Here is a 115343-nt window from a genome sequence, read left to right on the forward strand (position 1 = left end):
GGCACACCTGCTAACTCAGATGTTGGTGTGATCTCAATTGACGTTATCGCCAACGATGGCAACGGTGGGACTGTCACCGAAAATTTCAGCATCACCGTAACCAATAGCAACGATGCCCCGACAGTCGCTAATGCCATTGCCGATCAAACCATCGCGGAAGATGCAAACTTCAATTTCCAATTTGCGGCAAACACTTTTGCAGATATCGATGGCGACACGCTCACCTACACCGCAACACTTGCCGGTGGCGGTGCATTACCCGCATGGTTAAGTTTTGATGCCGCAACGCGCACGTTTAACGGCACACCTGCAAATGCGGATGTGGGTGTGATCTCAATTAATGTGATTGCAGATGATGGCAACGGCGGAGCTGTCACTGAAAATTTCAGCATCACTGTTACTAACACGAATGATGCACCGACAGTCTCCAACGCTATTGCCGATCAAACCACTGCCGAAGATGCAAATTTCAATTACCAATTCGCAGCAAACACTTTTGCGGATGTCGATGGCGATGCACTCACTTACACCGCAACACTTGCCGGTGGCGGTGCATTACCCGCATGGTTAAGTTTTGATGCAACAACACGTACCTTTAGCGGCACACCTGCTAACTCAGATGTTGGTGTGATCTCAATTGACGTTATCGCCAACGATGGCAACGGTGGGACTGTCACCGAAAATTTCAGCATCACCGTAACCAATAGCAACGATGCCCCGACAGTCGCTAATGCCATTGCCGATCAAATTATCGCGGAAGATGCAAATTTCAATTTCCAATTCGCAGCAAACACTTTTGCAGATGTCGATGGCGATGCGCTCACTTACACCGCAACTCTTGCAGGCGGTGGTGCGTTGCCTGCATGGTTAAGTTTTGATGCAGCAACGCGCACGTTTAGTGGCACGCCTACAAATACTGATGTTGGTGTGATCTCAATCGATGTAGTCGCCAGCGATGGCAATGGCGGAGTCGTCACTGAAAATTTCAGCATCACCGTTACTAACGTTAATGATGTGCCTACTTCAAATGGTATTGCTGATATTTATCTGCAAGCGGGTGCCGCACCGTTGCAGATAAATTTGCAAAATGTTTTTCAGGATGTGGAAAACGGTACGGCGTTGCTGTGGTCGTTGGTGGAGAACACAAATATTGCAATCGCAACCGGCGTACAGATTGATCCTGCTACTGGCGTGATGACATTAACGTTTGCACCGCGAGATGGTGGTAGCTCTTTAATCACTCTGCGTGCACAGGATGCGGACGGAGCTGCTGTTGAAACTCAATTTCGGGTGACACTGACAGCAGCAGAAATTCCTGAACCAGTACCGCCTGTGATTGTGCCTGTAGATCCTACTCCGCCAATAGAAGTTCCTGAAAAACCACCGGTATTGGTAGTGCCTCCGGTGAATCCGCCGATTTCTATTACTCCAAATACACCGGATTCTTTGCCAACAGGTGGTGCTGCTGGTGAACCTATCAGTCCGGATTCGGGGCAGGGAGGGCTGAGTTCCCCTGATGTAACCTATCAAACATTTATTGTTGAGGATGGCGAGCGAACCTTTAATGGTTTGGATGATAAATCCAGTCGCGATATTGAGCGTGCCGAGGAGGCTCTTCGCGAAAGATACTCGCTCAATGGTTCTTTGGCTGAAGCTTCGGGAGTGAGCAGTTTGATCGCTCCGGATTCCGGATTCGCTCCTTGGGAGGAAGCGGATTTTGATAATGAAGTTCGTCGTCTGCGCGTGCAAATGGATGCTGCGCTGGAAGAGGAGCAGGGGCGTAAAAATTTGGTGGCGGGGATTACGTTTTCGCTGACAACCGGGTTGTTGATTTGGTCTTTGCGCGCGAGCAGTTTGCTGTTGGCAATGATGTCCATGTTGCCGCTGTGGCGAGGGTTGGATCCCTTACCGATTCTTGATGAAGTCAATAAAAAGAAAAAAGAATTGGAGCAGCAGCGTAAAGATCGTGAGCGGGAAGATAAAAGTGCAAAAGAGGTGGGGTATCTTTTTGATCATGCGCAGAACAATACTCGTGTCGATCCTAAAAAGCCGCTTCAAGATTGATACCTATCACCAACAATTTATAAAGATACAGATTATTAAGGCGTGACTATGCTTGGTTTTACTCCTGCCGTTCGATTGAGTTTGGGGTTGGTTGTATTGACCATCTCTATTTTGATGTTGGCTCAAGCTTTGGGGTTAGCTCCCAATGCCGAGCGACAACAATTGGATATGCGCAAGCGCTTAACAGAAAATCTTGCCACGCAAGCGAGTGTGGCTATTACCCGCGGCGATGATATTTTGCTGCAATATTTGTTGGAATCTTCTGTTGATCATAATCCCGAGATTAAATCGGTTGCAGTAAGGCGCAATGATGGCGTGATAGTTGCGCAAACTGTATTGCATCCGCGCATGTGGAAGACAGCCAAGCTACAGGAATCCACACCTACACATATCCAGTTTCCGATTTTGCTCAATGGCACCAAGCGAGCCAATTTTGAGGCCAGTTTTGAGCCGCTGGCGAGCGATGATCATCCTATTCTTGGAATTCCTACGTTTATTCTGCTGGTGATTTTTGTCTCGCTCAGCGGCTTTGTTGGCTATTGGCTTTATATCAAGCGCGCACTTAAACATCTCGACCCAAGTGCTGTAGTGCCAGCGCGAGTGCGCAATGCATTAAATATTCTGGCTGAAGGGGTGCTGATTCTTGATAGGCGCGAGCAGGTGGTTTTGGCTAACAGCGCGCTCATGGAACATTTGCAGAAAACCGAGCAATCCCTGATGGGCAAAAAAGCCAGCAATCTTGGATGGTTTCTCGACCCTGAGCAGGATGCGCGCGATTACCCTTGGTTAAGTGCGATACAGACAGGCGCGAAACAGACTGGTGTGCGGGTATTGCTGCCGCATAAAACCAACAAGGACACTATTTTTCAGGTGAATGCCGTACCTATCCTTGATGCAAAAGGTGCAAGCCAAGGCACTATCGCTGTGTTTGAAGACATCACCGAGCTGGAAAATAAAAGCCGTATGCTCGCGGATATGGTGAAGGAATTGGCTGCATCCCAAGCGGCAATTGAAAACAAAAACAAAGAGCTCACTTTTTTGGCGACGCGCGATCCGCTTACCAACTGTTTTAACCGCCGTGCACTTTATGAGCATCTCGACGGCAAGTTTGATGGCGCGCGCACCAGCGATGCCGAGTTCAGCTGCATCATGGCCGATATCGATTTCTTCAAAAAAGTAAACGATACCTATGGGCACGGGGTGGGGGATGAGGTCATCAAAATGGCGGCCGACAGTCTGCGCGAAGTGGTGCGCGATATGGATATGGTGGCGCGATTTGGCGGTGAAGAATTTTGCGTTATCTTGCCGGGTGCTCCACTGGAGCAAGCGCGGATGATCGCCGAGCGCTGCCGTGAGCATATCGCCGCGCAAGTCACCAACGGGGTGAAAGTGACGGGCAGTTTTGGTGTCACCTCCATCCGCATGGGTGCGAGTACCGCAGGTCAGCTTATCCAACAGGCAGATGAGGCGCTCTATTACTCCAAGCAGCATGGCCGCAATCAGGTTTCATGCTGGGCTGCGGGAATGGAAAGCCTGATTGCCGAGACTCAGCACTAGGTAAAGTGTGCACAAAATCAGGTAATTGAACGCAATTTAGCCGCCAAGCCCGCCTAAGCGCGGGTTTTTTCGCACATTTTCCACTTGGGCGATCTTGCCGGTGGTAAATCTGCCGCCAGTAATTACAATAGCCCTCACTCTTGTTTCATCTATATAAAGAATATTGGGAAATTGGTTTTGAAATCAGCCTCACCACAACGCCGTGCACCCGCTTCCGAGCAAGCCTCCAACCTTCTTGTCCGCCTGTTAAAAGAGGGCGCTTTGATTGGTTTGGGCGCTATTTGTCTGTATTTGCTAATTGCAATGGTCAGTTATGATCCTAATGATTCAGGCTGGTCAAAAACGGGCGATAATCTGGTCGCCCAAAATGCAGGTGGTGCGTTTGGGGCTTGGATCTCCGATGTGTTCTTCTCATTATTTGGTTATCTCGCCTATTTGTTCCCGGTGATGATTGCCTATCGCGCCTGGTTAGTGCTGCGCGACCGCACTCGTCAGGAAAGCATTGATTGGCTGTTTTTTGGCTTACGTGCAGTTGGGCTGATTCTGGTGATGGTGGCGGGCACAGGTATCGCGGCCATGCATTACAGCGATGGCGCATCAGTATTGCCGTATTCCAATGGTGGATTGCTTGGTGCAGCAGTGTCTGATGGTGTGTTTAACGCTTTTAATTACACTGGTGGCACGCTTTTACTGCTTTCGATGTTCCTTGTCGGCATGACTATTTTCACCGATCTGTCATGGGTCAAGCTTGCGGAAGATATCGGACGCTGGACGCTGTTTGGTATTAATCGCGCGCTGGAAAAGTGGCAGGTTTATCGCCGCGAAAAAGCCGAAAAGCAAATCGCTGTGAAGGCTCAAGAGCATCGCCGCGAAGTGGTTGAACAGCATGTGAAGCAAGAAGCCAAGCGTGTTGCGCCGGTGATTATCACTGAGCCACCTAAAAAGAAACCGGCTCCGAGTCCGCGTGTAGAGAAAGAAAAACAGCCTTCGCTGTTTGAGTCGCTCGAGCCTGCGGTAGGGCAGTTACCGCCTCTGAGTTTGCTTGATCCTGCCGACAAACGCAGCGATAAGGGCTATTCCAAAGAGTCGCTGGAAGCCATGTCGCGCATGTTGGAGCTGAAGCTCAAAGACTTCGGCATCGATATCGAAGTGGTTTCGGTGCAGCCCGGCCCGGTTGTTACCCGCTTTGAAATCCAACCTGCACCGGGCATTAAAGCCAGCCGCATTTCCGGCCTCGCAAAAGACTTGGCGCGTTCGCTCGCGGTGGTGTCTGTGCGTGTGGTAGAGGTTATTCCGGGTAAATCAGTGATGGGAATCGAGATTCCCAATGCGCATCGCGAGATGGTGCGCATGTCCGAAGTGGTTTCATCAGAAGTCTTCGATAACGCCAAATCGCCACTGACGATGGCGTTGGGGCACGATATTTCCGGCGAGCCGGTAGTATCTGATCTCGCCAAAATGCCGCACTTGCTGGTGGCCGGTACTACGGGTTCGGGTAAATCTGTTGGCGTGAACGTGATGCTCCTCAGCCTCCTGTACAAATCCACACCCAAAGAAGTGCGCCTGATTCTGGTTGACCCGAAAATGTTGGAACTCTCGGTTTACGAGGGAATTCCGCATCTACTCACCCCCGTTATCACCGATATGAAAGACGCCTCCAATGGCCTGCGCTGGTGTGTGGGGGAGATGGAGCGCCGTTACAAACTTATGTCCGCCATGGGTGTGCGTAACCTCGCCGGTTTTAACCGCAAGGTGGACGATGCGATCAAAGCGGGTGAACCAATTAAAGATCCGCTCTTTAAACCGGAAGAGAATTTTGAGCCGGGCGCCGAAGTTGCGACTGCGCCGGATTTGGAAGAGTTGCCATTTATCGTGGTAGTGATCGACGAATTTGCCGACATGATGATGATTGTCGATAAGAAAAAGGTCGAGCAGCTGATCGCCCGTATCGCACAAAAAGCGCGTGCGGCTGGTATTCACCTGATCCTCGCTACCCAACGTCCATCGGTGGACATCATCACTGGCTTGATCAAAGCCAACGTGCCGACCCGTATCGCCTTTCAGGTTTCGTCCAAAATCGACTCGCGTACCATTTTGGATCAGGGCGGGGCGGAGCAGTTGCTTGGTCACGGTGACATGCTCTATTTGCCTTCTGGTACTAGCGTGCCTATCCGTGTTCACGGCGCATTTGTGGATGACCACGAAGTTCACAAGGTGGTTGCGGATTGGAAAAAACGTGGCTCGCCGCAATATATCGACGGTATTACTGACGACGAAAACAACTCCATCCCTGTGCCGGGTTTGCCGAGTGAAGGTGGGGATGGCGATGAGGGTGAAGGCGATGCACTTTACGATGAAGCTGTGCAGTTTGTTATCGAATCGCGCAAAGCATCTATTTCTTCGGTGCAGCGTAAATTGCGTATCGGCTACAACCGCGCTGCGCGTCTGATCGAGACAATGGAAGCCGCGGGTGTCGTCTCTTCTGCTGGTCATAACGGCAACCGCGAAGTGTTGGTCGGCGGCGGACGCGATTTTAATTAGCATTTCTTTGCTGGATAAATCGCACGCTATTTATCTGCCGTTCATCCTCGCCCGATAGGATCGGGCGGACAGCCGTTGGGTGCTGGTCTCTCAATTTTTCTTGGAACTCATATGAAATTATTCGCCCGAATTTTTGCTGGTTTGTTATGCGTATTTACGTTTTCTGCGCATGCAGCCGATGACCAAGCCGCTGTGCAATTACGCAAACAGCTCGATGCCATGAACAGCCTGCAAGGCAATTTTGTACAAACCACCTACGACAAAGACGGGGCAGAACAAGAGTCCAGCAGTGGCGAATTTATGCTGATGCGCCCAGGTAAGTTTTACTGGAAAACCCTCGACCCAATGCCGCAATTGCTGGTTTCCAACAATAAAACTATCTGGCTCTACGACCCGGATTTGGAAACTGTCACTATCCGTGAATTTACCGATGACTTGCGTGAAACTCCTGCGCTGCTGTTGAGTGCCGATGCAGAACAATTGCGCAAACAATTTTCGGTAACGCGCGACGCGAGCAATAAAACTGCTGATGCCTTTACGCTCACGCCCAAAGTCACCGAAGGTATGTTTCAGCATTTAACCCTGGTGTTTAAAGCAGGGCAGTTGGTTGAATTTTCGATTAAAGACAGTCTCGGCCAAGTGACTCGCTGTGTACTCAGCAATGTTCAGCGCAATAAACCGCTTGCTGAAGAAAAATTTTTTTTCCAAGTGCCGGAAGGCGTTGAAGTCTTGCAAGATTAATTGAGCATTGCATGGATTTATTCGGTTCACCTACGCCAGCCTATCAACCACTTGCCGCGCGCATGCGTCCGCGCAATCTGGATGATTACATAGGGCAGGAGCACTTACTCGCCGCAGGTAAACCTCTGCGTGAAGCTATCGCGCGGGGGCAATTGCATTCGATGATTTTGTGGGGGCCACCGGGTGTTGGCAAAACCTCGCTTGCCAAATTGTTTGCCGAGCAAGCGGATGCACGTTTTGAGTCCTTGTCAGCGGTCTTGTCCGGTGTAAAAGAAATCCGTGCAGCGGTCGCAACCGCGCAACAAGAGCGCATTTCCAGTCGCCGCAAAACAATTTTGTTTGTCGATGAAGTGCACCGTTTTAATAAATCCCAGCAGGATGCGTTTTTACCCTACGTGGAAGACGGCACGTTTATTTTTATCGGCGCGACTACCGAAAATCCATCGTTCGAATTAAACAACGCATTGCTATCGCGCTGCCGTGTATATGTGTTGCGTGGCCTGCAACCAGAACAGCTGCGCGATGTATTGCAACAGGCGCTGGATGACAAAGTACGTGGCTTGGGCGAACAGGATATACGTATCGATGACGATACATTGATGACACTTGCGCAAGCCGCCGATGGCGATGCACGCAAAGCCCTTAATCTGTTGGAAATTTCAGCCGACCTTGCTGAAGACGAAGGCGATTATAAAGTCATCAATGAGCAGGTCATCGCGGAAGTACTGGCATCGGATGTGCGCCGGTTCGATAAAGGTGGAGATATCTTTTACGAGCAAATTTCGGCGCTGCATAAGTCTGTGCGAGGTTCATCGCCTGATGGTGCTTTGTATTGGCTGGCCAGAATGCTCGATGGCGGCTGCGATCCACTTTATATCGCCCGCCGTGTGGTACGCATGGCCAGCGAAGACATCGGCAACGCTGACCCGCGTGCATTGCCGCTTTGCTTGTCGGCGTGGGATGTGCAGGAACGATTGGGGCATCCGGAAGGGCAGTTGGCTATCGCTCAAGCGGTGGTGTATCTCGCATGCGCACCCAAAAGTAATGCTGTGTATAATGCCTTCAATCAGGTAATGGCGGACGTTCGCACCCAGCCGGCTTACGATGTTCCCTTGCATTTGCGTAATGCACCGACCAAGTTAATGAAAAACATGGATTACGGTGCGGAATATCGTTACGCCCACGATGAGCCGGGTGCTTATGCTGCGGGCGAAAATTATTTACCAGAAGATATAGCCCAGATACGTTACTACGACCCCGTTGAGCGCGGGCTGGAATTAAAAATTCAGGAAAAGCTGGCGCATTTGCGTGAGCTGGATAAGCAAAGTAAAAAGCAGCGTTATAAAAAATAACGCTACAAAAAATAGAACAGGAAATGGCATGCAGTGGTTGGTAATTGCATTAGGTGGCGCACTCGGATCTATATTTAGATTTGCAGCGGTTAGCTATATCGCACCTCTGCTAAATATCCGTTTTCCGTTGGGCACTTTTGTTGTTAATTTGCTCGGTTCTTTTTTGATTGGTGTTGCTTATGTGTTGCTGGTAGAAAAAACCAAATTGCCAGTTGAATATCGTTTATTTTTTATCACCGGTGTGCTGGGTGGTTTTACTACTTTCTCGGCATTTTCGTTAGAAATTTTACAGCTGTGGCAAGAAGGGCATGTGTTAAACGCTCTTACTTATGCGACTGGCTCAGTAATCTTAGGCTTGCTAATGGCCTTTGCCGGAATGGCATTAACCCAAAAGATTTTTTAAACTTTTAACTTCAAATAGATAATTACTCATCATGTTAGATTCAAAATTACTTCGCACTGCTACCAAAGAAGTAGCAACAGGTTTGGCAAAACGCGGCTATGAATTGGATGTGGCCAAAATCCAATCGCTGGAAGAAAAGCGCAAAGATATTCAGGTGAAAACTGAAAACCTGCAAGCCGAGCGAAACTCTATTTCCAAAGGTATCGGCAAAGCCAAGCAGGCAGGCGAAGATATTGCACCAATGATGCAAAAAGTAGATAGCATCAAACAAGAATTGGTAAGTGCAGAAGCGGAATTGGCAAGTATCCAAGCCGAGTGGGATGACTTCGTAAAAGCGATTCCAAACGTGCCAGCTAATGAAGTGCCCGATGGCAAAAGTGAAGAAGACAATGTGGAAGTGCGCCGCTGGGGAACCCCGCGCGAATTTGAGTTCCCGGTGGTTGATCATGTAGATCTTGGCGCAAATTTCGGTGGTTTGGATTTTGAAACTGCTACCAAAATTACCGGTACTCGCTTTGCGGTATTGCGCGGCGGTGTGGCGCGTTTGCATCGTGCACTGGCGCAATTTATGTTGGATACCCACATCAACCAACACGGTTACGAAGAAGTAAACGTTCCGTTTATCGTCAATCGCGATTCGCTTTTCGGCACCGGCCAGTTGCCCAAATTTGAAGAAGATCTGTTCAAACTTACCGACGAGCGTGAGTTCTATTTAATTCCTACCGCCGAAGTACCTGTGACCAATATTTATCGCGATGAAATCGTCGATGAATCCCAGCTGCCAATCAAACTCGTGTGTCATTCTCCGTGCTTCCGTTCAGAAGCGGGTAGCTATGGTCGTGATACCCGCGGCATGATTCGTCAGCATCAATTTGAAAAAGTGGAATTGGTAAAATTTGTGCGCCCGGAAGAATCCGATGCAGCACTGGAAGCCTTGGTTGGTCATGCCGAAGTGATTTTGCAAAAACTCGGACTGCCACATCGCACTGTAATTCTCTGTGGTGGTGACATTGGTTTCTCCTCCGCTAAAACCTACGACATCGAAGTATGGGTGCCATCGCAAGGTAAATACCGCGAAATCTCGTCGTGCAGCAGCTTCCGCGATTTCCAAGCCCGCCGCATGCTCGCGCGTTATCGCAATAAAGAAACTGGTAAACCAGAGTTACTGCACACCCTCAATGGTTCCGGTTTGGCAATTGGCCGCACCCTGCTCGCAGTAATGGAAAACTACCAACAGGCTGACGGCAACGTGGTGATTCCGGAAGTATTGCGTCCATATATGGGTGGTTTGGAAGCATTAAGCCCAGTGAAAAAGTAATTCGTTTTTCTTGTGCGTGATTTGTAAGGTGGGCGGAGCGTAAGCGAAGCCCACCTTTTTATTTTTAGGAAGTCCAGTCATTGGATGCTGTTATTGATGGACAATGAACATCCTGCTCAACTAACTTGAAAATCGTCCGTATTAAGCGCTTTTACGAAAGCAGAATTGTTTGCTCATCTTTATAAGAGTATTATGTACGGAAATTCCGTACGCGTTTTGATTGTTAAGAGGTGAATGATGGAAACCGTCAGTGTTAACCGCTTTCGCGATAACCTCAAAGATATGGTTGAGGACGTCATTAATAACCATGCTCCCTTGAAAGTCTCCCGTCGTGCGGGTGAGGACTTTGTGGTGGTTAGTGCTGAGGATTGGGAGCGGGAGCAGGAAACCTTGCATGTATTGCAATCCAGCGATTTGATGCGGCAATTGGCGGCATCGGTAAAAACCCATCAGCAGGGTTCTGGTTATAAGCCCACGGAAGGGGAACTGAATGAAATCACTGGTATTTGAAGGTGAAACCTGGGCTGCTTATGAGGCGATGCGAGAGCGTGATAAAGCCTTGCATAAAGCACTATGTAAAACCCTGAAAGAGATGTTGCGCTCCAGTGATCCCACCAAAGGTATAGGTAAGCCCGAAGCGCTTAAACACAATCTTTCTGGCTTCTGGTCTCGTCGTATCTCTCATAAAGATCGCCTTATTTATAAATTTGATGACCGTGCGATTTACATTTTTGCAATCGGCGGCCACTACGATCAGTAGAAAATTCTATGGACTATTTCCCCGTCTTTCTCGATTTAAAAAAACGTCGCTGTTTATTGGTTGGCGGCGGTGAAGTGGCGACGCGCAAAGGGCGGATGCTTGCTAAAGCGGGCGCGGTGTTGCGTATTGTCGCACCGGAAATTTCTACCGAGTTGCGCGAATTGGCAGTGCAGCAGGGCGGTGAAATAATTGAGCGGGAATATGATTCTAGCGATTTGCAGGATTGTGTGTTGGCAATTGCTGCAACCGATATTGAATCGCTCAATGAAAAAATTTCGGCCGATGCACAAGCGCTAAATTTGCCAGTGAATGTTGTTGATACTCCCGCGCTTTGCACTTACATCACTCCCGCCATTATTGATCGCTCGCCTCTGGTGATTGCAGTGTCCAGTGGTGGTGAAGCACCAGTACTTGCGCGTTTAGTGCGTGCAAAATTGGAAACATTAATTCCAGCGAGTTACGGTAAGCTCGCGCAAATTGCCAGTCAGTGGCGCGACCGTATTAAAGCGCGCTTTAGCGATGGTGATAGTCGCCGCAAATTTTGGGAAAAAATCCTGCAAGGCCCTGCGGCTGAGTTGATGATGAATGGGCAGGAAGTTGCAGCGAATGAATTTATCGCGAATGAATTAACTGCAGATCAAACTGATTTAACCCAAGGCGAAGTTTATTTGGTTGGCGGTGGCCCGGGTGATCCTGAATTATTAACACTGCGTGCATTGCGGTTAATGCAGCAGGCGGACGTTGTTCTTTATGATCGTTTGGTTTCCGATGGTGTAATGGAGTTGGTGCGCCGCGATGCTGAACGAATTTACGTGGGCAAGCGTCGCAGTGAGCACGCGATGGAGCAGGAGAATATCAATCAGCTATTGGTTGATTTAGCCAAGCAAGGTAAGCGCGTGTTGCGTTTGAAAGGCGGCGACCCGTTTATTTTTGGTCGCGGTGGCGAAGAAATCGAATTGCTTGCGCAGCACAATATTCCATTTCAGGTGGTGCCGGGAATTACGGCGGCGTCAGGTTGTGCGGCTTATGCCGGTATTCCACTTACCCATCGCGATTATGCGCAGTCAGTTCGTTTTGTAACGGGGCATTTGAAATCTGACGATACCAATTTGTCTTGGCCGGAACTTGCTAACCCTACCCAAACATTGGTGTTTTATATGGGATTGGTGGGGCTGAAAGAAATTTGTGAGTCTTTGATTGCTCATGGCCGCGTGGCTGAAACACCTGTTGCACTTATCGAGAAAGGAACGACCCAAGAGCAGCGTGTACTGATTTCCGATTTAAATGGAATTGCTGATGTTGTCGCCGCAAATGATGTGCACGCCCCTACGCTATTTATCGTAGGGGATGTCGTTAAATTGCACGAGAGCCTGAAATGGTTCAAAGCGGGCAAATAGCTGAAAAATGTGATCCTGTGCCAAAAATGTGTTATTTCTAGCCTAACTCCTAAAGGGGTTTGATTTTTTGCCGATATATTGACTGTGATGTGTATTTAAGTGCAACAGAAGACCGCGCAGCAGGAGTCACTATGGTTTATCTCGGCCCAATACAGCCTCGGCCAGTATCAGTAAAGATGCCAAGTCGCCCGACTGCGACAACAGCAGTGAACCCTTATGCCAACGAGCATCAAAAAAACGAACACTCTGCAGGGCTTGATGCAATAGGTCCGCCAGGTGGAATCGAGCGGCGCAAGCAGGATCGGCGGAATAGATCCCGGGATCATTTAGTGGAGACCCGCGCCGGAAAAGATCGACGAAAGTCTCCTCAGCCTAGTATTAATATTTCTATTTGATTTCGCTTTTAATTGACAGACTTGATTTAACAATTTTCACGGGTGCCGATTTAAATGCAGGTGTTTTGCTGCGTGGGTCATGAGTAGTGCTTATCAGCACATTGGCCTCTGGGTAATAAGCCATTGCATTGCCGCGTGGCAAATCAAACGCGAATACTTTTACGCTAGACATTTTTCCCTGCGCTGATTGCACATCAACGCAATCGCCTGCTGAAATCCCCAATTCATTAATATCTTGTTGGTTCATGAGTATCGACCAACGTGTGTCTGTACCGCGATAAGAATCGCTTTCCTCATAGATGATCGAATTAAATTGCCCTTCGCTGCGAATACTGGCCAGTAAAAATGGGTATTCACTGTTTGTTACTGCAACGGGCAATGAATTTACTTGAAACTGTGCTTTCCTATTTTGTGTTTTAAATTCAGGTGAATTCAGTAAACGATTGGCGATGGTGAATTCCTGTTTCGTTTGCGCTATGTCTTTTAATTCACTTAATCCGGGAATGGTTGCTGCAATTGCTGCACGAATTGAATCGTGCTGTTTTAATTGATTAAAATCCAATGCGCAGTTTGGCAATAAACGTTTGCCAAACTCGCATAAAATTTCCACCTCTGGTTTTACATTGTGCAGACGATCAATGCCGCCATCACTCAGGCGTATGTAATTAAACATCGACTCCTGTGTAGTGGGTTGCCACTCTTCATCGCGTGCAGTAACTGGCAAGATTAGCGCTTCACTGGTTTCCATGCCGGTAATATGGCCGTGATTTAATGTGGTCGTTAAATAGACTTTGAAATTGATTTTATCCAGTGCTTGTTGTGCCCAGTGTGAATCGGGTGTTGCGGAAAATAAATTGCCACCCATGATGAGCGCAGCATCAATTTTCCCTTCATACGCAGCAGCCAAGCAGGCGAGGGTATCCATACCGGGCGCGCGTGGTAACTGGGTTCCAGTGTGCTGTTCGAGTTGCAACAATACATCGTCTGCCAATACGGGTTTTACACCGACAGTGCCAATACCTTGTACATTGCTGTGGCCGCGCAGAGGTAATAATCCTGCGGCGGGTTTGCCAATCATGCCGCGCAATAAAGCCAAATTGGCGATGGCTTCGACATTCTCGACGCCGTGCAAATGGTGGGTTATACCCATGCCCCAAGCAAAAATTGTTTTTTCTGCGCGCGCATAGGCATCTGCAAGAGTTGTTATTATTTCTTTGGTGATGCCACAGGCATCAGTAATTGTTGGCCAGCTTGTCGATTCTGTTTTTTCTTTAAACGCTGAAAAATTATTGGTGTGTAAGTCTACATATTCGCAATCGATTTGATTATTTTCCAGCAGCGCTTTAGCGATGCCGTTAAGTAGCGCTAGATCGCTGCCAATTTTGGGTTGCACATATTCAGATGCAATCCAGGTGCCGCCGCTCAGCATAGATTTGGCGCTTTTAGGAACGGCAAAGCGTACAAGGCCGGGTTCTTTTGCTGGGTTGATAACAATTACTTGGCCACCGCGCTCGCGGCAATTTTTTAATTGATGCACAAAGCGAGGGTGATTGGATGACGGGTTAGCGCCAATCACAAAAATACAATCGCAATTGCCTACATCTTCTAGCGATACAGTAGCAGTGCCTGTGCCTATTACATTAGCTAAACCAACGCCGGTTGCTTGATGGCAATAATAAGAGCAGTTGTTGACGTTGTTCGTACCATACAAACGCGCAAGTAATTGCAGTACAAATCCCGCTTCATTCGATGAGCGGCCTGAAGAATAAAAAAAGCTGCGTTCGGGATTGGTTTTGGCAAACGCGCGCGCCATTTTGTCCAATGCAAATTCCCAGCTAACAGGAGAATATTTATTGCCATCGGCTGACTTGAATAGAGGTGTATTTAATCTACCTAAATGCTCAATCTCATAAGCGCTCAACTGCTTGAAATCATCCAGTGTGTGCGCGAATAAATCTTCGGGAATTGGTGATTGAATATCTGTCGATTGCGCTTGAATGCTTTTATTGCAAACCGATGGAAATTCATCTTTTTCATTGGTCATGCCGCCGCGCTGGCCGCCCATTCCTAAACCGCAGGCTTTGCATGTGTTTTTACTATTAAGTGCTTTGGCTGAATTAAGTAAACCAATACGCGCAACGGTTTTTAAGGTATAGAGAACTTTTTTAGGGCCTCCACCAACAATGGTAATGGGTTCGGCGGGAATGGAATCTTTGACAGACATATATTTTCAGCCAGGCGCTAATGCAAAAAACAAGTTAAGGGCAAAAACAAAGGTTAAACAGCAATAGCAAAAGGTTAGGGTGGATTCTGTAGTATTGCAATACGTTAAATGACCTGCTTTCTTGTAGAATCGAACAACATTAAATAAGTATGCCGGATAAGCTTATGCCCCATATTTTGATACTTGAAGATGAGCCTTCAATCGCTGAAAGCCTGATTTTTGTACTTCAGGCAGAGAGCTTTAGTACACATTGGGAAACCTTGGCAAACAAGGCGCTTGCTTATGCCAAAGAGCAGCAGGTGGACTTGATTATTATGGATGTGGGCTTGCCGGATATGACCGGTTTTGAGGCCTGTAAGCAGTTGCGTAAATTTTCTGAAGTGCCGGTGATGTTTTTAACTGCGCGTGGTGATGAATTGGATCGCGTTGTTGGCTTGGAAATTGGTGCGGATGATTATGTTGTAAAACCATTTAGTCCGCGTGAAATTGCTGCGCGCGTAAAAGCCATTTTGAAACGCACACAACCTAAGACGACTGCGCCAGCACAACAAGCACACTCGCGTGAATTTGTTATCGATACTGAGCGAAAAGCTATTCATTACCATCAGCAGCTATTGCAATTGACTCGTTTTGAATTTTGCTTGCTGCAAACATTATTGGAGCAGCCTGAACGAGTGTTTAGTCGCGATCAATTATTGCAGGCGGTTGGTGTATCGGCTGATGCCGGTTATGACCGGAGTATTGATGGCCATATCAAAACCTTGCGGGCAAAGCTTCGCGCAATAAATGCGGACGCAGACCCGATCAAAACCCAGCGCGGTTTTGGCTATTCCTACCAGCCGGAAGCTTGATAATGTCATTAAGCTTGCGCATTTTTATTATCTATATGCTCTTTGTTGCGCTCTGTAGTTACTTTGTGTTGCGTACAGTGATGGAAGAAATTCGTCCGGGTGTGCGTCAATCTACAGAAGAAACATTGGTTGATACTGCCAATTTGCTCGCCGAGTTTTTGCGCGAGCCTATGCTCAATAACAAAATCAATAATGAGTTTTATGCTGATATTTTTCGTGCTTATGGGCAGCGCACGCCCAACGCCAGCATTTGGGGGGTTAATAAATATTCAGTCAATCACCGAATTTATGTAACGGATAAAAAAGGTTTTGTCTTACTGGATTCAAAAAATATCGCAGTAGGCCAAGATTATTCTCGTTGGAATGATGTCTTCCTGACTCTGCAGGGTAAGTATGGTGCGCGCTCATCTCATGAAGTGGCAGGTGATGAAAGTACCAGCATTATGTATGTGGCAGCCCCAATAAAAAATGGCGACGAGATTATCGGAGTGGTGTCAGTCGCTAAACCCAATCACAGCGTGCAGCCGTTTATCGACCGAACTCAGCAGCGTTTAGCGCTATTGGGGGGCGGGTTAATCTTTTTGGGATTGCTGAGCGGTGCACTGTTTTCATGGTGGTTGAGCCGCGAGTTGCGCAAATTGCGTGAATACGCAGTGAATGTTAGCCAAGGTGAGCGCGCAGTAATTCCTGAAAGTAAAATTGCCAGTGGTGAGTTGCGGCAATTGGCGCAGGCCCTCGAATCCATGCGTACAGAGTTGGACGGCAAGGCTTATGTTGAGCGTTATGTGCAAACGCTCGCACACGAGTTAAAAAGCCCACTTGCAGGTATTCGCGCTGCTGCGGAATTATTGCAATCACCTTTGCTTAAGGCTACGGAGAGCGATGAGCAGCGGCAGCGATTTATCAATAATATTGATAGTGAAAGCTTGCGTTTGCAGCAACTTATTGAGCGCCTGCTGAATTTGGCGTTGGTTGAACAACAGCAAACGCTGCAAGACCCAAAACCCGTTGATATTAATGCGCTGCTGGATGAGTTGTTGGATAACCAAATAGCACGTATTACACAGCAAAAAATAAAAATTAATAAAGACTATGCAGAAAGTGCACTGGTGAATGGAGAGCTGTTTTTGCTGCGTCAGGCGATAAATAACCTGCTTGATAATGCACTCGATTTTACACCGCAAGCAGGAGTGATTTGTCTACGAACGGAGATAGAAAATGATCACTTGGTTGTAGCCATTACCAATCAAGGTGAACCCTTACCCGATTTTGTGTTTGCGCGCTTAACCGAGCGATTTTTTTCCCTGCCGCGCCCGGTAACGGGTAAAAAAAGTGCCGGGCTGGGGTTGAGTTTTGTGCAGGAAGTAATGGATTTGCATGGTGGAGTTCTACGGCTACGCAATGTCGAGCAGGGAGTTGAAGCGAGTTTGAAGATTCTTGCTATACCCGCTTCAATTAAATAATAGATAGACAGTATTTCAATGTTTGGATGTCAGGCACCTACAATTTTTTACACCTGTAGCTAACACAAAAAAATAAGCTCTAGGCTTTAACGGATTTGTTTTTGAGAGCAATCCTTTCAGCTATATAAGAGTGAAAGCAAAATGTCGTTTTTGATAAAACTGGTTATTCCTGTTGTGTTAGTGTTTTCCCTGTCAGCCTGTAATGATGTATTAAATAAACCTTTAAGTGGTACTGATACAATTTCTTCCCCGAAACCGCTTGAGGGAAGTTGGAAGGGCGTAGAATCAAATGTGCGCTTGGATGTTGTCAAAACCAATAAAGCGGATTGGTATGAGTTTACTTATCAAGAGCAGGGTAAAAAAACCGAAGGTCGTTTTGTGGTTTCGCACTTTAAACGTAAACGTGTGCTTAATATCGATTTGGCCAGTATCAAAATAAACACTATTCCTCTAGTCGTAGACACGACTCAAGCATTCATGATTGTTGATGCCAATGTTGACGATGAACAGCTGAGGCTAACCCCGGCGGATATGGATAAATTCGAAAAGTTTTTTTCTCCGTATTTTTTTGCTACACCGATTCAAACAAAAACCCTATGTCAAAAGGATAATGAATTGTGTGCGTCCAATTTTTCATCGGGCAATGTGTTGTTGTCCAAGCGCATGAAGAAATTTAATGACGAATTTATCAAGAAGTATCGGACTGTTTTTCCTGTAAAAAGCCGGGTGGTGTTCACTTCTATCGCTGTAGCAGATAACTGATCCCAGTCTGAGGCTGTTATCGGGTGCTTCGCCTCATTAGGCGAATTCCCGATAAACGGCCAGGAATACACTCAAAACTTCACACATTCACCACACAAACTCCACATTTCTCACATAATATCCCCATCTTCAGCGCGCATGATTTCTCCTATCTAACCCCTAAGGAGAATCCTATGAAGCGCCCTTTGTTGTTTAAATTCCTCGCGATTGGTTTGTTAATGCTATTGCTGTTGATCCCCATCAGCATGATCGGTAATTCAATCGATGAGCGCCGTGCCTACAGCGAACAGGTTGTCCGTGATATTGCCAATAGCTCTGCTCACAATCAAACCTTGACTGGCCCGGTACTGGTAGTGCCCTACAGCAAAATCGAGCGCACCTGGACTGTGGATGCGGAAAAAGGGCGGGTGGTTGAAGAGCGAACGGTTACTGGAAAATTGCATTTTTTACCTGATCTGTTCCGTGTAAATGGTGATATAACAACGGAATTGCGCAAGTTAGGTATCTATTCGGCACGCCTTTATCATTTTGATACGCAGATAGATGGTAATTTTGTAGTACCACTAAATTACGGAATAAAAAATAATCTGGCGGATTACACTTTTCAAAAACCTTATGTGGCGGTAGGCATAAGTGATATTCGCGGTATTAAAAATTCATTACAACTGCAATTAAATAATCAAACCTATGAGTTTGAACCCGGGTCAGAACTTAAATTTCTTGGCGATGGCGTTCATTCAGGATTCCCGCTGGATGTATTGCAGTTTGTTGATGGTCAGCCCAAGAAACTTAGTTTCGCGTTCAAACTATTGCTGGATGGAACCGAGCAGCTGCATTTTTCTCCTATTGGGAAAGAAACCCATGTAGAGCTGCGTTCGGACTGGCCTCATCCTCGCTTTGTTGGAAATTTTTTACCAGCAGAGCGTAGTGTGGCAGAAACAGGGTTTTCTGCGCGTTGGCAAACATCCTACTTCGCAACTAATTTTTCTGAACATTTTTATGCCTGTGTGCGCACTACAGTATGCGACCAATTGCAGCAGCGTCAATTTGGTGTAAGCCTGATTGATCCTGTAAATCAATATGTAAAAAGTGATCGTGCAATCAAATATGCTTTGCTGTTTATCGCCTTAACCTTTGCCAGCTTCTTGCTGTTTGAGGTGCTTAAACGCTTGCAGGTACACCCTGTGCAATATGGCCTGGTGGGAATGGCGTTGGCATTTTTCTATTTGTTACTGCTTTCACTGGCCGAGCATATTGGCTTTGCATTGGCTTATACAATCTCATCGGTTGCCTGTGTGTTGTTGATTGGCTTTTATGTTTCCCATGTGTTGAAAAGTGCGAAGCGCGGAATAGGTTTTACTATAGGGTTAAGCTTTCTCTACGCATTGTTATACGGCTTGCTGAGTGCAGAAGATTACGCATTATTGATGGGGTCGCTACTCTTATTTGTATTGCTGGGCGTATTTATGATGCTGACTCGCAAGGTGGATTGGTACTCGCTGAGTAATGGCAAAGCAGAGTTGGTGGCGGAGTAATTAGGTAATGAATCTGATTATTTCTGTATTGCTCTTGCTACTTCCATGTGTGTTGGGTGCAGGGATGGTTTATTGGCTGTGGACAAAAGGGTTTATTGGTCGTATCTGTTTATTGTGTTTGTGCTGGTTTGGAACTGTTGAGGCGCACTCAATTTTGTATCCACAAAAGCAATTGAGAGAGAACTATGCACGTGTAATAGGGTGATGTTGTAAAAAAGGGCTGATTCATTGGTGTGAATCAGCCCCTTTTTTATTTTTTCGAATACAAAATCTATTTCAAAATTGCATCAATTTTGGCGAGCTCTTCACTGCTGAACTCAAGGTTATTCAAAGCTGCAACAGAATCATCTATTTGCGCCGGGCGGCTTGCGCCTATCAAACAAGTGGTGACTGCATCGTTGTGCAATGTCCAGGCAATTGCCATTTGCGCAAGGGATTGGTTGCGCGATTCGGCTATCTCATTCAAGGCTTGTACTTTTTGGATTTTTTCCGGAGTGATGTCTTTATCGCCCAGATAAATCTGTTCGCTGCGTGAGGCGCGCGAACCCTCAGGAATTCCATTCAAGTATTTGTTTGTTAATACACCTTGCGCCAGTGGTGAAAATACAATCGAACCGACACCTTCGGTTTTTAAAACATCGGTTAAACCCTTTTCAATCCAACGGTCGAACATGTTGTAGCGCGGTTGGTGAATCAACAGTGGTGTGCCCAGCTCGCGCAAAATGCGCACGGCTTCCTGAGTTTGTTTGGGTTGATAGTTGGATATGCCTACATAAAGTGCGCGACCGGAGCGAACAATAAAATCCAGCGCTTGCATGGTTTCTTCCAATGGTGTTTCAGGGTCCATGCAGTGATGATAAAAAATATCAAAATACTCAAGGCCAGTGCGTTTCAAGCTTTGATCGCAACTGCTCACCAGATACTTGCGCGAGCCGCCAATGCCATAGGGGCCGGGCCACATGTCGTAACCGGCTTTGCTGGAGATAATCAGCTCATCGCGATAGTGCAAAAAATCCTGTTTAAAAATATTACCGAAAGTCGATTCGGCAGAACCAAAGTTTGGGCCGTAGTTGTTGGCTAAATCGAAATGGGTGATACCTAAGTCAAACGCACGGCGCAGCATGTCGCGAGCATTGGATTGTGAATCTACTGCACCAAAATTTTGCCATAAGCCTAGTGATAAACGCGGTAGACGAAGCCCGCTATTGCCACAGCGCTGATATTGCATATTTCTGTAACGATCTGGATGTGCAACATAAATTGGATTGGGTTCATGAGTAATCATTTTTTATCCTAATAGTTGGGTCGTTAGTCAATTAATGACCCACATTTTACCTGAAAAAGTACTCTGGACAGTTTGGGGGATATGTAAAGAAAAGTAGCTTTGGCGAGGGTAAAAAAATCCCCGTCAATGTGCTTGACGGGGATTTGTAGTTTAGTACTTGTTGCTTTTTCCCTTATCTTTTCCGTTGCTATTACCGTGAGATTTTTTATTGCCGTTCTCTCGGTCATGGTCTCGGTCATTGCTCCGATCATGGTCGTGATCTCGATCATAGTCACGGTCATGATCGTGGCTGTGCTCGCGCTGGTAGCTCTCTTCATATTCCAGCGATTTGATGAAATAAACAGGGCGCTCACAAGCGTGATATTTCTGGCAATGTTTATCCCAGTTTTTGGCATGGCCTGGTGGGACATGCAAATAGACGGGTTTGTATTTGGCATAGCGAGAGTCTTTGATGACGACTCTTGGTTGTGGGTAATAGATGTCCGGGTGGGAGTTGTTGCCCAGCTCAACCCGGCCATAAACACCGGGCGCAACTTCGCCTTCCAGCATTACATTAATGCCTAAGTCGTCGTCGGCCAGTGCAGGCAAGCTTGCCAGCAGGCCGAAACTCATCAATAGGCTGAGGGTTTGTTTGTTCATTATCAATACCTTTGTTGGTCAACACGTAATTAGCATAGCGCTTAAGTGTTCTGTTTGCGGTGCGCTAATACCTATAGTGCTATCTCTTATGCTAACGCCAGCTTAACGAGCTGCATAACTGGCGACCAATATTCCCCATATTGCGAGGATGCACACATTTCCCAGCATATAAGCGCGCATACGATTGATCACATTGTTGCTGTGTAGGTGTATCCAGCTGTGTATGCAGCGAGCGATTACAAATATCCATGCTGCAATGATTAGCGGAAGAGTTTGTATACCGAGTGCAATTGCGATGGCGCCCGCTGTATAAAACAACATTGGTACTTCAAATAGATTGGCGTAATTGCGTGCTGCTTGTGCCATGTCATCAGGTGTTTCACCGGTGTTCAGGCGGAATTGGCTTAGGCGCATTTCGCCTGCTTTAACTGCTTTTACGCGCAGACTGAATAGACGAATAGCAACGGCAAAGGTGAGGAGGACCATTGCAAACATTGGATAGAGCATAATCATTCCTTAAATAGATGGGCGGGAGTGCAGACTATAGCTTATAGCCCGCAGGGGTGCAGGCGGGACATTCCTAGCAGCAGGCACTATAATGGCCGCCTTTAAAACGCTTGGTGCATCATTTTTAACCAGGCACGCCACTCACATGTCACCACAAGGTAGATCCATGATAATCAAACCTAAAGTCCGCGGTTTTATCTGTACTAATGCGCACCCACAAGGCTGTGCCGCCAATGTTCAAGAGCAAATCGCTTTCACCAAAGCCAAAGGCCCTGTAGCTGGTGCTCCTAAAAAGGTACTGGTATTAGGTTGTTCTACCGGATTTGGTTTGTCATCGCGCATTACTGCAGCTTTTGGTGGCGGCGCAGATACTTTAGGCGTGTGCTTTGAGAAAGAACCGAGCGAATCCAAAACCGCAACTGCCGGTTACTACAATACCTCTGCCTTCCACGATGCAGCTAAAGCAGCTGGTCTTTATGCAGAAACTCTGAATGGCGATGCATTCTCTGATGCCTGCAAAGACAAGGTTATCGAAACCCTGAAAAATGGTATCGGCAAAGTGGATTTGGTGATCTATAGCTTGGCATCGCCACGCCGCACCGACCCTAAAACCGGTGAAGTTTATAACTCGGTATTGAAGCCAATCGGCAAAGAGTACACCTCTAAAAACCTGAATACCGATACCCTGAAAATCGCTGATGTGACCATTGAGCCAGCGTCCGATGAAGAAATCGCCAACACCGTAAAAGTGATGGGTGGTGAAGACTGGGAAATGTGGATCGATGCACTTAAAGGCGCTGATTTGCTCGCCGACAATTTCCAAACCGTGGCTTACACCTACTTGGGCGATAAGTTGACTTGGCCAATCTATGGCAAAGCGACTATTGGTAAAGCGAAAGAAGATTTGGATCGCGCGGCTAAAACCCTGAGCGCTAAACACGGCGGCAATGCCCGCGTTGCAGTATTAAAAGCGGTTGTTACCCAAGCGAGTTCGGCGATTCCGGTAATGCCTTTGTATTTGGCTATTCTGTTCAAAGTGATGAAAGAGCAGGGTACTCACGAAGGTTGTATCGAGCAAATCCAACGTTTGTTCAAAGAGTGTTTGTATTCCGATAATCCACGTCTGGATGATGGCAATCGCTACCGTGTAGATGAGCTGGAATTGGCTCCATCGGTACAAACCAAAGTGGAAGCAATCTGGGATCAAGTGACCGAAGAAAATCTGTTCGAATTGACAGATTTTGCTGGTTACAAAGCTGAATTTTTGCGCTTGTTTGGCTTCGGTATCGATGGAGTCGATTACGACGCAGAAACCACGCCGCTGGTGCCAACCAATTTTTAAGTGATACATATCCCCGCCCTGTGCGGGGATTTTTTTGTCCCTGTTTTTTATCCTTGAAGGAGCACTAATGCGCAAACGTATTGCGATTGATATGGATGAGACTATTTGCGACACAATGGCTCGTCACCTCGACTGGTACAACACCGAGTTTCAACAAAACCTCACTAAAGCAGATCTGCACGGCAAAAAAATTTATACGGAAGTGCCAGAAATACATCGTGCACGTGTGCGAGCCTACCCTGATATCCCCGCGTTTTTTGAAGATATTCCGCCTTATCCCCATGCGATTGAAGTGCTTGCCGAGTTGAATGAACACTATGAAATTGTCATAGCCACAGCGGCGATGGAGCATCCCACATCTTTTACGCCAAAATACGAGTGGCTGCGTAGATACTTGCCGTTTTTATCGCCAATGAACTTTATCTTTTGCGGTAAGAAAAATCTTGTGCAGGCGGACTTTTTAATTGATGACAGTTCGCGTCATTTTGATGGTTTTGTAGGGAAGGGGATTTTGTTTTCTGCTCCGCACAATCTACTGGAGGCAGCAGAGGTGCGGTTAAACAATTGGTTGGAAGTGCGCGATTATTTCCGTATCTCTTTTGATAAATAAGCGCATAACTTTCCAATTGTTAGCAGGTTATTTCAACTCGGTAAAAAAGCGCTCGCTACGCGGTAAATAATGATCGTCGTAGTCGAGTGAAAACACGACTTTTTGTGAGCGGCCGACAAATTCACTGCGCGGCACAAAACCAATCACACGCGAGTCGGCACTATTGTCACGGTTGTCCCCCAGCATTAAATACTGGCCTTCGGGTACTGTAATCGGGTCAAAGTTGGCAAAGCTCTGGGCGTTGGAATTTAAACGAACAGTGTGAGCATTACCCGGGAGATGTTCAATCCAATCACCATTTTCGGTCGCGGTATACGCAATTGCTTGACTATTGATCATCAAGCGGTTGTCGCGCATGGCGACTGTATCGCCGGGAATACCAATCACACGTTTTACCAAGCGTTTATCTGCGACTTTGGAGTCAAATATAGCTATCTCCCCGCGCGCAGGATCAGCTATTTTATAGAGCGAAATATGAGTGAAAGGGACCCGCAGATCATAGGCCATTTTATTCAGGCCAATTTGGTCGCCTTCGAGCAGGGTAGGCTTCATAGAAGCGCTGGGTACATGATTCCAATCAGCGATAGCGCTGCGGAAACAAAACATCAGCGCTAAAAATAATAACAGCGAGCGATTTGCCATCCAAAAACGTTTCATCAGTTGTCTCTCGGGTTGATCCAGCTTGGATAATGCACAAAAATGCGCGCCTTTCCGACTTTAGGTCTGACCCCGAAGTCACTGACGAGTTCATAGGTTGTTTTTATGTCGATATTGAATCACTTACGCGGCGTACTGCTGACGGCCATTTTTTCTATTGCTATCTGCTTGGTCGCTTTATTGGCCGTGCCTTTGGCATTGGTCAAGTTGCTGCTCCCTATACCTGCATTACGGCGCGCGATTGATCGTTTATTGGATGGCGCCTCCAATCTTTGGATTACCTTTAATACTTGGCAGCAAGGCTATACCTTGCCTACCAAGGTTGAGGTGGAGGGGCTGAATGATTTGAGTCGGGATGAGTGGTACATGCTGGTGGCTAATCATCAGTCGTGGACGGATATTCTGGTATTGGTACGCGCCTTTAATGCCCGTATTCCGGGTGTGAAATTCTTCTTCAAACAGAGCCTGTTGTGGGTGCCAGTGCTTGGTTTGGCGCTCTGGGGGCTGGATTTCCCCTATATGCGGCGCTATTCAAAAGCCAAATTGGAGCGCCACCCGGAATTGCGTGGTAAGGATATGGAGCAGACGCGCAAGGCTTGTGAGCGCTTTCGTCATCATCCGGTTACGGTTATTAACTTCCTCGAAGGTACCCGTTTTACGCAGGCTAAACATACCGAACAGCAATCGCCTTATCGCCATTTATTAATGCCTAAAGCGGGCGGTCTGGCATTTACTTTAGGCGCCATGAATGGACAGTTGCACCGTATGTTGGATGTCACCATTTATTATCCTGAAGGGATTCCCACTTACTGGGAGTATGCTTGCGGCAAGGTGAAGCGTATTCAGGTGCATATCCGCCAGCGCCCTATACCGACTGAAATGATTGGCAATTACACCGAAGATGCCGCCTTTCGTGCAGGCTTTCAGCAGTGGGTAAATGAACTTTGGCAGGAGAAGGATGAGCGGTTAGAGGTGATGGAGAAATCGTTTAAAAATTAAGCTAGGAAACTGGCCTCAGTTGACGCTATGCTAATCACGAAGCCTGTGTAGATTGCATTTGGGTCATCACAAAATAGGAGGGCTGCATGTTTTACACATTGAGTGATCTCTTTGCCAAGCTAGGCCTGCCTAATTCCCCTACTGCGATAGATGCATTTATCGCCAAGCATAACCCTTTACCGCAAGCTGAGCCGCTTGCAGCGGCACCTTTCTGGACTGCTGAGCAGGCTGCATTTCTGCGCGAGGCCCGGCAAGAGTATTCTGACTGGGCTGAAGTTGTGGATGAGTTGAACTGCTTGTTACGTGACTAATATTACTTTCCTCTCACCAACGACCGGCCAAGTTGCCGGTCGTTTCATTTGGCCATCAGCATTTCTATGGTATGGTTCAGTCTCCCAATTTAGAGGTAACAGGACCCTACAATGCATAAATTGACCCTCGCACTTGCTCTTTCTGCGCTCACTACTGCTGCTTTTGCTGACGAAAAAAAGCCTTGGGATGTAGAAGTCGATATAGGTGCAATCGCAACATCTGGTAATACTGAAACCACCAGTCTGCAATTCAAGGTTGACGCCAAACAAAATCTGGAAAAATGGGAAAACCAATACATCTTCAATTCGCTGTTCAAAGAAGATGAGGTAACCCAAGATGATGGAACTAGCAGCAAAGAAAAAACTGCAGAGAAATATTTTGGCTCAGCAAAATTTGCTTATTTGTTAGGCGTAGAAGAGGCCTATCTCTATGGTTTTGGCTCCTACACCGATGACCAGTTTGGCGCCTATCGCACCTATACCACTGTGTCATTCGGTTATGGTAATTGGCTGTATTTCAGTCCCACGCTCAACTGGTTCGTGGAAGCCGGTCCGGGTTATTTTATGGGTGAGAAAGTGATTGAGGGTGATGGCGATACCATTCCCGATACCATTAGTGATGAAGAAGGCGCGATTTTGCGTGTAGCAACTGCGGTTCAATGGCAGATCACCAGCACTGCTGAATTTAAGCAAATGATCAGTGTGGAAGCAGGTGCAGACAATACCCGTACTCAAAGTGAAACCTCACTGGCGACTTCAATTAGTGATCGCATGAAAATGAAAGTGGGCTTTTCATTGGCCAACGATACTGATGTTGCACCGGGTAAAGAAAAAACCGATACCACCACCTTCGTCAATTTGGTTTATAGCTTTTAACGAACGTATCTTTACTGATATTCAGTAAGTGTTTTGTGCCGCAAAGTGCCTGATGTGTTTCCTGTTAGGCGCTTTGCGAGCCAAGCGTTATAATTCCCGTCAGATTTTTTCCTACGCAGGTTTTCCTGCATTATTCACCATCTTTAATCCTCAGGGATTGTTAAATGTCTACGAGTTCAAATCCTCTTCCGCGTGAATTATTAGCTCCTCGTTACTGGCTGACCTGGATAGGTTTTGGTTTGTGGTTTTTAATTGCGCAATTACCTTATTCATGGCAGATGAATAGCGCACGTGTGCTGACCCCATTGCTTAATTTGAATAAAAAACGCGTAAAAATGGCGCGTACGAATTTGCAACTGTGTTTCCCTGAAAAGTCAGCTGAAGAGCTTGAGCTGTTGTTGAAAAAAAATCTGGAATCAACTGCGATGGCAGCGCTTGAGACAGGCATTGGTTTTTTTTGGGCAAAATCGCGGCTGCGCAAATTGTTTACTATCACCGGTGTTGAGCACGTAGAGCAAGCGAAAGCAGACGGGCAGGGTGCTATGTTACTGAGCTTGCATTTCACCACCTTGGATATTGGCAGTGCGATGCTGGGGATTTATGTCAATTACGATGGTATGTACACACCACACAAAAATCCGGTTTTTGATTATGTACAAAAGGTGCGTCGTGAAGCCTATGCGCCCGGTGGAATTGCATTTGCGCGCGACAATGTTCGCGCGATGATCTCGCAATTGCGTAAAGGCCGTATGATTTGGTATGCGCCTGATCGCGATTTGGGCGCAAAGGTATCGGTGTTTGTTCCGTTTTTCGGTGTGCCTGCAGCTACAGTAACGGCGACTGCGCAATTTGCCCGCATGGGGCGCGCCAAAATTATTCCATTCTCGCAATATCGTCTTGATAACAACAAAGGCTATCAAGTGGTGATTCATCCACCATTTGAAAATTATCCTACGGGTGATGAGATAGCAGACACCCGCCGGATTAATGAATATTTCGAGCAAGAGATTTTAAAAGTACCTGAGCAATACCTTTGGGCACAGCCGCGCTTTAAAACACGGCCAGAAGGAATGCCTAAAGTTTATAAGTGATTTATTTTTATCGCTTTTCTTGTGTGGGCTTGTCGGAATAATGAACTTGCCCATTTTCATCGGTCCAGCGATAAATTGTCGTTGCCGGTTTTGAGTCATCCTCGCTAGTGTTTTCACCCATCCCATTTTTAATCTGGTAGTTTTCCATTCCGTTAGCGGGTGTTGTCTCGCTACTAAAGATGATCTCAGTCAGCTGATTTAATTTAGGGTTCATCATCAGCGGTAATTTATTTGCTGAGTTTAACTGCTGCTGAAATTCAGGGTCGTTGATGATGGCAATTACACGCGGATCGTGTTTAACAATTTGCACACGGTTCCACGCTTGCACCATTTTTTCCGCAGCAGCTTGTGAGCCTTCTTCATTGCTAACATCAGATTGTGAGAGCAATGCTTGTATGCTTGGGTTATCCATAAGCTCCTGAAACTCTGGTGTACGCATCAATGCGTGCGTATCTCCTGTGGTGAGCAGCGATTGAATTTTTTCGTCGGCCATCAGGTTTTTCATCTGGTCGTTATTCGCTACCTGCTGCACATGAGTGAGCATGGTTTGTGGATTTTCGACAAAGGCTTTGGTGATTTGAGTTGCTGCTTTGTCATGCAGTGTTAAATCCACCGCAGTAGCCGCAGCATTGCCGATCAGTTTTTTTGCACTGGCTTCAATAAATGAATCATTGGCTTTTTCAAGGTCGCGTATCTGTGGGGCTTTTGTTTGCTGGGTTGAGCTACTTTCATTAGTTGGGGCGGGAGCAGCACTATTTTCAGTTAGCACTTGTGGTTGTGGCTTGGTTTTTGGTGTTAGCACTAAGCTCATGGCATAGACAACCACAAGTCCCACCAATGCGCCCATTAATACACCAACACTTGCCCCACCAATTTTGGAACCGGTTTGCGTAACTCTGTTTTCCGGGATGGCTTTTGCAAGCAGGTTAAGCAAAAGGCTGACTAAAAAACTGGTGAGTAAAAAAATGGCACTGCCCGCAATAAAATACACAATCAAACCATCTAGCGCAGTGTGTTCCATTAACCATTTTGCAAAAGGCTTGGTAAATATAATTGCGGCAGGGTAAGCCACAATCCAGCCGAGAATGCGGGTAATAGACCCTATAAAACCTTTTTGGTATCCGCGCCAAGTAAAAAAGGCGAGCAGCGCAAAAAAGACAATGGTGGAGATATGCATATTTATTATTCCTTGTGGCGATTGCTTCTGTATTAATGTGAATTAATCCAAGGTGTTCCCAGTTTGTAGCTATAGGCCACATCAAATGCTGGCGCAAGCCATGCGTTGATTACGGCATTGCCAAAGCCATCCGGGAGGGTATCGGCAAAATACTTATTAATCAAACTTGGGTAAAAAAACACCTTTTATGTGCTTTATTTGTATTTATGGGGTAGAAAAGTATCTTTTATTATTGGGTGCGGGTTCGTAGGCTAGCTTTTGCTGGGGTGCTGAATTCAGACTAGGCAAACTATTCCTGAGTTAACTCAAAAAATTGACTGCGTAAAACCTGAGTGAATATATCTGGCGCGACTTCAACCTCCAATCCACGACGGCCTGCGCTAACAAAAATGCTGGTATGGTTTTGGGCTGATGTATCGACAAAGGTCTTTAATAATTTCTTTTGCCCGAAAGGGCTAACGCCACCGAGTACATAACCGCTCATCCTCTCAACTTGCTGTTTATCTGCCATAACGGCTTTTTTGGCTCCCGCCGCCTTGGCGATCTGTTTCATGCTGAGCATAGCCGAGACGGGAATAATCCCAACGACGTAATCTTTTGCATCCAGCATAACGACCAGTGTTTTAAAAACACGGCTCGGATCGATACCTAATTTTTCAGCAGCTTCCAGTCCGTAAGATTCAGCATTGGCATCGTGTTGATATTCGTGGATCTGGAATTTAGTTTTGGCTTTTTCAAGCGCTTTGATGGCAGGTGTCATAAGTTGAATCTGTTATTGATTACAAAAAAGTGTTCATGATTTCTATCAGGCGAGCGATGCGCTCATTGGAGAGCTGACGATAATCAGGGTAGGGCGCGACAATTAAGCGCTGCTCTTTGTTGATCGCAAAATAAGTATCTAGCCAAATTAGTGGAGGAAGGTTCAAGTTGGCTGCATAGGTTTTGCCGGCGATAACATGAATCGTAAAATCTGTATTTTCAAATTGTGGGGCGTTAAATAACAGCACTTCTTGCGAACGAGCTTGAAACAATTCTCTATCACGATATTCCTGCCAGCTCGCTGGAATATCTTTTCGCTGCTTTAGCGAATGCCAATCAAACAGCAGCTTTGCATACACATTAAACACTTTGCGCCAATGGTTGCTGGTGTGCTTTACGATATGCGCAAGTTCACCTGCGGCTAAGCCGCGCAATTCATTCATAGCAGGGTAATCATCAATCGGTGGGCGATTGGCGATATAAAAGTTGATACTGCTATTGGTTGAACCGAATCCGATTGGTTTCATATTTGGTGTTCAATAAATCCAAATTTTACTGCGTAATTCTATTTTTTATGTGGCGATTAATAAGAAGAATTTGGAGTAATGTCGGGATTAACCTCACCATAAACTTCCTCTGGGTCTATACCCTCCATCAACAACGTTTCGCGCACTGTTTGAATATGGTCGAGTACCGTTTGGTATCTATCACCGTATTCGTATTTGTTCACCTCAATGGCTTTTGGCATATAACAAAAGGCAATCTTCAAGGCTTCAATCAACTCGTCATGTGTTGCTTCACTCATAGCGTTCTCCATGTGGGTTGCGGCGGGCCGCGTAGGCTGAGGAGCGAACCCCAACAGCGGTTTGTTAGGGTGGCGAAATAATAAATTGTATATTGTTTGGTAGGTTGGGCAGTTATGCCCAACAGAGTGGCTGTTTGAATGCACTGTGTTGGAACTGATGTCCAATCTGAAGTCCATCATTTGGAGTTAGGTAACCTTCTGATGTTGTCTGAGAAGATAGCTTCCAGATCCATCATTGGTTGTTGCAACTCTATGTTTGTCTACATCAGATGTTCGCCAATAGTGAGTTACTAGTGTTTTTCTTGTCTTAATATGATTTTTGATTGGGGTGCCCCCGTGATATAGCTGAGCATGCCAGATGAAAACATCCCCAGCTTCCCCAAGAAATGTTTCAGGTTGGAGATTGTATGCTGCAATTTTTTCTTGAATATATGCGGTTGCTTGTGGCATTTCTTCATTTGTTGCATGAATTCCTCCGTGAGAAAATTTATATGGGGGAATTAAATGGCTGCCTGGGTAGTAGCTTATCGGACCTGTATCTAGGCTCTGGTTTTCAAGACAAATACTAGATACAACCATCATGTTGTCAACGGGCGGCGGCATATAGTAAGTGTCGAAGTGATAAGGTTGTTGGCTTCCTTTTCTGAAAGATAATGAGTTTATTACAAGAGGATCACTCTTAAGGAGTGTGCTGAGAATTAAGCTTAATCTTTTATTTAAATTGAGATTTCGGCAATGTTCTGACTCAAGAAAAAGATCATTTATCTTATGTGCTGATGTTATAGCTTCGTCTGGTGCGTCGCGAAGTGACATTCTTTTTCCCGCTAGCGATCCTTCTAATACATCAATTGTAATATTCCTGGCTTTTTCTCCGCGATTGCGAATAATTTCGTCTAGATCATCACTGTAATTTTTTAATGCTTCATGAGGGAAAAATTTTTTTAGTATAAGGTACCCATTTTTTTTCCAAAATAGTAACTCTTCTGTTGTTAGGGGCGGCTCCAGAGCAGTTTTTTTCTTTTTAAAAATATTTTTAAAATTAAACATATGTTTCCTTCCGTTGTATGATTTTCTTTGTACAACCATTTTGTGTTAATGCTATTTATTGTTCAGTAAAGGTTGTTGTAGCAAGTAGCCCGTATGGAGTGAAACTTAATACGTGAAATGGCTAATATATAAATATCGCAATCGGTTTCACTCCTCAAGGCAATGAACTACTCCCCAGCCCCCGGCTCATACGCCAATACCGGACTCAACCATCTTTCAATTTCCTGCACGCTCACTCCCTTACGCTGCGCCAAACTTTCTACCTGATCTTTTTCGATCTTGTCGGTATTGAAATATTTCGCTTCAGGGTGCGCGAAGTACCAGCCGGATACGGCGGCGGTGGGCAGCATTGCAAAGTGCTCAGTTAATGTAATGCCAGTTTTGTTTTCCGCATCGAGCAATTTAAAGAGCGTGGCTTTTTCGGTGTGATCCGGGCACGCGGGGTAGCCGGGTGCGGGGCGGATGCCTTTGTATTGTTCTTTGATGAGGTCTTCATTGCTGAGATTTTCATCTCGGTCGTAGCCCCAGAATTCTTTGCGCACGCGTAAGTGCATGTGCTCGGCAAAGGCTTCGGCCAAACGGTCGGCGAGGGCTTTGACCATAATGCTGTTGTAGTCGTCGCCGTTGTTTTGATATTCCTTCGCTAATTCTTCTGCGCCTATACCAGTGGTGACCGCAAAGCCGCCGATGTAATCCTGCTTGCCCGTTTCTTTGGGTGCAACAAAATCCGCGAGTGACATGTGCGGTTTGCTTTCCATACCCTGTTTTAAATGTTGTTGGCGAATATGGTGCAGAGTGTTTATTTGTTTTCCAGTCGAATCAAACACCGCAATATCATCGGTATTGACCGAATTTGCTGGCCAGAAGCCGATCACGCCGTTGGCTTTAATCAGTTTTTCATCGATCAATTTGCGCAGCATTTGTTGTGCGTCGGCAAACAAACTGCGCGCGGCTTCACCGACGATTTCATCATCGAGAATGCGCGGGAATTTTCCGGCGAGATCCCAGCTGATAAAGAAAGGTGTCCAGTCGATAAAATCGACCAGCGTATTTAAATCGTAATCTTCAAACACTTTTACGCCGGTAAATGCAGGTGCTGGTGGAGTGTAATTCTCCCAATCCAACTTCAAACCTTTAGCTATAGCTTCAGGGTAAGTGCGCACTGTGCCGCGCGGTTTGCGGTTGGCATTGCGCTCGCGCACTTCGACGTATTCTTGTTTGATGTCTTCAACAAATTTCGGGCGCAGTTCGTCAGAAAGCAGTGTGCTTGCAACACCTACAGCGCGCGAGGCGTCGGCTACGTAAACCACTTGGTTGAGTTTAAACACCGGATCAATTTTTACCGCCGTGTGCGCTTTAGAGGTAGTAGCGCCGCCGATCATCAGTGGTTTGTTAATGCCTTTGCGTTCCATTTCGCGCGCGACAAATACCATTTCATCCAGCGATGGGGTAATCAAACCCGAGAGGCCGATAATGTCGCAGTTTTGTTCGATAGCGGTGTCCAGAATTTTATCGCAGGGCACCATTACGCCCAGATCAACCACTTCAAAGTTGTTGCACTGCAATACCACGCCGACAATATTTTTGCCGATGTCGTGCACATCGCCTTTTACTGTGGCCATCAAAATTTTGCCGTTAGGTTTTGAGGCTTCAGTTTTTTCGGCTTCAATAAACGGTTGTAAGTAAGCTACGGATTGTTTCATTACGCGCGCCGATTTAACCACTTGCGGCAAAAACATTTTACCGGCGCCGAACAAATCACCCACCACGTTCATGCCGTCCATCAGTGGGCCTTCAATCACATCGAGCGGGCGAGGGTAGTGCTGACGCGCTTCTTCGGTATCGGCTTCAATGTGCGTGGAAATACCTTTAACCAGGGCGTGTTCGATACGTTTGGCAATCGGCAGCGAGCGCCATTCGGCGTCTTCTTTGGTTTCGCCGGTCGCACCATCGCCGCGATATTTTTCGGCGATATCAAGCAGCGCTTCGGTGCCGCCCGCGTGACGGTTGAGGATTACATCTTCAACTTTATCTTTTAATTCTTGCGGCAGATCGTCGTACACCGCCAACTGGCTGGCGTTAACAATGCCCATGTTCATGCCGGCTTTAATGGCGTGATACAAAAATACTGAGTGAATTGCTTCACGCACCGGGTTGTTGCCGCGGAAGGAGAAAGATACGTTGGACACGCCGCCGCTTACGCCAGCGTGTGGCAGGTTTTGGCGAATCCAGCGGGTGGCTTCAATAAAATCCACCGCGTAATTGTTGTGCTCTTCAATGCCGGTGGCGACCGCAAAAATATTCGGGTCGAAAATAATATCTTCCGGCGGGAAATTTAATTTATCCACCAGTGTGCGATAAGAGCGTTCGCAAATTTCTTTTTTGCGCGCCATGGTATCGGCTTGACCGGTTTCATCAAACGCCATGATGACCACTGCAGCGCCGTAACGCATACAGAGTTTGGCTTTGTGCAAAAATTCTTCTTCGCCTTCTTTAAGCGAAATCGAGTTAACAATCGGTTTGCCTTGAATACATTTCAAACCGGCTTCGATCACTTCCCATTTGGAGGAGTCCACCATAATGGGCACGCGTGCGATGTCGGGTTCGCCCGCGATTAAATTTAAAAAACGCACCATGGCTTTTTCGGCATCGAGCATGCCTTCGTCCATGTTGATGTCGATAACCTGCGCACCGTTTTCAACTTGCTCAAGTGCAACTTCCAATGCGGTGGAATAATCTTCTTCTACGATCAAACGTTTAAAGCGCGCAGAACCGGTTACGTTACAGCGCTCGCCCACGTTTACAAACAGCGAATCTTTAGTGATGTTAAATGGCTCAAGGCCAGATAAACGACAAGCGGGTTCGATATCGGGAATTTGGCGCGGAGCGTATTTCGCCATTGCATCGGCGATGGCTTTGATGTGCGCGGGTGTAGTACCGCAGCAGCCGCCGATAATATTTAAGAAGCCACTTGCAGCGAATTCTTCAACAATCGCCACCATTTCTTGCGCGGTTTGATCGTACTCACCAAATTCGTTGGGCAGACCGGCGTTGGGGTGTGCGCTCACAAAACAATTCGCCACGCGCGACATTTCTTGCACGTACTGGCGCAATTCTTTCGCGCCCAGTGCGCAGTTCAAACCCATGCTGAGCGGGCGAGCGTGCGCGAGCGAGTTGTAAAAGGCTTCGGTAGTTTGGCCGGAAAGAGTACGGCCAGAGGCATCGGTAATGGTGCCGGAAATCATAATCGGCAATTCAAAACCGGCTTCATCAAAATATTTTTGCACCGCAAAAACCGCGGCCTTGGCGTTGAGTGTATCGAAAATAGTTTCGATCAAAATAATATCGGCGCCGCCTTTTACCAAACCGTCGGTCGCTTCCACATAGTTCTCAACCAACTGATCAAAAGTTACATTGCGCGCGCCTGGATCATTTACGTCCGGCGAAATAGAACAGGTGCGGCTGGTTGGACCAAGCACCCCGGCCACAAAGCGCGGCTTGGCGGGATTTTTTGCGGTGAGTTCATCGCACAATTCTCTCGCCAAACGCGCAGAGGCAAAGTTCAACTCATGCGCCAGATCTTCCATCTCGTAATCGGCCATGGAGATGCGCGTGGAGTTAAAGGTGTTAGTTTCCAGAATGTCCGCACCGGCTTCCAAGTAAGCGCGCTGAATCTCGCGGATCACATCCGGTTTGGTGATGCTGAGCAGGTCGTTATTGCCCGCGATATCCATGTGGTAATCGGCAAAGCGCGCGCCGCGATAATCGGCCTCTTGCAGCTTGTAGCTCTGGATCATGGTGCCCATGCCGCCATCCAGAATCAGGATGCGCTCTTTAATGGCGTTGTGCAGGGAGTCGATACGGGCTTTAAGTGCAGCTGGAATAGTCATGGGAAACCTTTGTTAATAAGCAATTGCCCAGATTGAGTAAGGGCAATATCAAAAAAGTTTGATATAGAAATTTGGCGCGAATTCTAGCAGAAAAGCCTGTTGTAGGGCGGCGTTTCTGGACATTAGTCGTTACGAAGCTTGGGTGCTGAAGGAGAGTCTAGCTGTGATTTGCGGAGTGGGTGGAGCGAGGGGCATTAACCTAAAAGGACATTAACGGAAAGGAACATCCTTGGTGGATGCTTGCTTCTCGGCGGTATTGGGGCGCAATTGAAATAGGGTCAGCGCACTAAAAAATACCAATCCGCAGCCCGCAATGATGATGTGCTCAGGGTGGAATATACCGAATAGGAGGTTTGCAATAGCTAAGCTCAGGTAAACGCTGATCCTGAGTGTCTTGGTATTGATTAAAAATTCCTGCGATTGGTTCATGTGAATAGATTCCGGAAGTTTTTCTGATCCAGCAGTCAGTATTTTAAGCATAGTCGGTACAGGCGATTTTATAGGACAGAAGTTAGCGAAAGCCGATTATTTTGTTAAAAAAGTGTTAAATCTGGTGGGATTCTTCATTTATTGGTAATGCTTATATCGTTTATCACTATGGTGACAATTGTAAATTACTCATCTCTTTTAAGGCTTCGCTAGTGCCTGATGATCGGCTTTGCAGTAGAATACCCGAGTGTTTTAATCAGGTATTAAAGGTCATTATGGTCAACGTCGATATCACCGAATCTGCCCAGGAATATTTGAAAGGGCTGTTGGACAAGCAAAAAGACAACGATGGCATAGGCATTCGCATGTTTGTGGCCAATCCGGGTACCGCCAATGCGGAAACCTGTATTGCCTACTGCCGCCCGGGTGAAGAAAAAGAGGGTGATGTGATTGTCCCTCTGAATGGTTTTAAAGCCTATTTTGAAGAGCGCAGCCTGCCGTTTTTGGAAGATGCAAAGGTCGATTATTCGCCCGACCGCATGGGCGGCCAGCTGACTATTCGCGCTCCCAACTCCAAAATGCCGCGCGTGACCGATGACAGCCCACTCGAAGATCGCATCAACTATGTGCTCTATAACGACGTAAACCCAAGCCTTGCCTCACACGGCGGCAACGTGAGTTTGGTTGAAGTGACTGACGACATGATCGCCATTTTGAAATTTGGCGGCGGTTGCCAAGGTTGCGGCTCAGTGGCGATTACCCTGAAGCAAGGTATTGAAGTGCAGTTGTTGGATAAGTTGCCTGAACTAAAAGGCATCCGCGATGTGACTGACCATACGGATCGTTCTAACGCGTATATGTAATTCGTAACCTTTGTTTTAGATGTAAAAAAACCGGCTTTTGCCGGTTTTTTCGTTTAAAGCTGGTCTTTTCATTTAAATCTTGTTTGTTCATTTAAAGCTGGTTTGGGGGCGGGGTTGGTTGCTTATCAGTTTCCCCTACTAGCTGATCATATTCCCCTGTCGCTTTTAATTCTTGTAGCCCTTTATCTAACTGCTGCGCTAGCCATCGCGCGCGCGGGCTTTTGTGCGAGAAGGCGAGGTATACATCGCCGCGGTGATTCAAAAATCGCTTATCAAATACATCTTCTTTCCACTGCATACGCTTGATGGCGTGCTTCGCCTCTTGATCGTACATGACTGCAGCATCAATTCGCCCTTGTTTGAGCATGCGAATAATTTGCGACTGCTGGGTTACGCGCACTTCGGTAAAACGATGGCGGTGATGTTCGTAAATATCGCCGTATTCGTAGTCGCGAATCACACCTACGCGAAAAGTTGGGGGAATGTCCTCAATACGTTTGATACCGGTAAAGGTATCGGGCCTGAAAAACCAATAAGCCTCTACGGTTAATAGCGGCTCTTCTCCAAAAAGATACTTATCTTCTGTGCTGGCCTGACGAGTGACGTTGTAGCCGCCATCGATTTTGCCGGACTCCAAATCATGCAATACCCGCGCGTAGGGCAGGACTTGAAAGCTTGGGCTTAGGCCGGACTTGGCGAATGCCGCTTTGATGAGATTGGTCGAAATGCCTTGACCTTGTTCATCGGAATAGGGCGGCCAGGAATCTTCCGCGCCTAGATGAATACGAATGGAGTCATCCGTTGACCCTGTTGCTGGCGACTCGGCGTAAATCGGCGTCGCCAGCACGTATAGCAATAGCCATACATATGCCAGGGGGCTGTTCATGGGGTTTTCAATCCTTTCAGGAAATATGAATGTGTGATCGGTAATATCGCTACTAAAGACTAATCGCTTTTAGTTATATCTTCAATAAGTCAAATGACGGTCAGACCTAAGAGAAAAACAAAAAATTAACAATTATTTTTGCAAATGACATTAATTATTGTTGCCAATGATAATGGTTATCAATAATATGCGCGCCTTAATAATCTTTGCGTTTAATTACCATTATTACAGGGCTTGTTATGACCATATCCAAATCTACCCATATCGTATCCAAGAAGCGTGTGAATTCACTGCAATTTACCGCGACCGCTTTGTCGTCTGCCATGTTGTTGGCATCTGCTGGTGCTGTAGCCGCAGAAGAGGCACAAGACACTAAAAAACTGAATACTGTAAAAGTGGAAGCTGCGGCTATCGAGTCATACAAAGCCGAAGCAGTTGAGTCCCCCAAATTTACTCAGCCACTGCGCGATACCCCTCAAACCATTCAGGTAATTACCAGTCAGGTTTTCACCCAGCAGGGCGCAACTACTTTGACTGAAGCGCTGCGTAACAGCGCCGGTGTTGGCACCTTCTACGCAGGTGAAAATGGTAATACTGCGACTGGTGATGCTATCTATATGCGTGGTTTTGATACTTCGAGCAGTTTGTTTGTTGATGGTATTCGCGACCTGGGTTCTATCTCTCGCGATCTGTTTAACATCGAGCAAGTGGAAGTAGTAAAAGGCCCAGCCGGTACGGATAACGGCCGTAGTGCGCCAACGGGTGCTATTAACTTGTCGAGCAAGCAGGCTTATCTGGAGGATGCGATTTCAGGTACAGCAACCACGGGTACCGACAGCCAAAATCGCGTCACTGCGGACGTCAATCAAACATTGGGCGAGTCCAGCGCCGTGCGCGTTAATTTGATGTGGCAGGATGCTGATGTTGCTGGCCGCGATCACGTTAACAACAAACGTTTTGGTATTGCACCTTCATTTGGTTTTGGCTTGGGTACCGATACTCGCTCTTACCTGAACCTGTATTACGTTGAGCAGGACAACATGCCTGACGGTTTTGTCCCTACCGTTGGTATTGCTCACTGGGAACCTCAACCCGGCTTGGAGCATTTAATCGGCAATCCGGTCGATTCTGAAAACTTCTATGGTTTGCGCGGCGACCACGACAAAGTAACTGCTCAAATGGCGACCTTCCGCATTGAGCATGACTTTGCTGACAACATGACCCTGACTAACAGTTTGCGTTGGGGGGTGACCGAACAAGATTATCTGCTCAGCGCATTTATGAGTACCGGTGCTGTGGATGCTAACGGTAATCCTACCGGTAATATCAGATGGACTGATGCTGATGATCTGTCTACTTACACTCTGGCGCGTGGCACCAATACTTTCAAAGACGTTGAAAACGAAATTCTGACTGACCAAGTCAATCTGCGTATTGATTTTGTTACCGGTGGAATTGAGCACAATCTGAGTACCGGTGTTGAATTTGCACGTGAAGAGTTTACTAACTACGGTATCGCCAGTAGTGGTAGCCGGGCAGCCGCTAATCTGTATAACCCGGATTGGAACGATGCAGACGATTTGTCTTGGGAGCGCAGCGGCGCTAATAGCTACGGTCAGACAGATACTGTTTCTTTCTACGCGTTTGATACCCTGAAATTCAGTGAGCAATTTTTGGTGACGGGTGGTGTACGTGCAGATCGCTACGAAACTGAATACACCAGTAATTCAGTGTGTAATAACCTTACTGGCCGTGGTGCAGTTCCTTGTAATGGTGCAGTGCCAGGCACAATCGTAACGACGGTTGATGCGAAAGCAAAAGATACTCTGTCTAACTGGAAGTTGGGTGCTGTGTATAAGCCGGTAGAAGCTGCCAGCATTTACGCTAACTATGCGATCTCGCAACAACCACCCGGTGGTTCAAACTTCCAGCTCAGCACTGCAGCTAACAGTGCAAGCAACCCTAATATGGATCCACAAAAAGCAGAGACTTCTGAGCTGGGCCTCAAGTGGGATGTGTTGGCAGAAAAGCTGTCTGTTAATGCTGCTGTATTCCAAACCGATGTAACCAATGAGATCAACACTCAGGATCTGGACGATCAAAACAATCCAACTCAATCAGGCGAAAAGAGTGTTGAAGGTATCGAGTTGTCGATTGTAGGTAGCATCACCGATAACTGGTCGGTCACTGCAGGTTATACCGACATGAGCACCGAAGTTGATAATGGCCCGGTAATCACTGCTGATGGCACGTCCAATCTTACTTACTCGCCAGAAGAAGCATTCACCAGCTGGACAACTTATCGCTTCCCGGTCGGTTTAATGATTGGTGGTGGCGTGCGCTACACCGCTGGTATGCACAGAGGTACTGATGGTGCAGTTGGTACACCTGCGTACACCGATTCCTACACTGTGGTAGATGCGGTGGTGTCTTACGACTTCTCGGCAAATCTGAGTGTGCGCTTGAATGCTTACAACCTCTTTGATGAAGACTATGTTGCGTCTATCAACAAAAGTGGTTACCGCTACACTCCAGGTACTCCACGTACCTTCATGCTTAGCGCGGACGTTCGCTTCTAAGCATCAACTAGGGGATGAGAGAATGTAAACTCATCCCAATAGTTAACCGGCGCCTGCACAACTAGTGCGGGCGCATTTTTTTTGGTGCTGTTTATGTTGATACATATCCCTGAAATATTGACGAAAGCGGAAGTGGCTGAATTTCGCTCGCACTTGGCCAGCGCAGATTGGGTTGATGGACGGGCAACCGTTGGTCATCAGGGCGCTCAAGTAAAACACAATCGCCAGCTACCAGTAGATGGTGCGCTTGCGCGAAATTTGGGTGAGATCATTCTGCAGCGCTTGTATAGCAACCCTATGTTTATGTCAGCAGCCTTGCCGCTGCGTATTGTCCCTCCTTTATTTAATGCCTATTCCGGCGGTGAGCATTATGGGTTTCATGTCGATGGCGCCATCCGTTTAGTGCACGGCAGTAATTTGAGTCTGCGCACTGATGTATCTTCGACTTTGTTTTTATCTGAGCCAGAAGAGTACGAGGGTGGTGAGTTAATCGTGCAGGACACCTATGGCAGTCACGAAGTAAAGCTGCCCGCTGGCGATCTGATTTTGTATCCCTCTACCAGTTTGCATCAGGTCGCGCCTGTTACAGCTGGTGAGCGCGTTTGTAGTTTTTTCTGGACGCAAAGCATGGTGCGCGACGATTGGCAGCGCAACTTGTTGCACGAGTTGGATTGCAATATTCAATCGCTACGCCAAAAAGTGGGCGACTCAGAGGAAATTGTCAGCTTGACTGGTCACTACCACAACTTGTTGCGGCAGTGGGCGGATGTGTAGTTTTTATTAAATGAGGGTGGCGAGTGCTTAAGCGAGTGAAATTTCAATCCGGTTGGCTGGGCAGTGTACGCGAATGGCACTGGGTTAGCTCGGCGATATGCTTGATTGGCATGTTGCTATTTGCCATTACCGGGATAACGCTCAATCACGCTGCGCAAATTAAATCCAAACCTGAAATCGTCACTATTGAAGCCGAAGTTCCTGAATTAATACTTTCACAATTAGTGGTTCCCGAGGAAGAAAGAAGCCCGTTGCCAGAGGTGCTGTCTGATTGGTTGGCAGATAACCAAAATATCGTGGTTTCACATCAATTAGCTGAGTGGAGTGATAGTGAAATTTATTTGTCGCTACCGCGCCCCGGCGGTGATGCTTGGCTGAGCCTTGATCTGGAAACCGGTGAATTAGTTTATGAAGTGACTGATCGCGGTTGGATTTCTTATTTTAACGACTTGCATAAAGGTCGTAATACCGGTGTTGCCTGGAGTTGGTTTATCGATTTTTTCGCGGTCGCCTGCATCATTTTTTGTGCAACGGGTTTGCTGTTGTTAAAACGCTATGCCAGCGGTCGCCCTATGACCTGGCCAATGGTTGGATTGGGGTTGGTGTTGCCCTGGGTTTTGATTTTGCTATTTATTCATTAACGAAAAATAAATGACGAGGTTGTTATGCGTTTGCGTTTTTTTGCATCATCTATGTTTGCTTTAGCGCTGGGTAGTGCTGCATTTGCACAAGCGGCTGATTTAACCGTATCGGTTGAAGTGCCAACGTTGGATGTGGCTGAGTATCACGCTCCCTATGTTGCTGTGTGGTTGGAAAATGAAAAGGGCGAAAGTACAAATCTCTCCGTTTGGTATCAATTGGAAGAGCGCGGTCAAAAAAGTGAAAAAGGCGAAGAATGGTTGAAAGATATGCGCCAATGGTGGCGTCGTATCGGCCGCGAAACCGATATGCCGGTAGACGGAGTGAGCGGTGCAACTCGCAAGCCGGGCAAGCACGAGTTAGTGTTCACCAGTGGCAAGGCGCCATTGGGTAAATTGCAAAATAGCAATTACACCTTAATGGTTGAAGCGGCCCGCGAAGTGGGTGGGCGTGAATTGGTAAAAGTGCCATTTACTTGGCCAGCGGCTTCTGAACAAAGCGCTAAAGGCAGTAAAGAACTGGGTGAAATTAAAGTCTCGGTAAAACCATAAAGCTATTTATAACTCATGTCGTTTCCATCTAAATCACATGTAATTTTCATGTAACAAAAGGAAAAAGTGATGAATCAATTTTTTAAAGCAACACTCTGCAGTGCATTGGTTTTGTGTCTTCCATTGAGCGCTCAAGCTCACCGTGCATGGTTGTTGCCAAGTGCAACTGTACTCTCAAGCGATGATGCTTGGGTAAGTATCGATGCAGCTGTATCAAACGATATTTTCCATGCTGACCACGCACCAATGCGCACAGAAGGTGTGACAGTTGTTGGCCCCGATGGCAAAAATGTTGAAGTACAAAATGCCAACACTGGTAAATTCCGCAGCACTTTTGATGTGCAGCTTGCACAAAAAGGAACTTACAAAATCGGGACTGCATCTAGTGGATTAATGGCAATGTGGGAGACCGAAAACGGCGAACGCAAAATGTGGCCGGGCCGTGGTGAGCGTGCAAACCCTGCAGATTTTGACAAAATGGTACCGAAAAACGCCAAGAATTTAAAAGTCTCGCAAACCTCACGCCGTATGGAAACCTTTATTACTTCTGGTTCTCCAACCGATTCAGTATTGAAGCCAAGCAAACAAGGTTTGGAGTTGGTTCCAGTAACTCACCCAAATGATTTATTTGCAGGCGAAGCTGCACAATTCCAATTTTTAATTGATGGAAAACCAGCTGCAGGTGTGAAAGTGACAGTGATTCCCGGTGGTATGCGCTACCGTAATGATCAAGCTTCAATCGAATTGGAAACCGATAAAAAAGGCAATATTTCGGTGACCTGGCCGCAAGCGGGTATGTATTGGTTGAGTGCGAACTATCGCGATGATAAAGCCAAAAAACCGGCGACTTCTCGCTCAGGTAGCTACGCCGCAACGTTTGAAGTTTTGCCTGAGTAATCAGTAAGGGCATTTGTGCGTTTATTTGCTGCAAGCATTTTAATTGTTGGTTATATCCTGTTCTGCTGGTGGTGTTGGCGACGACACCAACGCCAGCAGAGCGGAGTTTTATCCTCTACTAATAATGAAATAGATATTTTAATCGGCTACGCCAGCCAAACCGGTAATGCTATGCGCATTGCTCAGCAAACTGCACAGCAGTTAGAGCAGGCAGGGAAGTCGGTAAAAATATTGCCGCTCAATCAAATCGAATCTGAAACACTCACGCAAGTTTCTAAGCTGCTATTGATTGCCAGTACTTATGGCGAAGGTGAGGCGCCCGATAATGGCAACCGTTTTATCGTTCGCACATTACGTGGTCTTGATGCTAATAAATTACAGCATCAACAAGTATTAATTCTTGGGTTGGGTGATTCCAACTACGCCTATTTTTGTGGATACGCACATCAGCTGCATCATGCGTTGCATGAGCGCGGCGCGCATTTTATGGCGGATGTAATTGAAGTAGATCGTCTTGATGAAAGCGCACTGCGCCATTGGCAATATTATTTAGGCCAGATTTCCGGCAATACGCATTTCAGCGATTGGAGTAAACCGACCTATGAGAAGTGGGGGATTGTCGCGCGCGAGTGTGTTAATCCTAACGGCGTTGGTGCTCCCGCATTTCATATTCAATTACAACCCATGCAGGGCAACATTACGTCTGATTTGTGGCAAGCCGGTGATGTTGTTGAAATTGGCCCTTGTAACTCCCGCACCGCAATCGATAATTTTTTGCAGCGCCTCGGGCGACCAATCGCACCGGAATTATTAGTCACGCGCAACTTATCGATAAGCAACGAAAAACTCGCCGAACTCAATCAGCATGATGATCATGCATTGCTTGAGTCACTCTCCGAGTTGCCGCATCGTGAATATTCCATTGCTTCAGTTCCCAGTGAAGGTTCATTGGATTTGTTAGTGCGCCAAGTGCGCGATTCCAATAACCAGTTAGGTTTGGGTTCCGGTTGGTTAACGCACTATGCCGGTGTGAATCAATCTATCCGCTTGCGCATTCGCACTAGCCCGCATTTTCACGCGCCTAAAAACTTATGTCCGCTCATCTTAATTGGAAATGGTACAGGGATCGCTGGTTTGCGCGCGCATATTGCAAACCCGGAACGTGCCAATGCAAGGCAATGGTTATTTTTTGGTGAGCGAAGTGAGTTGTCCGATGATTTTTTTAGTGCAGATGTTCACCGCTGGCAGCAGTCGGGTCGATTAGAGCGCGTCAATAAAATATTCTCGCGCGATGCACAAACCGGTGCGCCGCGTTATGTGCAAGATTTATTGCTACCCAATGCAGAGGAAATTCGCCGCTGGGTCGATGATGGCGCAGCGATTCTTGTGTGCGGTAGTTTGCATGGTATGGCACAGGCGGTCGATGATGCGCTCGATCAAATTTTGGGTGCAGATAAGTTGGAAGAAATGGCAGATACGCAGCGTTACTGTCGTGATGTTTATTAATTCCTGTGCAGCCTGTGCACGATTGTGCAACAACTGTTAATTCCCTCCGCTTTTCCCTAAATCTCCACAGTGCTTGGGTTATACTCGCCGCCACTTAAGTGCATCGGTTTTCTGGTGCTTGTTGATGGATGGATTGACGGTATAACACTATGAATCTGGCTTTTTTGAATCACACTTTTTTCCGCTCCCGACTGGGTGTTATTACCCTGTTGGTTTTGATAGTGGTGTTAATTGCCATACTGTGGCGTGCATTGTTTTCAAGCAATACAGATGAAGTTGTGTATGCCACCGAGCCGGTTACACGTGGCGATATTGAAAATCTGGTAACCGCAACAGGTACTTTGCAGCCGCAGGATTATGTAGATGTGGGCGCGCAGGTTTCAGGTCAGCTCGAAAAACTTCATGTCGATGTTGGCAGCGAAGTGAAAGCCGGTGATTTGTTGGCGGAAATTGATGCAACAGTGTATGCCGCAAAAGTAGATGCAACTCGTGCGCAACTTGCCAACCAAAAAGCCCAGCTGCTGGACCGTGAGGCTCAGTTAAGCTTGGCTGAAATTAATTACAAGCGTCAAAAAAATCTTTTGAATGAAGATGCAACCACTACCGAGTCAGTAGAAACAGCCGAAGCCTCATTGAAATCGGCGCGTGCGCAACTGAATTCATTGCAAGCACAAATCCAGCAAATTGACTCCACTTTACGCGTTGAAGCCGCTAACCTGAATTACGCAAAAATTTATGCCCCTATCGATGGCACTGTGGTGTCGATCACTTCGCGTCAAGGACAAACCCTGAACACCAATCAGATGGCGCCAACCGTCATGCGCATCGCTGATCTTTCTACCATGACGGTACAAACCCAAGTATCAGAAGCTGACATAGGCAAACTGCGCAAAGAAATGCCGGTGTATTTCACCACGCTTGGCAGTCAAGGTCGCCGTTGGTACAGCAAATTGGATCGCATCCAACCGACACCAGAAGTGCTCAACAATGTGATTTTGTATAACGCGTTGTTTGAAGTCCCCAACGAGTCCCGCGTGTTAATGACGCAAATGAGTACACAAGTATTTTTTATTGAATCCCAAGCAAAAGATGTATTGCTGGTGCCTATGTCGGCCATCACTTTTACCCCACCACGTGGTGCGCGCCCGCAAGGCGAGCGACCGAATGGAGAGCGTCCAGAAGGCGCTGCCAACAGGCAGCCACCTACAGATGAGCAGCGTGCTGAGTGGAAGCTGCGCCGCGAAAATATGAATGCCAATCGCGATGGTGCAGCGTCGGGAGCTCGCCCTGCACTGGTTAAAGTCATGAGTGAAAACGGAAAAATAGAAGAGCGCAAAGTGATGGTTGGTGTTACCAATCGCGTTCAAGCAGAAATCATTGAAGGCTTAAAAGAAGGTGAAATGGTGGTGAGTGGTAGCTCGCGCCCAACTCAAGCTAAAGCTGCATCCGGTGGTATGGGCATGGGCCCAGGTATGGGAATGGGTAGACGCTAATGAGCGATGCAAATACCATTCAACCGCTGATTAAATTATCTGGCGTTACTAAAACTTTTCGTAACGGTGAAATTGAAACCGAGGTATTGCACGGAATTGATTTGGAAATCTATCCCGGCGAATTTGTTGCGATCATGGGGCAGTCGGGGTCGGGTAAATCGACGCTGATGAATATCCTCGGTTGTCTTGATCGGGCAACCACGGGCGATTATTTTTTCAACGGAAAAAGTGTCGCAGATCTGGATACAGATGGCCTTGCGCAGCTGCGCCGCGAAGCCTTTGGTTTTGTATTCCAAAGCTACAACTTATTAGGTGGAGCAACGGCCAGCGAAAACGTCGAGATGCCGGCGACTTATTCTGGTTTGACTCCAGAGGCGCGTCGCGCGCGTTCAACCGAATTATTGACATCACTCGGATTAGGTGAGCGTTTACATCATCGCCCGAATCAATTGTCTGGTGGACAGCAGCAACGTGTATCGATTGCACGTGCGCTTATGAATGGTGGGCAAATTATTCTTGCCGACGAGCCAACAGGTGCGCTTGATAGCCACAGCGGCAAAGAAGTTATGCGCTTGCTTAAAGAGCTATCTGCGCAAGGGCACACGATAATTTTAATTACGCACGATGCGGAAGTCGCACATCACGCACAGCGTTTAATTGAGATTCGCGATGGCGATATTATTGCTGATGCCGGGCCACAGAAACCGTCCAATCCACCGCGCGAAGAGCATTTTTTGCGCGGCGAATCATCGCTGGGAACCGAAATGTTTGAGGCGATGAAAACCGCTTTTCGCTCGCTCTATAGCAATGTATTTCGCACAGTGTTAACCCTTTTAGGGATTGTGATTGGTGTTGCTTCCGTTATTAGTCTTATGGCAATTGGTGATGGTGCTAAAAAATCGGTAGTTGATAGCATCAGCTCTATGGGCAGTAATTTGCTATTGGTGCGGCCGGGCGGTCCAACGCAACGCTTCCGTTGGGATTCAGTTACGTTGGTGCCGGAAGATGTAACCGCTATCGCCGGTTTGCCACACATAGCAGCAGCGCTACCTGAGATGAACGGTAGTTTTACCTTGCGCTACGGCAATGTTGATCACACTACCGAAGTTACTGCGACAGCTGCCAAATTTCCCTTGGCGCGCAAGTGGGATGTTGCACAGGGAACTTTTTTTACTGAAGAAGACGATCAAAATTACGCAACAGTGGTGGTGCTCGGTAAAACAGTCGCCACTAAATTGTTTGCCGATAAAAATCCGCTGGGCGAATTTATTATCGTGAATAACGTACTGTTTCAAGTGATTGGTGTGATGGCCGAGCGGGGCGCAGATCCGGGTGGGCAAGATCAGGATGACAAAGTATTTGTGCCTTTTAATGCGGGAAGCTTGCGTGTTATTGGCCAACGTTTCCTGCGCAACATTACCATTTCGGTCGATGATGAAAAAAACATGGAGGAGGTACAAACCCGTGTGCATGCGTTGATGATGGAGCGACACGGGACAGAAGATTTCCAAATTCGCAGTATGTCATCGCTCATCAATATGGTGTCTGAAACTCAAAATACTATGACTATTTTGCTGGGTTCTATTGCAGCTATTTCGCTCTTGGTAGGCGGAATAGGCGTGATGAATATTATGTTGGTTAGCGTAACCGAACGTACCCGCGAAATTGGTATTCGCATGGCAACCGGTGCACGCACTCGCAATATCATGCAGCAATTTTTAATTGAAGCGCTGGTGGTGTCTGCTTTGGGGGGAATCGTCGGTGTGGTATTGGGTTTGGCTACGGCAATGCTAATTGGCAGTCTTGGAACTCCCATCGCCTACTCGTTAACCCCTGTTTTCATGGCATTTAGTTGTGCGTTTTTAACTGGTTTATTGTTTGGCTTCTTGCCTGCGCGTAAAGCAGCCAACCTTGATCCTGTTGCTGCATTGGCGGCGGAGTAATATTCATGTTAGTGCCCTATAAAAGTTGTTCAGTGTTTTTTTTGTCGCTGATGTTATCGGCGTGTATTACAACTGACGAGGCCGAGCGCCCGAAAATTAATTATGCCGATACTTATCAAGTAGGCGCAGCGAAAGATTCCAGCGCTGCTACTGCTGCTAGTGAAATAGATGCTAATTGGTGGCACGCATTTCAATCGCCTGCGCTCAACGAAATGATGCAACTGGCCGATCAACAAAGTGTTGATGTGCTTATCTCGGCAGAGCGTGTGCGTCAGGCAGAACTGCAGATGAATATTGCTAACGCGACTTTGTTTCCATCGCTGAATGCATCGGCATCCAGTGGTGAGCGGCGCACTAAAGCATCCGGTGCATCTGCGACAACCAGTGGTTCAACCAGTGCTTCATTGAACGTGAGCTATGAAGTCGATTTGTGGGGCGGTGTTGCTGCGGGGCGCAAGTCGGCACAGGCCGGATACGATGCAACACGCTTTGATCAGGATGCCGCTTTATTGAGTATCAAGGCTGCAATCGCAGGCGGTTGGTTTCAATGGCTAGCGTTGCAAGAGCGGATTGCCACTACGCGAAAAAATATTGAAATTGCAGAGCGCGTACAAAAAGTCGTTGATGCTCGTTATCGCAATGGCGCTGCTACTGCTGGTGAGGTCGCCCAACAAAAAACCAATCTACTCACGCAGCAGGCATCGCTGTTACCTTTGGAATTACAAGCGCGCCAAACTCGAACTGCGCTGGCCATTTTGCTGGGTAAAACTCCGCAGGAATTTGAATTGGCTGAAGCAAGATTACTGGACGTTGCTGTGCCTGAAATTGCTCCGGGTACACCTGCGGATTTAGTGACTCGTCGTCCTGATTTGGCAGCAAGCGAGGCAAGTCTAATCGCGGCCAATGCCGATATTGTACAAGCGCGTGCTGCGCTGCTACCGGGAATTAGTTTGGGGGCGAATCTTGGTGAGTCAGCGAGTGAGTTGTTTAGTTTAAACCCGGCAACCCAAACTGCTGGCTGGTCTTTATCTCTTGCGCAAACCGTGTTTAACGGCGGACGAGTATTGAATCAAAAAAGATTGAGTGAATCTCGCCGTGAAGAAATGTTGTTGCAATATCACAAAGCGATTTTGGTGGCATTACAAGAGGTGGATACCGCAATCGCAACAACAGACACTTCACGCAAGCAGGAATTGAATCTGCAAGAGATTTTGACTCAAGCAGAGCTGAGTATGCGTTTAACCGAAGCGCGTTATCGCGCAGGCAGCGATGACTTGCTTGAGTTGTTAGTCGTTCAGCGCAGTTTGTTTCAAGCTCAGGATTCACTGGTGCAGCAGCGGCAAGCTCGTTTAGAAGCGGCGGTGGATTTATATAAAGCACTGGGTGGCGGCTGGGTTTTAGCCAATAATTAATTCTATTTAAATAACCAATGCGCCGTTTTCGGCGCATTTTTTTTGCTTGGGGGATGCTGTGAGAAACGTGTTATTTCAGGTTCACTGGTTTTTGGGAATTACGGCTGGTGTTGTATTGGCGGTTGTGGGTATTACTGGCGGCATGATGAGTTTTGAGCGGCAGATTATGGAGGCGATTAGTCCTTCCATTATTCATGTCGAAGTTACTGGTGAGCGCTTAACGCCAGATGCGATAGCCGAACGTTTTCATGCCCAAGGTTCCGATGCTCGCGTAGAGCAAATTACCCTTTGGCCTGAAGCAGATCGCAGCGCTTTGCTTCGTCTTGCACCGCCGCCGGGTGAGCGCCGTGGCGAAAGCATTTACATCAATCCTTACACTGGCGAATTACTGGGGAAAGTTACTGGCGAACAGTTTTTTCGCACAGTGCGCTCATTGCATCGCTGGTTATTAATTCCATCAGAGCAAGGCGGTCTTAATATCGGCCGGCACATTACCGGTTTTTGTGCATTTTCCTTGGTGTTTTTTGCATTATCAGGTTTGTATTTGCGCTGGCCACGCCGCGCGCTCAATTGGCGCAATTGGTTCCGTATTGATTTCAGTTTAAAGGGGCGCAATTTTTATTGGGCGCTTCACTCAGTCATAGGTACCTGGGTAATTCTTATGTATTTACTCATGGCATTAACGGGGCTGACTTGGTCATATAGCTGGTTTAAAAATGGTGCATCAATAGTGCTAACTGGTGAGCCAGTACAAGAGCGGCGCAGTTTTGGTGGACCCGGCGGTGGGCAAGGTGCTGCGGGGCAGAACGGGCGTGAAGGTCGCGCTATGGGTAATCGTGAAGGGCGAGAAGGACGTGTAGGTGGGGATGCTCGTTCAGGTGGCGATGGTCGAATGAATCGCGAAGGAGAAATGCATCAAGAACATAATGTTGTCGTTAGTGTTGATAACGCGTGGAATAGTTTTGCCGTTAAAGCAGAAAATAATTTTAAATTTGCAAGTGTGACTATTCCCCGTTCAGCAAAAGAACCGGTGATGATTAATTATGTAACGCCAGATGCGACCAATGATCGTCAGCGCAGTGCTATGAGTATCGATGCTGGCACGGGCGAGGTTGTTAATGATCAACCCTACAGGCCGCTAGAGCCTCTTGGTAAACGCATCATGCAGGGGATTTATGAGCTGCATACCGGTGAATGGTTTGGTACTCCCGGTTTGATCATCAATATGCTCGCTTCGTTGTTGATGCCGTTATTTACTGTCACTGGGTTTTTGCTGTATTTGGATCGCCGCAAAAAAAAGCGCAATAGTAAAAACGCTGCAGCTGGTGTTAGTGCTGCACATACTGATGCAGATTACTGGATTGTCTATGCAAGCCAGACGGGAACTGCCGAACAACTTGCATGGAATACTGCAACGATTTTGCAATCAGGTGGTATTAAAGCAAGTGTTAAAAATATTTCGGCTTTGGATCAAGTAACGCTTGAGTCGGCCAAGAAAATTTTGTTTTTGGCGTCCACTTTCGGTGAAGGTGAAGCACCAGATACTGCACGCGGTTTCGCTAAAAAATTATTAAAATCATCATTTTCATTGAGCCAGCTGCAATTCGCTATTTTAGGTTTAGGTGATAAACGCTATAGCGATTATTGTGCATTCGCTGCGCAAATAGAGCAGTGGCTATCAGCCAATGGAGCAACCCCAATGTTTGCTCGTATTGATGTCGATAATGGCAATGAGCACTCAATCCACCAATGGCAACAAAAAATCTCCGACTTAAGTGGCGTTGCCAATGTGACTGCGTGGTCTGCACCGGAATATGAAAATTGGACGTTGCAAAAGCGTGAGCTATTAAATGATGGAAGCCAAGGAGCGCCTGTGTATCGTGTGACTTTGCAGCCATCAAAACCGGGTAATACCCATTGGCAGGCGGGCGATATTCTGGAAATAAAACCGCACAATAATATTGAATTGCCGCATCGTGAATATTCAATTGCGTCGCTAACAACTGACGGACAATTGGATTTGGTGGTGCGTCAAGCCTTTAATGAACGAGGCGAGCTGGGTTTGGGGTCTGGTTGGTTAACTTCATCGGCAGAAGAGGGCGGTGAGGTGTTGGCACGCATCCGCTCCAACCCCTCCTTCCATGCGCCACAAGATCCGCGTCCAATGATTTTGATTGGCGCTGGTACAGGTATCGCTGGTTTGCGTGCACATTTACATGAGCGCTATTTGAAAGATGTACAACAAAATTGGTTAATTTTTGGTGAGCGCCAACGCAGTAAAGATCGTTTATTTGCCAGTGAATTGGAAGCATGGAAAATTTCTGGTTTTCTCTCTGAGTTTGACGAAGTCTATTCGCGCGATGGTGAGGGCTATGTGCAGGATCTATTACGCACCAAGCAACAGCAAATTGGCGAATGGCTTGATCGGGGTGCGGTTATTTATGTCTGCGGTAGCTTATCGATGGGAGCAGGCGTGCAGCAAGTGTTGCTTGATACTCTTGGAGAAGCAGAGCTGCAGCAGTTGATAGATACCAATCGATATCGAAGAGATATTTACTGATTTATACGCAATTGATGACAAAAAGCCCTCACTTCGAGGGCTTTTTTATTGTTTACTGGCATCAAAAGTGCAATGAATTGGGCTGTGTTAGCGGCACATGGCGTTGGCATAGCAAGAGAGTTGTCATTAAACGGAGCTTGGGATGAGATCTAGTGCGACAGCATGTTTAAGTCGGAAAATTGGTTTGTTTGTGTTTTTTTTATTTTTGGGTGGTGCGATGACTGGGAGTCCGCATGTCGCTGCCGAGCTTGATTACATAGCGGTAAGTTGGGATAACGACATAGTTGCCGGTAAAGATGGCGGTGGTTACACCAACGGTATTTATTTTTCATGGGTGCAGCGCAATGAGCCGGGCGCTGAGCATATTTCTGCGCCACTACTGACATTGCCCTTGGCATGGATGCTGGATGACGCTCCGACTTATGCCTATAAAGTGCATTCGATTGGGCAGGCGATGGTGACGCCTGAAGATATTACAAAAGAAGTTCCCGATCCTGATGATGCACCCTATGCAGGCTTATTGTTTTTGCGTTCATCCTATGTGGTAGTTAAGGATGATTTTGCTGATCACGTTGCAACTTTAGTTGGCGTTGTGGGACCGTCTTCCGGGGCTGAAGAGGTGCAAAAATCAGTACATAAATTAGTGGGGTCTGATCAGCCAAAAGGCTGGGATTATCAGTTGGATGACAAATTCGTCTGGCAATTGCAGCGCACGGCCATCTGGCGTTTTTCCTCGACGGATTCGAGCCCTTATGATGCGGTGCTTTTGGGAGATCTAGCTGTCGGAAATATTGAATCTCTTGTTGGTGCTGGATTGTATCTGCGTGCGGGAAGTGGTCTCGCGCGCAGCTATTCAACGATGAGCTTTCTAGGGAGTAGGGTAAGTACACCTATTGCGGTTTCGGAGGGGTGGTATGTCTACTTAGGTGGTACTGGTAATTACGTGCACAACCAAATTCTTGTTGATGCAAATGAATTTGAAACAAGTGCTTCAAATAAGCTTGAACATTATCAATATTCTTTAATGGCAGGTTTTACCTATGCATGGGAAAGCGTCAGCGTGTGTCTGTCCTATCAATCAGATACTGAGCCAAACAAAAGTCAAACTGCGCGAAAAAACTTCGGCGCTATCACTTTGGCGTGGCAAATATAGATCGAATAGATAATTGTTGTATCTAGATTGTCATTTTTCCAAGGTTGCCTCGGGTTCGCCAAGTCACCTATACTCCCCAGCCCGCACATTCGTAGGTGCGGGTTTTTTATTTGCGATTTCCGCTTTTTTATCATGTGACCTTTCGTAGGGGTCACCACTGACTGAGGTTTATCATGCCTGTAATTACTCTTCCCGACGGTTCCAAGCGTCCTTTCGAAAATCCTGTTTCTGTCTATGAAGTTGCTGCTTCTATTGGTGCTGGTTTGGCTAAGGCAACACTCGGAGGCCGTGTGAATGGCGTGCGCGTAGATGCTCATGACCTGATCACCGAAGATGCAGATCTGGTGATTTTCACCCCGAAAGATGAAGACGGTTTGGAAATTATCCGCCACTCCTGTGCACACTTGCTCGGCCATGCGATCAAGCAGTTGTTCCCCGATGTGAAAATGGCCATTGGCCCAACCATCGACAACGGCTTCTATTACGATATCGACCTTGAGCAGAAGTTGACTGACGAGGATATCGCTCGTCTCGAAGCGCGTATGCTGGAATTGGCCAAAACCGAATACGACGTAGTGAAAAAGAAAGCGACTTGGCAAGAAGCCTATGACGTTTTCACTGCGCGCGGCGAGACTTACAAGCTGGAAATTCTGGATCGCGATGTACCAAAAGACGCGACTCCGGGTCTTTATCATCATGAAGAATACGTGGATATGTGCCGCGGTCCGCACGTACCTAATATGCGTTTCTGCCTGAACTTTAAACTGATGCGCGTCTCTGGTGCCTACTGGCGCGGCGACTCCAACAACAAAATGTTGCAGCGTATCTACGGCACTGCTTTTGCGGATGCCAAGCAATTAAAGGCCTATTTGAATCTGCTCGAAGAGGCGGCCAAGCGCGATCACCGCAAGTTGGCGAAGAAATTTGACCTGTTCCACCTGCAGGATGAAGCACCGGGTATGGTGTTCTGGCATCCAAAAGGCTGGACTCTGTGGCAACAAATCGAGCAGTACATGCGTAATGTACAAAATGAGTGGGGTTACCAAGAGGTAAAAACCCCGCTGATTATGGATCGCACCCTGTGGGAGAAATCCGGTCACTGGGAAAACTATCGCGACAACATGTTTACCACCGAGTCGGAAAAGCGCGACTTTGCGGTGAAGCCGATGAACTGCCCGGGCCACATCCAGATTTTTAATCACGGCCTGCGCTCACATAAAGACTTGCCGTTGCGTCTGGCTGAGTTTGGTTCTTGTCATCGTAATGAGGCTTCAGGTGCATTGCACGGCATTATGCGCGTGCGCGGTTTTGTGCAGGATGATGCGCATATCTTCTGTACTGACGATATGGTGATTGAGGAAGTATCTTCCTTTAACCAAATGCTCAAGTCTGTGTATGACGACTTCGGCTTTACCGATATCGCCGTGAAGTTGTCGCTGCGCCCTGAAAAATATGCTGGAACCTTGGAAACTTGGAATAAGGCAGAAGAGGGCTTGCGCACTGCCTTGCGTGCGGCCGGTCTTGAGTGGGAAGAGTTGCCGGGTGAGGGTGCTTTCTACGGTCCCAAGATCGAATACCAAATTAAAGATGCGCTTGGTCGCTCTTGGCAGTGCGGTACTATCCAGCTGGATTATGTATTGCCTGAGCGTTTGGATGCGGAATATGTGGCGGATGATAACGTGCGCAAACGTCCGGTTATGCTCCATCGCGCGATTCTCGGCTCCTTCGAGCGCTTCCTTGGAATCCTGATTGAACACTATGAAGGTTCCTTCCCAACCTGGTTGGCACCGGCTCAAGTGGCGATCATGAATATCACCGATAGCCAAGCCGATTACGTCAAATTAGTCGAAAAAACCTTGCGCGAGAAGGGTGTTCGTGTAATTCCCGACTTGAGAAATGAGAAGATCGGCTTTAAAATCCGCGAGCACACAATTCAGCGGGTTCCCTACCTGCTTGTCGTTGGCGATAAAGAGGTTGAAAATCAATCACTTGCAGTTCGCACACGAGACGGACAAGATTTGGGTGTAATGACTCTGGAAGCTTTCATCGAGCACTTGACCGCCGATATAGCGCGTCGAGGTAGAAATATTTCTGCCTGAAAGTGAGTATTTTTACTCATATGCCGAAAAAGTGAGAAAGATTCGTTCCTTTTAATTATTTGGAGATACAACTATCAAACGAGATAACGCCCCCGCAGCCAAAGGCAATTCTAAAAAGGCGCGGATCAACGATCAGATCGAAGCCAAACAGGTTCGTTTAATCAACGCAGAAGGTGAGCAGGTTGGTATTGTTCCCTTAACGGAAGCTTTGGCTCAGGCTCAAGCCGCAACCCTGGATTTGGTAGAGATCGTTGCTGATAGCGATCCCATAGTCTGTAAGATTATGGATTACGGTAAGCATCTGTTTGAGATCAAAAAGACCAAAGCTGCTGCTAAAAAGAAACAAAAGCAGCAGCAAATTAAAGAAATGAAGTTTCGCCCAGGGACGGAGGAAGCAGATTATCAGGTGAAATTGAAAGCCTTGATCCGCTTCCTTGAGCATGGGGATAAGGCCAAGGTGACGTTAAAGTTCCGTGGCCGCGAGCTTGCCCATCAGGAGTTGGGGATGGAAATGATGCAGCGCATCGAGACCGACCTGGCTGAGATGGGCACCGTAGAGCAGGCTGCCAAAATGGAAGGTAAGCAGCTCACCATGGTGCTCGCTCCCAAAAAGAGGAAATAGTCGGGCTTTTAGCTGCCTTGATTATTTATATTATTTACCTAAATGTGTGGAGTTTTATCACATGGCAACCAAAGCTAAAGTACACAGTGGCGCATCCAAGCGCTTCAAAAAGACTGGCGCGGGCTTCAAGTTCAAGCACGCTAACAAAAGCCATATCCTGACCAAAATGACCACCAAGCGTAAGCGCCAACTGCGCGGCACCAGCATCGTTGATGCAGCCGATGTACCACGCGTAAAACGCATGTTCCGCGCTATCTAATAGCGCTTTTTGAGAATTTTGTAGAGGATTGAATTATGGCCCGTGTTAAGCGTGGTGTAGAGGCGCGTCGTCGTCACAAGAAAGTTTTAAAAGCTGCTAAAGGTTACTACGGTGCACGTTCACGCGTATTCCGTGTTGCTAAACAAGCGGTTATCAAAGCCGGTCAATATGCTTACCGCGATCGTCGCGTTAAAAAGCGTAATTTCCGCGCTCTGTGGATCACTCGTATCAATGCCCAATCTCGCGCTGAAGGCTTGTCCTATAGCCAATTGATTGCTGGCTTGAAAAAGGCGAGCATCGTTCTCGACCGTCGTGTACTGGCTGACTTGGCTGTATACGATAAAGCAGCATTTGCTGCTGTTGTTGCGAAGGCTAAATCAGCTCTGGCTGCTTAATCGTCCAACAACCGGAAACCCGCAAGGGTTTTTTGTGAACGCGATGAAAAGGGGAAGAGCTTTGTTCTTCCCCTTTTTTTATGCGAAAGATTTGTCGTGTTGCCCGTAAATCACTTTGATTGATAACGAATTTTTATTGGAAAAGCAGATGGAAAATCTCGCTGCGCTTACGCAAGAAGCGCTCAAATTAGTTAACGAAGCTCAAGACCTGGCTGTGCTGGATTCGGTACGCGTGGATTATCTGGGCAAAAACGGCAGCATCACTGCGCTGATGAAAACGTTAGGGAAATTATCTCCAGAAGAGCGTCCAGCAGCAGGTGCAGAAATTAATAAAGCGAAAGATGCAGTGCAAGAAGCATTGAATCTGCGCAAACAGTCGCTCGAGCAAGCAGCGATTGATGCAAAACTTGCTAATGAAGTGATTGATGTGACTTTGCCGGGGCGGGGTCAGCACACCGGCGGTTTGCACCCTGTTACTCGCACCTTACAGCGCATAGAAGAAATTTTTGCCGCTGTTGGTTACAGCGTTGAAGTCGGCCCGGAGATTGAGGACGACTACCATAACTTTGAAGCGCTGAATATTCCCTCTCATCACCCTGCGCGCGCGATGCACGACACTTTCTACGTTGATGACACTCACGTACTGCGCACACATACATCGCCAGTACAAGTGCGTACTATGGAAAACAAAGAACCGCCGATTCGCGTAATTTGTCCGGGGCGTGTGTATCGCTGTGATTCCGATGTGACTCACTCACCGATGTTCCATCAGGTTGAAGGCTTGGTTGTAGATAAAGACATCAGCTTTGCCGACTTAAAAGGCACCATGGATCAGTTCCTCAAAGCATTTTTTGAGGCTGATGTGCCTGTGCGTTTCCGTCCCTCTTATTTCCCGTTTACCGAGCCTTCGGCTGAAATGGATATTCAATGTACACAGTGCCGCGGTAAAGGCTGCCGTATGTGTAAAAACACTGGCTGGCTCGAAGTGGGTGGTTGCGGCATGGTGCACCCAGAGGTGTTTAAATCCAGTGGAGTTGATCCGGAAACCTATACCGGTTTTGCGTTCGGCATGGGTGTAGAGCGCCTTGCCATGTTGCGCTACGGCGTAAATGATTTGCGGCTGTTTTTTGAAAACGATCTGCGCTTCTTAAAACAGTTTTAACGGAACGAATAAATTATGAAAATCAGTGAATCCTGGTTGCGCGAGTGGGTAAATCCGCAAGTTGACACCGATGAGTTGGTTGCCCAGCTCACTATGGCGGGTTTGGAAGTTGATGCGGTTGAATCTGTTGCTGGCGATTTCAGCGGTGTAATCGTTGGTGAAATTGTTGGTTGCGAACAGCATCCCGATGCCGACAAGTTGCGTGTCTGCCAAGTGGCAGGCCTTGAGGGTTTGTCGCAAGTGGTTTGTGGCGCGCCTAATGCGCGTGTCGGTATCAAAATTCCTTTTGCAACCATTGGTGCAAAACTGCCTGAGTTTGATATTAAAAAAGCCAAACTGCGCGGTGTTGAATCCTTCGGTATGCTCTGTGGCCAAACCGAATTAAAAGCAGGTGATGATGACTCCGGTGTGTGGGAGTTGCCTGCGGATGCGCCTGTAGGTGCAAACCTGCGCGATTATCTCAACTTGGATGACAAGTTGATTGAAGTGGACTTAACGCCAAATCGCAGCGACTGTTTAAGCGTTAAAGGTATTGCGCGCGAAGTGGGGGTATTAAATCGCGCCTCTGTTACAGCACCTACAATTTCTGCTGTGCCTGCAACCATTGCCGATACATTTCCAGTAAATCTTGAAGCAGGTAATGCCTGTAGTCGTTATGTTGGTCGTGTGATTCGTAATATAGACATTGCTCGCCCAAGCCCAACTTGGCTGCAAGATAAACTTGTCCGCTCTGGTTTGCGCAGTATCGATGCGGTAGTGGATGTGACCAATTACGTGCTGCTTGAATTGGGTCAGCCAATGCATGCTTTTGACTTGTCCAAGTTGAATGGTGCAATCCATGTGCGTTTGGCAAAGCAAGATGAATCTTTGGTGCTGCTGGATGAGCAGGAGGTAAAGCTTAATGCAGACACTATGGTTATTGCCGATGACAAAGAGGCTTTGGCAATTGCTGGTGTGATGGGTGGTAAAGCCAGCGCTGTTTCTGAAAGCACGTGTGATATTTTCCTTGAAAGTGCATTCTTTAATCCTCTGGCAATTGCCGGTCGCGCACGTTCTTATGGTTTGCATACTGATTCATCTCATCGCTTTGAGCGCGGCGTGGATTACAGTTTGCAAGTAGAGGCGATCGAGCGTGCGACACAATTATTACTGGATATTGTTGGTGGTGACGCCGGCCCGGTAGTACACGTAAATAACGAACACTTGCCACAAGAGCGCGAAGTCACGTTGCGCAAGGCTCGAATTGTCAGTGGTCTGAGTTTGGAAATGGCTGATGACGAGGTGGTGGATATTCTTTCTCGCCTTGGCTTGAAGCTCATTTCCCAGACTATGGAAGGTTGGACTTTTTCAGTGCCAAGCTACCGCTTTGATATTTCTATCGAAGCAGATTTGCTGGAAGAGCTTGCTCGTGTGTACGGCTATAACCGTCTGCCGACCCGTAGTCTCGCTGCGCCTATGGATATCGAACCGCATCCAGAGGCCAAGATGGGCTTGCCAGCGCTGCGTAAGCAATTAATTGCGCGCGGCTACCAAGAGGCGATTACCTACAGCTTTATCGAGCCTAAGCTCTCGGCATTATTTGATCCCAAGGTTGAACCGGTCATCCTGCGGAACCCAATCAGTGCAGATATGGCGGCCATGCGCACTAGCCTGATTCCGGGTTTGGTCAGTGTTTTGCGAAGCAACCTGAATCGTCAGCAAAATCGTGTGCGTCTGTTTGAATCAGGTTTGCGTTTTGTACCTGATGCCAGCGGTTTGAAACAAGAGCCGATGCTTGCGGGTTTGATCTACGGTAGTCGCAGTCCAGAATCTTGGGCTAATGCTGAAGGTGTGGTTGATTTTTTTGATCTGAAAGGAGATCTGGAATCTCTGCTGGCGCTGTCAGGTGATGAGGTTGCATACAGCTTTGCTGCTGATAGTCACCCGGCATTACACCCCGGACAAACAGCGGGTGTTTATCGCAATGGTGAATGGCAGGGCGTAATTGGTGCTTTGCACCCTAGTCTCTTGCAGCACTTGGATATCTCCCAAGCTGTGTATGTATTTGAGGTTCGTCTATCGGCGTTGCTTGAAGCGAAAATCCCGGCATTTAACTCATTGTCAAAATTCCCTGAGGTTCGCCGTGATTTAGCGGTTTTGGTGGATCGGAATCTGGCGTCGGATAAGCTATTAGCTGCGGTTAAAGATCAGGCTGGCGAATGCCTTACAAACTTAAAGATCTTTGACGTATATATGGGCAAAGGCATTGATCCACATAGAAAAAGTGTTGCAATGGGGTTGACCTTTCAGCATCCTTCACGCACTCTTAATGAAGATGAGATCAACGCCTCCATTGACTCGATTGTTCAGTATCTGGGGGCGAATTTTTCCGCTACCCTCAGATAGGGAATAATAAATATGTCGGACGGCGCTCTGACCAAAGCTGATTTGGCCGAGAAACTTTATGAGGATCTTGGACTCAATAAACGGGAAGCCAAAGAGTTGGTGGAACTCTTTTTTGAAGAGATCCGCCATGCTTTGGAAAACAACGAACAGGTAAAACTGTCTGGCTTTGGCAATTTTGAATTGCGAGATAAAAGCCAGCGTCCAGGCAGAAACCCCAAGACGGGTGAAGAAATTCCTATCAGTGCCCGGCGTGTGGTTACTTTCCGTCCAGGGCAAAAACTTAAGGCACGAGTAGAAGCTTATGTTGGAACCGAGTCATAACGACGAACTTCCCGTAATACCGGGTAAGCGCTATTTCACCATTGGTGAAGTCAGTGAGTTGTGTGCCGTTAAGCCCCATGTGCTGCGTTACTGGGAGCAGGAGTTCCCCCAGTTGAATCCCGTAAAGCGCCGTGGTAATCGTCGTTATTATCAGCGTCAGGATGTATTAACCATTCGTCAAATCCGCAGCTTGCTTTATGATCAGGGGTTTACTATTGGTGGTGCGCGTTTGCAGATGTCAAACGAAACAAACCAGTCTGATTCAAATCAATTAAATCATTTAGTTGGTCGTATGATTGATGACTTGGAGCATTTGCTGGATCTGTTAAAAATTAAATAAATCGTAAAAAAACAATCCCTCTTTGGTGTAATTGTTTACTTATAAAACAGTGGCGTTAATTCTTAATTATCTGATTGCATTGATAAAAAATTAAGGTATTATGCCCGTCCTTCGCGATGCAGGACTTTTTTTTGCATTTGCAAGGCACGTCGGAGCGTAGCGCAGTCAGGTAGCGCACTATACTGGGGGTGTAGGGGTCGTGGGTTCAAATCCCGCCGTTCCGACCATTTTAAATACAAAAAGCCCGCATAATGCGGGCTTTTTCGTTTCTGCAATTTCTTCAGGTTGATCTTTTTTGTGTAGTGGCACTCGCGTATGAAAGTGCTACCATGCGCCCTCATTTTTGATTTAATCCATAGTTTTATCCCAGATCGAGACAATAAATAGAGGTATCTCCCGTGGCAAAACAACTTATGATTTATGACAACATTCAGCCATTGTCATCTGATATTCATCGCAACTGGTCGGTTCAGGTGGATAATTATTCATTCGTATCCCATATGATTTCTTCGCCTTTGTTGGCAACTGAAATTCCTTTTGCGGCGAGTGAGTTTCCTATTGTGTTTTCTGCGACGGCGAATGAAGGGGAGTATATTCCTCTGGCTATTATGGGCTTGAAGGAAGGTGAAAACCTGTCATTGGATGAGAACTTTCAATTCACTTCTCGCTACATTCCTGCATTCATTCGTCGTTATCCGTTTGTACTGGGTGGCGATAAAAACGCAGATACCATGGCGTTGTGTATTGATGCTGATAGCAAGTCTGTTGTGCAGGATGGCAGTAAAGGTCGTCGCTTGTTTGAAGAAACTGGTGAGCAATCGGCGCATCTGAAAGAAGTGGTTGAATTCCTTAAGGATTATCAATATCGCGCCGAAATGACCAAAGTTTTTTGTAAGCGTTTGCACGAGCTGAATTTGCTTGAGCCAATGCAAGCTAATATCACCTTTAAGGGTCGTGAAGACTCGAATATGAATCTGACAGGTTTTTATGTTGTTAAGCGTGAAAAGCTGAAGGCATTAAGTGATGCAGATGCATTGGATTTATTCAAAAAAGATGGCTTGGAACTGATCTATAGTCATATGCAGTCTTTGGCTAATTTGAATAATCTGATTAATAAAAAATCGACAAAGCTTGGTGCGAGTTAATCAATAGATCGTATCTATAAGCTATGTGTATTAAACCCGGGATTGGTAATGATCCCGGGTTTTTGCTTTTTGGGGGTAAATTAACGAGTTTGACGTTGGCGGGCTGCCAGTTGTTTTACTTTCCGCTCTGCACTTGAAAAAGCATCGCGTACAGCAACGTGGATGGATTCGTCATCTTGGGTAATTGCCAAGGGGTGGCCGACAATATCCAGCTCAATTGATGCTCGGTACTGTTTGCCTTTGTGTTTGTGGTGGTGAGGGGTGTCTAAGACAACGCGGCTATGGACTATTTGGTCGGTGTAGCGGCTGAGCTTTTCAAGCTTCTTAGTGATGATGTCGTTTAGTGCAGCAGAAGAATCCAAATCACGATATACAACATCGACAGCAGGTTTCATCGTAGGGCTCCTTAACGTTTATGTTATGGGGCAGGGGATTTGCGTTGAGTTCCGCGAAAAATCCCGACCCTCCCTATCTATATTGGATATCTTTCATCGAATAGCAAGTTTTTTGTTTGAAAAGCTTAATAATATTTTGATCTTTCCTTGGGGGCTAAAGATATTGGCAGCCATAAGGGGCTGGAGGGTTGAAAACTGATTGGGTGGGGGCTGAAAAAAATTTTATCATTTTTGCTTGAAATGTTTTTTTGGTGTCCTTATCTCTTACATGTGGCTGCTCATTGGAGGGTTACATAATTATCTACTAATGGCTTGATCAGTTTGATAAGTCGAATTTATATATTGCTCAAATGAGGATATTGATTATGCGTAATTTTGATTTTTCTCCGCTTTATCGTTCTGCAATTGGTTTTGATCGTATGGCTAATTTGTTGGATAGCCTTTCTCGTGCAGAGCAGAATCAACCAAGTTATCCGCCGTACAATATTGAATTGACCGGTGAAGATAAATATCGAATTACTATGGCTGTGGCCGGGTTCGATCAATCTGAATTAACAATCGAAGTTAATCAAAATAATTTAACGGTCTCAGCTAATAAAATTGCGGATGAACAACAGCGTACCTATTTGCATCAAGGTATTGCGGCCCGCAGTTTTGAGCGGCGCTTTCAGTTGGCTGATCATGTTCAGGTAAAATCAGCTAATTATGAAAATGGCTTGTTGCATATCGATTTGCAGCGAGTTATTCCTGAATCAATGAAGCCGCGCACTATTCCAATTGGCGTGCAATCAGCTGAAAAATTAACAGTTGTGCCTGCTAGTGTTGATGCAGCATAAGTGCTGGTGAATTGAAGATAAAAATAACCCCGGTATCTCTGATACCGGGGTTATTTTTTTGGTGCAACACTAAGTGCTGAATAATTTTGCTCGCACCGTCTCGCGATAAGCATTGGGCGTTGTTGCTAATTTCTTTTTAAAAAGTGCGTTGAAGTAGCCAGTATCTTGATAGCCAACTTTGTCGGCTACTTCGCTGATAGAAAGGTTGCTGGTTTTTAATAAATCTTTCGCGATATTGATGCGGATTTCCTGTAGGTAATCCAAGGGCGTTTGTCCCAGGGCATTTTTGAAGCGTCGATTTAATGTGCGCACGCTCATGCTGAAACGATTTGCCACCTGCGGGAATAAAATATCGCGTTGATAGTTGTCCTGCAGCCAGATTTGTATTTGTGTTATTTCTTCATCCGGATGTGGATTTTGTTCGGCCTCAAAAAAACCGCTGGTGTCATAAGCTTGGCGGATTTCATGAGAAAAATGTCGCTCCACGTGACTCGCAATCGCTTTGCCAAAAAAACGATGAATAAAGTGCACAGTCAAGTCAGCAAGTGAGTTGACGCTAGCGGCACAGTAAAGGTTGCCTGCTTGGGTGATGAAGTACTGCCGCTTGAGTTGGATTTGAGGGTAATCTTTTTGAAATTGATCAAAGTAATGCCAGTGTGTTGTCGCTGCCTTGCCATCCAGTAATCCCGCCTCTGCTAAAAAACAAACTCCGGTTCCTACTGCGCTGATAATGGCGCCATTGTGGTATTGCTCACGCAGCCAGTTCAGTGTTTCTTTATGTTTTTGGACTGCTGGGCGAGGGTTGCGCCACAGGCCGGGTATATAAATCAGGTCGCTAGCGGGTTTTCTGTCAATTATGGTGTCTGGTTGCCACAAAAGGCCGGTGCGAGTTGCAACGGGGGAATCGGTCAAGCTGATCGTTTTGATGTCTAGTGGTGGTTGGTGCTCGTTCGAAGGCAGGCTGCGAGCTGCGCTTTCGGAAGCCATTAGCATTTCCATTGGTAGGGTGCTGCTAGTAGCCAACATACGTTCACATAGCAGGAAATGGATGCGGACAGGTGAAATAGGGTTCATTTTTCGCTGCAATGGCTTATTCAGATAATGGGTGGCCAATTTACCATTAAAAGTGGCTGAATCGACAATGACGCTGCTTGGGAATGCTCATACACTTTCCGGGTTGTCTAATCTTGCCGATATTGGGAGTTTTTATGTCTGTTGCACGTTTACCAGTGATTGTTGGCTTTGGCGGATTTAATGCGGCTGGTCGTAGTTCCGGTCATCACGCCTATCGCCGTATGGTGATTGAAAGTCTACAGCCTGAGGAGCGGCAAGAGACTCTTGCCGGATTGGCAGTGATGATGGGGTTGGTCAGCTACATAGAGGGTACTTATCAAGATTCTGAAGGTAACTCTTTGAATCTTGCGGATATAGAGGAGCGTTTCGGTGAGCAGGTGCTTAACGGAACTCTGATTCGCCGCATCGATAAAAGCTTCTTTGATGTTGATGCTGCTCATTGGCAAAAGTCGGCAGCTATAGGTGCGGGTGATGCTCCGCTGGTAATCGAGATGCGCAAACGTGACCTGCCTGAGCCTGTGCCTGCAGATTGGCAGGTAGAAACTGTAGATGATGACCGTGTGCGGGTGACTGCGCCATCTGGCTTGGAAGTGAAGTTTGATAGTTATCGTGAATTGCCAGTTAAGTCTGCTGGGCAATTGCCGCAGGGGTTTAATCCTGCTGATTTGTATAACTCGCGCTACCATCCACGCGCGTTGCAATTGGCGGTTATTGGTGCTTCCGATGCTATCCAATCAACGGGCCTTGAGTGGCAAGTGGTGATGAATTCTGTGAGGCCGGATCAGATTGGTGTTTACGCCAGCAACGTGATGAGCCAGATGGATGAAAATGGCTTTGGCGGGCTTTTGCAGTCTCGTCTAAAAGGTGGGCGTGTGAGTGCAAAGCAATGCCCGCTAGGTTTGAATACCATGCCAGCTGACTTTGTGAATGCTTATATATTGGGGAGTGTAGGACAGACTGGTGCTATTACTGGGGCCTGCGCATCTTTCCTCTACAACCTACAAGCTGCTGCGGATGATATAGCTACAGGCAGGTGTCGCGTTGCTGTCGTTGGTTGTGCTGAGGCACCTATAGTGCCGGAAATTATTGATGGCTATGCCACCATGGGTGCGCTTGCGAGTGAGGAAAAACTCAGCAAGCTTGATGGTGTCGATGTGGCTGATCCGCGTCGCACTAGTCGGCCATTTGGTGAAAATGCCGGGTTTACCATGGCTGAAGCTAGCCAATATGTAGTGCTGATGGATGATGCTTTAGCTATCGAGCTGGGTGCGGATGTTCATGGCGCGGTAGGTGATGTGTTTATCAATGCGGACGGCTTTAAGAAGTCCATTTCAGCGCCGGGACCCGGTAACTACATCACTATGGCCAAAGCGGTAGCATCTGCTTGGGCAGTTCTTGGTGAGGAATCTATTCAGCAGCGTTCGATGGTGCAGGCGCACGGCTCCAGTACGCCGCAAAACAGAGTGACTGAATCGCAAATTTTTGATCAGGTTGCGCAGGTGTTCGGCATCACCAGTTGGCCTGTTTCTGCAGTAAAAGCCTATGTTGGGCATTCGCTCTCTGCCGCCAGTGGAGAGCAGTTGATCGCCAGTCTCGGAATCTTCAAGTATGGATTGATTCCCGGCATTAAGACTATTGATAAAGTGGCGGATGACGTTTTTGCTGATCGCCTGCAGATCTCCACAAAAGATGAGTCATGCAGTCAGCCATTGGACGTGGCCTTTCTGAACTCCAAAGGCTTTGGCGGCAATAATGCGACGGCGAGTATTTTTGCGCCCCATGTGGTTGAGTCTATGTTGCAGCGCCGTTATGGCGAGTCAGCTTTTGCTGATTATAAGGGTAAGCGTGAGTCCGTGCGGGCTGCCGCTACTGCGTATGATCTTGCTGCCACTCAGGGTAACTTCGCCACTATTTACCACTTCGGTGAAGGGTTAATTGATGAAGCATTGATTGAGGTGGATCGGAATCATCTGGCTTTGCCGAGCTTTGCTCAAGCGGTTGACCTTAGCTTCACTAATCGTTTTGCAGATATGTTCGACTAGATCTAGTGGTAAAACTAGCCTCAGGCCATAAGCAATGGGATGAGGCTGTGAATTGAATGATTTTTTAGCCTATACAAAGCAAAAACTTTCCCTTAAAATGCCGCGCCTTTCGTACAGCTATTGTGCGACTTACGATTTTTTAAACTTGAAAGTCGATTTTTAACCGGGAAGGCATGTCTTTCCCCCATAAGTAAACACAGGAAGAAGACCTCAATGGTAACTATTCGTCTGTCTCGTGGTGGCTCTAAAAAGCGCCCATTTTATCATCTGACCGTAACCAACAGCCGTAGCGCCCGTAATGGCCGCTTCATCGAGCGTATCGGTTTCTTCAATCCGGTTGCTCGTGGTCAAGAAGAGCGTCTGCGTGTTGATGCTGATCGTTTGGCTCACTGGGTTGGTCAAGGTGCACAGTTGTCTGAGCGCGTTGAACAACTGGTTAAAGAAAGCAAAAAAGCGGCTTAATTGTTCCGCTACCTGAACAGTAAAGGCGCCTGATGTCTGCGGAATCGAATCTAGTTAACGTCGGGCGAATTACCGCTGTTTATGGGGTTAAAGGCTGGGTGAAAGTCCATTCTTACACCGAGCCGCAAGAAAATTTGTTTGAGTACCATCCTTGGTTTTTAAAAACAAAGCATGGTGTCAAAAAAATTGAGATAGATGATGCTCGTCCTCATGGCGATGCATTTGTCGCGCACATCGTCGGTGTGGATGATCGCGATCTGGCTGCGCAGTACACAGCTGCAGATATCGCAATTGAGCGTGATCTGCTGCCGGAGCTGGATAGTGGTGAATATTACTGGAGCCAGCTTGAAGGTTTAGTGGTACTTACCCAGTTCGGTGGTGCTCGTCAGCGTCTTGGTATGATCTCCAAGCTGATGGAAACTGGTGCAAATGATGTATTGGTTGTCACTGCAGATGCACAGAGTATTGATCAGCGTGAGCGATTGATTCCTTATGTGCCTGAGCAGTTTGTGTTAGGGGTTGATCTGGAAGCTGGCGAAATGCTGGTTGATTGGGATCCAGAGTTTTAATTGTTATTAATGCTCAATGTTTTAGTTAAGGCATTGTGAGGCGAGAGGAGTAATCGTCAATTGCTTAAAATTGCGGTTGTTTCTATTTTTCCTGACATGTTTAACGCCATTGCTGGTTTTGGCATTACAAGTCGTGCAATTAAGCAGGGCTTGGTGGAGTTGAAAACAATCACTCCGCGTGATTTTGCTAATGACCGTCACTCAACTGTCGATGATCGCCCCTTTGGTGGTGGTCCGGGTATGGTGATGATGGTTCAGCCTTTGCGCGATGCCATAGCTGCAGCTAAAACTTGGACGGGTGATGATGCAAAAGTCATTTACCTGTCGCCACAGGGGCGAACATTGGATCAATCCGGTGTTGCTGAACTGGCGAGTTATAGCAATATTGTGTTGGTTGCTGGTAGATACGAAGGTATTGATGAGCGACTGATACAAACAGTTATCGATGAAGAATGGTCCATTGGTGACTATGTGTTAAGCGGTGGTGAGTTGCCAGCAATGGTGCTGATCGATGCTGTAACACGGCTGATTCCGGGTGCTTTAGGGCATGCGCAATCTGCAGAGCAGGACTCATTTACGGATGGTTTATTGGATTGCCCCCATTACACCCGTCCGGAAGAATTTGAAGGAATGCATGTTCCAGAAGTATTAATGTCTGGTAATCATGAACTAATTCGGCGCTGGCGCTTAAAGCAAGCGGTAGGGCGAACGTGGCTGAGAAGGCCTGATTTATTGCAAGCAATAAATTTAACCGAGGAGCAGCAAAAGCTGTTGACGGAATATCGTCGTGACCTTGATACGACAAACTCTAGCTGTGAAGCTATAGACTCTTAGGAGAATATCAATGACTAACCCAATTATTCAGGCGTTGGAAAACGAACAACTGAAAGCAAGCACCACCGAATTTTCACCAGGCGACACTGTTGTTGTAAACGTGAAAGTAAAAGAAGGTGATCGCGAGCGTGTACAGGCTTACGAAGGTGTTGTAATTGCCATTCGTAACCGTGGTTTGAACTCTGCTTTCACCGTGCGCAAAATTTCTCACGGTGTAGGTGTTGAGCGTACTTTCCAAACTCACAGCCCATTGATCGATAGCGTTGTGCTTAAGCGTCGTGGTGATGTGCGTCAAGCTAAACTTTACTACCTGCGTGACCTTACTGGTAAGGCTGCTCGTATTAAAGAGAAGCTGGTATAAGATTAAGTCGATACTTGTATCGCTTATAAAAGGCCGAAGTGGATTATCCGCTTCGGCCTTTTGTTTTTGCGCTTGCATTTGCTCGATTGTTATATGTTGCTGGAGTCGATAGAGTTGGTTTTTTTGTTGTGGATTTAAATTATGGCTGCTGATTCTTTGGTGCTTGAACCTGCTTTGGCTGATGTGCAATTGATTGCCGAATATTTAGATGCTATCTGGATGGAAAAAGGTTTGAGCGATAACACCCAAGAGTCTTATCGCCGCGATCTCATGCAGTTTGCAGTTTGGTTGAATCAGCAGAATTTTAAATTGATGGAAGTGGATGCCTTTTTGGTGCAAAGCTATCTGGATATTCGTTTGCAGCAAAAACTCTCGAGTCGTAGTTCTGCGCGTTTTTTATCTTGTTTGCGTGGCTTTTATCGCTATTTATTGCGCGAAAACCGAATCAGCGAAAATCCGCTGGCATTGGTTGATAATCCCAAATTATCTCGTCCCTTGCCGAAATCTTTAAGTGAAACTGATGTCGAATCCCTGCTGGCGGCGCCGGATTTGTCTGATCCGATTGGCTTGCGCGATAGAACCATGTTGGAAGTGCTTTATGCTTGCGGGCTGCGTGTAAGTGAGTTGGTGAGTTTGACCATGCCACAAATTAACTTGCGCCAAAATGTCGTGCGAGTGATGGGTAAGGGCAGTAAGGAGCGATTGATTCCTCTGGGTGAGGAAGCGGCTGCTTGGTTGAGTCGATATTTGCGCGAAGCGCGACCTGTGTTGCTAAATAATATACCGGATGAGGTAGTATTCCCCAGCACTCGTGCGCAGCCAATGACTCGTCAGACGTTTTGGTACCGCATAAAGCATTGGGCGGAAGTTGCAGGTATTAATAAGCCGTTGTCGCCACACACTTTGCGTCATGCGTTTGCAACGCATTTGTTGAATCACGGAGCAGATTTGCGTGTGGTACAGTTGCTGCTCGGTCACAGTGATTTATCAACGACACAGATTTATACGCATGTGGCGAGATTGCGGATGAAGCAACAACATGCGCTTCATCATCCACGTGGTTAGACAACAATTTATAAACTGATTAGAGATATGACTATGATAAAAACATTAAAAACACTGGGTTTTGCTGCGTTGGCAAGCTTGTCGGTGTCCTCTTTTATGGTTGCTCCTTCTGTTTTGGCACAAAGCGGTGAGTTGCTGAAGCGCAAAAGTGTTGAAGAGACTATTTTGGAAAATCTACACAAGGCGCGCCCGGATATTAATTTTGGCCAGCCGCGTCCATCTGTAATTAAAGGTCTGTATCAGGTTCAGGTTCCTGGTGGTCCTGTGTTATTTGTAACACCTGAAGGGGATAAGTTTATTGCTGGCGAGGTGTTTGGAATCGACAGTACTGGATTTGCAAAGATTGAAGACCCCTACATTATTGAAGAGCGCAAAAAAGCGTTGGCTGGTCTGGATGGCAAAGACAGTATTAATTTCAAACCAAAAGGCAAATCAAAAGCTGTCGTTTACGTATTTACCGATATCGATTGTGGTTACTGCCGTAAATTGCATAGTCAAATGCATGCCTATGAAGAAGGTGGCCAGAAAAAGCCCGGCTATAACGATTTGGGGATTGAGATTCGTTACTTGGCGTACCCACGTGCTGGTATCCCCAGTCCATCGGCTGATAAGTTGATTTCCACCTGGTGTGCAAAAGATAAGCAGGATGCCATGACCAAGCTTAAATTGGATCAGCCCGTGCCAAATGCAACCTGCGATAATCCAGTTGCTGCCCAGTTCCAATTGGGTGGGCAATTGGGTGTAAATGGCACTCCAGCTTTATTCTTGCCAGATGGTAAGTTGGTTCCCGGTTATACCCCACCGGAAGAGCTGGCGAAAACATTGGGTATTTAATGAAATAGGGCGTTGAGTGACGGTTAATTTCCTATCCCCGCTCACTCCTCCAAAGCGCAATTGACACTGACGGCCACCATGAGTATGGTGGCCGTCTTTTTTAGTATTGGCGTAAATTTCACTAGCATTTGACGAGGAATCCACCTTGAATCCGGTAAGAATTGGTATCTGCGGTCTGGGCACCGTGGGCAGCGGTACAGTTAATATTCTCACGCGCAATAAGGCGCTGATTGATGCTCGTGCCGGATGCGACATTACCATCGTGCAAATTGGTGCGCGCCGCGATAATCCCAACTGCGATACCTCTAATTTCAATGTCACTCGCGATGTATTTGATGTCGCTAACAACCCGGATGTTGATGTTCTGGTTGAGGTGATGGGCGGTACTACGGTTGCTAAAGATTTGATTCTTAAAGCTATTGAAAACGGTAAGCACATTATTACCGCGAACAAGGCACTTATCGCCCATCACGGTAATGAAATTTTTGCTGCTGCAAATGCCAAGGGTGTAACTGTTGCATTTGAAGCTGCGGTTGCCGGTGGTATTCCAATTATTAAAGCTATCCGTGAAGGTCTGGCTGCCAACAAGATTGAATGGCTCGCCGGCATCATCAATGGCACCGGTAATTTCATCCTCACTGAGATGCGCGATAAAGGCCGCTCATTTGAAGATGTATTGGCTGAGGCTCAAGCGTTGGGCTATGCCGAAGCAGACCCAACCTTCGATGTAGAAGGTGTCGATGCCGCACATAAGTTAGTGATTTTGGCCTCGCTTGCATTTGGTATTCCGCTTGAAATCAATAAGGTATTTACCGAGGGTATTACCAAAATTGCTACTGAAGATGTGACCTACGCAGAAGAGCTGGGTTATCGCATTAAGAATTTAGGTATCGCTCGCCGTACTGAGAATGGTATTGAATTGCGCGTTCACCCGACGCTGATTCCTGAAAAGCGTTTGATCGCCAATGTTGATGGTGTGATGAACGCAGTGTTAGTGAAAGGTGATGCTGTAGGCGCAACTATGTACTACGGTGCTGGTGCTGGTGCTGAGCCGACTGGATCATCCATCGTTGGTGATATTGTCGATGTGGCGCGTACGCTGACTGCTGCACCAGAGCATCGCGTTCCCTATTTGGGTTTTGGTACGGACTTCGTTACCGAGCAGCCAATTATTTCAATTGATGATGTAGAAACCGCAAACTATTTGCGTATGTCAGCGCAAGATAAACCAGGTGTACTCTCCAAGATCGCAACTATTTTGAGTGATGCCGGCATCAGTATCGAAGCAATGATTCAGAAAGAAGCAAAAGAAGGCGAGCTGACTGTACCGCTGATTTTGTTGACCAATAAAGTACAAGAAAAGAAATTGGCAGCTGCTATTCGTAGTATTGAAGCTTTGTATGCGATCACCGGCCCAGTGCAACGCATCCGCGTTGAAGCATTGAAATAAGCGGCATTAAATTTTCAAAGGTTTGTAATTGTGAAATATATCAGCACTCGCGGCCAAGCGCCGGCACTTAGTTTTGAAGAAGTTGTACTCACCGGTCTGGCGCCTGATGGCGGTTTGTATGTGCCGGAGAGCTTGCCTAAATTTAGTAAAGAAGAAATAGCATCTTGGGTTGGTTTGTCTTATCAAGAATTGGCATTCAATGTGATGAAGCCTTTCGTTGCTGGCGCGATCAGCGATGAAGAATTCAAAAAAATCATCGCTGAGTCTTACGCAACTTTCCGCCATGATGGTATTGCGCCTTTAGTGCAAACTGCGCACAACGAGTGGATTTTGGAGTTGTTCCAAGGCCCAACACTTGCGTTTAAAGATTTTGCACTGCAATTCCTTGGTCACTTGCTTGATCACCTGTTGAAAAAACGCAACCAAAAAGTGGTGGTGATGGGCGCTACCTCTGGTGATACAGGTTCTGCTGCAATCGAAGGTTGTCGTCGCTGCGATAACATCGATATTTTCATCATGCACCCGAACAATCGCGTATCGAATGTTCAGCGTCGCCAGATGACCACTGTGCTTGCACCGAACGTATTTAACATCGCCCTTGAAGGAAATTTTGATGATTGCCAGAACATGGTGAAAGCCAGCTTTGGTGATCAATCTTTCTTGCCCGAAGGTCGTCAATTAGTTGCAGTTAACTCGATCAACTGGGCGCGCATCATGGCGCAAATCGTTTATTACTTTTACGCTGGTTTGGCATTGGGTGCGCCGCATCGTCCTATCGCGTTTTCAGTTCCGACTGGAAACTTCGGTGATATTTTTGCTGGTTATCTCGCCAAGCAAATGGGATTGCCAGTTGATCAGTTGGTGATTGCTACTAACAGCAACGACATTCTGCATCGTTGCATTAGCAGCAATGATCATAGCAAGCATCAGTTGCAACATACCTTGTCGCCAAGTATGGATATTATGGTGTCGAGCAACTTTGAACGTATGTTGTTTGATTTGTATGACCGTGATGGCAATGCGATTCGCCAGCTAATGGAAGATTTTAAATCCGGCAGTATGACTCTCAAAGAATCTGCTTTAACGCGTGCGCGTGAATTGTTTACCAGTCACGGCGTAAGTGATGAAGTAACTATCGATGTGATCCGCGAAGTATTTGATCGCACCGAATACTTGCTTGATCCGCACACTGCTATTGGTGTTGATGCGGCGCGCAAAACCCGTCGCCGCAAAGATATTCCGATGGTGGTGCTTGCTACCGCGCATCCGGCCAAATTCCCTGAAGCTGTGCGTAAAGCAGGGCAGGATACTGATCCTGCATTGCCTCACCATATGCAGGATTTGTTTGAGCGTGAAGAGCGTTACACAGTATTGCCGCAAGATTTGGCAAAAGTGCAGCAGTTTGTTGCGGCGAATGTTCGCAAGTAAAACTAACGTGCTTCACTACTAAAAACGCCGCAAGGTTTTCCTTGCGGCGTTTTTATTTCTATCAGTTTTCAATTGCCCTCAGATTTTATGCAAAAAACAATTTTTCGTCGTGAAGCTACTTCACCCATCAATTTTCAATCAAATGTTCATCCGCTGTTGCAGCGTATCTATAGCGCGCGTGGTGTAACTAATGAGCGAGAATTGCAGTATCAATTAGCCAATTTGTACAAACCAAATTTTAAAGGGATGGCGGAGGCTGTTAGCCTGTTGGCGGATGCGGTCGTTGCTCAGGCAAAAATAATTGTGGTGGGGGATTTTGATGCGGATGGTGCAACCAGCAGTGCGCTTGCTGTACTGGCATTAAAAGCGATGGGGTTGTCCAATGTTGATTTCCTAGTGCCCAACCGCTTTGAGTATGGATATGGCTTAACGCCAGAAATTGTTGCGGTTGCGGCCGCGCAACAGCCTGATTTGATTGTTACTGTCGATAACGGTATTTCCAGTGTTGAGGGTGTTGAAGCTGCGCGTGAATTGGGAATTGCGGTGATAGTTACTGATCACCACTTGCCCGGCACTCAATTGCCAGAGGCGGATGCAATCGTAAATCCCAATCAGCCGGGTTGTGAATTCCCCAGTAAAAATCTCGCTGGTGTGGGTGTTATCTTTTATGTGATGAATGCATTACGTGCGGAACTGCGCCAAATGGGGTGGTTTGAAGAGAGCGGTATTCCTGAGCCAAATATGGCGAGTTTTTTAGATTTGGTGGCACTCGGCACGGTGGCAGATGTGGTGCCCTTGGATTACAACAATCGTATTTTTGTGGCGCAGGGGTTGCAGCGAATTCGCGCGGGCGTTTGTCGCCCCGGTATTAAAGCCATGTTGGAAGTGTCTGGCAAACAGGCGAACAAATTAGTGGCGAGTGATTTTGGTTTTGCGTTGGGGCCGCGCTTGAATGCGGCAGGGCGCTTGGATGATATGTCGTTGGGCATTCAATGCTTAATGTGTGAAAGCGAAAATCTTGCGCGTGAAATGGCTGCGCAGATGGATGAGCTGAATCGCGATCGCAAAGCGATTGAATCTGGCATGCAGCAAGAGGCCATGACTATGCTGCAAAAGGTCTTAAGTGCAGACGCAGAGAGTTTGCATTGGGGATTGTGTTTGTTTGATGAAACCTGGCATCAGGGCGTTATTGGTATTTTGGCTTCGCGTATTAAAGATAAATACCATCGCCCAACCATTGTTTTTGCTGATGCGGATGACGGGAATATAAAAGGGTCCGCTCGTTCAATTCCCGGTTTTCATATTCGCGATGCGCTGGATGCCGTTGCTGCGCGTCATCCCGCTTTATTGCAAAAGTTTGGTGGGCATGCAATGGCTGCGGGAATGAGTTTGGCGCGTGAAAATTTCACCGCTTTTTCGCAAGCATTTGACGAAGAAGTTCGCCGCCAGTTAACGGCAGAGAATTTGCAAGCAGTGGTTGTAAGTGATGGGGAGTTGGGCGCGCAGGATTTATCGCTTCAGGTCGCCACTCAATTGCGTGATGCAGGCCCTTGGGGGCAGCACTTTCCTGAACCTGTGTTTGATGGTGAATTCTATTTGGTGCAACAAAAGCTGGTGGGCGAAAAGCATTTAAAAATGACGCTTGCTCTGGATGCAAATAAACAGCAAATGATCGATGCTATTGCTTTTAATATTGATCGCCAGATTTGGCCAAGCGCCCAGATTCAAAAAGTGCGCATCGCTTACAAATTGGATATCAATGAATTTCGTGGCAATACAAATGTGCAGCTGCTGGTGGATTATTTAGAGCCGCTTTAATAAGCGGCTACAGTATTCTTGTGTAGCTGGTTGTTAGTCAAGGTTGCAAATATTTTTCTACTTCAGGCAAAACATTTTTAACAATAATAGGCTGAGCTTCTGCGGTAGGATGAATGCCATCGCGCTGCATAAGTTCAGCTTTCCCTCCTATGCCTTCCAATAAAAACGGAATTAAACCTGACTGGTTTTCTTCTGCCAAAGTTGAATATAGCGATTTGAATTGAGTGCTGTAGCGAGCTCCATAATTGGGTGGGATTTGCATGCCTGCAATAATCACTTGTGCGCCTGCGGCTGTGCTTGCATCGATCATAGTTTGCAAATTGCTTTGCAGTAATTTTAGTGGTTGTCCTCTTAAGCCATCATTTCCACCTAGCTCCAAAATTACTACGTGAGGCTTGTGTTCTGTCAGCAAGGCGGGTAATCGGGTTTTTCCGCCTGAGCTGGTTTCACCGCTGACACTTGCGTTAATCATTTCAACCTTGTGTGTTTTATTTAATTCTTTTTCCAGCAAATTTACCCAGCCTTGTTGTATGTCAATTCCATAACCTGCGCTTAGGCTGTCGCCCATTACCAGTACTTTGGTGGAGGAGGTTTGCGCTAATGCGATATTGGTGACAAAAGTCAGGAGTAAAAACAGGTAAATGTGTAATTTTTGCATGGTGAAGAAAATCCTCTGCCAATAGAATGAACCTAGTCAACTTGCTACAGGTTAATCAATTATGTCTGCGCTTTCCAGTCAAGTCCCCCCAGTGAATAGAGTTCAGTTGTCCGCTATGGTTGAAGCTAAAGGCGTGACTAAAAAAGTCACCACCCAAGAGGGAGAGCTATTAATTCTTCATCCAATCTCGCTTTCCGTTAATGCGGGAGAGTCTTTGGCAATTACAGGAGCGTCAGGTTCCGGAAAATCGACATTACTTGGAATTCTTGCTGGTTTGGATGTTCCCTCAAGTGGCGATGTTATTTTAAATGGCACTAACCTTTCGCAACTGGATGAGGAAGGGCGCGCGGCAGTGCGTGCGCAAAATGTAGGGTTTATCTTTCAGTCGTTTCAACTGTTGCCAGGCTTAACTGCAATGGAAAACGTTATGTTGCCGTTGGAATTGCGCGGTGATAAATCTGCTTCATCCAAAGCAAAAATATTTTTGCAGCGAGTGGGGTTGGATGCGCGGTTGCATCATTATCCCCAGCAGTTATCAGGGGGGGAGCAACAACGTGTAGCCATCGCTCGCGCATTTGCGAGTGAACCGCGCATTTTATTTGCCGATGAGCCGACGGGGAATTTGGATTCAGCAACGGGTGCGCGAATTATTGAGTTGTTGTTTGAGTTAAATCGCGCGCAAGGAACAACGCTTATTCTAATTACCCATGAAGAACGCTTGGCGCAATTGTGCCAACGGCGTATTGAAATTGCAGCTGGCGCGATTGTGTCGCATAGGGAGTAATTTTATGTTGGCAATTCAATTGCTCAAGCGCAACTGGCGCAGTGGTGAATTAAAGCTGCTTGGGTTTTCGTTGATATTGGCAGTTGCAGTTTTAAGCGGAATTGCGATTTTTACGGGGCGCCTTGAATCTACTTTAGTCAGTGAAAGCAATAGTGTGCTAGGTGCTGATTATATTGTACGAGGATCACAACCCCACAATAGCGATTGGGAAAAGCTCGCTGCAGATGCCGGAATTCAACAGAGCCAATCTGTGCTTTTTTCTTCAATGGTGTTCGCTGGCGATGAAATGCATCTTGCCTCTGTTAAAGCGGTAGGTAATGGCTATCCACTGCGCGGCCAATTTGAAATTAGTCGTGTACCTTTTGCGATCAATGCTAGTGATATTGAAATCGCTAAAACAATTCCCGCAGCAGGCGAGGCTTGGGTGGATTCGCGTTTACTGCCGCTGTTGAAAATTGAATTGGGCGATAAAGTGGCTGTTGGTGAGTATGAGTTGACGGTTACTAATGTATTAATTCGCGAACCGGATAGCGCTAGCCCTTTTAGTATGACGGGGGCTCGTTTGATTATGAATCTGACTGATCTACCGAAAACACAAGTGGTGCAGCCCGGTAGTCGCGTTGATTATCAATGGCTTGTGGCAAGTGATCGCGTACAGGATTTGAAGCAGTTTATTGATCAATTAAAACCTCAGCTGAGTAAGCATCAACGCATAATCGATATTAACTCCGCACAGGAGCGAGTAGGGCGTACACTTAAAACCAGCAAACAATTTTTGTTATTGTCTGCGGTAATTGCTGTGTTGTTATCCGGTGTTGCAATTGCAATTGCCGCTCGTCAGTTTTCTGGCCGTCATACTGACCAAGTAGCATTAATGAAAAGCTTGGGTGCAAGTGCGACGCGTATTCGTAGCTTGTACTTTTCACAATTATTTTTTCTGGGTGCTATAGCCTCAATTCTGGGCTTATTTTTGGGGCATTTGTTGCAGCAACTTATTGCAGTCAGTTTGCAGGAGGCTTATCAAATTCGCCTTGGGCCAGCGGGTATTTATCCTTATGCATTGAGTTTTTTTAGTGGGCTGATGTGTTTGGTGTTTTTTGCATTGCCCGCGCTTTGGCATTTGCCTACGGTTCCGCCACTCAAAATTCTTCGCCGTGAATTAGCCGTTAATAGCACGCAAGTGTGGACACAAGGTGCCCTTGCTTTGTTTGCGGTGTTAACGTTGGTGATTTTGTTTGGGCGCGATTTGGAACTCGCATTAAGTATTAGTGGTGCTTTGCTGGGAGTCATTGCAGCTACCTTTGTCATCGCGTACGGGCTGTTGGCATTAAGCAAAAAGTGGGCGATGAATCTGGGTGGGTTTTGGCGATTGGCTTTTGCAAACTTGCAGCGTAATCGCGGTCAAAGCCTGATCCAAATTTTGGTTTTTGCGGTTGCGATTATGTTGCTGTTCACTCTTACCATAGTACGCACCTCATTAATTGAAGAGTGGAAAGTGCAGGTGCCTGATGATGCACCCAACCACTTTTTGGTAAACATTCCACCTGATGAATTACCACATGTGCAAACCTTGTTGAAAGAAGCTCAGGTTCGCCCTGAACCTATTTATCCGATGATGCGTGCACGGCTAACACACATTAATAATATTGAGACAACAGAAGATAGGCGCTCCTCCAGCAATGCATTGCGGCGTGAATTGAATGTTACCTGGGCGGATACGCTTGCTGCAGATAACAAAGTTCTAGAAGGCGTGTGGTGGGATAAATGGCAGCGCAGTGATTCAGGATTGCCGGGCGTTTCTGTTGAAATTGAAACCGCAACTGAAATCGGCTTAAAAATTGGTGATAAATTACAATTTTCTTTTGGCGGCTTGGAGATGCATGCGGAAGTTGCGAGCTTCCGCAGTTTGGATTGGCGCAGTATGCGGCCCAACTTCTTTTTTATCTTTGAGCCGGGTTCGCTGGATGCTTATTCACCAACCTATATCACCAGCATTTATTTACCAGCTGAACAAAAGTCATTTATCAATACATTGCTACTTGATCATCCAACCATATTGGTGATGGAGCTAGATCGCATCATCGAGCAAATTCGCTCCATCGTGAATCAGGTTAGCGACGGAGTTTTGCTGGTGCTGTGGCTTACGCTGATCGGTGGTTGTTTGGTGTTGTTCGCCGCTGTCATGGGGAGCATTGCTGCGCGCAAACAGCAGGCGGGGTTGTTGCGTGCGCTGGGTAGCCCTCGTCAGCTCATTATTGGCAGCATCTGTGCTGAGTTTGCGATATTGGGTGGGCTCGCAGGGGTAATTGCTATTTTAGGTACTGAAATTTTACTAATAAGTTTGCAGACCTTTGTGCTTGAAACTCCTATCCAGCCGCATTATGTATTTTGGTTTATTTCCCCTCTCAGCGGCGCTATTTTTGTTTCTGCGCTAGGCTATATTGGTTGCCGTCGCGTCGTGACGACACCACCTGCGGTAGTGTTGCGCGAAGCAAACTAACCTTCTCGCCGCCTATAGTGTTAAACAACTATAGGCGGTGACATTCTCACTCTTTTATATCTCGATAGTTATGAAATCCACACCAAAGTCTGTGCCTCAGAGCCGTGTGCTCGATAAAGGCATTTGGGGTATGAGTCGCCCTATGTTTCTCGATCAGGCGGTGACCTACACCATCCCACTGATCGATATGTATTTTCTCAGTCGAATTTCCGATAGTGCCGCAGCGGCGGTGGGCGCGGTTACGCCTTTGGTGTTTGTTGCAAACGCATTTTTAATTGTGAGTGCGTTTGCTGGTGCAAGTATCGCAAGCCAGCGTATAGGTGCAAATGATTATGAGCGAGGTAATTCGACTATCGCGGCCTACACAATCTTTGTGGTGATTCTGGCATTGATTGCCGCTATTGCAGTTAACTACGGTGGGCCTTGGGTTGCATCGGCAATGTCATTAAGTGCAGATGTTGAATCGCATGCGCGAACTTATTTGTCCGTTATCGGGTGGATGGTTGCTTTATGGGGATGCAGGGTAATCTATCAAACCATATTGAATATTTATGGTGAACCGCAATGGAATACCTATAGCAATCTGATTTTGTTTTCGGTGAACGTTGTCGGAAATTATATTGCGGTATATGGATTTATGAGTATCCCACCTTCGGGTGTTGTAGGTGTGGCTATTGCCAGCATTGTGGCTGCGGCGGTGAGTTTGTTATTTGTAATGTGTATTGTGCATTTCAAATTGCATATTCGAATTCCTATCAGAGAGGGTTGGCGAAATTTTTCGGTATTAATTACTCCAGTTGTAATGATCGCAGCACCTTCTGTTCTGGAACCAATGTCATTTCAGGCTTATATGATTGCACTCAATTGGATTGCCGCTGAGGTGGGTGATCTTGCTCTCAAGGTAAAAGTCTATGCGTACAATACGTTTTTATTTTGTTTGATGATTTCAATTGCGATAGGTATGGCGACTGAAGCGATTATTGCGCAGAGAGTAGGGCGCGGGGAGTTTGATCTTGTTAATGCTCAACTTAAGCAAAGCCTGAAAATATCATTGATTGGAACTGGCGCTCTTGCATTATGTTGGGTGTTGTTCAATGAGCCTGTATTGAAACTGTTTAGTAGTGATCCTGAAGTAATTGCCATCGGCCTATGGGCATTTGTATTAAGTTTTTTGGCAGAACCTTGGCGCACGGTAAATATTACCGTTGGTTCAGCTTTGCGTTGCACTGGCGATGCTGCATTTACATCAATTTCCAGTATTGCAGTTATCTGGCTATTTTCCGTGCCATTAGCATATGTTCTCGCAATTCCTAGTGGTCTCGGTTTGTATGGGTTATTGATAGCAGCGATTTGCGATGAATTTTTCAGGGCGATGATAAAACATTGGCGATGGAAACAAGGTAAATGGAAGCATACTGGTGTGGCAGCGCGTGAGTTAAAAAATAGAGAATTATCTAGGTAGATAATTCTCTATTTGAGTTAGGGGGACGTTAGGTAGCAGCAGTCTCGCGAGATTCTTGGATGTGTTCGGATAGAGCATTTTTAATAACGCTTGCAACGCGATACAGCTCAGTAAAACCTAATGCTGCGCAGGCGATGAATAGCGGCGCAAAGTTAAGTATGTATCGCGAATTTGCTTCCCACAAAGCAAGGAAAATAAAAATACCTGTAATGGATAATCGAAGGGTTAATTTGCTAAGTGCGCTATGTGTTTTTGTCGCTGCATCATAAAGTGCACTTAGTGCGATTAATAGAAAAAGAAATATATGGAAGCCCTGTGCTAGATGCCTGAATATTTCATAGTATTTACCGCTGTCTAGTGCAACTTGGTGTAACGCGTTAGGGCGAAGAGGTCCATCGTCAATCATCTCGTTTACACCATATATACCACTGCCAAAACTTACCTGCTGTTTACGATGTAAGAACTCCATATAGCCATCAAATCCGTATTCTTGTAATCGGTCGTGAATTCGATCAATCGTTGCTTGAGTGCGGGCTTCAATGGTTGGAAACGAATGTGTGTATCCGTAGTCAGAGCCGTTATAGGCACCATTCCCACTAAGTCCCATCATTACCCAGTGTGTATGCGGAACCTCTTTTTGTTCGGAAAGGTTTTTATCTAACAAATAATTTTCACGGTAATAATTAAAACAAGATAGGAGGATATAAATACATGCTGCAGCGATGCTAATAACCAATAGGTTTTTTTTGAGTTTGGCTTTTAGTGTTAAATCGATGAGTATTGCGATTGCCACAATAAGAACGGTAAATTTAATTAAAGTGCCTGCCGCACACATAAGAGCGAAGAGAGCGGCGATAAGAACTTTTTGCTTGAGCGTTTGGCTTTTTTGTATTTGAAGGTATAAGTAATAAGATATTGCTACAAACGGTAGTGATAAAGTATCCGAGTAAAAAATAGGAGTATAAAAATATAAAGGAATACAGCAGGTTCCAAGACATAAAGCTAGAAAAGCAGTTTTTACCCCCTGATGCTCCCGGCAAATTAAGTAAACAAAGCCCAAGCCAGTTGTGATTGACAATGCATTATAAATAGTTGCAATCAGGTAAAAGTCCTGAATTTTTTCAGCGGAAAAAATAGTGAATAGAAGTTGCAGAGCACTGACAACTCCGAGATTGTGCGGGAATACATGAAAATAATCAGTGTGGTTTGCTAAGTGACCTTGTTCGATTAGGTTGATAGCTCCGCGAAAAACAGCTTCAGTGTCCCAACTCGTGGTAACTGCTAATAGATAACCGCAGTAGAGTTGCAATGAGAAGATCGTCAAGATCCATAATGGGGCTATTTTTATTTCATTTTTTACCCAAAAGCCTTCTGTGTGATTAATTACTTTATAGGCGATGCTAGTTAAAAATAGCCAGCCTGTAATATGGAGCAGTATATAGAGAGTATTGAAAGTATAAATTTTGTTGTTGAAAATAATATTGATAAATAACAATAAAAAAATTAAACCAAAAAAATAATAAAAACTCGATACTAAAGAGAGTTTTGTGTTGCGCATTGTTTTCTCCATAAACATCTTCTTTTCCGGTTTTTTATGATGGTTAATCGCACAGATCTACAGTGGGCACCAACCAAGCGCCGTGATCGCAGGTGTTATTGGCTCCAGGGTGCGTCAATAAACGAAGTTTGTGTGCTTTTGGTAGTGGGGTGTTAATAAACTCCATTTCATTTTTCAGAAGGTTTTTCTCGTAGATTTTTTTCTCATCAGCGTAGATTTCAAAGCGTAAACCGCTTGAGCACTCTGCGCTCTGCGTCATTCCTAAACCTACAGTTAATGTTTTTGAGTTGGTTGGGAGGTCGATTTCATAATGACTCAGCCCATGAATGCCTAGGCCTCGAGGAATAATTATGTTGTTGCTCATTCTTATTCCTCCTCCATTGGTGAATACTCCTCCGTTAATGCCTAACTGGCCATAATCCTGCTCGCCATGAAATGCACTTGCGTCCAGTTGCTGTCTGCAAGCTGTTTTTGAATCAGAATATTTTACTATTGATGCATAATCGCCGAATTGTTGGATATTGAAATAAACAGGGTCAAAGAGTGCAATCTCGGACTTGTGTGCAATCCAGCCGCCAAATTGGTTGAGTTGATGGCTATTAATTCCAAAATGAAAACGGTCAAAGCCATATACATGAATAAAGGGTGCGCGACGGTCCGCTATTTTGACGCTATTAATATATTGATCTGGTGGGGTTTGAGAGAACAATAAAGTAGACATGTAATTGCTGTGGTTTGTGACTGCGATCTGACTGTTTGATGGTGTGTTCTCCATCGTATGTTCAATAGCTTTATCTAGTCCCCAGTAAAAATTGCGAGCAATTTCTTTTTGCCATGTATTGAAGTAGTGAAAACAAAACAAGACGCCACAAATAACCAATCCTGCACGGGTTGTTTTGGCTGCTATGTGATCAAATGGTAATGACAATAATCCTGTTCCCGACAACCATAAACTTGGCAGCCATAATAGGTTAATTCGATTAATATTTGCTTCTGTAAGCGTTGCGGTGATAAGTGCGCAAAAAAACCAGCTTAACATTAATCTATCGCCGAGCTCTGTGCTTTTAAAAGCCTTAACTATGCCGATTAATAAAAATGGTGTTAGAAGCACAAATTGTGGTCCCCATAGCGGAGAGGCATTCCACGGTAATCCATCGCTTTTACCTGCTAACATCAGCTGCAGAATATTGACAAAATTGTCAGAAATTTTGCCAAGACCTCCATCAGCAAAAAGCAAAAAAATTCCTGAATAGCGAGCTTCTCCTGGATATTTGGGGATCGTAAATGGGCCTAGCTCTATGTGGTCTGTGCCTAAACGATTGTTAAGGATAAATAATATGATTGGCCAAGCAATCATCAAAGATGTAATTGCAGATATGGCAAGGTGTCTGAGTTCAATTTTCAATATGCGATGAATTATTATAAAAGCACATAGCAGATAGAGTGGGGCAAAAAGGTATGCGGTACCGTAGGCATATATTGCTAAAGTAATTAGCGCTGTTCCTAAAGGCAAAAAAGTTCCCGGTTTTTCAGCGGAACGAAACAAAAAATATGTACCAAAAAGTACAAAGGCGGGAGCTGTATTTGACTCCAGTGCCCAGCGTGATGCCATGATGTGCCACGGGCTTGTTGCAAATATTAGTAGGTAAACGAGTTCGCTTTCGCGACCGCGTGCTTTGGCCATACGCCATACTAAAATTAATGTTATGACTCCAAGCAATGCAGCAGCTGCACGAATACTTGAGAGATTAATGCCTCCTATAGCAATAAAAGGCATTGAGAGATATGCATAGAGTGCGTTTTGGCCACTACCCCAAGAGATGAAATGTACGGGCCAACTTAGTCCCCATCGATCGATACCGAAATGCAGTAGTGCCCAAGCGTCATAAGCAATAGATGCTTCGTCCTGATTGAGTCCTCCCGGCATGCTCCCGATAAATATAGATCGGATTATGATGCCAATACCTAGCAACAATAAGGGGATAGAGTAAAGAGCCTTAGTTTTCATTCCGTGTGATCCAGAGCTGTTTAGTGCCCACATGCAAAACTGTTACGCCATTAATTTTGACGAGCTAAGAATTTGATGCGTGAGATTAGTTAATCCGAGGCTGCCTATTTTTATTGCTTTTCCTTGATGGGTTCTGATGCTGTAGTTATGACTGTGTTGACCCAATCAGCATGATCCCATTTATCTTCCTTGAGTGCAGAAACCTTCAAGTTAAGTGTTTTGATGCCTAGAACATTGATTTTCTGAACTGGTAGGCTTTTTTCATATCCGAAGTAATCTGGTGATTCCCATAGTAATTTTCCGTCCCCCCAAACGGAGAATTTCGCATCTGCTGTGCCGATTTCATCATCCAGTCCTGCAATAAAACTAAATTCTATGGCGTTTTCTGGCAGATTGAACTGAATATCTGAGTTGGCATGAGTGCCTATTCCCTGAGCAAAGCGCTGATTGTTGAGCGATAGATAGTTATTGTCATAACTGCGGTTTAGTCTAACTGTTCCATGATCCTGGCGTGCATATACCATCGGATAATCGGTGAGGAATTTTTGGTCGTTTAATAATTGCAAATGATGAATTTTGTAGCGTTCAATAAAATAAAGCATCATTCCTGTAGTACAGATCACGAATATCCAAACTGAAAGCATTGGGGTCTTATAAAGTGCATGGCCGAATTGGCTTAACATTCGAGAAAAACGTTTGCCCAAGCTTAGTTCTAATACTGCAAGAATGAGTAAGGTCAATGTCAGCCATGCTAGACCATGCCAAATATTTGAACCATTTATCTCCAGAATAATCAGCATATTCAAGCCGCAGAATAAACTGATTCCTACCGGGTAAATGATCTGTCTGGGGCGGATGGCAAAGTATCCTAAAGCCATAACTACTGCTGGAAATAGGTAGCGTTCGTGCATGGCAGGTAAAAGAGTGAAGAAGGCCAAGGCGCAAATCATTGCTGCAAATAAACTATGCGCTCTTAATAATTGAATGTCATTTTGGTATGTGTTTTTTATTAGTGTATGAATGCCTTGTAAAAAAACGAATAACGCTGTTAGTGAAAATAAAATCATTCCAAAATATTTTGCCGTGAATACTTTAGAAAAGACGGAGTCTGCGCTAACACCAAATAAAATAATACTGTCTGGGGTGGTATTGCCAGTAAGGATTATCCACAAGTTTGCAGCATTGAACGTGGTCATTGGATACTGGCCAAGAGTATCTATATAGGCTTGGCGAAAAGAGGGCCAAAAATGGCCTGCCAGTATAGATGGCAAAAATACCAGAGCTCCGACAATGATTGATATTGCAATACCTAATAAATGTTTTCCCACATGCCTGAAGAATAGGAAGCCAAAAACAGGAGCAAACGCAATCATTTGAAATTTGGTTAGTAGAGATAGTGTGAACAATGGAATGGATAAAATTACATAACGTTCACTGGATGCGAGTAAAAGTGCTGCGAATACGATGGTTGCGGGAATAAGATCCACTTGCCCCCAAATGGGTCCATTGATCAAAATGGCAGGATTGAATACTGTCAGTCCCATTACCAAATGGGTGGTGTTGAATGGTATGTTGGATCGTTTTAGTTGATGAAAAATGAGACTAATTAAAAGACAGTGAAATATGACGACTGGAATTTGCGTGAGAAATTTTAAGAGGTAATTATGCTCCAGTGGTATTGCTGTAATGGCGTAGAACTTACCAACTAAATACAGCCAATGGATATATAAGGGGGGATAATTACCATTAAAGCCATCATATCCTGTGATTGAGAGTTGTTTCACCCAGTCTTGCCAGTAGCCTAAGTCTTGACTATATCCTTTGAAAAACAGTGCTCCCATATTCGCAATTATCGCCAGTGCGATATAAGCATGCATGAGACGAAGTGAATTACGATCTGTTTTCGGTGCTGGAATAGGGTGTATGTCTTTCATCCCGCTGTAAATATGCGCGTTAGTAGTTTGCGTATCTACATTTTGATGTTGGGGCTCAGATTGTTGAAAAGTATTGTCTGTATCCAGAGTATTCATAATATTTTTTGTTTTATTGAGTTTGAAAAGAATTAATCTTTTTTATTCACAATATTACTGATATGGAATTTGGGGCGGCGTTTTACTTCTTCGTAAATTTTTGACAAATACTCGCCGATAATTCCAAGGCAAATTAATTGCACGCTACCAATAAATAACAAAGGCAATAAGACGGATGCCCAGCCGGGTGTGGCGTTATCAGTAAAAAATCGAATGACCAATACCCATGCAATTAAACTGAAAGAAGCAAAGCCTGAAAGTAGCCCCAAAACGGTAATCATGCGTAACGGAGCGGTAGAAAATGCTGTTATGCCTTTCCATGCAAAAGACAGCATTTTCTTTAGTGGATATTTGCTCTCGCCGGCTTCTCGAGCTTGGCGCTCGTATTCAACAGTTGATGATGGGTATCCAACTTCGCGAACCAATCCGCGCAAGAATAAATTGGCTTCATCGTATTCTTTGAGCGATTCCAATGCGCGGCGTGAAAGGAGGCGGAAGTCTGCATGGTTGAATACCAGATCGACGCCCATTTTTTTCATTAGGTGGTAGTAGCCTTCAGCGGTGAATCGCTTGAAGAAGGTATCGGTATCGCGTGCAGAGCGAACCCCATAGACAACATCATTGCCTTTTAAGTATTCATCGACCATCGCTTCAATATTTTGAGGGTCATCTTGCAGGTCGGCATCGATGCTTACGGTAATATCCTCGGTCGTTGTGCAAAGACCTGCATACAGTGCGTTTTGATGGCCTTTATTGCGAGATAGTTTTATTGCAACCAATGCTGGATTGTCTGCAGCTTCTCTGGCAAGAATCGTCCAAGTCTTATCTTTACTGCCATCATCAACCAAATAGATTTTGGAGTCCTGATTTATCTTTCCTTTGTTGATCATGCTATCGCGCAGCGCGAGCATGGTTGCCAGTGTTTTGGGGAGCATCTCTTCTTCGTTGTAACAGGGGATTACGACGGCTAAAGAGGGAACAGATGTTGTCATATTAGTGGTTCCTGTAGATCCAGAATTTATGCACCATAAAATTCAAAACAACGGTTATTCCAGTCGCCAAAAACTGGGCAACCAAATAATGCTCTACCCATGGCAGGGCGAGATAGTTATTGAACAACCATAAAAAAGTGGCAAACAACAGGGTGTTAGTTGATAAGCCTATGGCAACTGCAAGCGCATACTTGGGAAAAGTTTGCGAATGGCTGCTCGAGCTCTTGAATGTGTAGTGGTAGTTCGCCCAGTAGTTAAAGAATGAGGAAAGTACATATCCTGCAGCAGAGGCGATTACCTCCGATAACAAATGACTTTCGACAAACAAAATCAGCAACAAAAACTGAATCAGGGTGGATGCACCACCAATACCTACAAATAGGGCGAAGCGTTTCATTGTTATTCTATTGAGTTGTTATTGTGACTAATGGATGGTTGTGCTCTGTCGCAAAAACGCTGCACATTAGCATACTTTTATCGTGAAAGTGGCAGGAATTATCTGGGATTGAATTAGCTTAGCGAAGGAATGTGACGCTTATATAAAATCGATTGTTTAGTGCAGTTGTCCGATTTGGCTTTGAAACGATTATGCCCAGCGCAATGCAGCGCCTGCACGCTCTATATAAATGTACTCTGTTTTATTTGTAAGAGGGTGGCAGTTGTGGCGCAAGTGGTGGTGGTTTGTTGTTGAGCCCATGTACTCCCAACAATGCCCTTCATTAATACATAAGGCGTCGCCAGAATTTATGCGGTAGCTGGCCAGCTCATCCCACATCTTTTGCCATTCCGGGTGATTTATATCGAGGTATTCCATGGCTTATCCTGAGTTTGCACGTAGGGCTTGAGTTCGGTTATTCTGATTTTCTAATTTTGTTTGTCAACTACTATTTATAATGCTTTGATTTTTAAGGGAAATCATAAAACTATATTTTACCATTTTTGCGGATTAATCTTTATATTGGCTATGTAAAGTAAGATTTTTTATTGATTTTTGGTGTTTTTTGGATCATTTTTGATCGGATCAGCGATTGTTTTATCCCCAAATTTGGCCACCCTTTCTGTTACTGTAAGGTTTACTTGCAAATATAGATTTATCGCTAAATGGAGAAATGAACATGAATATTGGCCAGGCTGCTCAGGCTTGCGGTTTATCCAACAAAACGATTCGGTATTACGAAGAAATCGGTTTGGTGGTGCCCGGGCGTCAAGAAGGGAATGATTATCGGGTCTATTCGTCGGATGATGTTATGCAGTTGCGCTTCTTGCAGCGAGCACGAGCGGTGGGATTTGGAATTGATGAGTGTCGCGAATTATTGGCGTTGTATGCGAACCAGCAGCGTCGCTGTATTCAGGTCAAAGCGTTGGTGAGTGAAAAAATTGCGCAAGTAGATCAACAATTGGTAGTACTGCAAGCTATGCGTGAAACTTTAGTGGACATGGCAAATGAGTGTGCAGGGGATGACACTAGCGATTGTGCGATTATCAATCAGCTTTCGATAGTGGAATCTCCGGCAAACAAGCGACTTCCAGCGATGGCTTTTACATTGGTGGATGCACCAACTGAATAGCGGGTTGGTGGTGGCATTCGGTCTTGAATCGGTGTTTTTCTGCTTGAAAAAGGCTATGATGCGCGCCGATTAATTATTTGTAATTGGAGCAGTTATGAGCATCAAATCCGATAAATGGATGCGCCGTATGGCCGAAGAGCATGGAATGATCGAGCCCTTTGAGCCGGGTCAAATTCGCTATGATGCTGCAGGTCAGCGCATAGTGTCTTACGGTACATCCAGCTATGGTTATGATGTTCGTTGTGCTGATGAATTTAAGATTTTTACTAACATTCACTCTACTGTTGTAGACCCTAAAAACTTTGATGAAAAAAGTTTTGTTGATGTAAAAAGTGACGTTTGTATTATCCCGCCTAACTCTTTTGCGCTTGCACGTACCGTTGAGTATTTCCGCATTCCGCGCAATATTTTGACTGTTTGTCTCGGTAAATCCACCTACGCTCGTTGTGGCATTATTGTTAATGTGACGCCGCTGGAACCGGAATGGGAAGGACACGTGACTCTGGAGTTTTCCAATACAACACCGCTCCCTGCAAAAATTTATGCTAATGAAGGTGTTGCGCAGATGCTGTTTTTTGAATCAGATGAGATTTGCGAAACTTCTTATAGGGATCGGGGTGGGAAGTATCAGGGGCAGCGTGGTGTGACTCTGCCTCGTACTTAATTTCGACCTTACTTTCAAAAGATATTTTTTGTAGGTGCCATGCACCGAACTGCGGTGCTCAAATTTATGGCATTACCCTCGCAAACACAGGTATTAATTATTGGTGCGGGGGCGGCAGGTTTGATGTGTGCGGCCACAGCTGGGCAGCGTGGCCGCGCTGTAGTGGTTGTTGATCATGCCAACAAAGTTGGCAAAAAAATTCTGATGTCTGGTGGTGGGCGCTGCAACTTCACCAACATGGATGTGCTCCCCAAAAACTATCTCTCCGACAATTCTCATTTCTGTAAATCTGCACTTGCGCGTTACACCCAATGGGATTTCATTGCGCTGGTGCAAAAACATCAAATTTCTTATCACGAAAAAAAGCTTGGGCAATTATTTTGCGACAATAAAGCGCAAGATATTTTGACCATGCTGCTGGACGAGTGTGCGCAAGCGGGGGCGGATATTCATACTCTCTGTGATATAGAGCAGGTCACTGCATTGGCGGAGTCTGATTTGCCGATGCGCTATAAAGTCAAAGCTTCGCAGGGTACGATTTATTGTGAGTCGCTGGTGATTGCTACTGGTGGGCTCTCTATTCCCACTATGGGTGCTACAGGTATAGGTTATGAGCTTGCCGAGCAGTTTGGTCTGCCACTTAAAGCCCGTTCAGCTGGTTTGGTACCTTTTACCTTGTCGCCAGCACAGTTAGAGGTTTTTAAGCCTTGCGTGGGCAGTGCGCTTGATGTGCGCGTGAGCTGTGAGACGGCTGGCGGCAATATGAGTTTTGCTGAAGCTATGCTATTTACTCATCGTGGATTGAGTGGGCCGGCGATGCTGCAGATTTCGTCTTACTGGCACCCCGGGCAGGAGTTGCAAATCGATCTATTGCCACAGGTAAATCTTGTGGATGTTTTATCTGAGCAGCAAAAGATGCGCCCCAAAGTGTTGTTGACCACTATTATTGGTGAGCTGCTGACAAAAAATATCGCGCAATGTCTGTGTGATCACTGGGGTGAGCAGTGGAATGGCAATCGACCACTAAATCAATATTCGATAAAAGAAATTCAGGCAATTGCTGCTCAGTTTCACGAATGGAAAATTATGCCTGCTGGAACTGAAGGTTATCGCACTGCTGAAGTGACGCTAGGTGGGGTGGATACGAATCATCTCTCCTCTAAAACTATGGAAGCTAAAACGCAGGCGGGATTATTTTTTGTGGGTGAAGTGGTTGATGTTACCGGGCACTTGGGTGGATTTAATTTTCAGTGGGCTTGGGCATCGGGTGTGGCGGCTGGTACTTATGCATAGTTTTGCGTGTGTTGTGTATCGAGAGGATTAGCTGTGGGTGATGTCATTCAATTTAAAAGACCGAGTCCATTTGAAAAACACAAAGGTAAAAGCTTGTGCCGAAGCGGATTTCATAAATGGGAAGTGGTGAAGGAAAAACAGTTTGATGTAAAGCAGGGTAAGCTTGTAACGATTTATAAATGTAGTCGCTGTGGTGAGCAAAAAGTCGAATTAAAATGATTATGTATTTGAAATAAAAAGGCCTCTCTTGAGTTGAAGCAAGAGGGGCCTTTTTGCTTTTGGGGCAAGCTTGGTGGTGGGGAATTAGTGGTGGTGACCGCCAGCGCCGTGAGCATGGCCGTGGCTCAGCTCTTCTTCAGTTGCTGCGCGCACCTCAGTAATTTCTACGTCGAAATTCAGATCAACACCGGCCAATGGGTGGTTGCCGTCGATGGTTACTTGATCGCCTTCTACTTTGGTTACTGTCACTACTTGCAGGCCCTGTTCGGTTTCTGCGTGGAACTCCATGCCTACTTCAATTTTGTCGATACCAGAGAACATGTTGGATGGCAGTTCTTGTACCAGATTGTCATCTCGCAAGCCGTAAGCTTCTGATGCTTTTACAGCGACGTTCAATTTGTCGCCAACAGTTTTGCCTGCCAGTGCATCTTCAAGGCCGGGAACGATGTTGCCTGCGCCGTGCAAATAAGCGAGTGGCTCGTGACCCTCAGATGAATCGAGCACTTTGCCGGAGCCATCGGTCAACGTGTAATGAAAGCTTGCAACGCAGTTATCAGAGATGTTCATAGTTAGCCTTTTGAGTTGGTGAATCGATTCGAATAAAAGTGATTGAGGCGTTTTAATTGTGAAAGATTAAAACTTGTCGATGGTTTTGCCATCAATTGTCGCTTTGTGGATGTAAATAGTATATGCATCGCCTTTTTCTTCTTGTTGCAGGCGAACTATTAAATAATTCCAATTTTTGGCGAGCCAAGCGTAGGTGACGCGATCATCGTTATCGCGGCTGCGTTTAACCTTAATGGTGTTTACTTTACCTAGTGGTGTTTCCAGTATTTCTTCGCCGACTATGGAGAATTTGTACTCTTTTAAGCGACCGCCATCGGCAATTTGATAGGCGAAATTTTTGTGTCCATTGAGCAGGTCTTGCTGCATTTGGATTTGATAGCTGACCTTGTCCTGTACTTTTTGTGCAATATCCATTTCCCAGCTGGTTTTTTGCACATTGTTGGTAACGCTTTTGTTTTTCCAGTCAAAGCTCAGTTCAGCAGTGCGGTCTTTGCCTAGCCCTCGTCTGGCGTAACTGTAGTGCAGAGGGCTAATGGTTTGTTGCGATGGATTCCACTGCATTTTGCTCAGTTCGGTGATGCTGCCGATCATGGAGTCTGCTTTAAATAGTAGCTCGTACTGATTATTGGCTGTCTTGGTTAGGCGATTATTAACGGTGATGTTGAATCCGTAAAGTTTTGCCTTGTATACATTGTCAAAGGTTTGTGGTGCCTCGGCAGCTATTGCGGTTGATGTGCAAAATACGGCGATAGAAATTGTTGAGATAGATCGTGCTATGGTGCGGAAGCTAGGCATAGGGATTCCTTTTATGGCTCATTGGCCTTAATTTGATGCCCGCACACCGGTAAAGTTTCACCTTTTAGCACGGCTTTGCCTTCCTTCATGGTTAGGTCGCCCTGTGCGAACCATTTTACAGCGAGGGGATAAATCACGTGTTCCTGACGCTGCACTCTCTTGGCTAGTAAGCTTGCATCATCAGTTGGCAGTACAGGAACGACTGCCTGAGCTATGGCTGGGCCACCATCCAGTTCTGCAGTGACAAAGTGAACAGTAACGCCGTGCTCAGTCTCACCGGCGTCGATTGCGCGCTGGTGAGTGTGTAACCCTTGATACTTCGGGAGGAGTGAGGGGTGAATGTTAAGCATCCGCCCCAAGTAATGCTCAGTAAACTCTGGCGTGAGAATGCGCATAAATCCAGCCAGTACAACAAGGTCGGGATTATAAGTGTCGATAACCCGCATCAGCTCCTGATCAAAGGCTTCGCGACTGCTGAAGCCTTTGTGATCCAGAACTACTGTGGGGATGTTCGCATTTGCAGCGCGGGTCAATCCCATAACATCAGGGCGATTGCTGATAACGGCGGCAATCTCTATTGGTAGGTCGCCAGTAGCGACACCATCAATCAGTGCTTGCAGGTTGCTGCCGCTACCGGAGATAAGAACAACAACGCGCAAGGCATTTACATCGTTTGTAGGCATGCGATTAGAGGCCTTGCAGCTCAACTTGGTGTTCATCGCCAGAGGCTTTGGCAATAGAGCCAATGACAAAAGCGTTTTCGCCAGCAGTGCGCAAAATGTTCAGTGCGTTGTCTTTTTCGTTGGCTGGAATGGCGATTACCATGCCTACGCCGCAGTTAAAGGTGCGATACATTTCGCGCATATCCACGTTGCCGCCTTTTTGCAGCCACTGGAATGCGGGTGGGAAAGTCCAGCTCTTGGTGTCGATAACCGCTTTGCAGCCTTCTGGTAATACGCGTGGGATATTTTCGGTCAAGCCGCCGCCAGTGATGTGCGCCATGGCATTTACTTGCGACTCTTTGATCAGCTTCAGTACTGATTTTACATAGATGCGGGTTGGCTCCATCAGCGCATCGGCCAGTGGGCGGCCACCGCAATCCTGAGTCAAGTCTGCATTGGTGACTTCGATGATCTTGCGGATCAGTGAGTAGCCGTTGGAGTGAGGGCCGCTGGAGGTGAGGGCGATAAGCGTGTCGCCTTCTTTTACTTTGCTGCCATCGATGATTTCGGATTTTTCAACTACGCCAGTGCAAAAACCGGCCAAATCGTAATCTTCGCCTTCATACATGCCTGGCATTTCGGCAGTTTCACCGCCAACCAGTGAGCAGCCGGCTTGTTCGCAGCCATCGCCAATACCGGCAACAACGGCAGCTGCAACATCAACATTCAGTTTGCCGGTGGCGTAGTAATCGAGGAAAAACAAGGGTTCGGCACCGGTAACAACCAAGTCGTTCACGCACATGGCAACCAGATCGATACCAATGGTGTCGTGTTTTTGCAGATTCATCGCCAAGCGCAATTTGGTACCTACGCCGTCAGTGCCAGATACTAAAACTGGTTGGCGATAGCCTTCGGGGATTTCGCACAGCGCCGCAAAGCCGCCTAGGCCAGCCATTACCTCGGGGCGACGGGTGCGTTTAGCAACACTTTTGATACGTTCGACCAGCGCATCGCCAGCTTCAATGTCAACGCCTGCATCTTTATAGCTAAGGGATGGGGTAGGGGTTTGGTTTTGGCTCATAGGAAAGGGCTCGCAACTCGGGCAATTGGACTGGTTCAAAAAAAGGCCGCCATTCTAACAGCTTATGTGGCGGCTTGCAGTTTAAAGAGCGACGGCGATACAAGTTATTCCGCTTGATGCGTGGGTGATGTCGCCAGAAAGCTGTTTTTGTTGAATGCTTCCCTAAATGGATTTGCCGCGTTTTTCATTAAGCCTGTTACAATGCCGCCTTCTTTACGAGTTGCTGACTGCATTTAGAGGTAATTCCTGTTGCTATTTTTGCATTCCCGTCCGCTGGCTTCATCCCTTTTGGTTTCCTTGTTTGTATCGCTGGGATTTATTATTTCCAGTGACGCAAATGCAGGGCAAAAGGTTGATATCTATCGCGCTGATGCGCTGGTTACTTCTCAGGCCGAGAGTGAGCGTAATGCCGCTGCTCGTGCAACTCTGGGGGAGTTGGTGGTGCGGGTTTCTGGTCAGCGCAGTGCACTTGATCATCCTGCTATTAAAGCGGCGCGTCCCAAGGCGCAGAACTATCTATTTGGCTTTAGCTATAAATCCACCTCCGAAAAAATCACCGTCGAGGGCAAAACTGTCCCCGCAGTTGGTGTGCAGTTGGATTACGCACCGCAAGCGATTGAAAAGCTTTTACGTGAATCCCAGTTGCCGCTTTGGCCTGCGATTCGCCCCAAGGTGCTGGTGTGGTTGGTAGTGAAAGATGTTAATGGTCTGCGCATGGCGCCCGAGGTCATTGATCTGCAGGCGATGCAGTCGCAAGCGCAATATCGCGGATTGCCGCTCAGCTTCCCCAAAACTGATGCGGGTTCGCTGTTAACGGCTGAAGATTTGTGGGCGTTAAATCTGGAAAAAATCAAAGAAGCTTCGCTTTCCTATAAAGTCGATGCCGTATTGGTGGGGCGTTACACCCCATCATCTATGGGGCCTTTGCCTGCTGCGCAAGTGATGGATATGGGAGCTGACGGAGTCTCAACCGAGCCAGCCCCTGCTATCGCAGAGCCTGCTGTTGTAGCGGATACCGCTCAGTCGACAGATGGTGAATTGGCTGAAGCTGCACCAGTCGAACAAGGCCCTTGGTTGGCAGATTGGCAATTGTTGCATGCTGATGACCAGCAAGTATTTACCGATGAAACCCCCGATGTGAAAGGTTTGTTTGTATCGGCAATTGATCAGGCGGCGGATTATTTTGCCAATCAATACGCCATTATGCCGACCAATCAAGGGCCGCAAGCGATTGTATTGCGTGTCACTAATATCACCAATTTTGCCGCTTTCAAGCAGGTTCAGGCGTATATCGATGATTTGGCAATCGTTCAGCGAATGGAAGTAATTCGCGTCAATGCCGATGGTGTGCTGGTGCGTGTAACGACTGAAGGTGATGTGCGCCTGTTGATGAACACCTTGGCGCTGGGGCGCAGATTGGCGCCAGTACAGTCGGATTTAATGGCTGCACCAGTGATTGCGAGTGAGATGCCAATGACTGGTGATACCTCTGGCATTGATGCCGAAGCCATGGCCGAGCTTGATCGGGCTTTGGCGAATGAACAAATTCCCGGTGTTACCTCAAGCGATTCTGCATTGGAAGCGCCAGTAGAGGATTCTATTTCAGCCAGTGTTGCGCCGATTGCCGGCGGCACAGTTGATAACCCTTTGATGTACGTGTGGCAATAATAACTATGCTCAGCTCGCCCCAGCAGTTGTCTCTCAGCGTTAATCTGAATGACGATGCTACCTTCGATAATTTTTACGCTCCTGTCCAAAGTCACAATGCAATGGTGGTGCAGGGGCTGCGTGCGCAACTGGATGGCAGCGGGGAATCCTTCATCTATTTATGGGGCGCTCCTGGCTGCGGCTTGACTCATCTGTTGCAGGCGGCTTGCCATCAGGCGCAAAGCACTGGTTTGTCAGTGCAATATTTGCCCTTGCGCGATTTGGTGGGCTATGCGCCGGATGAATTATTTGCCGGATTGGAAATGGTCGATTTGGTTTGTCTTGATTGTCTACCGACGATTGCCGGCCGTCCCGATTGGGAGTTGGCAATATTTAATCTCTACAATCAATTGCGTGATCAAGGCAAGCGCCTGTTGATGGCGGCTGAGCAAAGCCCGCGTGAGCTTGCATTGACGCTAGAGGACTTGCGCTCGCGTTTGCAGTGGGGGCTGACCTATCAAGTGCATAGCCTGAGTGATGAAGATAAACAACAGGCGCTGCAAATGCGCGCTCGCGCTCGTGGTTTGGAGTTGAGCGATGAAGTTGCGCAGTACATTACCCAGCGATTGCCGCGCGACACTAACGAGTTGTTCTGGCAATTGCAGCGGCTTGATCATGCGTCTTTAGCGGAACAACGTAAACTTACTATTCCTTTTGTAAAGAAAGTATTAGCGATTTGATCTCGCTTTCTTTCGGCTCCAGACTCTCCATTAAATTAATAACAATCACTCTGGAGAGTCTCAATGGCTGTATTTATTCCTCATTCCCTTGTATCGGCACTAGCACTGATTTGTGTATCCGGCTTTTTAGCGGGCTGCGCGCAGCCTTCTAATACTAATAAAACAAACGGCAATAACATCACCGCTGTTTCTGCTGAAAAAATAAAACTGAATCAGTTGGGGTTTATGCCTGCATCCGCCAAGTGGGCAATTGTTCCCGATGTTCCCGCGACGCGTTTCCACATCATTAATGCTGCAAGTGGCGTTGAGGTTTATAGTGCAACCTTGAGCGAAGCAGTTCACTGGGCGGAATCCGACGAGAGAGTAAAGCGCGCCGATTTTTCCAGCGTGAAAACACCCGGTGAGTATTTTGTGCGAATTGATGGGGTGATCGATTCAGTTTCATTTCAGATCGGGAATGATGTTTATGCGGAATTAAACGCAGCAAGCATCAAGGCGTTTTATTTCAATCGCAATAGCGCGGAATTATTGCCTGAGCATGCGGGTATTTTTGCGCGCCCGCTTGGCCATCCTGATACTCATGTATTGATTCATCCCTCTGCAGCCAGCGCTGCGCGTCCTGCTGGTAGTGTCATCAGCAGTCCTAAGGGTTGGTATGACGCGGGTGATTACAATAAATATGTCGTCAACTCTGGCATCTCTACTTATACCTTGCTTGCAGCTTATGAGCATTTTCCTGCGGTGTTTAATTCACAAACATTGAATATTCCTGAAAGTGGCGATGCCATTCCAGATTTGCTCAATGAAGTCATGTGGAATTTAGAATGGATGCTGACCATGCAAGACCCCAATGATGGCGGTGTTTATCACAAGCTCACTAACAAAAATTTCGATGGCACTGTGATGCCGCATCAGGCAACTACCGATCGCTATGTGGTGCAAAAAACCACCGCAGCAGCGCTCGATTTTGCTGCGGTGATGGCAACTGCGAGCCGCGTATTGGTTCAATATGAAAAACAACTGCCAAGCGTTTCTGCCAAAATGTTGGCTGCTGCTGAATCGGCATGGAAATGGGCAAAAGCAAATCCGGCCGTGATTTATCAGCAACCGAGCGATATAAAAACCGGAGAGTATGGCGATAAATTTTTAGCCGATGAATTCAGTTGGGCTGCAGCCGAGTTATATATCACTACTCGAAAAGATGCTTATTACGCAGAAGTAAAACCTGTAGAGACTGCTGCTACAGTTCCGGCATGGAGCGATGTGCGCGGCTTGGGTTGGATTTCATTGGCGCAGCATCGCAATAATTTAACTGCGGTTGCAGATCAACAATTAATTGCCCGTCGGATTGATGAGCTTGCTGCACAATTGCAATCGGTATGGGCTGCATCACCTTATCGCGTCACCATGCAGAAAAATGATTTTAAGTGGGGCAGTAATTCAGTCGCATTGGGGCAGGCGATGATGTTGATTCAAGGCTATCGCTTAAATGGCAAGCGCGAGTATTTGGATGCTGCACAATCCATGCTCGATTATGTGCTCGGCCGCAATCCGGTTGATATCTCTTTTGTAACTGGCTTTGGTGTGCAGTCGACTTTGCATCCGCATCATCGCCCATCGGAAGCAGATGGTATTGCGCAGCCAATTCCAGGGTTTATCTCTGGTGGCCCACAGCCGGGGCAGCAGGATCAAGATGATTGTCCGGTAGGCTATCCGTCATCACTCGCTGCTAAATCCTATTTGGATCACTATTGCAGTTACGCCAGTAATGAAATTGCGATTAATTGGAATGCACCTCTGGTATATGTCTCGGCCGCGCTTATGGCGTTAACGCCGCAAAACTAAAACCTACATCTCTTCGTTCAGGCCAGCCTTGTGCTGGCTTTTTTATTCCTAAAAAACATTTTTCTATTCCTGAAATCGGGCAGTGCAGGATAAGCGTTTACTCTATTTTTACGCTTTTCTGCATGTTATGTCAGAAAGGGTAAAGATCCGTTGGTCATATAGATAAGCTTTTACGCGCGGACTACTCTTAATTATCGGCTTTGGAGAGAGTCGTTCTACCACTGCTTAAAACATTATTTTAAAAATAGAGTTAGCCGTCATGAATAATTCGTTTAATCGCCGCGATCTTATGCGCGGCGCGGTTGCCAGTGCATTAGGACTTTCCAGTCTTTCAGCACTCGGTGCCGAACTCGCTTCATCCTCATTCACTTCTATAGATTCAGCAGGTACCGCACTCAAAGGCAATATTCAGCATTCGGTTGCGCGCTGGACATTTAATTTTTTATCGCTGGAAGAATTATCCCTTGTAGTGAAACGCTTGGGGTTCTCGGCAATTGATTTGGTCGGCCCCAGTGAGTGGCATATTCTCAAGCAGCACGACGTGGATTCATCCATGTGCAACGGCGCGGAGCTTAATCTGGAAGATGGATGGGGCGATGCAAAATTTCATAAGCCACTAATTGAAAGTTATCGCAAGCATATCGATTTGGTGGGCGACGCTGGCTATAAAAACCTGATTTGTTTTAGTGGCAATAAGCGCGGAAAAGATCCAGAAGAAGGATTAAAAAATGCAACCAAAGGGTTGAAAAAAATCCTTGCTCAAGCAGAGAAACGTGGCGTAGTACTGCAAATGGAATTGTTCAACAGCAAAGTCGATCACCCGGATTATTTTGCTGACAACTCAGCTTGGGGAATAGAACTTTGCAAACGTTTGGATTCTCCAAATTTTAAATTGTTGTACGACATTTATCACATGCAAATCAGCGAAGGCGACATTATTCGCACCATTCAAAATAATCATCAATATTTTGGTCATTACCACACCGCCGGAGTTCCGGGGCGAAATGAAATTGATGATTCGCAGGAACTCTATTATCCGGCAATTGTTCGTGCCATACATGCAACTGGCTTCAAAGGATATGTTGCGCAAGAGTTTATGCCGAAGCGCGCAACGGACAGCGAAAAAATTGAATCGCTGAAAGCGGCCATCCGCATCTGCGACGTTTAATTTCTATAAAAAGATTGTTTATCCCAGAGGTATTTTATGTCTGCTACTCAGCACTTTGACGCCATTGTTGTTGGCTCCGGTATTAGCGGCGGTTGGGCTGCTAAAGAACTTACAGAAAAAGGTTTGAAAGTATTGTTGCTTGAGCGTGGCCGCAATATTGAACACATTAAAGATTATGTGAACGCACATAAAGAGCCGTGGGATTATCCGCATCGCGGCCGCCCCACACAGGAAATGAAGCGCAATCACCCGGTGTTGCAGCGCGATTTTGTTTTGAATGAAGAAACCAATGGCATGTGGGCGAATGAACAAGAAAGCCCGTACGTTGAAAAGAAACGTTTTGATTGGTATCGCGGTTATCACGTAGGTGGCCGTTCACTGTTGTGGGGGCGCCAAAGTTACCGCTTTAGTCAGCGTGATTTTGAGGCAAATATAAAAGAAGGTGTGGCAATTGATTGGCCGATTCGCTATGCAGATATGGCGCCTTGGTACGATTATGTTGAGCGCTTTGCGGGAATTTCTGGTTCGCTTGAGGGTTTGGATCATCTTCCAGATGGAATCTTCATGCCGCCGATTGAATTAAATTGTGTAGAAAAAGATGTAGCGGCAAGAATTAAAAAAGCTTATGGCGGATCACGTTTAATGATCAACAGCCGTATGGCAAATATCACTGAACCTAAACCGGAGCAGGGGCGCGCGAATTGCCAATATCGCAATAAATGTTGGTTAGGTTGCCCGTTTGGGGCTTATTTCAGTACGCAATCATCTACGCTGCCTGCGGCGATGAAAACCGGCAATCTAACGCTGCGACCATTTTCAATCGTAAGCCAAGTGCTTTACGACAAAGATAAAAAACGCGCGCGCGGTGTGGAAGTCATCGATGCAGAAACCAATCAAACTTACGAGTTCACTGCAAATGTTGTTTTCCTCAATGCATCTGCATTTAACTCCACCTGGATTCTAATGAATTCCGCTACCGATATTTGGCCAGAAGGTTTGGGTAGCAGCAGTGGTGAATTGGGGCATAACGTAATGGACCACCATTTCCGTGTCGGTGCGAGTGGTGTAGTGGAAGGCTTTGAAGACAAGTATTACTACGGCCGCCGCCCTGCAGGTTTTTATATTCCGCGCTTCCGCAACCTAGGTGATGAAAAGCGTAATTACTTGCGCGGGTTTGGTTATCAAGGTGCAGCTAGTCGTGAAGGTTGGGACAGAAATGTGGCCGAGATGGGAATTGGCGCGAATTTAAAAAATGCACTTGCTGAACCGGGAGCATGGACAATTGGTATGACTGCGTTTGGTGAGATGTTGCCGCACCACGACAACCGAATTTATCTCGACAAAAAAGTAAAAGATAAATGGGGCTTGCCAGTATTGGCGATGGACGTAGAAATTCGCGAAAACGAACTTGCCATGCGCAAAGATATGATGCAAGACGCAGTGGATATGTTTGAAGCCGCAGGTTTGAAAAATGTAAACGGTGCTGATTGGGGTTACTCACCGGGTATGGGTATTCATGAGATGGGTACTGCGCGTATGGGGCATGATCCTAAAACATCGGTGCTGAATAAATTTAATCAGGTGTGGGATGCGCCTAACGTATTTGTCACCGATGGTGCCTGCATGACCTCGGCATCCTGTGTGAATCCATCGCTCACTTATATGGCGTTAACGGCGCGCGCAGTTGATCACGCGGTAAAAGAATTGAAAAAGGGGAATCTGTCATGAATCGCCGCGAATTATTAAAACTAATTACTGCTACAACCGGCACTGCGATGATTGGTGGAGCTGCCGCAACCTTATTGAGTGGTTGCGCGACACAATCACACGCGCCGCTCGTTTTCTCAGCAGATAATATTGTTCTGCTTGATGAAATTGCAGAAACCATTTTGCCGCGCACCGAGACTCCCGGCGCAAAAGATGCAAAAGTCGGTGAGTTTATGGCGGTCTACGTGACTGATTGCTACACGCAGCAAGAGCAAGCAGTATTTCATCAAGGGCTAATCGATTTTGAAGCTCGCTGTGAAAAAACCTACGGCCGTTCATTTGTGAATTTACAACCTGCCGAGCGCGAAGCATTTGTGAGTGAGCTTGACCAACAAGCTTATGCACAAGCAACGCAAGGAAATATCCAATATTTCACTATGATCAAACAACTTACGTTATTTGGATTTTTTACGTCGAAAGAGGGTGGAACCCAAGTGCTGCGTCACGCACCTATACCCGGCCGTTTTGATGGTGAGCTAGCCTATAAACCGGGTGATCGGGCGTGGGCGACTAAATAATAGAAATGCATAAGGGCGATCAATTGATCGCCCTTATTTGTTTAGGCGATTTGTATTTAAATAGTCAATAATTGGGAGTTTGTATTTAAGTGAGGCGGTTGGTTTTTCTTTAATGGTGTTGCACCAAGAGATAATTGCCATGAAAATCTGCGTAAGAAAAATTCTGTTAATTATCTCTTTAACCTTTCTTACATCTTGTGGGGGCGGCGGAGGGGGCGGTAATAAGCCTACTTCATCAAGCATAGTGGTGCAGTCTTCTGCGAGTGCAGTAACCGTATCATCCTCTTCGTCATCCACATCATCATCGCTTTCCAATAGTATTTCTGGTGTGGCTGAACGGCCATCAAACACCACCTGCATAGCGCCTGCTCCTGTTAATTCTAGTGTGCCGACGACCATTAGTTGGCAGGCCGTTTTTCCTTCATTGCCCAACATGGCTAATGCGACAAACTTGGTTCAAGTGCCAGGCGATGATAATTATTGGTATGCAACGCAGCAGCTCGGCAGAGTAGTGCGCTTTCAAAATACTTCATCCGCAAATGCACTGGATGAGGTTTTGAATATTGACGACCGTGTAGATTTTTCAGGAGGTGAAACCGGGTTGCTGGGAATGGTGTTCCATCCACAATTTTCCAGCAATCGCTATGTGTATTTGAATTACATCGGGCGCAATAGCAGCAATAGTTTGGAATCGCGCATAGCGCGGTTTTCTGTTGATGAAAATGGAATGATCAATCGTGATTCAGAAAATATTTTGCTGCGATTCAATCAGCCCTATTCAAATCATAATGGTGGTGCGCTGGCATTTGGCAGCGACGGCTATTTATATATCAGCTCGGGCGATGGTGGCAGTGGTGGCGATCCGCAGCAAAATGGCCAAAACACGAACAACTTACTCGGAAAAATTTTACGCATAGATGTAAATTCCACAAGTAGTGGTCGCAGCTACGCAATACCAGAAGATAATCCCTTTTCAGTCAGTGGCGGCTCGCCAGAAATTTGGGCCTATGGTTTACGTAATCCCTGGCGGTTTGGTTTTGATCGGGTAACCAATGAGCTTTGGGTGGGGGATGTAGGGCAGAACGCGTGGGAAGAAATTAATCTGGTGGTGCGTGGCGGAAATTATGGTTGGGGAGATATGGAGGGCGATGGCTGTTACAGCGGACGAGCAAATTGTTCTATTGCCAATAAAATCAAACCAGTGTTGTCGATTAGTCATAATTCAGGTATATGTTCAGTCATTGGCGGTTATGTGTATCGCGGTGCGCAATATCCTGCCGCGTATGGGAAATATTTTTTTACCGATTACTGCGTCAATAGTATGCAATCAATTACTCGCATTAATACTGAATCAATTAATGTGGAAAATCATGGCTCTGTGCCAACGAATATAGTGTCGTTCGCGCAAGATAATCAGGGTGAGCTCTATGCACTTGGCCAATCCGGTGCAGGTTCCCAAATTGTAAAAATGCAGGCGACTGGCGGTGGTTTGCAAGTGGGAACAATGGCGGAAAACTTATCACAAACCGGTTGCGTTAATTCTATCAATCCAACATTACCTGCAGCGGGAATGGTTTCTTACTCAGTGCAAGTGCCTTTCTGGTCTGACTCAGCTGAAAAAGAGCGCTATTTATCATTGCCCAATAACACGCAAATTGAACTAGCTGGCGATGGGGATTTTTTATTTCCTGTTGGCAGCGTGTTAATGAAGCATTTCAAATTGGGTGATAAATTTATTGAGACAAGATTGTTTGCACACAGTGAGTTAGGTTGGCAGGGGTTTAGTTACGAGTGGCGCGATGACCAAACAGATGCAGTGTTACTCAGTGATGGAAAAGAAAAATTAATTGATGGAGTGCATTGGCAGTATCCAACTTCTGGTCAATGCCTTGTTTGTCATACACAAGCCGCTAACTTCGCGTTGGGATTGGAAACCCTGCAATTAAATAATTCATATCTATATGGCGCGAGTGGTATTACAGCCAATCAGTTGGATACGCTTGCGCATATCAATTTGTTTTCTTCAGCTATTTCAGTCAATCAAAAAGCACAAACACTTTTTTTACAAAGCGACACGGTTGCGAGTGTGTCGCAACGTGCACGTAGTTATTTGCATAGCAATTGCAGCAACTGTCACCGCCCCGATGGGCCAACGCCGGTAAATATTGATTTGCGCTTTACTACTGCACTTTCAGCAATGAATGTATGTGATCTGCAGCCAGTTGCTGGCGATATGGGAATAACTAATGCACGAATCGTGGCGGCGGGTGAGCCAGAAGCTTCTGTATTGCTGCAGAGAATGAAAGTGCGCGATCAATTTCAAATGCCACCTATTGGTTCGCATTTGGTGGATGAGGAAGGTGTAGAGTTGGTTAGAAGCTGGATTGCCAGTTTAGAAACTTGCCAATAACGGATGCTGTTATTTCCATTATTGGCAAGTGACGATTTAATTAAGGTGCAACACAATCCAAGCACTGCACATAAATTCCTTGCGGGTCATTTAATTGTTTCAGATCGTGCAGCGGTTTTAGTGTTGGTGCCAAATCGTTCAGCATGCTTAAGCTGGTGAATTTTGCGAGTAGGGATGTAGGTGCGGCTATGCCTGCTTGCCCTTGTGTGAGCGAGCGCAAAAACTCTTCTTTTGGTGATAGCGGACGCTGCACAAACTCTACGTTATAGCTGCTGAGGTTGGCTTCTTGCGCGATGGCGATAATGACATCTTGCAGCGTACCCAGTTCGTCAACTAGACCTATTTCTTTGGCTTTATTGCCGGTCCATACGTGACCCTGCGCGATTTCATCGATTGCTTTCACATCTTGCTTGCGTGCATCTGCAACCAAATTGATAAAGCGTTGATAAATGTGGTCGACCCCCATTTGGATGACTTTGCTGGCTTTTTCCGAGAGTGGACGATCAAGGCGCATGCTGCCTGCTAATTCTGTGGTGCCAACGCCATCGGTATTAATACCAATTTTTTGCAGAGAATTTTCCAGCGTCGGGAATGCGCCGAACACGCCAATAGAACCGGTGATGGTGGTTGGTTGTGCCCAAATTTTATCGCCCGCGGTTGCAATCCAATATCCACCGGATGCTGCCACAGTGCCCATGGAAATATATATCGGAATTTTTTTCTCGCGCAGCGCGATTATTTCCGAGCGAATAATTTCAGATGCAAATGCACTGCCGCCACCTGAGTCGATGCGAATAACCAGTGCTTTTACTGCTTTATCGTCTTTAACCTGACGCAATAATTCGAGCATGCTTTCGCTGCCGATATTGCCGTCGGGTTGATGTCCGTCAACGATGGAACCCGATGCGACCAAAACGGCAACTTTATCTGCTTCAAATGAAGGATGTTTGCGGATGTCCGCCAAGTAAGATTTTACCCCAACACCGTTATACCAATCGCCATCCTGATTTAAGCCTGCTTTTTCTATCAGCATTTTTTCCATTTGTTGGCGCGAGGCAAGTTTGTCCACCAAGGCTTTTTCCAAAGCCAATTTGGCACTGTCGCCGGTGGTGAGTGCCATATGCGCATCTATATTGTTCACATAGTCATTGATGCTACCCGGTGGCAAATGGCGCAGGCTTTCAATTTTGTCGGTGTAGTTTGCCCAGAGTTCATTGATCCATTGCGCGTTGTGTTCGCGCGACTCTTCTGACATGTCATCGCGCAAGTAAGGTTCTAAATAATCTTTATATTTTCCTGAGCGGAAGGCATGAATATTAACGCCGAGTTTATCTAGTGCGGATTTGTAATAGTTCATGTAACGGTCATAGCCGGTGATTTCAACCAGACCTAATTCGTGCAGATAAATCTCGTCGGCGAAACTGGCGAGATAGTATTGATCTTGCGAGTAGTTATCGCTGACGGCGATGATTTTTTTGTCGGCGCGTTTGAAGTTCTCCAGCGCTTGGCCGATGTCATTCATCTTGCTAATGCCACCGCCGAATAAACGGCCGGGTTCCAGTACCAGCATGGTGACACGTTTATCTTTGGCTGCTTTATTGATGGCTTCAACTAGATCGCTTACCAGTGTTTCAGTTTCTTCCGGATCTTCATCAGATAGCAGCAAGCTTGCAGGGTCTATGTGGCTGCGTTGATCAACCAAAATACCGGTTGGTGCAACGCGCAGTGCAAAACTTTCTGGCAGCGGTTGTGGTGCGCTGGAGCCTATTACTACCAACAGCATGAGTAGTAAAAAAATGAAAAAAAGGTTCATCAACAAATTGCGCAACCATGTAATGGATGAGCCTATGCCGCTAAAAAAGCGCTTCCATTTGCCTGTTTTTTTAGGCGCTGCTTGATAAGTAACGGGCGGCACCTGAGCTGCGCTAGGAGCAACAGGTGGTTCGTAATGATTTACCGACACAATAACGTCCTTCCTAAAATGATGAGTTGTTAGGGAACCTCTGAAAAATGTTTACAGGGCAAACAAGTTAATTTTTCAGAGACTCCTTAGATTTGGTAGATAAATAATAATTCCAGTACTGCAACCAGCGGCTGGACATCATGGCGCCGATAAATAGGCTGCAGGTCAATAGCGTGATCAACCAATAAGAAAACGCCCAACTGCCCATTAGCAGCGGAATAATGCCTACAAAATACATAAGTGAAACAAAACACAGCCAGCTGTAAGTGCGATGTGTTGGTTTGCGCAGCAGCGGAGCAAAAATTAGCAGCGGAAACATTTGGAATAGCCAAAGAACAACATTGCTGTTGTCGCTGGTGAAGTTTAAGAGTGTAAATAAAAACAACAGCCCGCAATAACTGATAAGTGTAATCTTTTGCCCTAACTGCAATTTTTTATTCAAAACAATTGCGTCTGCATCGGTGATGACAATTACTTTTTTAGGTTTTTGATTGTGGTTTTCTTGCTGCTCTTCTTGCGCGTCAGTTTGTGAATTGTGTTGATCAGGTGATTGAGTCATATCTTAGCCTTTTAATTGCAGCGCGAAGGTGGCAACACGTTTGCCAAGCGCTTGGCAGAGCGCAATTTCATCGTTGCTGAGTTTGGTTGGGGTATCGCCGCTGGCGAGATGCGATGCACCATAGGGCGTGCCGCCGGTGCGCGTGGTGTTGACACTGGCTTCGCTATAAGGAATACCTGCGATCACCATACCGTGGTGCAATAACGGCAGCATCATGCTCAGCAGAGTGGATTCTTGCCCTCCGTGCAAACTGGCAGTGGAGGTAAATACTGCAGCGGGTTTGTTAATTAAATCGCCGTTTAACCAGAGGCCGCTGGTGCCATCGAGAAAATATTTCATCGGCGCAGCCATGTTGCCAAAACGGGTAGGGCTGCCGAGGATTAAACCCGCGCAATTTTTTAGATCATCTTCGCTGCAATACAGAGCGCCGCTGTCAGGGATTGCTGCTTCGCTTGCTTCGATAACCGTGGATACTGCAGGCACAGTGCGCAAGCGCGCTTCAATTCCTGTTACTAGCTCAACGCCACGGGCAATTTGTTTTGCCATTTCAAATGTGGAGCCGTTACGGCTGTAGTACAAAATCAAAATGTAAGAAGTCATAAAAATATCTTTAGTCAAAATCTTTGGGGGTTAATCGTCACAGACGGTCTCGTGTGCTCATCTGTGACGATTAACTTACTTGATAATCTGCAAAACATTTTCTGGCGGGCGGCCGATGATGGCTTTATCGCCATGAATAGCAATTGGGCGCTCGATCAATTTTGGATTTTCCACCATCGCTTTAATTAATGCGGATTCGCTTAATGAGGTATCTGCCAATCCCAATTCTTTATAGGCATCTTCGCCTTTACGCAATAAATCACGTGCGCCGATTCCCAATTTATCCAGCAATGCCTTCAAGGTTTTGGCATTGGGCGGTGTTTCCAAATAGAGAATAATCTCGGGTTCTTGCCCATGTTCACGCAGTAGCGCCAGCGCATCACGCGATTTTGAACAGCGGGGGTTGTGATAGAGTGTGACCATAATTGTCTCTTGATAACGTCTATTTTTAGGTGCGACGCAGATTATAACGGCTGCGCCCCGACTTGGTTTAAGGATTTAACGTTATGCCGCTGTCTCCCTCGCTGATTGAACTTGCACAGCAAAAATATCGCTGGATGCTTGGCTTTTTTTGCTTGATGGTGCGCCAGTATCAAGCTAAATCCTGTCAAAAGAGCGCTGCCTCGCTGACCTATGTCACCCTGTTTGCCACTGTACCTATGATGACAGTGACCTATTCAATGTTTTCGATTATTCCTGCCTTTCAGAACCTGGGCAGTGAACTCCAAACCGTGTTATTTCATCAATTCCTGCCAAATAGTGAGCAAGATCTAAGTAGATATCTAACTGAGTTTTCAACCCAAGCGAGACAACTGACGGTATTTGGCTTGGCATTTTTGTTGGTGTCGGCCTATTTAATGCTCAAAAATATCGAGCAAAACTTTAATAGCATTTGGGGTGTAGCGCGCGGCCGGCGCGGTGTGGGCAACTTTTTACTCTACTGGGCGATTCTGAGTTTGGGGCCATTACTATTGGGCGCCGCGCTGGGGATGAGCACTTATCTCGCCTCATTTCGGTTAATAGTGGGGGCTTACGATAGCCTTGGATTTTTTGAGTGGGTATTGCAATTCGCACCCTGGTTGCTCACTTGGGCGGCATTTACGTTGTTATTTGTCGCAGTACCTAACTGCAAGGTATCGGTCAGGCATGCCATGATCGGCGGACTTGTGACCACTATTGGCTTTCAAGGGCTAAAAGCGGCATTTGGGTGGATTGTCGGCCATTCAGCTTTTTCGTTGATTTATGGCGCTTTTGCTGCAGTTCCATTGTTTCTGCTGTGGGTGAATTTGATTTGGACGGTGATCCTCGGAGGGGCGGTATTTGTACATACGATTGGCGCGCATCAAATAGTCCTGCGCGACCGCAATTATCCCGACCTGTTCGCCAGCTTGATGGTGCTCTGGCGTTGTTATCGCGCTTCTGAAAAGGGTGATGCAGTAGCAGAGCGTGATTTGTTGCAGGGGTTGGCGGCGGAGCAATGGCTGCGAATTCGCGATGCCTTGGCTAAAAATGGTGTGATTACTACTAATTACCAAGGCGACTATCTGCTTAGTCAGAATCTGCACCTGCTCAGTTTGCAGCAGTTGAGCGATATATTGCAGTTGCAACGTCAGTTACCAGAGGATCAGGAAGAAATCAGCGAATTACCTTGGGGAGGTGAGGCTTTGCGTATTTTGGGCAATGTCGATGCCAGCAAAGAGCAGCTGTTGGCGATCAGTGTGGCTGAGCTTTTTTCGTCGCAAATCAACTCATCTATTCCTATGGCGAACATCTGAGCCAAGGAAAAGCTGGGTAAAAACTCGCAGTGAAGGTCGATCCCTGACTATACTCACGATCATTGACTCGTTCCAAACAATCCATTTACCAACAAGAAACTTTTATTCCATGGCGACACCTCTGTTGATTTGTGATGACTCCATGATGGCGCGCAAGCAGGTTGCGCGCTCTTTACCAGAAGGCTGGGAGGTGGATATCACCTTTGCGACCAATGGCGCCGAAGGCTTACAGGCAATCCGTGAAGGCAAGGGCGAGATGGTGTTTCTCGACCTGACTATGCCTGATGTAGATGGCTACCAGGTATTGGAAACTGTCAAATCCGAAGGGCTTGATGCGCTAATCATTGTGATTTCTGGCGATATTCAACCCGCAGCCCATGCGCGTGTCACCCAATTGGGCGCGCTCGACTTTATTCAAAAGCCGGTTAACCCGGAAAAACTGGCTGCAACCCTGCGCAAATTCGGGCTTATTTAATTCCTTTTTAATTCTTTCGTCTTTTACCTTTCAGTAACTAAAATGCCGGCTCATTAATGAATGCCGGCTTTTTATTTTTATTATTTGGATCGTTCCTATGCAATTCTCCCGCTTTGGCCAAAAACTCTGTACTGATGCCGGCATTGTCACTTTGATGGATGATTTGGGCGAAGCGCTGCGGGTGAATCCCGATATGATTTTTATGGGCGGCGGTAACCCGGCGCGGATTCCAGCAATGGAGCAGGCATTTGAAACGGCCTTGCGCGAAACTCTCGCGGATGCGCAGGAAACGCAGCAGTTATTGGGTGTTTACCAGCCGCCACAGGGTGATGCGGACTTGCTTGATGCTATCGCCAATTTGCTGCAACAAGAATATCAATGGCCAATTTCACGCGCGAATATTGCGCTCTCCAACGGCAGCCAGTCAGCATTTTTTGTGCTGTTCAATTTGTTTGCGGGCGATTATCCAGACGGCTCCAAAAAACGCATCCAGCTACCGCTGACGCCGGAGTATTTGGGGTACAGCGACTTGGGCATTAGCGACGATTTTTTTACCTCGACTCGCCCAAGTATTGAAATGCTGCCCGACGGATTTTTTAAATACCACGTGGATTTTTCGCAGCTCAAGATCACCGCTGAAACCGGTGCGCTCTGTGTGTCGCGCCCGACTAATCCTACCGGCAATGTCATTAGCGATGATGAGTTATCAAAACTGGATGAATTGGCGCGCGAGCATCGCGTGCCGTTTATTGTCGATGGCGCCTACGGAACACCTTTCCCCAATATTATTTTTGCCGATGCCGAACCTCACTGGAATGACAACACAATTTTGGTGCTTAGTTTGTCTAAATTGGGATTGCCCGGCGCGCGCACCGGTATTGTGATTGCTAACCCCGATGTAATTAGCGCCTTTGCAAAAGCCAATACCATTTTAAGTTTGGCAACGGGAAATTTTGGCCCGGCTCTCGCGCGGCATTTATTGGCGGATGGAAGAATTTTGCAGCTGAGCCGCGAAGTTGTTGCGCCTTTTTATCGCGACCGTATGGAACATGCTGTTGCGGCGTTTAAGCAACAGCTTGGTGATCTGCCTTGTTATATTCACAAACCCGAGGGCGCTATCTTTTTGTGGTTGTGGTTTAAAGATTTGCCCATCAGCAGTGAAGAACTTTATCAGCGCTTAAAAGCGCGCGGCGTATTGGTTGTGTCCGGGCATCACTTTTTCCCTGGGTTGCAGGAAGATTGGCAACATGCACACGAATGTATTCGTGTGACCTATTGTCAGGATGCCAGCGTGGTGGAGAAGGGCGCACAGATTATTGCCGATGAAGTAAAACGTATTTACAGCGCGAAGCAATAATCTGCGCAGATGAAAAAATTATTGAGGTTGTGTATAGGAGTTGTTTATTGAGACTGACTGCCGGGTTTTAGCATGCGTACCAAGGTGCGATCGCGTTTGAAAAAGTGATGCACCAGAGCAGCTCCGGCATGAATTATCACTAACGCCATTAATCCCCATGCAATGTACTTATGGGATAAACCTGCCAAATTAAGTTGTTCATTTTCCAGTGTTACAACGGCTGGGACCTGAAATAAATCAAACACGTTAATAGATTGACCTTCGGCAGTACAAATCAAATATCCGCTGATTAAAATCGCAAACAGTGCCACGTAAAGCACAAACTTACTGAATGCGATCCCGATTTTTGCAGAGCGGGAATCGACCAAAGTTGCAGGTGTTTTGCTGCTTAGTCGCCACAGCAATCGAATAACTATCAAGCCAAATAAAATCATTCCCAGCGCGTAATGCAGATGGGCGATTTTCAAATAGTCAGGTGAGTAATAACCATAACTGGTCAGATAAAAACCCACTCCAAATAAAAACAGGGTTAATCCGGCGCTCAGCCAATGGAAGATGATGCTGACGATACCGAAGTGATGACGGGAATCTCGAATCATAATTGTCTCTCGTTATTGTTATAGGGCTAATCGGTTTTTTCGTAAAATAATTGAATCAGACTCACAAAAAAATGCAGCGGGAATATAAAAGAAATCGCCCTGCGGCACCAGAAAATCACTCTCTGGTGGCGCAGGGCGAGACTCGGTCTACAAAACACAGGCCTTACAAACTACAGCCTTACAAACCAGCCACAATCGACCCACCCCAGTTACGGTAAGCGGTGCTGTTCGGGCTTTGATCGGCACGCATTTTCAACGCCAGGGTGTGGAAGATATCGGCTTGGGTTTTTTTGCCGATATCCAGCGTTTGACCGCCGACAATACCTGCACCTGCGAGGATCATAGGTACGTCGTCATTGCCGTGTGCATCGGCCAAGCCCATGTCTGACATCTGGAACACGGTGGTCGAACTCAGCAGACCCTGTGCGCTGAGTTTATCCAAAACGTTCTTGGTCAAACTCTGCATGTAGGCGATGTCTTCGCTGTATTGCGCTTGGTTGAAGTGGTGCGATTGGTGCGATGAGCGGCCGCCCAGTGCATCAAAGATGTGGTTGTGCGCATCGGAACCAAAGGCAATCGACACAGATGCGGTCAAATTACAGTTCAGCGCCAGTACGGCGATGTCGGTCTGTAATTTTGCCAGCGAGTCAAAGCCGGTGACGGCGGTGCTGGCTGGTCTTGGGCATGAGCCGCCACTTCCGCCGCCACTACCAGAGCCAATCGCCGCTTCAATTTCTTGAATAGCGTTGAAGTGGCTGTCCAGTTTTTCTTTCTCGTGCGCACCCAGCTTGGTTTTCAAACTGTTTACCGCCGGGTAGTGCAGATCAACAATGGATTGGCGTGGTGCGGTACCGCTGGTAGTGGTGCCACCGCCGCCTGCAAACAGAATATCCAATGCCGTTTGTGGGCTGGTGATAGTGGGCTTGCTGGAGCTGCCTTCACGGCTCAATTGCGATTCTTCGGTGGTGCCCACGTTTAGGTATTTCACCGGATAGTTCGCGCCAATGGTGCGACCCATGTTCACGTCGAAACTGTCGCGTGAGAAGCTGGCGTTGTCGAAACGGTGGAACATGATGCCGTGGCCGGCGCCAGTGAGCGAAGCGTTTTTCATGACCGCAATTTTGCTGTAATGGGTTTGCAGCGGTGCAGATTGCTCAGGGAAAACACCGCCCGTTGGGTACCAGCGCGCAGGCTGGCAACCGCCGCCGGAGAAGATCAGGCAGCTCTTGGTTGGGGTGCCGCCACTTTGCGCTTCTGCAACGCGCGCGAGCATCACGCCGCCAATCAGGCTGGAGGCTTGTAGCAAACCAGCGGAAATACCGGCGCGCTGTACGATGCGCAGAAAGTCTCTGCGCTCTTTATCGAAGCAGTCTCTATATCTCATTTTTATTTACTCCAATTCGTTAACAAGGCGAGGGAGAGCGGGGCGCGCATTAGCGCGCCCACTCCTTCCGGTACATCACAGATTCCAATGCCGGGATTTCTTCAAGCATTGCACGTGGGCCTCTGGTGGTCAGAATGTTGGTCAGGTCGGTTACATCGCAACGGTAGGCGTTTTCTTCGTCTTTACTGATGCGCTTGTAGCCCACTTCACGATCAGAATCGATCAGGAAGATAGAGTTGATCCCTGAGCTGTAGCTGACAAATTGTGTGGCCAGACAGGTTTGCGCAAGGCCAGCCACCTGTGGATGCTCAACGATGGTACGGGCAAGGTCTTTCGCGCCATCGAAGTGAATCTCAGGCTCGTAGCGAACACGATCCGGATCGTTGAGGAACTGCAATTGTGGATAGGGCGAGAAGAAAGTACCGCTGGATACAATCGCATTGCCTTTGAGGTCCGTGGTGCGGATACGACCGGCAGTATCGAAGTTCTCCAAGCCGCCACCCAATGGGTTGATGATCTCGCCGTGACAGTTAGAACAGGTGGTTCCGCCAGTCAGACGATCAAAGATCATGCGTTGGGTAGTGTGTGGGTTCTCATAGAACTCGCGGTCTTGGGCAAACAGTTGTTCACGGTCAAGGCTCACACCTGATGGAGGCTCAGGAATGTCCTGACACATCAACTTACGACGAATCGCTACCGCACGGGTGATCATGTTGGAGTCGGTAGTGCTGGCATAGCGCGACATAAACGCACCGGACATCAGAATACCGCCGCGGTCACTGGTGCTCACACGGGCGAAACCGTCGGAATCGGTAGCACCGCTCAACGCCAAGCCATAGTGAGTCGCCAAACGTTGGTTCACGTGGGTGTAGGTTGGGTTGTAGATATTGGCGAAGGAACCATTGGTTTCCAGCATCGCGTAGGCGAAGTTTTTACCCAGTTCGTTCTTCATATCCGCGCCGAGTGCCGCGAAGTTGTTCACCGCAGGTTTGGTGAGGGTTTCGATCTTCTCGGTCAACAACCAGCGGTTTACCAGATCGGTCAACAGCAGTTTGGTGTTGGCAGATGCCAGCAATGTAGAGGCTTGGGTACGAATACCGGCAGCCGTGTTCAAGGTGCCGTTAGCCGCTGCAGTCATCAGTGCTGCACTTGGCGTGGTACCGGTGAAGGTATACGCCATGTAGGTCGCCATTTCATAACCATCCAACTTGTACACGCCGCTGCTGGAGAGGGTTCCCACTTCCGAGCGATACAGGAATTGCGGTGATGACAACATCGCGGTCAGCGCCACTTGCATACCATCGGCCACAGCGCGGCCACCAGTAGTACCGTTAGCCACTGCCAGGTACGCGGTTTGTTCTTCAGTAGTCAGCGGACGACGGAAGATGCGTGGGCCGAGGGTGTTAACCAAGGTGCTGGCACAGCTGGTGGATGGCGTACAGTTCAGCACGCTGTTCCAACGCGTAGCAACGTCGGTCGCGATACGCTCGGCGTTAGCCAGATAGCTGGTGTAGCGAGTTTTGTCGATGGACAGGGTGTTGTTGTTGACAAACGCACCTGACACAAAGTCATCCGGCAAGCTTGCAGTCACATCCGTTTGGTAGTTCACCAAATCACGCACAGAGCGTTGATACTCCAGCTTGGTCAGCAAACGCAGGGTTCTTTGACCATAGCTTGGCGCATTGGATGGACAGCTGAAGTAGGACACAGGTACATCGGGTTGACCATCGCTTGGCTTACGGAAGGTCCAGATGTAAGCCTCAAGGTCGGCTGCGCACTGACCAGTACAGCTACCTTCGTTACCCTGTGGCATCCACATGGCGATGAAGTCACGCAGTGAGCGATCCTGGGTATCGTTTCTGTGGCGATAGAGGCTGCGGTTCGGGTTCAACTGAACAATGGCGTTGGTACCGTTGGCATTTTTCGCGCCATCCACACCGTGACAGCCCACACAGCTTCTTTGCGTCCAGAGCGCTTGACCGCGCGTCACATCACCCACCAATTCACCCGATGGGCTGGAGCTGCTGGAGCCACCGCCGACAGATGATGAGCTTTGGCTAGAGGTAGAGCTGCTGCTAACACTGCTAGGTGATGAAGATGAAGTGCCAGTGCCTGCGTAAACCAGAGTCAGCGCGCTGGTCGCGGTCGCAGGGATGCTATCGGTATAGCTGATCACTTTATAGTCGTAGCTGCCCGCACCCAGAGTGGCTGCGGCCAGATCATCGATAAAGCTCACGCTATTCGCAGCATTGTTGCTCGCGGTTTTCCAGCGACCATCGGCGCCTTTACGGCGAATCAGGAAGCCGCTTTCAGTGCTGCTCACATCCGCCCAGTTCAGATTAGCCGCGCCAGTTGCGTTGCTGACCGAACCGGTGAGGTTCAACGCAGCAGCAGGGGCGCTAGCCAAGGTGATGGCTGGAACGTTGGTGGGATTGTCGCGGTTCAGGAACATCTTGAAGTAAACCGGTACTTTCTCACCTACGGTGGTCAGGCCAGCGATAGCACGCAGCGCTTCAACACCTGCGTTCAGATCAAAATCAGTCGAGTTGATAATAATCGGCTTGCGCGGCGAGAAGCTGACGCTGTTATTGGCGTGTTTAACCACCAGTACTTCAAAGGTCAGCGCTTTCACAATACCGTGCAATACCAGATTACCGGTCACTGACTGCACACCCGTGCTACCGGCTGCCATCGCATCGATTGCGCTCAGGTCGAGCTGGGTAGTGAAGTGCAGACTCGGCAGGAAGCTGGATTCA

The 115343-nt window shown here is 46.7% G+C and carries 104 protein-coding genes and 1 tRNA gene (1 of these 105 running past the window's edge); 70 read left to right on the top strand and 35 right to left on the bottom strand.

Annotation, left to right across the window (positions count from 1 at the left end; all coding sequences use genetic code 11):
• From SPL68_RS06630 to cysG, 10 genes are all read left to right on the top strand, one after another.
• Nucleotides 1-2064: putative Ig domain-containing protein (locus SPL68_RS06630; protein ID WP_323814317.1), on the top strand; the 2064-nt coding region annotated here is incomplete at its 5' end.
• A gap of 48 nt (nucleotides 2065-2112) precedes the next feature.
• Nucleotides 2113-3621, top strand: coding sequence for a sensor domain-containing diguanylate cyclase (locus SPL68_RS06635; RefSeq protein ID WP_323814318.1), 1509 nt, complete (start codon nucleotides 2113-2115; stop codon nucleotides 3619-3621).
• A 177-nt stretch (nucleotides 3622-3798) separates the two neighbouring features.
• Nucleotides 3799-6162 carry a DNA translocase FtsK gene (locus SPL68_RS06640; protein ID WP_323814319.1) on the top strand — a complete coding sequence of 788 codons (2364 nt, stop codon included), beginning with the start codon at nucleotides 3799-3801 and terminating at the stop codon, nucleotides 6160-6162.
• A 111-nt stretch (nucleotides 6163-6273) separates the two neighbouring features.
• Entirely contained in the window at nucleotides 6274-6903 is a 630-nt protein-coding gene (lolA, locus tag SPL68_RS06645) for an outer membrane lipoprotein periplasmic chaperone LolA (protein ID WP_323814320.1), read from the top strand.
• Nucleotides 6904-6914: 11 nt separating this feature from the next.
• Nucleotides 6915-8255: a replication-associated recombination protein A gene (locus tag SPL68_RS06650; RefSeq protein ID WP_323814321.1), complete on the top strand. Its 1341-nt coding sequence runs from the start codon at nucleotides 6915-6917 to the stop codon at nucleotides 8253-8255.
• Nucleotides 8256-8283: 28 nt separating this feature from the next.
• Nucleotides 8284-8658, top strand: a complete 375-nt coding sequence (gene crcB, locus SPL68_RS06655) for a fluoride efflux transporter CrcB (RefSeq protein WP_323814322.1) — start codon at nucleotides 8284-8286, stop codon at nucleotides 8656-8658.
• 31 nt (nucleotides 8659-8689) lie between these two features.
• Complete coding sequence (gene serS / locus SPL68_RS06660) at nucleotides 8690-9976, top strand: serine--tRNA ligase (RefSeq protein WP_323814323.1); 1287 nt, start codon at nucleotides 8690-8692, stop codon at nucleotides 9974-9976.
• Nucleotides 9977-10210: 234 nt separating this feature from the next.
• Complete coding sequence (locus SPL68_RS06665) at nucleotides 10211-10486, top strand: type II toxin-antitoxin system Phd/YefM family antitoxin (protein ID WP_323814324.1); 276 nt, start codon at nucleotides 10211-10213, stop codon at nucleotides 10484-10486.
• A complete protein-coding gene (locus tag SPL68_RS06670; protein ID WP_323814325.1) occupies nucleotides 10467-10736 on the top strand; it encodes a Txe/YoeB family addiction module toxin in 270 nt (89 codons plus the stop codon). The genes SPL68_RS06665 and SPL68_RS06670 overlap by 20 nt, the downstream gene beginning before the upstream one ends.
• An 8-nt stretch (nucleotides 10737-10744) precedes the next feature.
• Nucleotides 10745-12133, top strand: a complete 1389-nt coding sequence (cysG, locus tag SPL68_RS06675; protein WP_323814326.1) for a siroheme synthase CysG — start codon at nucleotides 10745-10747, stop codon at nucleotides 12131-12133.
• A gap of 387 nt (nucleotides 12134-12520) precedes the next feature.
• Here the strand turns inward: cysG and SPL68_RS06680 are convergent, their stop codons facing one another.
• A complete protein-coding gene (locus SPL68_RS06680; RefSeq protein ID WP_323814327.1) occupies nucleotides 12521-14752 on the bottom strand; it encodes an FdhF/YdeP family oxidoreductase in 2232 nt (743 codons plus the stop codon).
• 164 nt (nucleotides 14753-14916) lie between these two features.
• Between SPL68_RS06680 and creB the strand changes: the two genes are divergently transcribed.
• The 4 genes from creB to creD all read left to right on the top strand — a co-directional run bounded on the left by creB (nucleotide 14917) and on the right by creD (nucleotide 19363).
• On the top strand, nucleotides 14917-15603 hold the full coding sequence (gene creB / locus SPL68_RS06685; protein WP_323814328.1) for a two-component system response regulator CreB: 687 nt from the start codon (nucleotides 14917-14919) through the stop codon (nucleotides 15601-15603).
• Nucleotides 15604-15605: 2 nt separating this feature from the next.
• Nucleotides 15606-17066, top strand: a complete 1461-nt coding sequence (gene creC / locus SPL68_RS06690; protein WP_323814329.1) for a two-component system sensor histidine kinase CreC — start codon at nucleotides 15606-15608, stop codon at nucleotides 17064-17066.
• Nucleotides 17067-17207: 141 nt separating this feature from the next.
• A complete protein-coding gene (locus SPL68_RS06695) occupies nucleotides 17208-17828 on the top strand; it encodes a hypothetical protein (protein ID WP_323814330.1) in 621 nt (206 codons plus the stop codon).
• A 173-nt stretch (nucleotides 17829-18001) separates the two neighbouring features.
• Nucleotides 18002-19363 (top strand): cell envelope integrity protein CreD, encoded by a 1362-nt coding sequence (gene creD, locus SPL68_RS06700; protein ID WP_323814331.1) that lies wholly within the window; start codon nucleotides 18002-18004, stop codon nucleotides 19361-19363.
• 271 nt (nucleotides 19364-19634) lie between these two features.
• Here the strand turns inward: creD and mgrA are convergent, their stop codons facing one another.
• The 3 genes from mgrA to SPL68_RS06715 all read right to left on the bottom strand — a co-directional run bounded on the left by mgrA (nucleotide 19635) and on the right by SPL68_RS06715 (nucleotide 21794).
• Nucleotides 19635-20648 (bottom strand): L-glyceraldehyde 3-phosphate reductase, encoded by a 1014-nt coding sequence (gene mgrA, locus SPL68_RS06705; protein WP_323814332.1) that lies wholly within the window; start codon nucleotides 20646-20648, stop codon nucleotides 19635-19637.
• A gap of 150 nt (nucleotides 20649-20798) precedes the next feature.
• Complete coding sequence (locus SPL68_RS06710) at nucleotides 20799-21287, bottom strand: hypothetical protein (RefSeq protein ID WP_323814333.1); 489 nt, start codon at nucleotides 21285-21287, stop codon at nucleotides 20799-20801.
• A 102-nt stretch (nucleotides 21288-21389) separates the two neighbouring features.
• A complete protein-coding gene (locus SPL68_RS06715; protein WP_323814334.1) occupies nucleotides 21390-21794 on the bottom strand; it encodes an MAPEG family protein in 405 nt (134 codons plus the stop codon).
• 166 nt (nucleotides 21795-21960) lie between these two features.
• Here SPL68_RS06715 and fabV point away from each other — a divergent pair, with 166 nt between their 5' ends.
• Entirely contained in the window at nucleotides 21961-23136 is a 1176-nt protein-coding gene (gene fabV / locus SPL68_RS06720; protein WP_323814335.1) for an enoyl-ACP reductase FabV, read from the top strand.
• Nucleotides 23137-23203: 67 nt separating this feature from the next.
• Nucleotides 23204-23746 carry a 5' nucleotidase, NT5C type gene (locus tag SPL68_RS06725; RefSeq protein ID WP_323814336.1) on the top strand — a complete coding sequence of 181 codons (543 nt, stop codon included), beginning with the start codon at nucleotides 23204-23206 and terminating at the stop codon, nucleotides 23744-23746.
• 27 nt (nucleotides 23747-23773) lie between these two features.
• Here SPL68_RS06725 and lepB read toward each other — a convergent pair whose 3' ends face one another.
• Nucleotides 23774-24403 (bottom strand): signal peptidase I, encoded by a 630-nt coding sequence (gene lepB / locus SPL68_RS06730; RefSeq protein WP_323814337.1) that lies wholly within the window; start codon nucleotides 24401-24403, stop codon nucleotides 23774-23776.
• Between the two features lie 105 nt (nucleotides 24404-24508).
• Here lepB and SPL68_RS06735 point away from each other — a divergent pair, with 105 nt between their 5' ends.
• The 4 genes from SPL68_RS06735 (at nucleotide 24509) to lpxL (ending at nucleotide 27680) form a co-directional block, all read left to right on the top strand.
• Nucleotides 24509-25402, top strand: a complete 894-nt coding sequence (locus tag SPL68_RS06735) for an acyltransferase (protein WP_323814338.1) — start codon at nucleotides 24509-24511, stop codon at nucleotides 25400-25402.
• Nucleotides 25403-25488: 86 nt separating this feature from the next.
• Nucleotides 25489-25713, top strand: a complete 225-nt coding sequence (locus SPL68_RS06740; protein WP_323814339.1) for a DUF2789 domain-containing protein — start codon at nucleotides 25489-25491, stop codon at nucleotides 25711-25713.
• Between the two features lie 111 nt (nucleotides 25714-25824).
• Nucleotides 25825-26589, top strand: a complete 765-nt coding sequence (locus SPL68_RS06745) for a DUF481 domain-containing protein (RefSeq protein ID WP_323814340.1) — start codon at nucleotides 25825-25827, stop codon at nucleotides 26587-26589.
• A gap of 164 nt (nucleotides 26590-26753) precedes the next feature.
• Nucleotides 26754-27680 carry an LpxL/LpxP family Kdo(2)-lipid IV(A) lauroyl/palmitoleoyl acyltransferase gene (gene lpxL, locus SPL68_RS06750; RefSeq protein ID WP_323814341.1) on the top strand — a complete coding sequence of 309 codons (927 nt, stop codon included), beginning with the start codon at nucleotides 26754-26756 and terminating at the stop codon, nucleotides 27678-27680.
• 7 nt (nucleotides 27681-27687) lie between these two features.
• Here the strand turns inward: lpxL and SPL68_RS06755 are convergent, their stop codons facing one another.
• The 7 genes from SPL68_RS06755 to SPL68_RS06785 form a co-directional block, all read right to left on the bottom strand.
• On the bottom strand, nucleotides 27688-28857 hold the full coding sequence (locus tag SPL68_RS06755; protein WP_323814342.1) for a CvpA family protein: 1170 nt from the start codon (nucleotides 28855-28857) through the stop codon (nucleotides 27688-27690).
• A 289-nt stretch (nucleotides 28858-29146) separates the two neighbouring features.
• Nucleotides 29147-29617 (bottom strand): Cys-tRNA(Pro) deacylase, encoded by a 471-nt coding sequence (gene ybaK / locus SPL68_RS06760; RefSeq protein WP_323814343.1) that lies wholly within the window; start codon nucleotides 29615-29617, stop codon nucleotides 29147-29149.
• Between the two features lie 19 nt (nucleotides 29618-29636).
• Nucleotides 29637-30143: a DUF6942 family protein gene (locus tag SPL68_RS06765; protein ID WP_323814344.1), complete on the bottom strand. Its 507-nt coding sequence runs from the start codon at nucleotides 30141-30143 to the stop codon at nucleotides 29637-29639.
• Nucleotides 30144-30199: 56 nt separating this feature from the next.
• Entirely contained in the window at nucleotides 30200-30421 is a 222-nt protein-coding gene (locus tag SPL68_RS06770; RefSeq protein WP_323814345.1) for a penicillin-binding protein, read from the bottom strand.
• A gap of 186 nt (nucleotides 30422-30607) precedes the next feature.
• Nucleotides 30608-31468 carry a phytanoyl-CoA dioxygenase family protein gene (locus SPL68_RS06775; protein ID WP_323814346.1) on the bottom strand — a complete coding sequence of 287 codons (861 nt, stop codon included), beginning with the start codon at nucleotides 31466-31468 and terminating at the stop codon, nucleotides 30608-30610.
• A 167-nt stretch (nucleotides 31469-31635) separates the two neighbouring features.
• Complete coding sequence (metH, locus tag SPL68_RS06780; RefSeq protein WP_323814347.1) at nucleotides 31636-35358, bottom strand: methionine synthase; 3723 nt, start codon at nucleotides 35356-35358, stop codon at nucleotides 31636-31638.
• 210 nt (nucleotides 35359-35568) lie between these two features.
• Nucleotides 35569-35787: a hypothetical protein gene (locus SPL68_RS06785; RefSeq protein WP_323814348.1), complete on the bottom strand. Its 219-nt coding sequence runs from the start codon at nucleotides 35785-35787 to the stop codon at nucleotides 35569-35571.
• Nucleotides 35788-36062: 275 nt separating this feature from the next.
• Here SPL68_RS06785 and nfuA point away from each other — a divergent pair, with 275 nt between their 5' ends.
• The gene (gene nfuA, locus SPL68_RS06790) at nucleotides 36063-36650 is read left to right on the top strand and encodes a Fe-S biogenesis protein NfuA (RefSeq protein ID WP_323814948.1); all 588 of its coding nucleotides are present in this window, start codon (nucleotides 36063-36065) and stop codon (nucleotides 36648-36650) included.
• Between the two features lie 91 nt (nucleotides 36651-36741).
• Here the strand turns inward: nfuA and SPL68_RS06795 are convergent, their stop codons facing one another.
• Nucleotides 36742-37536: a substrate-binding periplasmic protein gene (locus SPL68_RS06795; protein ID WP_323814349.1), complete on the bottom strand. Its 795-nt coding sequence runs from the start codon at nucleotides 37534-37536 to the stop codon at nucleotides 36742-36744.
• Nucleotides 37537-37775: 239 nt separating this feature from the next.
• Between SPL68_RS06795 and SPL68_RS06800 the strand changes: the two genes are divergently transcribed.
• The 21 genes from SPL68_RS06800 (at nucleotide 37776) to SPL68_RS06900 (ending at nucleotide 61771) form a co-directional block, all read left to right on the top strand.
• Nucleotides 37776-40115, top strand: a complete 2340-nt coding sequence (locus tag SPL68_RS06800; RefSeq protein WP_323814350.1) for a catecholate siderophore receptor Fiu — start codon at nucleotides 37776-37778, stop codon at nucleotides 40113-40115.
• Between the two features lie 93 nt (nucleotides 40116-40208).
• Nucleotides 40209-40889, top strand: coding sequence for a Fe2+-dependent dioxygenase (locus tag SPL68_RS06805; RefSeq protein WP_323814351.1), 681 nt, complete (start codon nucleotides 40209-40211; stop codon nucleotides 40887-40889).
• 35 nt (nucleotides 40890-40924) lie between these two features.
• On the top strand, nucleotides 40925-41530 hold the full coding sequence (locus SPL68_RS06810) for a PepSY-associated TM helix domain-containing protein (RefSeq protein ID WP_323814352.1): 606 nt from the start codon (nucleotides 40925-40927) through the stop codon (nucleotides 41528-41530).
• Between the two features lie 24 nt (nucleotides 41531-41554).
• Nucleotides 41555-42079, top strand: coding sequence for a DUF2271 domain-containing protein (locus SPL68_RS06815; protein WP_323814353.1), 525 nt, complete (start codon nucleotides 41555-41557; stop codon nucleotides 42077-42079).
• A gap of 69 nt (nucleotides 42080-42148) precedes the next feature.
• Entirely contained in the window at nucleotides 42149-42976 is an 828-nt protein-coding gene (locus SPL68_RS06820; protein WP_323814354.1) for a DUF4198 domain-containing protein, read from the top strand.
• Nucleotides 42977-42991: 15 nt separating this feature from the next.
• The gene (locus SPL68_RS06825) at nucleotides 42992-44482 is read left to right on the top strand and encodes a sulfite reductase subunit alpha (RefSeq protein WP_323814355.1); all 1491 of its coding nucleotides are present in this window, start codon (nucleotides 42992-42994) and stop codon (nucleotides 44480-44482) included.
• A gap of 149 nt (nucleotides 44483-44631) precedes the next feature.
• Nucleotides 44632-45975: an efflux RND transporter periplasmic adaptor subunit gene (locus SPL68_RS06830; RefSeq protein ID WP_323814356.1), complete on the top strand. Its 1344-nt coding sequence runs from the start codon at nucleotides 44632-44634 to the stop codon at nucleotides 45973-45975.
• Nucleotides 45975-47918, top strand: a complete 1944-nt coding sequence (locus tag SPL68_RS06835; RefSeq protein WP_323814357.1) for a MacB family efflux pump subunit — start codon at nucleotides 45975-45977, stop codon at nucleotides 47916-47918. The genes SPL68_RS06830 and SPL68_RS06835 overlap by 1 nt, the downstream gene beginning before the upstream one ends.
• Nucleotides 47919-47923: 5 nt before the next feature.
• Entirely contained in the window at nucleotides 47924-49330 is a 1407-nt protein-coding gene (locus SPL68_RS06840) for an efflux transporter outer membrane subunit (RefSeq protein WP_323814358.1), read from the top strand.
• A gap of 58 nt (nucleotides 49331-49388) precedes the next feature.
• Nucleotides 49389-51890, top strand: a complete 2502-nt coding sequence (locus tag SPL68_RS06845) for a sulfite reductase flavoprotein subunit alpha (RefSeq protein WP_323814359.1) — start codon at nucleotides 49389-49391, stop codon at nucleotides 51888-51890.
• 142 nt (nucleotides 51891-52032) lie between these two features.
• Nucleotides 52033-53043: a lipid A deacylase LpxR family protein gene (locus tag SPL68_RS06850; protein ID WP_323814360.1), complete on the top strand. Its 1011-nt coding sequence runs from the start codon at nucleotides 52033-52035 to the stop codon at nucleotides 53041-53043.
• Nucleotides 53044-53216: 173 nt separating this feature from the next.
• Nucleotides 53217-55142 carry a threonine--tRNA ligase gene (thrS, locus tag SPL68_RS06855; RefSeq protein WP_323814361.1) on the top strand — a complete coding sequence of 642 codons (1926 nt, stop codon included), beginning with the start codon at nucleotides 53217-53219 and terminating at the stop codon, nucleotides 55140-55142.
• Nucleotides 55143-55215: 73 nt separating this feature from the next.
• Nucleotides 55216-55764, top strand: coding sequence for a translation initiation factor IF-3 (gene infC, locus SPL68_RS06860; RefSeq protein ID WP_323814950.1), 549 nt, complete (start codon nucleotides 55216-55218; stop codon nucleotides 55762-55764).
• A 61-nt stretch (nucleotides 55765-55825) separates the two neighbouring features.
• Nucleotides 55826-56023, top strand: a complete 198-nt coding sequence (rpmI, locus tag SPL68_RS06865) for a 50S ribosomal protein L35 (protein WP_323814362.1) — start codon at nucleotides 55826-55828, stop codon at nucleotides 56021-56023.
• Between the two features lie 35 nt (nucleotides 56024-56058).
• Entirely contained in the window at nucleotides 56059-56418 is a 360-nt protein-coding gene (rplT, locus tag SPL68_RS06870; RefSeq protein ID WP_323814363.1) for a 50S ribosomal protein L20, read from the top strand.
• Between the two features lie 148 nt (nucleotides 56419-56566).
• Nucleotides 56567-57580 (top strand): phenylalanine--tRNA ligase subunit alpha, encoded by a 1014-nt coding sequence (pheS, locus tag SPL68_RS06875; RefSeq protein ID WP_323814364.1) that lies wholly within the window; start codon nucleotides 56567-56569, stop codon nucleotides 57578-57580.
• Nucleotides 57581-57595: 15 nt separating this feature from the next.
• Nucleotides 57596-59965 (top strand): phenylalanine--tRNA ligase subunit beta, encoded by a 2370-nt coding sequence (gene pheT / locus SPL68_RS06880; RefSeq protein WP_323814365.1) that lies wholly within the window; start codon nucleotides 57596-57598, stop codon nucleotides 59963-59965.
• Nucleotides 59966-59977: 12 nt separating this feature from the next.
• Nucleotides 59978-60286: an integration host factor subunit alpha gene (gene ihfA / locus SPL68_RS06885; RefSeq protein WP_007642205.1), complete on the top strand. Its 309-nt coding sequence runs from the start codon at nucleotides 59978-59980 to the stop codon at nucleotides 60284-60286.
• Complete coding sequence (locus tag SPL68_RS06890; protein ID WP_323814366.1) at nucleotides 60267-60626, top strand: MerR family transcriptional regulator; 360 nt, start codon at nucleotides 60267-60269, stop codon at nucleotides 60624-60626. Before ihfA ends, SPL68_RS06890 begins: the two co-directional genes overlap by 20 nt.
• A gap of 150 nt (nucleotides 60627-60776) precedes the next feature.
• Nucleotides 60777-60853, top strand: a tRNA-Pro gene (locus SPL68_RS06895).
• Nucleotides 60854-61024: 171 nt separating this feature from the next.
• Nucleotides 61025-61771 carry a SapC family protein gene (locus SPL68_RS06900; protein WP_323814367.1) on the top strand — a complete coding sequence of 249 codons (747 nt, stop codon included), beginning with the start codon at nucleotides 61025-61027 and terminating at the stop codon, nucleotides 61769-61771.
• 80 nt (nucleotides 61772-61851) lie between these two features.
• Here the strand turns inward: SPL68_RS06900 and SPL68_RS06905 are convergent, their stop codons facing one another.
• Nucleotides 61852-62166 (bottom strand): HPF/RaiA family ribosome-associated protein, encoded by a 315-nt coding sequence (locus tag SPL68_RS06905; protein ID WP_323814368.1) that lies wholly within the window; start codon nucleotides 62164-62166, stop codon nucleotides 61852-61854.
• A gap of 365 nt (nucleotides 62167-62531) precedes the next feature.
• Here SPL68_RS06905 and SPL68_RS06910 point away from each other — a divergent pair, with 365 nt between their 5' ends.
• Nucleotides 62532-63002 carry an Hsp20 family protein gene (locus tag SPL68_RS06910; RefSeq protein ID WP_323814369.1) on the top strand — a complete coding sequence of 157 codons (471 nt, stop codon included), beginning with the start codon at nucleotides 62532-62534 and terminating at the stop codon, nucleotides 63000-63002.
• A 69-nt stretch (nucleotides 63003-63071) separates the two neighbouring features.
• On the opposite strand, the gene SPL68_RS06915 is transcribed toward SPL68_RS06910, so the two are convergent.
• Nucleotides 63072-64076 (bottom strand): GlxA family transcriptional regulator, encoded by a 1005-nt coding sequence (locus SPL68_RS06915; RefSeq protein WP_323814370.1) that lies wholly within the window; start codon nucleotides 64074-64076, stop codon nucleotides 63072-63074.
• A 134-nt stretch (nucleotides 64077-64210) separates the two neighbouring features.
• On the opposite strand from SPL68_RS06915, the gene SPL68_RS06920 reads away from it, so the two are divergent.
• The 10 genes from SPL68_RS06920 (at nucleotide 64211) to recJ (ending at nucleotide 74939) form a co-directional block, all read left to right on the top strand.
• Nucleotides 64211-66118, top strand: a complete 1908-nt coding sequence (locus tag SPL68_RS06920) for a beta-ketoacyl synthase (protein ID WP_323814371.1) — start codon at nucleotides 64211-64213, stop codon at nucleotides 66116-66118.
• A 213-nt stretch (nucleotides 66119-66331) separates the two neighbouring features.
• Nucleotides 66332-66580 (top strand): 30S ribosomal protein S16, encoded by a 249-nt coding sequence (gene rpsP, locus SPL68_RS06925; RefSeq protein ID WP_062064010.1) that lies wholly within the window; start codon nucleotides 66332-66334, stop codon nucleotides 66578-66580.
• A gap of 32 nt (nucleotides 66581-66612) precedes the next feature.
• Nucleotides 66613-67149, top strand: a complete 537-nt coding sequence (gene rimM / locus SPL68_RS06930) for a ribosome maturation factor RimM (protein ID WP_323814372.1) — start codon at nucleotides 66613-66615, stop codon at nucleotides 67147-67149.
• Between the two features lie 60 nt (nucleotides 67150-67209).
• On the top strand, nucleotides 67210-67983 hold the full coding sequence (gene trmD / locus SPL68_RS06935) for a tRNA (guanosine(37)-N1)-methyltransferase TrmD (protein WP_323814373.1): 774 nt from the start codon (nucleotides 67210-67212) through the stop codon (nucleotides 67981-67983).
• Between the two features lie 4 nt (nucleotides 67984-67987).
• On the top strand, nucleotides 67988-68344 hold the full coding sequence (rplS, locus tag SPL68_RS06940; RefSeq protein WP_465038327.1) for a 50S ribosomal protein L19: 357 nt from the start codon (nucleotides 67988-67990) through the stop codon (nucleotides 68342-68344).
• Between the two features lie 141 nt (nucleotides 68345-68485).
• Nucleotides 68486-69409, top strand: a complete 924-nt coding sequence (gene xerD / locus SPL68_RS06945; protein ID WP_323814375.1) for a site-specific tyrosine recombinase XerD — start codon at nucleotides 68486-68488, stop codon at nucleotides 69407-69409.
• Nucleotides 69410-69442: 33 nt separating this feature from the next.
• A complete protein-coding gene (locus tag SPL68_RS06950) occupies nucleotides 69443-70243 on the top strand; it encodes a DsbC family protein (protein WP_323814376.1) in 801 nt (266 codons plus the stop codon).
• Between the two features lie 145 nt (nucleotides 70244-70388).
• Nucleotides 70389-71693, top strand: a complete 1305-nt coding sequence (locus SPL68_RS06955; protein WP_323814377.1) for a homoserine dehydrogenase — start codon at nucleotides 70389-70391, stop codon at nucleotides 71691-71693.
• Nucleotides 71694-71723: 30 nt separating this feature from the next.
• Nucleotides 71724-73121: a threonine synthase gene (gene thrC, locus SPL68_RS06960; protein ID WP_323814378.1), complete on the top strand. Its 1398-nt coding sequence runs from the start codon at nucleotides 71724-71726 to the stop codon at nucleotides 73119-73121.
• 87 nt (nucleotides 73122-73208) lie between these two features.
• On the top strand, nucleotides 73209-74939 hold the full coding sequence (gene recJ / locus SPL68_RS06965) for a single-stranded-DNA-specific exonuclease RecJ (RefSeq protein WP_323814379.1): 1731 nt from the start codon (nucleotides 73209-73211) through the stop codon (nucleotides 74937-74939).
• Nucleotides 74940-74976: 37 nt separating this feature from the next.
• Here the strand turns inward: recJ and SPL68_RS06970 are convergent, their stop codons facing one another.
• Nucleotides 74977-75597: an arylesterase gene (locus SPL68_RS06970; RefSeq protein WP_323814380.1), complete on the bottom strand. Its 621-nt coding sequence runs from the start codon at nucleotides 75595-75597 to the stop codon at nucleotides 74977-74979.
• Nucleotides 75598-75712: 115 nt separating this feature from the next.
• Between SPL68_RS06970 and SPL68_RS06975 the strand changes: the two genes are divergently transcribed.
• From SPL68_RS06975 to SPL68_RS06985, 3 genes are all read left to right on the top strand, one after another.
• Nucleotides 75713-76381 carry an ABC transporter ATP-binding protein gene (locus SPL68_RS06975; RefSeq protein ID WP_465038328.1) on the top strand — a complete coding sequence of 223 codons (669 nt, stop codon included), beginning with the start codon at nucleotides 75713-75715 and terminating at the stop codon, nucleotides 76379-76381.
• Between the two features lie 4 nt (nucleotides 76382-76385).
• Nucleotides 76386-78881 (top strand): ABC transporter permease, encoded by a 2496-nt coding sequence (locus SPL68_RS06980; protein WP_323814382.1) that lies wholly within the window; start codon nucleotides 76386-76388, stop codon nucleotides 78879-78881.
• 142 nt (nucleotides 78882-79023) lie between these two features.
• On the top strand, nucleotides 79024-80343 hold the full coding sequence (locus tag SPL68_RS06985) for an MATE family efflux transporter (RefSeq protein ID WP_323814952.1): 1320 nt from the start codon (nucleotides 79024-79026) through the stop codon (nucleotides 80341-80343).
• A 28-nt stretch (nucleotides 80344-80371) separates the two neighbouring features.
• On the opposite strand, the gene SPL68_RS06990 is transcribed toward SPL68_RS06985, so the two are convergent.
• The 6 genes from SPL68_RS06990 to SPL68_RS07015 all read right to left on the bottom strand — a co-directional run bounded on the left by SPL68_RS06990 (nucleotide 80372) and on the right by SPL68_RS07015 (nucleotide 87745).
• Nucleotides 80372-81901: a glycosyltransferase family protein gene (locus tag SPL68_RS06990; protein ID WP_323814383.1), complete on the bottom strand. Its 1530-nt coding sequence runs from the start codon at nucleotides 81899-81901 to the stop codon at nucleotides 80372-80374.
• A gap of 43 nt (nucleotides 81902-81944) precedes the next feature.
• Nucleotides 81945-83909 (bottom strand): NPCBM/NEW2 domain-containing protein, encoded by a 1965-nt coding sequence (locus SPL68_RS06995; RefSeq protein ID WP_323814384.1) that lies wholly within the window; start codon nucleotides 83907-83909, stop codon nucleotides 81945-81947.
• Between the two features lie 110 nt (nucleotides 83910-84019).
• Nucleotides 84020-85939, bottom strand: a complete 1920-nt coding sequence (locus tag SPL68_RS07000; protein ID WP_323814385.1) for an NPCBM/NEW2 domain-containing protein — start codon at nucleotides 85937-85939, stop codon at nucleotides 84020-84022.
• Between the two features lie 32 nt (nucleotides 85940-85971).
• Nucleotides 85972-86931 carry a glycosyltransferase family 2 protein gene (locus SPL68_RS07005; protein WP_323814386.1) on the bottom strand — a complete coding sequence of 320 codons (960 nt, stop codon included), beginning with the start codon at nucleotides 86929-86931 and terminating at the stop codon, nucleotides 85972-85974.
• A 1-nt stretch (nucleotide 86932) separates the two neighbouring features.
• A complete protein-coding gene (locus tag SPL68_RS07010) occupies nucleotides 86933-87328 on the bottom strand; it encodes a GtrA family protein (RefSeq protein WP_323814387.1) in 396 nt (131 codons plus the stop codon).
• 189 nt (nucleotides 87329-87517) lie between these two features.
• Entirely contained in the window at nucleotides 87518-87745 is a 228-nt protein-coding gene (locus SPL68_RS07015; protein WP_323814388.1) for a 4-diphosphocytidyl-2C-methyl-D-erythritol kinase, read from the bottom strand.
• A 301-nt stretch (nucleotides 87746-88046) separates the two neighbouring features.
• On the opposite strand from SPL68_RS07015, the gene SPL68_RS07020 reads away from it, so the two are divergent.
• From SPL68_RS07020 to SPL68_RS07035, 4 genes are all read left to right on the top strand, one after another.
• Nucleotides 88047-88499, top strand: a complete 453-nt coding sequence (locus tag SPL68_RS07020; RefSeq protein ID WP_323814389.1) for a MerR family DNA-binding protein — start codon at nucleotides 88047-88049, stop codon at nucleotides 88497-88499.
• 94 nt (nucleotides 88500-88593) lie between these two features.
• Nucleotides 88594-89163: a dCTP deaminase gene (dcd, locus tag SPL68_RS07025; protein WP_323814390.1), complete on the top strand. Its 570-nt coding sequence runs from the start codon at nucleotides 88594-88596 to the stop codon at nucleotides 89161-89163.
• A gap of 66 nt (nucleotides 89164-89229) precedes the next feature.
• Complete coding sequence (locus SPL68_RS07030) at nucleotides 89230-90456, top strand: BaiN/RdsA family NAD(P)/FAD-dependent oxidoreductase (RefSeq protein WP_323814391.1); 1227 nt, start codon at nucleotides 89230-89232, stop codon at nucleotides 90454-90456.
• Nucleotides 90457-90489: 33 nt separating this feature from the next.
• Nucleotides 90490-90675, top strand: coding sequence for a hypothetical protein (locus SPL68_RS07035; protein ID WP_323814392.1), 186 nt, complete (start codon nucleotides 90490-90492; stop codon nucleotides 90673-90675).
• Between the two features lie 84 nt (nucleotides 90676-90759).
• On the opposite strand, the gene SPL68_RS07040 is transcribed toward SPL68_RS07035, so the two are convergent.
• The 5 genes from SPL68_RS07040 to SPL68_RS07060 form a co-directional block, all read right to left on the bottom strand.
• Complete coding sequence (locus tag SPL68_RS07040) at nucleotides 90760-91242, bottom strand: FKBP-type peptidyl-prolyl cis-trans isomerase (protein ID WP_323814393.1); 483 nt, start codon at nucleotides 91240-91242, stop codon at nucleotides 90760-90762.
• Nucleotides 91243-91308: 66 nt separating this feature from the next.
• Nucleotides 91309-92037: a DUF3108 domain-containing protein gene (locus tag SPL68_RS07045; protein WP_323814394.1), complete on the bottom strand. Its 729-nt coding sequence runs from the start codon at nucleotides 92035-92037 to the stop codon at nucleotides 91309-91311.
• Between the two features lie 11 nt (nucleotides 92038-92048).
• A complete protein-coding gene (gene purN / locus SPL68_RS07050; RefSeq protein ID WP_323814395.1) occupies nucleotides 92049-92720 on the bottom strand; it encodes a phosphoribosylglycinamide formyltransferase in 672 nt (223 codons plus the stop codon).
• Nucleotides 92721-92724: 4 nt separating this feature from the next.
• Nucleotides 92725-93780: a phosphoribosylformylglycinamidine cyclo-ligase gene (purM, locus tag SPL68_RS07055; protein ID WP_323814396.1), complete on the bottom strand. Its 1056-nt coding sequence runs from the start codon at nucleotides 93778-93780 to the stop codon at nucleotides 92725-92727.
• A gap of 104 nt (nucleotides 93781-93884) precedes the next feature.
• On the bottom strand, nucleotides 93885-94013 hold the full coding sequence (locus SPL68_RS07060; RefSeq protein ID WP_323814397.1) for a hypothetical protein: 129 nt from the start codon (nucleotides 94011-94013) through the stop codon (nucleotides 93885-93887).
• Between the two features lie 16 nt (nucleotides 94014-94029).
• Here SPL68_RS07060 and SPL68_RS07065 point away from each other — a divergent pair, with 16 nt between their 5' ends.
• The 6 genes from SPL68_RS07065 (at nucleotide 94030) to SPL68_RS07090 (ending at nucleotide 101465) form a co-directional block, all read left to right on the top strand.
• The gene (locus tag SPL68_RS07065; protein ID WP_323814398.1) at nucleotides 94030-95448 is read left to right on the top strand and encodes a DUF2066 domain-containing protein; all 1419 of its coding nucleotides are present in this window, start codon (nucleotides 94030-94032) and stop codon (nucleotides 95446-95448) included.
• Nucleotides 95449-95453: 5 nt separating this feature from the next.
• Nucleotides 95454-96167, top strand: coding sequence for a DnaA regulatory inactivator Hda (gene hda, locus SPL68_RS07070; protein WP_323814399.1), 714 nt, complete (start codon nucleotides 95454-95456; stop codon nucleotides 96165-96167).
• Between the two features lie 63 nt (nucleotides 96168-96230).
• Nucleotides 96231-98012, top strand: a complete 1782-nt coding sequence (locus SPL68_RS07075; RefSeq protein ID WP_323814400.1) for a glycoside hydrolase family 9 protein — start codon at nucleotides 96231-96233, stop codon at nucleotides 98010-98012.
• A 259-nt stretch (nucleotides 98013-98271) separates the two neighbouring features.
• Entirely contained in the window at nucleotides 98272-99180 is a 909-nt protein-coding gene (locus tag SPL68_RS07080) for a hydroxypyruvate isomerase family protein (protein WP_323814401.1), read from the top strand.
• Between the two features lie 36 nt (nucleotides 99181-99216).
• Nucleotides 99217-100908 carry a GMC family oxidoreductase gene (locus tag SPL68_RS07085; protein WP_323814402.1) on the top strand — a complete coding sequence of 564 codons (1692 nt, stop codon included), beginning with the start codon at nucleotides 99217-99219 and terminating at the stop codon, nucleotides 100906-100908.
• Nucleotides 100905-101465: a gluconate 2-dehydrogenase subunit 3 family protein gene (locus SPL68_RS07090; RefSeq protein ID WP_323814403.1), complete on the top strand. Its 561-nt coding sequence runs from the start codon at nucleotides 100905-100907 to the stop codon at nucleotides 101463-101465. The genes SPL68_RS07085 and SPL68_RS07090 overlap by 4 nt, the downstream gene beginning before the upstream one ends.
• A gap of 33 nt (nucleotides 101466-101498) precedes the next feature.
• Here SPL68_RS07090 and SPL68_RS07095 read toward each other — a convergent pair whose 3' ends face one another.
• A complete protein-coding gene (locus SPL68_RS07095; protein WP_323814404.1) occupies nucleotides 101499-101900 on the bottom strand; it encodes a hypothetical protein in 402 nt (133 codons plus the stop codon).
• 25 nt (nucleotides 101901-101925) lie between these two features.
• On the opposite strand from SPL68_RS07095, the gene SPL68_RS07100 reads away from it, so the two are divergent.
• Nucleotides 101926-103875, top strand: a complete 1950-nt coding sequence (locus SPL68_RS07100) for a PQQ-dependent sugar dehydrogenase (RefSeq protein WP_323814953.1) — start codon at nucleotides 101926-101928, stop codon at nucleotides 103873-103875.
• A 40-nt stretch (nucleotides 103876-103915) separates the two neighbouring features.
• Here the strand turns inward: SPL68_RS07100 and sppA are convergent, their stop codons facing one another.
• The 4 genes from sppA to arsC form a co-directional block, all read right to left on the bottom strand.
• Nucleotides 103916-105838 carry a signal peptide peptidase SppA gene (sppA, locus tag SPL68_RS07105; protein ID WP_323814405.1) on the bottom strand — a complete coding sequence of 641 codons (1923 nt, stop codon included), beginning with the start codon at nucleotides 105836-105838 and terminating at the stop codon, nucleotides 103916-103918.
• A gap of 67 nt (nucleotides 105839-105905) precedes the next feature.
• Nucleotides 105906-106397 (bottom strand): DUF2069 domain-containing protein, encoded by a 492-nt coding sequence (locus SPL68_RS07110; protein ID WP_323814406.1) that lies wholly within the window; start codon nucleotides 106395-106397, stop codon nucleotides 105906-105908.
• Nucleotides 106398-106400: 3 nt separating this feature from the next.
• Nucleotides 106401-106997, bottom strand: coding sequence for an NAD(P)H:quinone oxidoreductase (gene wrbA / locus SPL68_RS07115; RefSeq protein ID WP_323814407.1), 597 nt, complete (start codon nucleotides 106995-106997; stop codon nucleotides 106401-106403).
• 75 nt (nucleotides 106998-107072) lie between these two features.
• Nucleotides 107073-107420: an arsenate reductase (glutaredoxin) gene (gene arsC, locus SPL68_RS07120; RefSeq protein ID WP_323814408.1), complete on the bottom strand. Its 348-nt coding sequence runs from the start codon at nucleotides 107418-107420 to the stop codon at nucleotides 107073-107075.
• 83 nt (nucleotides 107421-107503) lie between these two features.
• Here arsC and SPL68_RS07125 point away from each other — a divergent pair, with 83 nt between their 5' ends.
• The 3 genes from SPL68_RS07125 to SPL68_RS07135 all read left to right on the top strand — a co-directional run bounded on the left by SPL68_RS07125 (nucleotide 107504) and on the right by SPL68_RS07135 (nucleotide 110604).
• Nucleotides 107504-108772, top strand: a complete 1269-nt coding sequence (locus tag SPL68_RS07125) for a YihY family inner membrane protein (protein ID WP_323814409.1) — start codon at nucleotides 107504-107506, stop codon at nucleotides 108770-108772.
• Between the two features lie 109 nt (nucleotides 108773-108881).
• Nucleotides 108882-109247, top strand: a complete 366-nt coding sequence (locus SPL68_RS07130) for a response regulator (protein WP_323814410.1) — start codon at nucleotides 108882-108884, stop codon at nucleotides 109245-109247.
• A gap of 97 nt (nucleotides 109248-109344) precedes the next feature.
• Complete coding sequence (locus tag SPL68_RS07135) at nucleotides 109345-110604, top strand: valine--pyruvate transaminase (RefSeq protein ID WP_323814411.1); 1260 nt, start codon at nucleotides 109345-109347, stop codon at nucleotides 110602-110604.
• A 44-nt stretch (nucleotides 110605-110648) separates the two neighbouring features.
• On the opposite strand, the gene SPL68_RS07140 is transcribed toward SPL68_RS07135, so the two are convergent.
• The 3 genes from SPL68_RS07140 to SPL68_RS07150 all read right to left on the bottom strand — a co-directional run.
• Nucleotides 110649-111203 carry a cytochrome b gene (locus tag SPL68_RS07140; protein ID WP_323814412.1) on the bottom strand — a complete coding sequence of 185 codons (555 nt, stop codon included), beginning with the start codon at nucleotides 111201-111203 and terminating at the stop codon, nucleotides 110649-110651.
• Between the two features lie 178 nt (nucleotides 111204-111381).
• Complete coding sequence (locus tag SPL68_RS07145; protein ID WP_323814413.1) at nucleotides 111382-112587, bottom strand: DUF1552 domain-containing protein; 1206 nt, start codon at nucleotides 112585-112587, stop codon at nucleotides 111382-111384.
• A gap of 49 nt (nucleotides 112588-112636) precedes the next feature.
• Nucleotides 112637-115343, bottom strand: partial view of a DUF1592 domain-containing protein gene (locus SPL68_RS07150; protein ID WP_323814414.1) — the 3' portion only. 701 nt of this gene lie beyond the right edge of the window; the window shows 2707 of its 3408 coding nt (coding positions 702-3408); its start codon lies off the right edge, out of view; its stop codon occupies nucleotides 112637-112639.

Source organism: Cellvibrio chitinivorans, from assembly GCF_035117775.1.
Classification (GTDB): Bacteria; Pseudomonadota; Gammaproteobacteria; order Pseudomonadales; family Cellvibrionaceae; genus Cellvibrio; species Cellvibrio chitinivorans.

Coding starts and splice junctions, on each gene's coding strand:
- SPL68_RS06635 (WP_323814318.1), top strand. CDS start 2,113: ATGCTTGGTTTTACTCCTGCCGTTCGATTGAGTTTGGGGTTGGTTGTA.
- lolA (WP_323814320.1), top strand. CDS start 6,274: ATGAAATTATTCGCCCGAATTTTTGCTGGTTTGTTATGCGTATTTACG.
- SPL68_RS06650 (WP_323814321.1), top strand. CDS start 6,915: ATGGATTTATTCGGTTCACCTACGCCAGCCTATCAACCACTTGCCGCG.
- crcB (WP_323814322.1), top strand. CDS start 8,284: ATGCAGTGGTTGGTAATTGCATTAGGTGGCGCACTCGGATCTATATTT.
- serS (WP_323814323.1), top strand. CDS start 8,690: ATGTTAGATTCAAAATTACTTCGCACTGCTACCAAAGAAGTAGCAACA.
- SPL68_RS06665 (WP_323814324.1), top strand. CDS start 10,211: ATGATGGAAACCGTCAGTGTTAACCGCTTTCGCGATAACCTCAAAGAT.
- SPL68_RS06670 (WP_323814325.1), top strand. CDS start 10,467: ATGAAATCACTGGTATTTGAAGGTGAAACCTGGGCTGCTTATGAGGCG.
- cysG (WP_323814326.1), top strand. CDS start 10,745: ATGGACTATTTCCCCGTCTTTCTCGATTTAAAAAAACGTCGCTGTTTA.
- SPL68_RS06680 (WP_323814327.1), bottom strand. CDS start 14,752: ATGTCTGTCAAAGATTCCATTCCCGCCGAACCCATTACCATTGTTGGT.
- creB (WP_323814328.1), top strand. CDS start 14,917: ATGCCCCATATTTTGATACTTGAAGATGAGCCTTCAATCGCTGAAAGC.
- creC (WP_323814329.1), top strand. CDS start 15,606: ATGTCATTAAGCTTGCGCATTTTTATTATCTATATGCTCTTTGTTGCG.
- SPL68_RS06695 (WP_323814330.1), top strand. CDS start 17,208: ATGTCGTTTTTGATAAAACTGGTTATTCCTGTTGTGTTAGTGTTTTCC.
- creD (WP_323814331.1), top strand. CDS start 18,002: ATGAAGCGCCCTTTGTTGTTTAAATTCCTCGCGATTGGTTTGTTAATG.
- mgrA (WP_323814332.1), bottom strand. CDS start 20,648: ATGATTACTCATGAACCCAATCCAATTTATGTTGCACATCCAGATCGT.
- SPL68_RS06710 (WP_323814333.1), bottom strand. CDS start 21,287: ATGAACAAACAAACCCTCAGCCTATTGATGAGTTTCGGCCTGCTGGCA.
- SPL68_RS06715 (WP_323814334.1), bottom strand. CDS start 21,794: ATGCTCTATCCAATGTTTGCAATGGTCCTCCTCACCTTTGCCGTTGCT.
- fabV (WP_323814335.1), top strand. CDS start 21,961: ATGATAATCAAACCTAAAGTCCGCGGTTTTATCTGTACTAATGCGCAC.
- SPL68_RS06725 (WP_323814336.1), top strand. CDS start 23,204: ATGCGCAAACGTATTGCGATTGATATGGATGAGACTATTTGCGACACA.
- lepB (WP_323814337.1), bottom strand. CDS start 24,403: ATGAAACGTTTTTGGATGGCAAATCGCTCGCTGTTATTATTTTTAGCG.
- SPL68_RS06735 (WP_323814338.1), top strand. CDS start 24,509: ATGTCGATATTGAATCACTTACGCGGCGTACTGCTGACGGCCATTTTT.
- SPL68_RS06740 (WP_323814339.1), top strand. CDS start 25,489: ATGTTTTACACATTGAGTGATCTCTTTGCCAAGCTAGGCCTGCCTAAT.
- SPL68_RS06745 (WP_323814340.1), top strand. CDS start 25,825: ATGCATAAATTGACCCTCGCACTTGCTCTTTCTGCGCTCACTACTGCT.
- lpxL (WP_323814341.1), top strand. CDS start 26,754: ATGTCTACGAGTTCAAATCCTCTTCCGCGTGAATTATTAGCTCCTCGT.
- SPL68_RS06755 (WP_323814342.1), bottom strand. CDS start 28,857: ATGCATATCTCCACCATTGTCTTTTTTGCGCTGCTCGCCTTTTTTACT.
- ybaK (WP_323814343.1), bottom strand. CDS start 29,617: ATGACACCTGCCATCAAAGCGCTTGAAAAAGCCAAAACTAAATTCCAG.
- SPL68_RS06765 (WP_323814344.1), bottom strand. CDS start 30,143: ATGAAACCAATCGGATTCGGTTCAACCAATAGCAGTATCAACTTTTAT.
- SPL68_RS06770 (WP_323814345.1), bottom strand. CDS start 30,421: ATGAGTGAAGCAACACATGACGAGTTGATTGAAGCCTTGAAGATTGCC.
- SPL68_RS06775 (WP_323814346.1), bottom strand. CDS start 31,468: ATGTTTAATTTTAAAAATATTTTTAAAAAGAAAAAAACTGCTCTGGAG.
- metH (WP_323814347.1), bottom strand. CDS start 35,358: ATGACTATTCCAGCTGCACTTAAAGCCCGTATCGACTCCCTGCACAAC.
- SPL68_RS06785 (WP_323814348.1), bottom strand. CDS start 35,787: ATGAACCAATCGCAGGAATTTTTAATCAATACCAAGACACTCAGGATC.
- nfuA (WP_323814948.1), top strand. CDS start 36,063: ATGGTCAACGTCGATATCACCGAATCTGCCCAGGAATATTTGAAAGGG.
- SPL68_RS06795 (WP_323814349.1), bottom strand. CDS start 37,536: ATGAACAGCCCCCTGGCATATGTATGGCTATTGCTATACGTGCTGGCG.
- SPL68_RS06800 (WP_323814350.1), top strand. CDS start 37,776: ATGACCATATCCAAATCTACCCATATCGTATCCAAGAAGCGTGTGAAT.
- SPL68_RS06805 (WP_323814351.1), top strand. CDS start 40,209: ATGTTGATACATATCCCTGAAATATTGACGAAAGCGGAAGTGGCTGAA.
- SPL68_RS06815 (WP_323814353.1), top strand. CDS start 41,555: ATGCGTTTGCGTTTTTTTGCATCATCTATGTTTGCTTTAGCGCTGGGT.
- SPL68_RS06820 (WP_323814354.1), top strand. CDS start 42,149: ATGAATCAATTTTTTAAAGCAACACTCTGCAGTGCATTGGTTTTGTGT.
- SPL68_RS06830 (WP_323814356.1), top strand. CDS start 44,632: ATGAATCTGGCTTTTTTGAATCACACTTTTTTCCGCTCCCGACTGGGT.
- SPL68_RS06835 (WP_323814357.1), top strand. CDS start 45,975: ATGAGCGATGCAAATACCATTCAACCGCTGATTAAATTATCTGGCGTT.
- SPL68_RS06840 (WP_323814358.1), top strand. CDS start 47,924: ATGTTAGTGCCCTATAAAAGTTGTTCAGTGTTTTTTTTGTCGCTGATG.
- SPL68_RS06850 (WP_323814360.1), top strand. CDS start 52,033: ATGAGATCTAGTGCGACAGCATGTTTAAGTCGGAAAATTGGTTTGTTT.
- thrS (WP_323814361.1), top strand. CDS start 53,217: ATGCCTGTAATTACTCTTCCCGACGGTTCCAAGCGTCCTTTCGAAAAT.
- rpmI (WP_323814362.1), top strand. CDS start 55,826: ATGGCAACCAAAGCTAAAGTACACAGTGGCGCATCCAAGCGCTTCAAA.
- rplT (WP_323814363.1), top strand. CDS start 56,059: ATGGCCCGTGTTAAGCGTGGTGTAGAGGCGCGTCGTCGTCACAAGAAA.
- pheS (WP_323814364.1), top strand. CDS start 56,567: ATGGAAAATCTCGCTGCGCTTACGCAAGAAGCGCTCAAATTAGTTAAC.
- pheT (WP_323814365.1), top strand. CDS start 57,596: ATGAAAATCAGTGAATCCTGGTTGCGCGAGTGGGTAAATCCGCAAGTT.
- ihfA (WP_007642205.1), top strand. CDS start 59,978: ATGTCGGACGGCGCTCTGACCAAAGCTGATTTGGCCGAGAAACTTTAT.
- SPL68_RS06890 (WP_323814366.1), top strand. CDS start 60,267: ATGTTGGAACCGAGTCATAACGACGAACTTCCCGTAATACCGGGTAAG.
- SPL68_RS06905 (WP_323814368.1), bottom strand. CDS start 62,166: ATGAAACCTGCTGTCGATGTTGTATATCGTGATTTGGATTCTTCTGCT.
- SPL68_RS06910 (WP_323814369.1), top strand. CDS start 62,532: ATGCGTAATTTTGATTTTTCTCCGCTTTATCGTTCTGCAATTGGTTTT.
- SPL68_RS06915 (WP_323814370.1), bottom strand. CDS start 64,076: ATGAACCCTATTTCACCTGTCCGCATCCATTTCCTGCTATGTGAACGT.
- SPL68_RS06920 (WP_323814371.1), top strand. CDS start 64,211: ATGTCTGTTGCACGTTTACCAGTGATTGTTGGCTTTGGCGGATTTAAT.
- rpsP (WP_062064010.1), top strand. CDS start 66,332: ATGGTAACTATTCGTCTGTCTCGTGGTGGCTCTAAAAAGCGCCCATTT.
- rimM (WP_323814372.1), top strand. CDS start 66,613: ATGTCTGCGGAATCGAATCTAGTTAACGTCGGGCGAATTACCGCTGTT.
- xerD (WP_323814375.1), top strand. CDS start 68,486: ATGGCTGCTGATTCTTTGGTGCTTGAACCTGCTTTGGCTGATGTGCAA.
- SPL68_RS06950 (WP_323814376.1), top strand. CDS start 69,443: ATGATAAAAACATTAAAAACACTGGGTTTTGCTGCGTTGGCAAGCTTG.
- recJ (WP_323814379.1), top strand. CDS start 73,209: ATGCAAAAAACAATTTTTCGTCGTGAAGCTACTTCACCCATCAATTTT.
- SPL68_RS06970 (WP_323814380.1), bottom strand. CDS start 75,597: ATGCAAAAATTACACATTTACCTGTTTTTACTCCTGACTTTTGTCACC.
- SPL68_RS06975 (WP_465038328.1), top strand. CDS start 75,713: ATGGTTGAAGCTAAAGGCGTGACTAAAAAAGTCACCACCCAAGAGGGA.
- SPL68_RS06980 (WP_323814382.1), top strand. CDS start 76,386: ATGTTGGCAATTCAATTGCTCAAGCGCAACTGGCGCAGTGGTGAATTA.
- SPL68_RS06985 (WP_323814952.1), top strand. CDS start 79,024: ATGTTTCTCGATCAGGCGGTGACCTACACCATCCCACTGATCGATATG.
- SPL68_RS06990 (WP_323814383.1), bottom strand. CDS start 81,901: ATGCGCAACACAAAACTCTCTTTAGTATCGAGTTTTTATTATTTTTTT.
- SPL68_RS06995 (WP_323814384.1), bottom strand. CDS start 83,909: ATGAAAACTAAGGCTCTTTACTCTATCCCCTTATTGTTGCTAGGTATT.
- SPL68_RS07000 (WP_323814385.1), bottom strand. CDS start 85,939: ATGAATACTCTGGATACAGACAATACTTTTCAACAATCTGAGCCCCAA.
- SPL68_RS07005 (WP_323814386.1), bottom strand. CDS start 86,931: ATGACAACATCTGTTCCCTCTTTAGCCGTCGTAATCCCCTGTTACAAC.
- SPL68_RS07010 (WP_323814387.1), bottom strand. CDS start 87,328: ATGAAACGCTTCGCCCTATTTGTAGGTATTGGTGGTGCATCCACCCTG.
- SPL68_RS07015 (WP_323814388.1), bottom strand. CDS start 87,745: ATGGAATACCTCGATATAAATCACCCGGAATGGCAAAAGATGTGGGAT.
- SPL68_RS07020 (WP_323814389.1), top strand. CDS start 88,047: ATGAATATTGGCCAGGCTGCTCAGGCTTGCGGTTTATCCAACAAAACG.
- dcd (WP_323814390.1), top strand. CDS start 88,594: ATGAGCATCAAATCCGATAAATGGATGCGCCGTATGGCCGAAGAGCAT.
- SPL68_RS07030 (WP_323814391.1), top strand. CDS start 89,230: ATGGCATTACCCTCGCAAACACAGGTATTAATTATTGGTGCGGGGGCG.
- SPL68_RS07040 (WP_323814393.1), bottom strand. CDS start 91,242: ATGAACATCTCTGATAACTGCGTTGCAAGCTTTCATTACACGTTGACC.
- SPL68_RS07045 (WP_323814394.1), bottom strand. CDS start 92,037: ATGCCTAGCTTCCGCACCATAGCACGATCTATCTCAACAATTTCTATC.
- purN (WP_323814395.1), bottom strand. CDS start 92,720: ATGCCTACAAACGATGTAAATGCCTTGCGCGTTGTTGTTCTTATCTCC.
- purM (WP_323814396.1), bottom strand. CDS start 93,780: ATGAGCCAAAACCAAACCCCTACCCCATCCCTTAGCTATAAAGATGCA.
- SPL68_RS07060 (WP_323814397.1), bottom strand. CDS start 94,013: ATGCAGTCAGCAACTCGTAAAGAAGGCGGCATTGTAACAGGCTTAATG.
- hda (WP_323814399.1), top strand. CDS start 95,454: ATGCTCAGCTCGCCCCAGCAGTTGTCTCTCAGCGTTAATCTGAATGAC.
- SPL68_RS07075 (WP_323814400.1), top strand. CDS start 96,231: ATGGCTGTATTTATTCCTCATTCCCTTGTATCGGCACTAGCACTGATT.
- SPL68_RS07080 (WP_323814401.1), top strand. CDS start 98,272: ATGAATAATTCGTTTAATCGCCGCGATCTTATGCGCGGCGCGGTTGCC.
- SPL68_RS07085 (WP_323814402.1), top strand. CDS start 99,217: ATGTCTGCTACTCAGCACTTTGACGCCATTGTTGTTGGCTCCGGTATT.
- SPL68_RS07090 (WP_323814403.1), top strand. CDS start 100,905: ATGAATCGCCGCGAATTATTAAAACTAATTACTGCTACAACCGGCACT.
- SPL68_RS07095 (WP_323814404.1), bottom strand. CDS start 101,900: ATGTTGGGCAATGAAGGAAAAACGGCCTGCCAACTAATGGTCGTCGGC.
- SPL68_RS07110 (WP_323814406.1), bottom strand. CDS start 106,397: ATGACTCAATCACCTGATCAACACAATTCACAAACTGACGCGCAAGAA.
- wrbA (WP_323814407.1), bottom strand. CDS start 106,997: ATGACTTCTTACATTTTGATTTTGTACTACAGCCGTAACGGCTCCACA.
- arsC (WP_323814408.1), bottom strand. CDS start 107,420: ATGGTCACACTCTATCACAACCCCCGCTGTTCAAAATCGCGTGATGCG.
- SPL68_RS07125 (WP_323814409.1), top strand. CDS start 107,504: ATGCCGCTGTCTCCCTCGCTGATTGAACTTGCACAGCAAAAATATCGC.
- SPL68_RS07130 (WP_323814410.1), top strand. CDS start 108,882: ATGGCGACACCTCTGTTGATTTGTGATGACTCCATGATGGCGCGCAAG.
- SPL68_RS07135 (WP_323814411.1), top strand. CDS start 109,345: ATGCAATTCTCCCGCTTTGGCCAAAAACTCTGTACTGATGCCGGCATT.
- SPL68_RS07140 (WP_323814412.1), bottom strand. CDS start 111,203: ATGATTCGAGATTCCCGTCATCACTTCGGTATCGTCAGCATCATCTTC.
- SPL68_RS07145 (WP_323814413.1), bottom strand. CDS start 112,587: ATGAGATATAGAGACTGCTTCGATAAAGAGCGCAGAGACTTTCTGCGC.